The sequence below is a fragment of the Paenibacillus sp. JCM 10914 genome, assembly GCF_001315105.1.
Classification (GTDB): Bacteria; Bacillota; Bacilli; order Paenibacillales; family Paenibacillaceae; genus Paenibacillus_AQ.
Window position 1 is genome coordinate 115,344 of the sequence record NZ_BAZR01000006.1, and the last position, 115,343, is coordinate 230,686.

General features: G+C 50.1%; 98 protein-coding genes and 10 pseudogenes (2 of these 108 cut by a window edge). 76 read left to right on the forward strand and 32 right to left on the reverse strand.

Annotated features, from left to right (window positions below; all coding sequences use genetic code 11):
- The 8 genes from JCM10914_RS10220 to JCM10914_RS10260 form a co-directional block, all read left to right on the forward strand.
- On the forward strand, positions 1-235 hold the end of the coding sequence (locus JCM10914_RS10220) for a type II CAAX endopeptidase family protein (RefSeq protein WP_023960363.1). It extends 560 nt beyond the left edge of the window; the window shows 235 of its 795 coding nt (coding positions 561-795); the start codon falls outside the window, past its left edge; it ends in the stop codon at positions 233-235.
- A gap of 277 nt (positions 236-512) precedes the next feature.
- Complete coding sequence (locus JCM10914_RS10225; RefSeq protein ID WP_023960365.1) at positions 513-3,635, forward strand: ATP-binding protein; 3,123 nt, start codon at positions 513-515, stop codon at positions 3,633-3,635.
- A 101-nt stretch (positions 3,636-3,736) separates the two neighbouring features.
- Positions 3,737-3,997: a hypothetical protein gene (locus JCM10914_RS10230; protein WP_023960368.1), complete on the forward strand. Its 261-nt coding sequence runs from the start codon at positions 3,737-3,739 to the stop codon at positions 3,995-3,997.
- 66 nt (positions 3,998-4,063) lie between these two features.
- Positions 4,064-5,857 (forward strand): sortase, encoded by a 1,794-nt coding sequence (locus tag JCM10914_RS30055; protein WP_023960370.1) that lies wholly within the window; start codon positions 4,064-4,066, stop codon positions 5,855-5,857.
- A gap of 165 nt (positions 5,858-6,022) precedes the next feature.
- Positions 6,023-10,333, forward strand: a complete 4,311-nt coding sequence (locus tag JCM10914_RS10245; protein WP_052019707.1) for an LPXTG cell wall anchor domain-containing protein — start codon at positions 6,023-6,025, stop codon at positions 10,331-10,333.
- Between the two features lie 218 nt (positions 10,334-10,551).
- Positions 10,552-11,337 (forward strand): ion transporter, encoded by a 786-nt coding sequence (locus JCM10914_RS10250; protein WP_023960374.1) that lies wholly within the window; start codon positions 10,552-10,554, stop codon positions 11,335-11,337.
- A 346-nt stretch (positions 11,338-11,683) separates the two neighbouring features.
- Positions 11,684-13,219, forward strand: a complete 1,536-nt coding sequence (locus JCM10914_RS10255) for a malate:quinone oxidoreductase (RefSeq protein ID WP_269433874.1) — start codon at positions 11,684-11,686, stop codon at positions 13,217-13,219.
- Positions 13,220-13,327: 108 nt separating this feature from the next.
- Complete coding sequence (locus JCM10914_RS10260) at positions 13,328-13,951, forward strand: hypothetical protein (protein ID WP_231638605.1); 624 nt, start codon at positions 13,328-13,330, stop codon at positions 13,949-13,951.
- 246 nt (positions 13,952-14,197) lie between these two features.
- Here the strand turns inward: JCM10914_RS10260 and JCM10914_RS10265 are convergent, their stop codons facing one another.
- Positions 14,198-15,643, reverse strand: coding sequence for a DEAD/DEAH box helicase (locus JCM10914_RS10265; RefSeq protein ID WP_023960380.1), 1,446 nt, complete (start codon positions 15,641-15,643; stop codon positions 14,198-14,200).
- A gap of 260 nt (positions 15,644-15,903) precedes the next feature.
- Between JCM10914_RS10265 and JCM10914_RS10270 the strand changes: the two genes are divergently transcribed.
- The 11 genes and pseudogenes from JCM10914_RS10270 to JCM10914_RS10320 all read left to right on the forward strand — a co-directional run bounded on the left by JCM10914_RS10270 (position 15,904) and on the right by JCM10914_RS10320 (position 27,884).
- Positions 15,904-16,902 (forward strand): sigma-70 family RNA polymerase sigma factor, encoded by a 999-nt coding sequence (locus tag JCM10914_RS10270; RefSeq protein ID WP_023960382.1) that lies wholly within the window; start codon positions 15,904-15,906, stop codon positions 16,900-16,902.
- 283 nt (positions 16,903-17,185) lie between these two features.
- On the forward strand, positions 17,186-17,980 hold the full coding sequence (locus JCM10914_RS10275; protein WP_023960384.1) for an alpha/beta fold hydrolase: 795 nt from the start codon (positions 17,186-17,188) through the stop codon (positions 17,978-17,980).
- Between the two features lie 51 nt (positions 17,981-18,031).
- A complete protein-coding gene (locus JCM10914_RS10280; RefSeq protein WP_023960386.1) occupies positions 18,032-19,048 on the forward strand; it encodes a sensor domain-containing diguanylate cyclase in 1,017 nt (338 codons plus the stop codon).
- A gap of 364 nt (positions 19,049-19,412) precedes the next feature.
- Positions 19,413-20,261 (forward strand): alpha/beta fold hydrolase, encoded by an 849-nt coding sequence (locus tag JCM10914_RS10285; RefSeq protein WP_023960388.1) that lies wholly within the window; start codon positions 19,413-19,415, stop codon positions 20,259-20,261.
- A gap of 147 nt (positions 20,262-20,408) precedes the next feature.
- Positions 20,409-21,293, forward strand: coding sequence for an SMI1/KNR4 family protein (locus tag JCM10914_RS10290; RefSeq protein WP_023960390.1), 885 nt, complete (start codon positions 20,409-20,411; stop codon positions 21,291-21,293).
- A gap of 19 nt (positions 21,294-21,312) precedes the next feature.
- Positions 21,313-21,819: a DUF6886 family protein gene (locus JCM10914_RS10295; RefSeq protein ID WP_231638606.1), complete on the forward strand. Its 507-nt coding sequence runs from the start codon at positions 21,313-21,315 to the stop codon at positions 21,817-21,819.
- Positions 21,820-21,967: 148 nt separating this feature from the next.
- Positions 21,968-22,417 carry a GyrI-like domain-containing protein gene (locus JCM10914_RS10300; RefSeq protein WP_023960394.1) on the forward strand — a complete coding sequence of 150 codons (450 nt, stop codon included), beginning with the start codon at positions 21,968-21,970 and terminating at the stop codon, positions 22,415-22,417.
- Between the two features lie 138 nt (positions 22,418-22,555).
- Positions 22,556-24,184 (forward strand): catalase, encoded by a 1,629-nt coding sequence (locus tag JCM10914_RS10305; protein WP_023960396.1) that lies wholly within the window; start codon positions 22,556-22,558, stop codon positions 24,182-24,184.
- Positions 24,185-24,306: 122 nt separating this feature from the next.
- Positions 24,307-25,046, forward strand: a pseudogene (locus tag JCM10914_RS10310) (Bax inhibitor-1/YccA family protein).
- Between the two features lie 74 nt (positions 25,047-25,120).
- Positions 25,121-26,019 (forward strand): annotated as a pseudogene (locus JCM10914_RS10315) (3-hydroxyacyl-CoA dehydrogenase).
- Between the two features lie 393 nt (positions 26,020-26,412).
- Positions 26,413-27,884, forward strand: a pseudogene (locus JCM10914_RS10320) (YdiU family protein).
- 50 nt (positions 27,885-27,934) lie between these two features.
- Here the strand turns inward: JCM10914_RS10320 and JCM10914_RS10325 are convergent.
- On the reverse strand, positions 27,935-28,909 hold the full coding sequence (locus JCM10914_RS10325; protein ID WP_023960410.1) for a catalase family peroxidase: 975 nt from the start codon (positions 28,907-28,909) through the stop codon (positions 27,935-27,937).
- 238 nt (positions 28,910-29,147) lie between these two features.
- On the opposite strand from JCM10914_RS10325, the gene JCM10914_RS10330 reads away from it, so the two are divergent.
- From JCM10914_RS10330 to JCM10914_RS10340, 3 genes are all read left to right on the forward strand, one after another.
- A complete protein-coding gene (locus JCM10914_RS10330) occupies positions 29,148-29,906 on the forward strand; it encodes a class I SAM-dependent methyltransferase (protein ID WP_036717616.1) in 759 nt (252 codons plus the stop codon).
- A 111-nt stretch (positions 29,907-30,017) separates the two neighbouring features.
- Positions 30,018-31,055, forward strand: coding sequence for an SDR family oxidoreductase (locus tag JCM10914_RS10335; protein WP_023960414.1), 1,038 nt, complete (start codon positions 30,018-30,020; stop codon positions 31,053-31,055).
- Between the two features lie 210 nt (positions 31,056-31,265).
- Positions 31,266-31,979, forward strand: a complete 714-nt coding sequence (locus JCM10914_RS10340) for a sulfite exporter TauE/SafE family protein (protein ID WP_023960416.1) — start codon at positions 31,266-31,268, stop codon at positions 31,977-31,979.
- Here the strand turns inward: JCM10914_RS10340 and JCM10914_RS10345 are convergent.
- The 5 genes from JCM10914_RS10345 to JCM10914_RS10360 form a co-directional block, all read right to left on the reverse strand.
- A complete protein-coding gene (locus tag JCM10914_RS10345) occupies positions 31,945-33,291 on the reverse strand; it encodes an RNA polymerase sigma factor (protein WP_052019709.1) in 1,347 nt (448 codons plus the stop codon). The two genes, JCM10914_RS10340 and JCM10914_RS10345, sit on opposite strands and share 35 nt — an antisense overlap.
- Before the next feature lie 137 nt (positions 33,292-33,428).
- Positions 33,429-34,307, reverse strand: coding sequence for a polysaccharide deacetylase family protein (locus JCM10914_RS10350; RefSeq protein ID WP_231638607.1), 879 nt, complete (start codon positions 34,305-34,307; stop codon positions 33,429-33,431).
- Complete coding sequence (locus JCM10914_RS30060) at positions 34,304-34,744, reverse strand: hypothetical protein (protein WP_023960422.1); 441 nt, start codon at positions 34,742-34,744, stop codon at positions 34,304-34,306. Before JCM10914_RS30060 ends, JCM10914_RS10350 begins: the two co-directional genes overlap by 4 nt.
- A 45-nt stretch (positions 34,745-34,789) precedes the next feature.
- Positions 34,790-35,539, reverse strand: coding sequence for a hypothetical protein (locus JCM10914_RS10355; protein WP_023960424.1), 750 nt, complete (start codon positions 35,537-35,539; stop codon positions 34,790-34,792).
- 186 nt (positions 35,540-35,725) lie between these two features.
- Positions 35,726-36,706, reverse strand: a complete 981-nt coding sequence (locus JCM10914_RS10360) for a glycerophosphodiester phosphodiesterase family protein (RefSeq protein WP_023960426.1) — start codon at positions 36,704-36,706, stop codon at positions 35,726-35,728.
- A 161-nt stretch (positions 36,707-36,867) separates the two neighbouring features.
- Between JCM10914_RS10360 and JCM10914_RS10365 the strand changes: the two genes are divergently transcribed.
- From JCM10914_RS10365 to JCM10914_RS10395, 7 genes are all read left to right on the forward strand, one after another.
- Complete coding sequence (locus tag JCM10914_RS10365) at positions 36,868-37,566, forward strand: FHA domain-containing protein (RefSeq protein WP_023960428.1); 699 nt, start codon at positions 36,868-36,870, stop codon at positions 37,564-37,566.
- A 180-nt stretch (positions 37,567-37,746) separates the two neighbouring features.
- Positions 37,747-39,372 carry a glycoside hydrolase family 9 protein gene (locus JCM10914_RS10370; RefSeq protein WP_023960431.1) on the forward strand — a complete coding sequence of 542 codons (1,626 nt, stop codon included), beginning with the start codon at positions 37,747-37,749 and terminating at the stop codon, positions 39,370-39,372.
- A gap of 76 nt (positions 39,373-39,448) precedes the next feature.
- Positions 39,449-39,652, forward strand: coding sequence for a hypothetical protein (locus tag JCM10914_RS10375; RefSeq protein ID WP_023960433.1), 204 nt, complete (start codon positions 39,449-39,451; stop codon positions 39,650-39,652).
- Between the two features lie 73 nt (positions 39,653-39,725).
- A complete protein-coding gene (locus JCM10914_RS10380; RefSeq protein ID WP_023960435.1) occupies positions 39,726-41,162 on the forward strand; it encodes a PTS mannitol transporter subunit IICB in 1,437 nt (478 codons plus the stop codon).
- A gap of 141 nt (positions 41,163-41,303) precedes the next feature.
- Positions 41,304-43,307, forward strand: a complete 2,004-nt coding sequence (locus JCM10914_RS10385; protein WP_023960437.1) for a BglG family transcription antiterminator — start codon at positions 41,304-41,306, stop codon at positions 43,305-43,307.
- A 15-nt stretch (positions 43,308-43,322) separates the two neighbouring features.
- Positions 43,323-43,763 (forward strand): PTS sugar transporter subunit IIA, encoded by a 441-nt coding sequence (locus JCM10914_RS10390; protein WP_023960439.1) that lies wholly within the window; start codon positions 43,323-43,325, stop codon positions 43,761-43,763.
- Positions 43,760-44,929: a mannitol-1-phosphate 5-dehydrogenase gene (locus JCM10914_RS10395; protein ID WP_023960441.1), complete on the forward strand. Its 1,170-nt coding sequence runs from the start codon at positions 43,760-43,762 to the stop codon at positions 44,927-44,929. Before JCM10914_RS10390 ends, JCM10914_RS10395 begins: the two co-directional genes overlap by 4 nt.
- An 80-nt stretch (positions 44,930-45,009) precedes the next feature.
- On the opposite strand, the gene JCM10914_RS10400 is transcribed toward JCM10914_RS10395, so the two are convergent.
- Entirely contained in the window at positions 45,010-45,579 is a 570-nt protein-coding gene (locus tag JCM10914_RS10400; protein ID WP_023960443.1) for a hypothetical protein, read from the reverse strand.
- 183 nt (positions 45,580-45,762) lie between these two features.
- Here JCM10914_RS10400 and greA point away from each other — a divergent pair, with 183 nt between their 5' ends.
- Positions 45,763-46,239 (forward strand): transcription elongation factor GreA, encoded by a 477-nt coding sequence (greA, locus tag JCM10914_RS10405; protein ID WP_023960445.1) that lies wholly within the window; start codon positions 45,763-45,765, stop codon positions 46,237-46,239.
- Positions 46,240-46,304: 65 nt separating this feature from the next.
- Here the strand turns inward: greA and JCM10914_RS10410 are convergent.
- The 3 genes and pseudogenes from JCM10914_RS10410 to JCM10914_RS10420 form a co-directional block, all read right to left on the reverse strand.
- Positions 46,305-47,503 (reverse strand): annotated as a pseudogene (locus JCM10914_RS10410) (MFS transporter).
- A gap of 148 nt (positions 47,504-47,651) precedes the next feature.
- Positions 47,652-47,942, reverse strand: coding sequence for a hypothetical protein (locus JCM10914_RS10415; RefSeq protein ID WP_036717622.1), 291 nt, complete (start codon positions 47,940-47,942; stop codon positions 47,652-47,654).
- Positions 47,943-47,972: 30 nt separating this feature from the next.
- Positions 47,973-48,284 carry a hypothetical protein gene (locus JCM10914_RS10420; protein ID WP_023960450.1) on the reverse strand — a complete coding sequence of 104 codons (312 nt, stop codon included), beginning with the start codon at positions 48,282-48,284 and terminating at the stop codon, positions 47,973-47,975.
- A 283-nt stretch (positions 48,285-48,567) separates the two neighbouring features.
- On the opposite strand from JCM10914_RS10420, the gene JCM10914_RS10425 reads away from it, so the two are divergent.
- The 24 genes and pseudogenes from JCM10914_RS10425 to JCM10914_RS10525 all read left to right on the forward strand — a co-directional run bounded on the left by JCM10914_RS10425 (position 48,568) and on the right by JCM10914_RS10525 (position 69,733).
- Entirely contained in the window at positions 48,568-48,918 is a 351-nt protein-coding gene (locus JCM10914_RS10425; protein ID WP_036717705.1) for a helix-turn-helix transcriptional regulator, read from the forward strand.
- A 2-nt stretch (positions 48,919-48,920) separates the two neighbouring features.
- Entirely contained in the window at positions 48,921-49,430 is a 510-nt protein-coding gene (locus JCM10914_RS10430; RefSeq protein ID WP_023960453.1) for an SRPBCC domain-containing protein, read from the forward strand.
- Between the two features lie 156 nt (positions 49,431-49,586).
- Complete coding sequence (locus JCM10914_RS10435) at positions 49,587-50,648, forward strand: LLM class flavin-dependent oxidoreductase (RefSeq protein ID WP_023960454.1); 1,062 nt, start codon at positions 49,587-49,589, stop codon at positions 50,646-50,648.
- 64 nt (positions 50,649-50,712) lie between these two features.
- The gene (locus JCM10914_RS10440) at positions 50,713-51,147 is read left to right on the forward strand and encodes a hypothetical protein (RefSeq protein WP_023960456.1); all 435 of its coding nucleotides are present in this window, start codon (positions 50,713-50,715) and stop codon (positions 51,145-51,147) included.
- A 69-nt stretch (positions 51,148-51,216) separates the two neighbouring features.
- Positions 51,217-51,990, forward strand: coding sequence for an HAD family hydrolase (locus tag JCM10914_RS10445; RefSeq protein ID WP_023960458.1), 774 nt, complete (start codon positions 51,217-51,219; stop codon positions 51,988-51,990).
- A gap of 424 nt (positions 51,991-52,414) precedes the next feature.
- Positions 52,415-54,066 (forward strand): annotated as a pseudogene (locus JCM10914_RS10450) (urocanate hydratase).
- Positions 54,067-54,097: 31 nt separating this feature from the next.
- Positions 54,098-54,778 carry a DUF917 family protein gene (locus tag JCM10914_RS31760; RefSeq protein WP_370570231.1) on the forward strand — a complete coding sequence of 227 codons (681 nt, stop codon included), beginning with the start codon at positions 54,098-54,100 and terminating at the stop codon, positions 54,776-54,778.
- Positions 54,685-55,227, forward strand: a complete 543-nt coding sequence (locus JCM10914_RS10455) for a hypothetical protein (protein ID WP_370570232.1) — start codon at positions 54,685-54,687, stop codon at positions 55,225-55,227. The genes JCM10914_RS31760 and JCM10914_RS10455 overlap by 94 nt, the downstream gene beginning before the upstream one ends.
- Positions 55,228-55,269: 42 nt before the next feature.
- A complete protein-coding gene (hutH, locus tag JCM10914_RS10460; RefSeq protein WP_023960468.1) occupies positions 55,270-56,853 on the forward strand; it encodes a histidine ammonia-lyase in 1,584 nt (527 codons plus the stop codon).
- 57 nt (positions 56,854-56,910) lie between these two features.
- Complete coding sequence (locus JCM10914_RS10465; protein ID WP_023960470.1) at positions 56,911-58,320, forward strand: dihydroorotase family protein; 1,410 nt, start codon at positions 56,911-56,913, stop codon at positions 58,318-58,320.
- On the forward strand, positions 58,301-59,581 hold the full coding sequence (locus tag JCM10914_RS10470; protein ID WP_023960472.1) for a Zn-dependent hydrolase: 1,281 nt from the start codon (positions 58,301-58,303) through the stop codon (positions 59,579-59,581). Before JCM10914_RS10465 ends, JCM10914_RS10470 begins: the two co-directional genes overlap by 20 nt.
- Positions 59,568-59,720 carry a hypothetical protein gene (locus JCM10914_RS28845; protein WP_156332312.1) on the forward strand — a complete coding sequence of 51 codons (153 nt, stop codon included), beginning with the start codon at positions 59,568-59,570 and terminating at the stop codon, positions 59,718-59,720. The genes JCM10914_RS10470 and JCM10914_RS28845 overlap by 14 nt, the downstream gene beginning before the upstream one ends.
- A complete protein-coding gene (locus JCM10914_RS10475) occupies positions 59,720-60,811 on the forward strand; it encodes a Zn-dependent hydrolase (RefSeq protein ID WP_023960474.1) in 1,092 nt (363 codons plus the stop codon). The genes JCM10914_RS28845 and JCM10914_RS10475 overlap by 1 nt, the downstream gene beginning before the upstream one ends.
- A gap of 266 nt (positions 60,812-61,077) precedes the next feature.
- Positions 61,078-61,179: pseudogene (locus JCM10914_RS31325) on the forward strand (ABC transporter permease); the annotation flags it as partial.
- Between the two features lie 92 nt (positions 61,180-61,271).
- Positions 61,272-61,547 carry an ABC transporter permease subunit gene (locus JCM10914_RS31330; protein ID WP_023960476.1) on the forward strand — a complete coding sequence of 92 codons (276 nt, stop codon included), beginning with the start codon at positions 61,272-61,274 and terminating at the stop codon, positions 61,545-61,547.
- Positions 61,548-61,569: 22 nt separating this feature from the next.
- Positions 61,570-62,475, forward strand: coding sequence for a glycine betaine ABC transporter substrate-binding protein (locus tag JCM10914_RS10485; protein ID WP_023960478.1), 906 nt, complete (start codon positions 61,570-61,572; stop codon positions 62,473-62,475).
- Between the two features lie 84 nt (positions 62,476-62,559).
- Positions 62,560-63,522: an ABC transporter ATP-binding protein gene (locus JCM10914_RS10490; RefSeq protein WP_023960480.1), complete on the forward strand. Its 963-nt coding sequence runs from the start codon at positions 62,560-62,562 to the stop codon at positions 63,520-63,522.
- Positions 63,522-64,166 (forward strand): ABC transporter permease, encoded by a 645-nt coding sequence (locus tag JCM10914_RS10495; protein ID WP_023960482.1) that lies wholly within the window; start codon positions 63,522-63,524, stop codon positions 64,164-64,166. Before JCM10914_RS10490 ends, JCM10914_RS10495 begins: the two co-directional genes overlap by 1 nt.
- A 4-nt stretch (positions 64,167-64,170) precedes the next feature.
- The gene (locus tag JCM10914_RS10500; protein WP_023960484.1) at positions 64,171-64,950 is read left to right on the forward strand and encodes an IclR family transcriptional regulator; all 780 of its coding nucleotides are present in this window, start codon (positions 64,171-64,173) and stop codon (positions 64,948-64,950) included.
- 169 nt (positions 64,951-65,119) lie between these two features.
- On the forward strand, positions 65,120-66,307 hold the full coding sequence (locus tag JCM10914_RS10505) for an amino acid deaminase/aldolase (protein WP_023960486.1): 1,188 nt from the start codon (positions 65,120-65,122) through the stop codon (positions 66,305-66,307).
- Complete coding sequence (locus JCM10914_RS10510) at positions 66,304-67,638, forward strand: D-arabinono-1,4-lactone oxidase (protein ID WP_023960488.1); 1,335 nt, start codon at positions 66,304-66,306, stop codon at positions 67,636-67,638. Before JCM10914_RS10505 ends, JCM10914_RS10510 begins: the two co-directional genes overlap by 4 nt.
- A 375-nt stretch (positions 67,639-68,013) precedes the next feature.
- Positions 68,014-68,703: an amidase domain-containing protein gene (locus JCM10914_RS10515; protein WP_036717626.1), complete on the forward strand. Its 690-nt coding sequence runs from the start codon at positions 68,014-68,016 to the stop codon at positions 68,701-68,703.
- A 15-nt stretch (positions 68,704-68,718) separates the two neighbouring features.
- The gene (locus JCM10914_RS10520) at positions 68,719-69,249 is read left to right on the forward strand and encodes a hypothetical protein (RefSeq protein ID WP_036717629.1); all 531 of its coding nucleotides are present in this window, start codon (positions 68,719-68,721) and stop codon (positions 69,247-69,249) included.
- An 88-nt stretch (positions 69,250-69,337) separates the two neighbouring features.
- The gene (locus tag JCM10914_RS10525; protein WP_036717633.1) at positions 69,338-69,733 is read left to right on the forward strand and encodes a hypothetical protein; all 396 of its coding nucleotides are present in this window, start codon (positions 69,338-69,340) and stop codon (positions 69,731-69,733) included.
- Positions 69,734-69,806: 73 nt separating this feature from the next.
- On the opposite strand, the pseudogene JCM10914_RS10530 reads toward JCM10914_RS10525, so the two are convergent.
- The 4 genes and pseudogenes from JCM10914_RS10530 to JCM10914_RS10545 all read right to left on the reverse strand — a co-directional run bounded on the left by JCM10914_RS10530 (position 69,807) and on the right by JCM10914_RS10545 (position 74,306).
- Positions 69,807-71,761, reverse strand: a pseudogene (locus JCM10914_RS10530) (FtsX-like permease family protein).
- Positions 71,751-72,512 carry an ABC transporter ATP-binding protein gene (locus JCM10914_RS10535; protein WP_023960500.1) on the reverse strand — a complete coding sequence of 254 codons (762 nt, stop codon included), beginning with the start codon at positions 72,510-72,512 and terminating at the stop codon, positions 71,751-71,753. The pseudogene JCM10914_RS10530 and the gene JCM10914_RS10535 overlap by 11 nt, the downstream one beginning before the upstream one ends.
- Positions 72,513-72,615: 103 nt before the next feature.
- A complete protein-coding gene (locus JCM10914_RS10540; protein WP_023960502.1) occupies positions 72,616-73,620 on the reverse strand; it encodes a sensor histidine kinase in 1,005 nt (334 codons plus the stop codon).
- Complete coding sequence (locus tag JCM10914_RS10545) at positions 73,617-74,306, reverse strand: response regulator transcription factor (protein WP_023960504.1); 690 nt, start codon at positions 74,304-74,306, stop codon at positions 73,617-73,619. Before JCM10914_RS10545 ends, JCM10914_RS10540 begins: the two co-directional genes overlap by 4 nt.
- Before the next feature lie 125 nt (positions 74,307-74,431).
- Here JCM10914_RS10545 and JCM10914_RS10550 point away from each other — a divergent pair, with 125 nt between their 5' ends.
- The 5 genes and pseudogenes from JCM10914_RS10550 to JCM10914_RS10565 all read left to right on the forward strand — a co-directional run bounded on the left by JCM10914_RS10550 (position 74,432) and on the right by JCM10914_RS10565 (position 79,178).
- Entirely contained in the window at positions 74,432-75,376 is a 945-nt protein-coding gene (locus JCM10914_RS10550) for a DMT family transporter (RefSeq protein WP_023960506.1), read from the forward strand.
- A gap of 173 nt (positions 75,377-75,549) precedes the next feature.
- A pseudogene (locus JCM10914_RS31335) lies at positions 75,550-75,717 on the forward strand (helix-turn-helix domain-containing protein); the annotation flags it as partial.
- Positions 75,718-75,771: 54 nt separating this feature from the next.
- Positions 75,772-76,293 carry a peptide deformylase gene (gene def, locus JCM10914_RS10555; protein WP_036717635.1) on the forward strand — a complete coding sequence of 174 codons (522 nt, stop codon included), beginning with the start codon at positions 75,772-75,774 and terminating at the stop codon, positions 76,291-76,293.
- Between the two features lie 176 nt (positions 76,294-76,469).
- Complete coding sequence (locus tag JCM10914_RS10560) at positions 76,470-77,447, forward strand: ring-cleaving dioxygenase (protein ID WP_023960510.1); 978 nt, start codon at positions 76,470-76,472, stop codon at positions 77,445-77,447.
- Positions 77,448-77,619: 172 nt separating this feature from the next.
- Positions 77,620-79,178 (forward strand): annotated as a pseudogene (locus JCM10914_RS10565) (BCCT family transporter).
- 141 nt (positions 79,179-79,319) lie between these two features.
- On the opposite strand, the gene JCM10914_RS10570 reads toward JCM10914_RS10565, so the two are convergent.
- On the reverse strand, positions 79,320-80,177 hold the full coding sequence (locus JCM10914_RS10570) for an ABC transporter ATP-binding protein (RefSeq protein ID WP_023960514.1): 858 nt from the start codon (positions 80,175-80,177) through the stop codon (positions 79,320-79,322).
- Positions 80,178-80,504: 327 nt separating this feature from the next.
- On the opposite strand from JCM10914_RS10570, the gene JCM10914_RS10575 reads away from it, so the two are divergent.
- On the forward strand, positions 80,505-81,554 hold the full coding sequence (locus JCM10914_RS10575) for an NAD(P)/FAD-dependent oxidoreductase (RefSeq protein ID WP_023960516.1): 1,050 nt from the start codon (positions 80,505-80,507) through the stop codon (positions 81,552-81,554).
- Positions 81,555-81,632: 78 nt separating this feature from the next.
- On the opposite strand, the gene JCM10914_RS10580 is transcribed toward JCM10914_RS10575, so the two are convergent.
- Positions 81,633-82,256, reverse strand: a complete 624-nt coding sequence (locus tag JCM10914_RS10580; protein ID WP_023960518.1) for a TetR/AcrR family transcriptional regulator — start codon at positions 82,254-82,256, stop codon at positions 81,633-81,635.
- Between the two features lie 175 nt (positions 82,257-82,431).
- On the opposite strand from JCM10914_RS10580, the gene JCM10914_RS10585 reads away from it, so the two are divergent.
- Positions 82,432-83,619: a YhgE/Pip domain-containing protein gene (locus tag JCM10914_RS10585; protein ID WP_023960520.1), complete on the forward strand. Its 1,188-nt coding sequence runs from the start codon at positions 82,432-82,434 to the stop codon at positions 83,617-83,619.
- A 176-nt stretch (positions 83,620-83,795) separates the two neighbouring features.
- On the opposite strand, the gene JCM10914_RS10590 is transcribed toward JCM10914_RS10585, so the two are convergent.
- The 5 genes from JCM10914_RS10590 to JCM10914_RS10605 are packed head-to-tail and all read right to left on the reverse strand — an operon-like array spanning position 83,796 to position 86,827.
- The gene (locus JCM10914_RS10590) at positions 83,796-84,467 is read right to left on the reverse strand and encodes an iron ABC transporter permease (protein WP_052019713.1); all 672 of its coding nucleotides are present in this window, start codon (positions 84,465-84,467) and stop codon (positions 83,796-83,798) included.
- Positions 84,464-84,799, reverse strand: coding sequence for an iron chelate uptake ABC transporter family permease subunit (locus JCM10914_RS30070; RefSeq protein WP_023960526.1), 336 nt, complete (start codon positions 84,797-84,799; stop codon positions 84,464-84,466). Before JCM10914_RS30070 ends, JCM10914_RS10590 begins: the two co-directional genes overlap by 4 nt.
- On the reverse strand, positions 84,792-85,358 hold the full coding sequence (locus JCM10914_RS30075; RefSeq protein ID WP_023960528.1) for an iron ABC transporter permease: 567 nt from the start codon (positions 85,356-85,358) through the stop codon (positions 84,792-84,794). The genes JCM10914_RS30070 and JCM10914_RS30075 overlap by 8 nt, the downstream gene beginning before the upstream one ends.
- A gap of 14 nt (positions 85,359-85,372) precedes the next feature.
- Positions 85,373-85,801 carry an iron chelate uptake ABC transporter family permease subunit gene (locus tag JCM10914_RS30080; protein ID WP_023960530.1) on the reverse strand — a complete coding sequence of 143 codons (429 nt, stop codon included), beginning with the start codon at positions 85,799-85,801 and terminating at the stop codon, positions 85,373-85,375.
- A 39-nt stretch (positions 85,802-85,840) separates the two neighbouring features.
- Complete coding sequence (locus tag JCM10914_RS10605; protein ID WP_036717722.1) at positions 85,841-86,827, reverse strand: ABC transporter substrate-binding protein; 987 nt, start codon at positions 86,825-86,827, stop codon at positions 85,841-85,843.
- A 176-nt stretch (positions 86,828-87,003) separates the two neighbouring features.
- Here JCM10914_RS10605 and JCM10914_RS10610 point away from each other — a divergent pair, with 176 nt between their 5' ends.
- Positions 87,004-87,594, forward strand: coding sequence for a TetR/AcrR family transcriptional regulator (locus tag JCM10914_RS10610; RefSeq protein ID WP_023960534.1), 591 nt, complete (start codon positions 87,004-87,006; stop codon positions 87,592-87,594).
- Between the two features lie 149 nt (positions 87,595-87,743).
- Here the strand turns inward: JCM10914_RS10610 and trpS are convergent, their stop codons facing one another.
- Entirely contained in the window at positions 87,744-88,727 is a 984-nt protein-coding gene (gene trpS / locus JCM10914_RS10615; RefSeq protein WP_023960536.1) for a tryptophan--tRNA ligase, read from the reverse strand.
- A 508-nt stretch (positions 88,728-89,235) separates the two neighbouring features.
- Here trpS and JCM10914_RS10620 point away from each other — a divergent pair.
- Positions 89,236-90,759: a sigma-70 family RNA polymerase sigma factor gene (locus JCM10914_RS10620; protein WP_023960538.1), complete on the forward strand. Its 1,524-nt coding sequence runs from the start codon at positions 89,236-89,238 to the stop codon at positions 90,757-90,759.
- Between the two features lie 173 nt (positions 90,760-90,932).
- Here the strand turns inward: JCM10914_RS10620 and JCM10914_RS10625 are convergent, their stop codons facing one another.
- Positions 90,933-91,697, reverse strand: a complete 765-nt coding sequence (locus tag JCM10914_RS10625; RefSeq protein ID WP_023960540.1) for an SDR family oxidoreductase — start codon at positions 91,695-91,697, stop codon at positions 90,933-90,935.
- 104 nt (positions 91,698-91,801) lie between these two features.
- Positions 91,802-92,632, reverse strand: coding sequence for a MerR family transcriptional regulator (locus JCM10914_RS10630; RefSeq protein ID WP_023960542.1), 831 nt, complete (start codon positions 92,630-92,632; stop codon positions 91,802-91,804).
- A gap of 322 nt (positions 92,633-92,954) precedes the next feature.
- On the opposite strand from JCM10914_RS10630, the gene JCM10914_RS10635 reads away from it, so the two are divergent.
- Positions 92,955-93,758, forward strand: coding sequence for a phosphotransferase (locus tag JCM10914_RS10635; protein ID WP_023960544.1), 804 nt, complete (start codon positions 92,955-92,957; stop codon positions 93,756-93,758).
- Between the two features lie 16 nt (positions 93,759-93,774).
- Here the strand turns inward: JCM10914_RS10635 and JCM10914_RS10640 are convergent, their stop codons facing one another.
- Entirely contained in the window at positions 93,775-95,658 is a 1,884-nt protein-coding gene (locus tag JCM10914_RS10640; protein ID WP_023960546.1) for an ABC transporter substrate-binding protein, read from the reverse strand.
- Positions 95,659-95,775: 117 nt separating this feature from the next.
- On the opposite strand from JCM10914_RS10640, the gene JCM10914_RS10645 reads away from it, so the two are divergent.
- Complete coding sequence (locus tag JCM10914_RS10645) at positions 95,776-97,026, forward strand: MFS transporter (protein WP_023960548.1); 1,251 nt, start codon at positions 95,776-95,778, stop codon at positions 97,024-97,026.
- Positions 97,027-97,125: 99 nt separating this feature from the next.
- Positions 97,126-98,543, forward strand: a pseudogene (locus JCM10914_RS10650) (hypothetical protein).
- A 521-nt stretch (positions 98,544-99,064) separates the two neighbouring features.
- On the opposite strand, the gene JCM10914_RS10655 reads toward JCM10914_RS10650, so the two are convergent.
- Both JCM10914_RS10655 and JCM10914_RS10660 read right to left on the reverse strand, forming a co-directional pair.
- Positions 99,065-101,257 (reverse strand): GH92 family glycosyl hydrolase, encoded by a 2,193-nt coding sequence (locus JCM10914_RS10655; protein WP_023960554.1) that lies wholly within the window; start codon positions 101,255-101,257, stop codon positions 99,065-99,067.
- A 35-nt stretch (positions 101,258-101,292) separates the two neighbouring features.
- Complete coding sequence (locus tag JCM10914_RS10660) at positions 101,293-102,387, reverse strand: GntR family transcriptional regulator (protein ID WP_023960556.1); 1,095 nt, start codon at positions 102,385-102,387, stop codon at positions 101,293-101,295.
- A 386-nt stretch (positions 102,388-102,773) separates the two neighbouring features.
- Between JCM10914_RS10660 and JCM10914_RS31340 the strand changes: the two genes are divergently transcribed.
- The 5 genes from JCM10914_RS31340 (at position 102,774) to JCM10914_RS10680 (ending at position 106,957) form a co-directional block, all read left to right on the forward strand.
- The gene (locus tag JCM10914_RS31340; RefSeq protein WP_023960558.1) at positions 102,774-103,466 is read left to right on the forward strand and encodes an extracellular solute-binding protein; all 693 of its coding nucleotides are present in this window, start codon (positions 102,774-102,776) and stop codon (positions 103,464-103,466) included.
- Positions 103,427-104,362 carry an extracellular solute-binding protein gene (locus JCM10914_RS10665; protein WP_023960561.1) on the forward strand — a complete coding sequence of 312 codons (936 nt, stop codon included), beginning with the start codon at positions 103,427-103,429 and terminating at the stop codon, positions 104,360-104,362. The genes JCM10914_RS31340 and JCM10914_RS10665 overlap by 40 nt, the downstream gene beginning before the upstream one ends.
- Positions 104,363-104,432: 70 nt before the next feature.
- Positions 104,433-105,368, forward strand: coding sequence for a sugar ABC transporter permease (locus JCM10914_RS10670; protein WP_023960563.1), 936 nt, complete (start codon positions 104,433-104,435; stop codon positions 105,366-105,368).
- Between the two features lie 12 nt (positions 105,369-105,380).
- Positions 105,381-106,274: a carbohydrate ABC transporter permease gene (locus JCM10914_RS10675; RefSeq protein WP_023960565.1), complete on the forward strand. Its 894-nt coding sequence runs from the start codon at positions 105,381-105,383 to the stop codon at positions 106,272-106,274.
- A 152-nt stretch (positions 106,275-106,426) separates the two neighbouring features.
- Positions 106,427-106,957 (forward strand): cysteine hydrolase family protein, encoded by a 531-nt coding sequence (locus JCM10914_RS10680; RefSeq protein WP_036717637.1) that lies wholly within the window; start codon positions 106,427-106,429, stop codon positions 106,955-106,957.
- A gap of 46 nt (positions 106,958-107,003) precedes the next feature.
- On the opposite strand, the gene JCM10914_RS10685 is transcribed toward JCM10914_RS10680, so the two are convergent.
- Entirely contained in the window at positions 107,004-107,855 is an 852-nt protein-coding gene (locus JCM10914_RS10685) for a DMT family transporter (protein ID WP_023960569.1), read from the reverse strand.
- The gene (locus tag JCM10914_RS10690; protein WP_023960571.1) at positions 107,855-108,628 is read right to left on the reverse strand and encodes a DeoR/GlpR family DNA-binding transcription regulator; all 774 of its coding nucleotides are present in this window, start codon (positions 108,626-108,628) and stop codon (positions 107,855-107,857) included. The genes JCM10914_RS10685 and JCM10914_RS10690 overlap by 1 nt, the downstream gene beginning before the upstream one ends.
- Before the next feature lie 190 nt (positions 108,629-108,818).
- On the opposite strand from JCM10914_RS10690, the gene JCM10914_RS10695 reads away from it, so the two are divergent.
- The gene (locus JCM10914_RS10695; RefSeq protein WP_036717725.1) at positions 108,819-109,790 is read left to right on the forward strand and encodes a metallophosphoesterase family protein; all 972 of its coding nucleotides are present in this window, start codon (positions 108,819-108,821) and stop codon (positions 109,788-109,790) included.
- Between the two features lie 68 nt (positions 109,791-109,858).
- On the opposite strand, the gene JCM10914_RS10700 is transcribed toward JCM10914_RS10695, so the two are convergent.
- Both JCM10914_RS10700 and JCM10914_RS10705 read right to left on the reverse strand, forming a co-directional pair.
- A complete protein-coding gene (locus JCM10914_RS10700; RefSeq protein WP_023960574.1) occupies positions 109,859-110,464 on the reverse strand; it encodes a TetR/AcrR family transcriptional regulator in 606 nt (201 codons plus the stop codon).
- Positions 110,465-110,511: 47 nt separating this feature from the next.
- A complete protein-coding gene (locus tag JCM10914_RS10705) occupies positions 110,512-111,990 on the reverse strand; it encodes an NAD(P)/FAD-dependent oxidoreductase (protein WP_036717639.1) in 1,479 nt (492 codons plus the stop codon).
- 278 nt (positions 111,991-112,268) lie between these two features.
- Between JCM10914_RS10705 and JCM10914_RS10710 the strand changes: the two genes are divergently transcribed.
- The 4 genes from JCM10914_RS10710 to JCM10914_RS10725 all read left to right on the forward strand — a co-directional run.
- Positions 112,269-113,465 (forward strand): 3'-5' exonuclease, encoded by a 1,197-nt coding sequence (locus JCM10914_RS10710; protein WP_023960578.1) that lies wholly within the window; start codon positions 112,269-112,271, stop codon positions 113,463-113,465.
- Between the two features lie 88 nt (positions 113,466-113,553).
- Positions 113,554-114,615, forward strand: a complete 1,062-nt coding sequence (rlmN, locus tag JCM10914_RS10715; RefSeq protein ID WP_023960580.1) for a 23S rRNA (adenine(2503)-C(2))-methyltransferase RlmN — start codon at positions 113,554-113,556, stop codon at positions 114,613-114,615.
- Positions 114,616-114,709: 94 nt separating this feature from the next.
- Positions 114,710-115,177 carry a hypothetical protein gene (locus JCM10914_RS10720; protein WP_023960582.1) on the forward strand — a complete coding sequence of 156 codons (468 nt, stop codon included), beginning with the start codon at positions 114,710-114,712 and terminating at the stop codon, positions 115,175-115,177.
- Positions 115,178-115,240: 63 nt separating this feature from the next.
- Positions 115,241-115,343 carry the start of a DUF6509 family protein gene (locus JCM10914_RS10725; protein ID WP_023960584.1) on the forward strand. Its footprint extends 191 nt past the window's final position, so the window shows 103 of its 294 coding nt (coding positions 1-103); the start codon lies at positions 115,241-115,243; its stop codon lies beyond the right edge, outside the window.

Sequence of the window (115,343 nt, forward strand, 5' to 3'; positions counted from 1 at the left end):
CCAATATATTGTGCTTTTTATGATTTTAATCATCTCTGTTCAGATCATCATGACAGCATTTTATAATCTAAATGAAAATTTAATCATTCCAATTATGATCCACCAGTTCTTTAATTTTTTTATTGGGATCTTAAACGGAAATGTAGTGGATTTAATCCTGTACAACGCAATATTATATTCGATAGTAGCAGTAGTACTGATTGTGCTAAATCCAAAGAAAGTATTATATCGATAGTGAAAGAAAAGACGATGATTATATATTAATGCTAAGCTGTTTTTGTATAGTTGACTAAAATAACTTAGGGGCTGGCCAACGTCAGCTCCTTTCGCATGTTCGCCGTTATGACTATTATGCTGAAACTTAATTCGACATTTCGCTGGGGTTTTTAGAAAGTCATACTTTGTTCATTCTTTTTATTGCCAATTTGAACGACGAAGTCCGATATAGAAGATATGCTTCGCAGTAGAGAATTACCGAATATTCACATGTGTGATATAGGAGGGGATCCTTCTTGGCCAAAGACTCATCACGTTACCGCTTGAAAAAGATCCATATTATATTTCTAATTGGGTTATTATTCGTCATTCTATCCAGCTTGCGCTTGTTATGGATAGAAATGAATCCCAATACAAGACACGTAGCCATTCATAATGGGCAATTGGATTTGAGGGATTGGAATGAAGAAGATGGTGACATTCTCTTACTTGACGGGGAATGGGAGTTCTATCCTTCACAATGGCTGCTGGCTGGCAGCGGACAGGATGTATCAGGCAAGATGGAGCCCAGGCTGATATCAGTTCCAGGAGGATGGAATGAGTATCTGAATAGTGAGCAGTCCACGTCCTATGGATTCGGGTCCTATCGCCTGCGTATTCTTGTAAATCCGGAGAGGGCCATGAATTATAGCGTTCGTATATCCAACGCACGTACTGCATCAGAAGTATATGTAAATGGTCAGTTGCTTGCAAAATCGGGTCAGGTAGCGGAAACGAAGGATGAATATACAGCGAAGAACCTGCCTTATTCTACAAGCTTCACATCAGATGACAATGGCGTTATTGAATTAGTGATTCAAGCGGCAAATTATGTGGATAGCCGGAGCGGGGGTATTGCCCGGTCCATTAAATTCGGTTCGGAAGAAGCCGTTGCGAAGGAAATGAAACTCTCCGTTTCTATGCATACGCTGGGAGCTATCCTGTTTCTGATGCATTCAGCTTATGCGCTTATTTTATTTTTACTCGGAAATAAGGATAAGAGACTGCTTTATTTTTCTTTGCTAACCCTGTGCGTAACGCTATCGAGCGTGTTGAGTACGGACGAGAAATTGTTCCATCAATTATTCTACATTGGGAGCGATTGGGATTTTCGGCTGTCGAACGCCGCTTTCATGATAGGATGCTATGCGTTGCTCGAATGTACGAATCATCGCGAACTTCCTTTTTGGAGGCGGGTGTATCCGGTTTACGTGGTATCGATTTTGGGAATTGCCGGCATTACCCTGTTCTTGGCTCCGCCACAGGTGATTATGCTCTTCCCGGGTTATTTTCTACTGGGCGGCATAACAGCCGTTGTGACGATCGCGGCCATCGCAAAAAAAATAATCAGTGGTATCAAAGATCATCTGTTGCTTCTCTTCTCTATGCTGGCGCTGGTCCATCATTTCCTTTGGGCGTTAATCTTGCGTGAAAGCGCTCTGAGCGTAGCCCACTATCCATTTGATCTGGTTATTTCGATGGGATGCTTGGCCGCCGTATGGTTTAAAGGTTATTTCAACATGCATGCGAATACCAAAGAGGTTGCCGCGACTCTGCAAAGAATGAATGACCATAAGGACCAATTCTTGGCGAACACCTCCCATGAATTCAAAAATCCGCTCCACAGCATGCTGAATATGTCACAATCCGTATTGAAGCGGGATCGGCATATGTTACAGGAGAGAAGCATTAAAGAGCTGGAAACGATACTATCTGTAGGCCGACGGTTGACATTAATATTAAACGATTTAATTGACGTGATGAGCTTACGGGAAGGCAATCCGCGTCTACAGAAACAAGTCATATCCATTCAGCCTATCGTGACGGGAGTCATTGATATGCTGCAATTTAATGCAGAAGTGAAGTCTGTTACGATTGCAAATCAAATTCCTGGAGATTTCCCACCAGTCATCGCAGACGAGAATCGGGTGATTCAGATCGTGTTCAATCTGCTTCATAATGCTGTGAAATATACGAATGAAGGGACCATTTCGATTCAAGCTCTGGCAAAGGACGGAAGAGCGTATATTGTTATCACAGATACCGGAATCGGCATGGATGAGGACTTGCTAGAGCGCATTTTCCGTCCGTATGAGCAAGCCAGCGCGAGGGAGACGATGATTGAAGGCGGATTTGGGTTAGGTTTAAGCATTAGCAAGCAATTGATTGAGCTTCATCAAGGTGAGTTGGAGGTGTCCTCTGGTATAGGGGAAGGCTCACAGTTTACATTTTCATTGCAATTAGCGGGTCTGAATGCCGAGGAAGAGTCTGCTGTTCCTCACTTCGTTGAACCCTTGGCCTTGCAATCTGAATCGATTCAGGAAGAGGCGACAATCGGATTGGAGAAGATCCCGCCTGCTGTGAAACAAAAAACATTAACTGAAATGAGTCGGGATCGTCCGCTCCTCTTAATTGTTGATGATGACCCTGTCAACCTTCAAGTGCTTGAAGCCATACTGCCACCCGACGAATATGATGCAACGATGGTAACGAGCGGGAAAGAAGCGTTGGCTATACTGGACGCTAAGGAATGGGATCTCGTTATTACTGATATCATGATGCCTCAGATGTCGGGTTATGAGCTGACACGAAGGATTCGTGAGCGGTATACACTTACCGAGCTCCCGATGCTGCTCCTTACTGCAAGAAGCCAACCGAAAGATATTCAAAGCGGCTTTCTAGCAGGGGCAAACGATTATGTAACCAAGCCGGTAGAAGCCATAGAAATAAGATCGAGGATAGAGGCGCTAACAACGATCAAACAAACGATTCAGGAACAACTGCAAATAGAAGCCTCATGGTTGCAGGCGCAAATCCAGCCCCATTTTTTATTTAATGCATTAAATGCGGTTACAGCTTTAAGTGACATCAATACGGACAAGATGCGTAATTTGCTGGATGAGTTCAGCGAATTCTTGAGACATAAATTTAAATTTCAAAACATGGGGATGCTTGTTCCGATCGAAGAGGAGCTTAGCTTGGTGCGTTCCTATCTATATATTGAGAAAGTTCGGTTTGAAGAAAGGTTGCAGGTAGTCTGGGAGACGGATGACTACAAGGAAATCAAAGTCCCATTCCTGTCCATCCAGCCTTTAGTTGAGAATGCGATAAGACATGGCATTATGCAGCGAACGCGTGGGGGTAAGATTCTAATTCGGATATCTGTCCAAGAAACGCATGCAGAGATCACCGTGGAAGACGATGGAATCGGAATGGACGAAGTTCAATTGCAGCGAATACTGGAAAGAAAATCAGATAGCAGATCAGGGGTAGGATTAATTAATACGGATCAGCGATTGAAGCGACAATTCGGAACAGGGCTTCATATCAAAAGTACGTTAGGTATAGGGACAACGGTAACTTTTTATGTTCGCTTTTAGATGAATACCTAGAGTACCCTATGACCATGAAGTAATGGGAACATTCAGAATATATTCAGCGGATCGTGCTTATATAGAAGAAAAGTTATTTGGTGATATGAATGAATCTATCCGAAATTCAACAGCAGGCTCTGGATCAGGCTGAGAAACATGGAGGTAGGCTGATCCGTTGGAAACAAGCGAAATTTTGGACATATGAAGCGGCCATAGTCAACAGCCAGCAGTTTCGGCATGCTTCGGAATTGGAATGGTGTTGCACAACGAATACTATATTTGCATTGGTCCGACGCGGCTATATGGTGATGGATGATTGGGGGAGCTGCTCGCTGGTTCCGCGTAAGACAGATGACGGAGAGCTTTGATATAGGGCATATTGTAATCCCTCATCTGTAAGACGGCAGGGAGAGCACAGAAGGGGGAGAGAGACCTTGAGGGTTTGGCTCATCGATGATGAAATGCTGGCTTTAAGCAAATTGAAAAAAATGTTGTTACAATGCGAGGGCTCTGCTGAACTGGAATGGATTGGTGAATATCAGAATCCTTACGATGCATTGGCAGCAGCCCGGCTGGAAGCGCCGGATGTCGTGTTCTTGGATATCCAGATGCCGGAGCTGACCGGCTTTGAATTGGCGGAAAAGTTGTGGGAGCTACACCCTCAGCTTCACATTGTCTTTGTGACCGCGTACCACGAATATGCAATCAAGGCGTTTGAGGTCAACGCATTAGATTATCTGCTAAAGCCTGTGCTCTCTTCAAGATTAGCCGTTACCTGGGACAGAATTGTCCGGGCTACGCCGCTGAAGCCACGCTTGGTAAGCGGAACCGCAGATGAGCACACAACCCTCTGCTGCTTACAGTCTCTGCATTATAGGGATAAGCATGGGCAAACCAACTATTTTCCCTGGAAGACGTTAAAGGCCCCCGAACTGTTCGCTTATCTTATATATTACCGAGAAAAAATGGTAAGTAAGCAAGCCCTCATGGATTTGCTATGGCCCGACCAGGAGCCTAAAAAAGCGGCAACTCAGCTCCATACGGCGATATACCAGATCCGTAGCATGATTAGAGCTTGTGGGCTTGACGGACAGATTCATTATCATGACGACGGTTATCGGCTGGAGCTGCAGGTCAAGCTGGATGTGGAGAAGTGGGAAGATCGACTGAGAAATGCGCCAGGGATATCCCCTGACACGCTTCCACTGCACCAGTCTATCATGGATATGTATACGGGTGATTTCCTGGCAGATCACCGATATGTCTGGGCAGAGCCTGAGCAGGAACGAATCCGCTTGTTATGGCTCGAACATGCCAAGTCCATGGCAGCCTGTCATATCATGCTCGATCAATATTCGGAGTCGGTGAGAATTTACCAGCAGGCCATCGAAAAACTGCCCTATTTGGAGGATGGTTATGTCGAATTAATGCAGCTCTATGCTTCAATGCATCATCATTCGGAAGTCAGAAAATTATTTCAGCAAATGAGAGCCGTATTGCTTGGCGAATATGAGATCCCTCTATCTGAGCACATCGTCCGATGGTACAGGGAATGGAGGAGTCATTGGAAGTCCTGGAACTGGAAAGGGGGTGATGTCATGATCAAGCGAGTATTACCAATTATATTGTTGATTGTAGGCATGATCATGCTCTTTTACCCTAAACTCACTGAGATGTATGAGCAAGGGCAGCAGCAGAAGCTGACCCTTGAATGGCAGGACAGTCTTGCACGGATCAGCGTTGTGGATGACCTCATGCCGACAGATGTCACAGAACAAGTTGAGGACGTTGTCGCTGAGGTGGAGCTACCGGAACAAAGGCCGCTTCAATCAGGTGAGATCGAAGCGATGCTTATCATACCCCAAATCAATCTGGAGCTGCCTGTACTGCATGGGGCAACGAATAACAATCTGAAAACGTCTTTGGCCAGTATTGAGCATACAGGGAGACCTGGGGAAATGGGGAATTATGCGATCGCCGGCCACCGCAATCGAACCTTTGGTAGAAATTTTAATCGATTGGATGAGCTTAGCGTGGGCGATTCCATTGAGGTGAATACAGGTTCTGACATATTTCAATACGAAGTAACGGATAAGCAGATCGTAAAGCCGGAGGAAGTATGGGTGCTGGAAAGTGACGGCGAGAACAAGGAAATCACGTTAGTGACCTGCCACCCCATGGTCAATCCAACGCATCGACTGATCATAAAAGGAAGAATTCTTTCTTGATATTTTCCATTTATATTGAATAGACCAACCGTGGACAGCGGGCAGGTCTATTATTTTTTTGTAGGAAGCTATGAGCGATTACGCATTCAGAAAATATTCAGACCACTGCGATATAGTGGGAGAGGCGTGCCTGGCAAGGCATGGCGAAATGAATGAAAGAGGTGAATGCGTAATGCGAAGGAAGTTTTGGCGACAGCTTCCATGTTATTGGCGATGTTGCTGTTGCTAAATCTGTTGTTCCCCCACGGATGGGCCAGTGCAGATACCGATATGGATGCTCCGTTAAATACATCGGGGCAGGGAAGTCTCATCACGCAAAACATCATCACCGGCATCATGATTACAGATAAAGACGGCACGGATATTTCGGAAGATGATGTGCGATTGGAACAGGGAGCACGTGTAAGAATCGATCTAGGCTGGGAGTTGCCTCTCAATCATGGCTACAAGGAGGGGGCAATCTTTGCGTTCAGCCTTCCAGATAAGTTCAAAGTGGATCGGGTCCTGGAAGGAGATCTGGAAGGCGGTGTAGGAACGTATGTCGTAACGCCGGAAGGTGAAGTGACGTTTACGTTCAGTAAGGAAATTGAAGACAATGAGCAATGGACCGGCAATTTCTACGTACAGAGGGAATTTGACGAACGTAAATTTTCGGGCGGAACCCGGCAAGAGATCGTGTTTGATCTCCAAGGCGATTTGATCACGATTCCGGTTCATTTCAAGAACAAGCATGCTAGCGAAATCGATAAAACAGGAACGCTAGACAAGCCGATGAACCCGAACCACATCAAATGGACGGTGGATTTCAACAAAGGTGAGCGGGTGATTGAGAACGCCGTGTTTAAAGACACGCTGCCTCCAGGCCTGGAATTGGATGAAGATTCAATTCAGGTATACGAACTAGAGGTACAACTGGACGGAAGCGTTCAGTTAAAGGGGCAGCTTACCGAGGGATCCGAGTATAGCAAGCTTCTGAATGCAGACGGATTCCAGTTGGAATTCGGCGGAACGATTAACCATGCTTACCGTGTCGAGTATTCCACACGGATCATGGATCCCAAGGATGATACATTCATCAACAGCGTGGAAGTGACAGGTTCCAATCTGTCGGATTCGTTGAAGGAAACGGCCAATGTGGAAGTGATATACAGCAAGCCGCTGGAGAAGAAATCGACGGGATATGAAGCTAACTCCCAGACGATTTCATGGGCCATTCAATATAACTATAACGAACAGCGGATCGAACAGGACCAAGCATGGATCGAGGATGAATTCGACACCAGCATCCAGGAACTGGTCGACAGCTCGTTCACCGTATACAAAATGAGGATTGAAGATAACGGAAGTGCAAGTGAGACAGGCGAAGTCCTTGGCAGAGATACGGATTATACGGTATCGAAGACGCCAACGGGATTCAAGCTGCAGTTCGAAGAGGACATCGACTCTGCCTATGAGATTCGATATCAAACGAAAGCCTCGGTCCGGGTACATGATAACGACAGGGTGGACAACACGGTTAGAATGCCGGACGGGACGGAAGCTACCGCGGGCCGGGACATCAGGCAGGTCATTTTCTGGAAGACCTATACGGGAATTAACTATGCCGACAAGACCATCGATTGGAAGCTAAGTCTCAACGATGACGAGAAGTCGATGACCGGCGTGGTGATCACGGATAGCTATGCGGGTGAGCATATGGAGCTTGTCGCTGGAAGCCTGGCCATAACCGATGGACAGAGTGGACGCCAGTTGAGCGAGGGCTCTGATTACCGGCTCGAGCCCGATCCTGACTATGGTTCCGGCTTCAAGATTACGTTTATTCAAGATATCTCTACGAGTCATGTGATTACATATGCCACGACATTTGATCCGACGGCCGGTTCTAAGCCATCATACCGCAACACGACCGGCTTGGCCTGGAACGAAGGCACGCCGATCGGGCTGCCAGCCGTTTCGGCGCCGATGGATGCTTATACCACAGGCAATGGAACCAAGACCGGCGCATATGACGCGACAACCAAAGAGATTTCTTGGACATTGATTGTGAACTATAACCTTTATGAAATCGATCAACCCATCGTGCGTGACTTCTATACGGGACCTCAGAAATTTGTAGAGGATTCCTTCGTAGTACAACCGTTGGAATTGACAGGTAACGCAAACGGAGTATCTCCGATCGGATTGCCGCTCGCTGAGGGAACCGATTATGCGTTCCGCTCGCTTACGGAGAACGGCAAGGATGGTTTTGAATTGACGTTTGCTGGCCCGATCAATTCTCCGTACCAGATCACGTACAGAACGAGCCTGGATCAACTTCCGGTCGCTGAAGAGTACCGCAATGAGGCTGAGATGCATGATGCGGCGAATCCAGGGGCCAAATTGTTCGACAAATCAGCGACGGTTCGTCCCCGATATGGTGGGGAGTTTATCCAGAAGAGCGGCCGTCAAGGGGCTGGAGCGGATCAGGAGTTCGCTTATTGGAGCATTGGAATTAACCGCGGTCAGTCTTACGTTGAAGAAGCGATCGTGGAAGATACCTTGTCCTCGAATCAAATATTGATTCCGGATTCATTCCGACTTTATCGAACGATCGTGGCGAAGAACGGGGCGTTGACCCAAGGCGCACTTGTTGATGAAGCCGAGTATAGCTTGGAGATTGAGGGTAATGCGTTTACCCTGAAGTTCCATAATTCGATTGAAGAAGCCTATATGCTGGAATACAGCTCATTTATCAATGCGGATGACGGAGAATCGGTCAGCAATGATATCTCATTTGCCGGCCAGTCTGTGGGTGCCATTCAAGAAGGCCAGGAGGAAACCATCCGGATAAGCTTCTCCGAAGCCGGCGGCGGAGCGCATACGCCTGGAAAAGGCAACTTGACGGTGAAGAAGATCGATGCAGCGAACGGGACACCACTGGCTGGTGCGAAGTTCGGACTGTATGACAGAACCGGAAACACGTTGCTGCAGATCTTGGAAACCGATGAACAGGGAGAAGTTATTTTTGAAGATTATAGTTATCGTGAATATATTCTGAAGGAATTGGAAGCTCCGGCCGGGTACCTTATCGATGACGAATACCGAGATGGTCACAAATTTGTCTTCTCGTCAAGCCATTCCGGGATCACGGTTAACAATACGAAGGGCAATTGGGATGTAGTGTTTACCAAATTGGATAAGGACGATGCCCAGAAACAGCTGCCTGGCGCTGTCTATAAACTGCAGAGAACCATAGGTGGAGTCACCGAAGATGTGTACGGCGGAAGAGAATGGGAGACGGATCATAACGGGCAAATCCTGCTTGCGAACCTGGAGCCAGGTAGCTATCAGTTTATCGAGACCAAAGCGCCAAAAGGATACAAGCTTAATCCCGATCCGATCCCGTTTACGATCGAAGTCAATCAGATTGCACCGAAACAGATCTCAGCATCCAACGAAATCTATGTCGGTTCGGCCCGTCTGACCAAAACGGATGCCTTCGACGGAACGCCGCTGGACGGAGCTGAATTTGAGCTTCAAGATCTACATGGTAATCCTGTAGCTAGTGGTCTCACCACCGATACGGGTGGTTCAGTGTTTGTGGATCAGCTCAGAGCAGGCTCTTACATGTTCGTTGAAGTGTCGGCTCCTGAGGGGTACGAGTTAACGACAGAGCCGTTAAGATTTGAGATTGTGGATGATCAAACCTTGGAGCTTTCCTTTACCAACAACATGATTACCGGTTCGCTGAAACTGCATAAAATCGAGGCTGGCCGCTTGGATATCTTGCTGAGAGGCGCCCAATTTCGTATTTTGGATAGCGAGAGGAAGCCTGTTCAAGATGCCAGCGGCGAAGAACTAACTGGGCTTGTGACGGATGAGACGGGTGAGTTTACCGTTCCTGGACTAAGGCCTGGCAAATATTATGCAGAAGAAACACTAGCTCCTGCCGGGTATAGGATAGGGCAAGCTTTCACGGAATTCGAGATTGTACAGGGAACGGAAACGGAAGTTACCGTTGAGAACATCCGTAGAATCAGCGGAGGCGGAGGCGGAGGCGGTATTGACCCTAATCCTCCAGTAGTCGTCCCACCGGGTCCGGTGACACCGGAGACGCCGCAACCACCACAACCGGAAATACCGGAGGTGCCTGGCACGATCGTAGAGCCAGGTACGCCTGAGGCGCCGGGGACTGGCATTGATCCGCAAGAACAGCCCGGGAATCCTGATGAAACTAGTACAGTGCCTCAACCAGAGGGAGAAGGGGCAGGGAATGTGAAAAATTCCAGTGAAGGGCCAACTGGTCATAACGGCCCTGAAGCGGAAGTGGATGAATCCGGAGACGGCAGCACGCCTGAAGCACGACCATACGGTAACGCTTTGCCTAAGACAGGGGAGGGAAGTCATCTTCTTCTTCAACTGGCGGGCTTTGTCCTGATTGTCCTCGCTGTATGGAGTTTTATCAGAAACAAGCGTCATGAAGTAAAGTCCATCTAAGTGAAACGAGGGTGTCTCCCAAGATTTAGATCTTGGGAGACACCCTTTTTGCTGTTTGAAGACGTTCTCTTGAAGAGTCTGGAGGTATTTTTGGTGAGAAAATCAGACGAAACCCTTAACCATTCGTGGGTGTGTTATAGTCAATTTAGCGAAACGCCGTGGGAGGTTGTGCGTAAATATTCGAGAAATAAGGATGAAAGGAATCGTGAAGCATAATTATGAGAGCAGCATTTAAGAAATTGGTAGAAACCCCATATTTTCACTCCATTATCATTGGTATTATTTTATTGAACGGCTTGGTCATCGTTGCCGAAACGTATGAAACGGGCAGTTTGTTTCTGTTGACCCTCGACAAAATTATTCTTGGAATCTTTGTAGTGGAGATTCTGATCAAAATCATCGGCCTTGGGTTTAAACGGTATTTCTCCAATGGGTGGAACTGGTTCGATTTCACCATTGTGGCACTCAGCCTGATTTTCTTGGCAACGCCATTTGTTAGTGCATTGCGTTTGGTGCGGGTGCTGCGGTTATTCCGAATGATTCCAGCCATTCCGTCGCTGCGCAAAATCATCGACTCGTTAATCCGGTCGTTGCCAGCTTTAACAGGCGTGCTGGGGTTGACACTGCTGGTTTTTTCGATTTATGCGATTATTGGCACCACATTTTTCAGAGATGTGCTTCCATACGAGTTCTTTGGGAGTTTCCATAACTCTCTGTTCACATTACTGCAATTGGTGACGTTTGAGTCGTGGGCAGGTCAGGTAGCTAGACCCGTCATTGAGGAGATGCCATGGGCTTGGATTTATTTTGTTTCGTTTATTATCATCGGCGCACTCATTATCTTGAACCTCGTGGTTGCCGTCATTCTCAGTTATTTGGGGCAGGACGACGATGCGGTACGGGACCAGACACTCGATCGGATGCTGAAAGAAAACATGGAACTTAAGAAAGATGTTCAAGAAATCAAACAGCTCCTGCTTGAGCAAAAAAAATCAGCACGTTAGACAATATAATGTGAGGGTAAGTGCGTAGGTCAGCACTTGCGTCACCGATATACAGCGCGAAGGGCCATCCATCAAGGGTGGTTCTTTTGTAAATATTCGTATAAAGAATTGGTTCGGGTGCATTTTTTTCATTGGCATCGGTCATGAGAATTTCATACAATACTAAAGGGAGCTAATGGCGTGTATTCCTAGCTCTCTTTACAGGTTTGAGATACATATATAGCTTGTCGTTAAAATTTAGCGGCTTTCAAATCACATTTAACTATCATATAATAGTAAAATATATATATTCAATAATTGAACTAGCAAAGATGCGTGATTCTGGCAGCACCAGGCGGCATCTTTCATCAAATATAAGTGTGTAAGGACGGTAAACATGAGCAACCAACAAACTGAAACAGACGTTATCTTAATTGGTGCCGGTGTCATGAGCGCAACGCTCGGAACCATGCTGAAGGAATTAGTGCCGGACTGGAAAATAACCGTATTTGAAAAGCTGCCGAGTGCAGGCGAAGAGAGCTCAAACGAATGGAATAATGCCGGAACCGGTCATGCAGCCCTGTGTGAGCTGAACTACACGGCAGAGAAGCCGGATGGCTCCATCGATATTACCAAAGCCATCGACGTGAATGAGCAATTCCAGGTTTCGATGCAGTTCTGGTCTTACCTGGTGAATGCCAACTTGATTCGCAACCCGCAAGATTTTATCATGCGTCTGCCTCACATGAGCATGGTCCAAGGCGCACAAGATGTCGCGTATTTGCGAAAGCGCTTTGAAGCCATGTCGAAAAATCCATTGTTCCATGACATGGAATTCTCCGATGATCCAAGCCGATTGAAGGAATGGATTCCGCTCATTATGAAAGATCGCACATCCAATGAACCGATCGCAGCAACCAAAAGTGACTCTGGTACGGACGTAAACTTTGGTGCTTTAACGCGCATGCTGTTCAGTCACTTGAAGAATCAGAACGTCGATATTCGCTATCAGCACAGCGTGAATGATCTCAAGCGTACGAGCAATGGCTCGTGGGAATTGAAGGTGCAGAATCATCACGGTCAATTGGAACGCCATACGGCTAAATTTGTCTTTATTGGCGGCGGCGGAGGAAGTCTGCCGTTGCTCCAGAAATCAGGCATTCCGGAGAGTAAGCATATCGGCGGATTCCCGATCAGTGGACTGTTCATGGTATGTAACAACCCTGAGGTTGTAGCGCAGCATCATGCCAAAGTGTACGGTAAGGCAAAGGTAGGAGCGCCTCCTATGTCTGTTCCGCATCTGGATACCCGATTCATCGATCATCAGAAATCGCTGCTCTTCGGACCGTTTGCCGGCTTCTCGCCCAAGTTCCTTAAGACGGGTTCGCTGTTCGATCTGTTCGGTTCAATCAAGCCGAATAATATGTTGACGATGCTGGCAGCAGGCGCCAAGAATTTGTCATTAACCAAATATTTGGTCCAACAAGTGATGTTATCGAAGGAGAAACGCATGGAAGAGCTGCGTGAATTTATCCCGAACGCCAAAAGCGAGGATTGGGATATGCTCGTAGCGGGCCAGCGCGTTCAGGTCATTAAGGATACGGATATTGGCGGTAAAGGAACACTCCGTTTCGGTACCGAGGTGGTCAGTGCGGCTGACGGCTCGATCGCAGCCTTGCTCGGCGCTTCTCCAGGCGCTTCCACGGCTGTGTCCGTCATGCTCGAAGTCATTGAGAAATGCTTCCCGCAGCATGTTAAAGCGTGGGAGCCGAAACTAAGAGAGATGATTCCTTCTTACGGCTTGTCGCTCGTGGAGCATCCGGAACTGATCCAAGATATGCATGCTGCCACAGCGCAGGCACTGGGTCTAAACAGTAATTCAAAGCTTCAAATCGCGCGTTAAGGGGCTCTAGTCCAATACACACATCCCATGAGAGCAGAACAGCCAGGTTCTGCTCTCTTTTTATGAGGATAGGAAGCTGTAGTTCGTGCCGTTTAAGGAGGGGGAGTCATGTATATCGTATCGGAGCCCAAGTCGCTGTCCGATCCTCAGATTCAAGCTCATGTGAAGGAAGAAACCGGATCTTGGCCTCCCGGGTACCTAGATTTTCTAAGGCGAGTCGGGCAAGGGACGTACAGAGGATGGATGAATGTGCAGATACCAGATCCGGAGGTATTGAAGCCGTTTGCCGAGTACGGGTTATGGGAGTTTGACGCAGACAGTCCGATTACGGAACAACAGATTGGCGACTGTATCGCGATCGGTACGACCGTGGACGGCGATTTCCTGGCCGTACACCCTCAGACAGCTCAGCTGATCTGGCTGCCTCGCCATGAGGAGTATTTAAGGGTGATATCGCTGCTGCAAGCCGGAGAGCAAGATCATGAATGGCCGTACGCATGGTGCTGGATGAAATATATCGTCAGGTGTATGGAAGCAGTCAAGAGGGAGTCGTTTATTATGATCCGTGGACGGGTACGCGGAATCATTTCTTTCTGCAATTGCCCCCCGGACAGAACCAGCTTTCGCTGCCCGAGCTGGCCGGCATGTGTCGAGCGGCCTTTCTGCCAGATCAATCCCATGAGAACCCCTATACTTGCAGTTTGTTCTATCAGAAGCTTGGGGGCTATGTAAGATTTAATTATGCGAATCGACAGGAGGTCGCTGTCTTTTACGAGCAGGGTGCACAGCAGGCGGTTACCGTTATGAAACAGTGGCTCCTGTCGAAAGGATGCAGGGGGGAAGTATAATAGAGAAGATTGCCTTATGTGGAATGTGCCGATAAGTCCAGGGTTTAATGAAATTATCCAGCCTACTCATCCCCCAGTAAACACAAGATGCCGCTTCGAACTTTCGAAGCGGCATCTTTGGTGTGCTGACTTATTTATTTCCCTTACGTACTTTTAACAGCTTGCCTTTCACCGTGGTGTTCTGCATCATCTCGAGAACCATGGGACCTTTGCCATTGAGGATCTCCACATCGGTCACAAAATCAAAAATGGTAATGATGCCGATGTCGTCCGCGGTGATCCCGTCCAACTTAGCAATCGTTCCGACGAAGTCGACGGCGCGAAGCTTTTTCTTTTTGCCGCCGTTGAAATTTAGCTTCATAATCTGCTTGTTCAACTGTTCACGCTTGTCTTTTTTCAGCTCAGGCTGGATATTCAACTTACGTTCGAACGCTTCCCGATGGATATCCACCTGTTCCTCAGAGGGAGCGTTCATCTTCGGAATGGCAAATCCAATATACGCTTCGATATCGGCTAATCTTCCGGCATCCCTCGGGGAGACGAGAGTTATGGCACTGCCGGCGTGACCCGCTCGCCCCGTACGTCCGGTGCGGTGAACGTAGCTCTCCTTTTCCAGCGGGATATCGTAGTTCATGACGTGGGTGATATTGGAGATATCGATCCCCCTGGCGGCCACATCGGTCGCAATTAGATAGCGGAATTGCCCTCGCCGGAATGCATGCATTACCTCGAAACGCTCTTCCTGTTCCATGCCGCCATGAATCCGATCGCACGGATACCCGAGATCGGCCAGTGCCCGAAATAAGGTATCTACATGCTCTTGCGTCCGGCAAAACACAATGCAGCTATCCGGATTTTCAATAATAAGCAGATTCTGAAGAACGGCGAGTTTATCGGCCTCTCTAACCTGGACTTGTGCGTGTTCAATCGTCGCTGTCGTGAGTCCGCTTGCCTGAATCTCGATCTGCTCCGGGCGATTCATATACTTATGGGCCAATTTAGCCACATCCTCAGGAAACGTAGCCGAGAACAGCATGGTTACCCTGTCGCGCGGGAGCGCTTGAATGATCGTCTGCACTTGCTCAATAAAGCCCATGTTCAGCATCTCATCCGCTTCGTCAATGACGAGATGCGTGATCCGATTTAGTGACAATGATCCGCGTTGAATATGGTCCAGAACGCGCCCTGGTGTGCCGACAACGATATGTGTTCTTTGTTTGAGCTCGGCTTTTTGCATATGAAATGGATGTCTACCATACAGAGGCGTTGCCTTGATTCGTTTAAAACGTCCAATATTGGTAATGTCTTCGTTGACCTGTAGGGCGAGTTCACGGGTGGGGGTTAGAATTAAGGCCTGCGGCTTATTCTCGTTCCATTCAACCTGCTCGCAGAGCGGAATGCCGTAGGCGGCGGTTTTGCCGCTGCCGGTCTGGGATTTGACCACAAGATCCCGTTTCTCCAGCGCAACCGGTATGACCTCTGCCTGCACCTCGGTTGGCCTCGTATAGCCAAGGCTATCGAGCGCTCTCCTAATCTCTTCACTTAATTGATAATCTGTAAACTGCTTCTCGCTCATCGTTAACCTCATCTGCGTTATATTCGAATACCTATATATACAGGTCGATACCATGCATCTATCGTATACTTATCTATTATACTCGGAATCTCTTGATTGTATTTGGTTTATCCAGAAATCAGGGGTGGCACTACTACCTCTGCATTAGCTTGTTCTTTTCAAGTGAAATGATTTCAATGAATTTGAAGGATGGCGACGGTTTCTGCGCGCTTCGTACGTCTTATATTAAGAGTCTGGCTAGAGGAGGTGCGAGTGTCTATATGGCAACAGAATCTGTGGATCAGGTGGATAAAGGCGATGTGGCGGATGTGTTCAGCGAGGTGGTCAGTAAATATGCCAACGCCGTGTACGGCGTAGCGTATGGGAAGTTAGGGAACTACCACACGGCACAGGATATCGCGCAGGAGGTCTTTATTAAGACCTTTCGGCATTTATCTAATCTGAAGAAGCCTGAGAAGCTTGGTAATTGGTTGTACGTTATTACCGTTAGAGAATGCATCGATTGGTTCAGGTCCAGCAAAAACAAGATGCTGCATGAGTGGACGGAGAAGGCTGAGGAAGCACAGGCCGAGACGGTTGAGGATCATTTGCTGCGACAAGAACTACGTCATGAAGTCTGGAACGCTTTGAACACCTTATCGGAGGTTAACCGTACGATCATTATCCTCTATTACATGGATGAGTATAAGATTAGAGAAATCAGTGAGTTTCTCGGATTATCCGTCGATGCAGTAGAGAGCCGACTCCGCCGCTCAAGAAGGTTATTGAAGAAGGAGATGCTGTGTATGGTGAATGAAGATCTGAATCAGAACAAGTTGAACGATGAGTTCAAGAAGCGGGTATTCCAGGATGAGAGGATGTCCCAGTCTCAATTCCACCGAGTTGTCATGGGGGAAAGCGATTTTGAGGATATCGATATGTACAGCACCCGATTCAGCAACATCAATTTAGAGGGATCTCACTTGGAGAATATCAATATGAGCCGATCCATTTTTCGCGACATCAACATGCATCAAGTTAGATTTGATGACGTGGGCTTGTGGGAGATTGAGGTCCATCATTGTGAGCTGGGCGGTGCCTACTTCCACGATATCATGAAAAAGGGAGAGGGCAATCGGTTTGAGAATTGCGAATTAAACGGAACGATCTTCCTGAATTGTAATCTGTCGAACGTGGATATCAAAGACTGCGATATATCGGGTCTCACCATTAACGGAATCTCGATCCAAGCGCTGTTAGAGCATTATAATAATTCTTAGAATTTGCGAAAAAGGGCCATTCCGTGAAGGGGATGGTCCTTTTTCGCAAAAATTAATTCTGGGCCAATCTTATTCCTTCAAATGGGCCGCCAAATACTCCACGGTTCTATTTGTCCGCACCTGAGCATACTGCCAGATCATCGCGCCTGCGATGCAGCCCGATTCGCGTAACTTCGACGAAACTCGTGTGGATTTGACCGAAAATTCACCGGAATGACTTGATATTTGCAGCCTGTCCCTTAGAATGTAGAGAGAAGGAAGTCAAGCGGGGGAGTTTGTTAACATGAATGAAGTATTGATACGAAATAACGTGAAAGTCATGGGTTCGGGTGAGCGTACGCTCCTGTTTGCACATGGGTTTGGTTGTGATCAAAATATGTGGAGATATATAACGCCGGCATTCGAGCAGGACTATCGCATCGTTCTGTTTGATTATGTCGGCTCGGGCAATTCGGATCAATCGGTTTACACCTCAGAGCGGTATAGCAGCCTGGACGGCTATGTACAGGATGTGTTGGATGTAATCGAAGCACTGAAGCTGCAAGATGTCGTATGTATAGGCCACTCTGTCAGTTCCATGATCGGGATGCTCGCCTCCATCCGTCGGCCGGAACGATTCGATCGATTGGTGATGATTGGGCCATCCGCCCGATATTTGAACGATGACGGTTACGTCGGGGGCTTTGACAAAAGCGATGTGCTGGAGTTGTTGGCGATGATGGAGATGAATTTTGCGGGATGGGCAAGCTTCCTTGCACCGATCGCGATGAATAATCCAGAGCTGCCGAAGTTGACGAAGGAATTGGAGCGAAGCTTCATTCAGGCCGATCCGGCGATTACCCGGGAGTTCGCCGAGGTTACCTTCTTCTCTGACTGCCGCCATGAGTTATCCCGGGCTACCGTCCCTGCCCTAATTATGCAATGCTCCGATGACAGCATTGTCCCGATCGCGGCCGGCGAATATCTGCACCAACATTTGAACAACAGTACGTTCCGTCTCATGGAGGCGAAGGGCCATTATCCGCATATCAGTCATCCGGAGGAAACCGTAGCATGGATTCAGGAGTATCTGAGGTAAGTTTACTGCAATTCGTTAAGGCCCCGTACGGAAAGGATCGAGCGATAAACGATGGATGAGCGATTGAAATATGCACCATGCGGCTATGTTTCCATTACCCCCAAAGGCATCGTGCGAGAGGTGAATCGGACCTTTCTTGATATGTTGGGTTACCGGGAAGAGGACGTGGTGCAGCACCATGTCGAGGCGATGATGTCAACGGCGAACAAGCTGATCTTCCACTCTTACTTCTACCCTCATATCCATCTAGATGGCCATGTAGAAGAACTGTTCATTCGTTTGAAGAATAGCCGCGGGGAATCCATACCATTCATTCTTAATGGACGAAAGTTTGAGCAGCACGGCCAGGAATGGCTGGATTGCGTGCTGGTACAGATGGGAAAGCGCATCGATTACGAGCTGGAACTGCGCAGTGCCAAGAAGCAGATCGAAGAGGCTTATTGGGAGAAGGATCGGGCGCTTGGTGAGCTGAAGCATATTCACATGGAGATTGAACGGAAGCAGATGGAGCTGATGGAGATTAATGCCGTGTTGGTCGAACTGTCGAACACGGACAAGCTTACAGGGCTGAAGAACCGTAGATATTTTCAGGAGAAGCTCGAGGAGCATGTGCAACGGTATCGACAGACACAGCAGCCGTTCTCGTTATTCCTGATCGATATCGATCATTTCAAGCGCGTGAACGACACTTGGGGACATGCGCAAGGGGACGAAGTTCTGTCGAGTGTGGCGGGCATTCTGCTCGCAAGTGCTCGTGAGCAGGATATCGTAGCGCGTTATGGCGGGGAAGAGTTCGTCATGATTCTGCCAGAACTGAATATGGAGGACGCACGTGGCGTAGCAGAGCGGTTGCGACTCGCCGTCCACGATTCGACCTGGGACATGGGAAGCATAACGATCAGCATAGGAATGACCACAGCCTCCATGGATGATCAAGAGACATCGTTGCTGCACAAAGCCGATCAGGCCCTCTATGCCTCCAAGCAAAACGGCAGGAATCGGGTTACGCATTATATGGATCTGGCGTATCACCCACAATCTTTAAGCAGATGTCGCGCGGATTCTTAGTACCTGACAAGAGCGTTGACACATAGAAATAGGCATGTTACGATTGGCTAAATTTACAATGGACGGAGGGTTACGTGTGTTAAACTAATGATTCGATTGTTACGGTGCACAAATCTAATAGATCGATATTGGCTATGTTTCTGTGTGTAGTAATCGAAGAATGGTTTACCCCATGGTAACCTTGTTTAGCTTGACATATGCGGGAGATGATCCATCGACGGACATGTTCTGTTTAGGCGGGCTGACATATAGAAAATGAAATGTATGGCACACATGCATTTATTTTCTGATTCTCGATTACGGCAAACACAGGCGCCAAGCCTGTGTTTTTTTATATTTATTTTTCGTAATGGAGGAATATACGATGACAGAACAACTCTTTACAATCAATCAGGTGGAAATATGCACGGAAAGCTTCGGTCATCCTGCAGATCCAGCCCTTTTGCTCATGATGGGAGCCCAATCTTCAATGGTATGGTGGGAGGATGAATTCTGCGAACGACTGGCGAATGCGGGGCGCTTCGTCATCCGTTATGATAACCGTGATGTGGGTCGTTCTACGGTCTACGAGCTCGGACAGCCGGGTTACACGTTTGGGGATATGGCCGATGATGCCGTGGGCATATTGAATGCTTACGGTATCAAGCAGGCACATATTGCCGGCATGTCCATGGGGGGCATGCTGACCCAGTTAGTAGCGCTCCGGCATGCCGAACGCGTACTAACGGTTACCCTGATCGCCACGTCTAATTTTGCACCGGATCTTCCTCCGATGGAGGAGAAAGTGATGGATTTCTTTGCGCATGCAGGAGCGGTGGATTGGTCTGATGACGAGGCGGCGATTGAATTCTCCGTAGGCAAATGGAGGGTGTTGTCCGGCTCGAAGTATCCGTTTGATGAAGAACGGATTCAGTATCTGGCACGGAAAGAATTAGCAAGAAGCCATGCTTACGCCAGTATGAACAATCACGGGCTAGTGGGAGGCGAGCTGTCCGATTTGGCAAGGATCGCCGACATTCACGTACCTGCTCTGATTGTTCATGGCACGGAAGATCCGATTATTCCATATCCGCACGGATTGGCCTTGGCTGATACGATTCCGAACGCGGTCCTGCTGACGCTGGAAGGCTCAGGTCATGAGATCCATCCCGCTGAATGGGATTCGGTCATCGATGCGATCATTCAGCATACTGCGGTAATAACTTTAGACTGATCTGCTATATTTCAATATCAGAACGAGCCGCTATAAGCAGAGGCTCGTTCTGTTGGTTTTCGTGGTTGTCTTTCTCCTTGGTTGGAGAAGACTACATGGGTAATGGTATAATTGCAGAAGGTATGATTTCAGTGGGAGGCATGAGTGATGAACGAAGAATTGTTGCAACAGCTGGAAGACTGGCATGAGGAGGATGAATTCGAAGAAATCGTCGAAGCGATTATGGCGATTCCTGCCAAGGAACGGGATTACGAGCTGGTTAGCCACCTGGGCCGGGCGATGAATAACCTGGAACGTTATGAAGAAGCGATTGAACAGTTTCTGCGGATTAAGAAAAAGGGACAGGATGACCCGCTCTGGCATTATCGCATCGGATTGGCGTACTACTATCTAGATCGATATGAAGAGGCCCGCGTTGCTTTCGAAGCAGCGGACCGGCTGGAACCTGACGATGAAGATACGCTGGAGTTCCTGGAATGGATTCAGGAGAAGACAACGGAAGGTGCACGCGTGGAGGAGACGCCAAGCGTGGAGCCGCCTGTGGCGGCTTCTGCAGATGCTACGGGTTTCTGGAACGATATGGACCCTGCTGCTGCGAGTTATGTGTCAGCCCCGCCAACAGATGAACTGATTGAATCCGTGCAAGAGGAACTGGTCTTCAAGCTGCCGGAATCTTACATTCAGCTGATGAAGTCGCATAACGGAGGCATCCCGCATCATCGGTTGTTTACGGTTCCTGAAACGGAGCAGCAGATACAGATCTCCGGAATCCTGGGCATCGGACGGGATCAGAAGAAATCACTGTGCGGTAGATTAGGGAGCCGTCACCTCATCGAGAGCGGCGGATACCCCGAAGTAGGGGTCGTTATCTGCGATTGCCCTTCGGAATCTGAAGTCGTTATGCTGGACTACCGTTCATCGGGGAATGATGGCGAGCCTGAGGTGATCCATGTGGATCGGACGAATGATAACAAGATCACCAGACTCGCCTCCAACTTCGATACCTTTATCCACGGATTGGCGAATGCGTGAGCAAGTAAGGCGGGCGAACTTGTACCATTTTAGTGAGGAAGGCAGTATCGATCGCTTTATTCCTAGAGAGAAGCAGAACCGGCCAGATGTTCCAGCAGTGGTGTGGGCGATCGATGCAGAGCATGAGTTCACGTATTTTTTTCCGCGGGATTGTCCGAGGATCGTGTTAAGAAGACCGGAGCAGATCAGCGACAAGCATGCACAGCTATTCTTTAGCCATACCACAGCCAATTCGATTATCACGGTCGAACAGGATTGGTACGCGAGAATATCGGAGCAAACGTTATATCGATATGCCCTGGATGCCAGCACCTTTGAACTGTTTGATGCAACGGCCGGCTACTATGTTTCGCATCAGCCGGTCCTTCCCCTGCAAGTGGACGAGATATCGAACTTGATCGAGCGACTGTTGCAGAGAGGGATCGAGCTGCGCTTCACGACCAGTCTTTATCCACTTCGCGAAGCCATACTGGCTTCGGATTTCGACGGTTTCGGGATTCATAGATTCAACAACGCTAAGAAGTAACATCTAAAACATATCTGAAAAGAGCCACTCCAATAAGGGGTGGCTTATTTGTGGTTCATGAGGCATCCAGAAAACCAATGCATATTTTTTTATATCATGTTAGCATTCGAAGCGTAATCCATATGATCCAGGAAGGGAAGAGGAATCTATGCATATTGAAGTCGAAACGCTTCCGAATTTCCGCATCGCCTATCTGCGACAAGTAGGGCCGTATGGTCCTGCCAACATGCAAGTCATGGAAAAGCTGAAGTCATGGGCGAGAGCGAACGATCTGCTCACTGAGTCAGCGATCCTATTCGCTATTCCACAAGACAACCCGGAAACTACAAGGCCCGAAAGCTGTAGATTTGATGCATGTATCGTCATACCGCATGATGATCCATTGGACGGGGTTATCGCCGAAAGCGAATTTGCCGGTGGGAAATACGTTATTTGCAAAGTCAAACATACAGCAGAGGATATTCAGAAGGCATGGGTTGAGATTATACCGGCCCTCTATATCAAGGGTTACCAAATCGATAACAAACCCATGCTGGAACGATACACGGGTGAGTTGCTGAATAAGGGTTATTGCGAAATATGCGTGCCTGTTCTTTAGTCTAATCAAGCAAGCGGCAAGGCAGGAGAAATAGGCTTTGTTGCTTGCTCGATTTGTTGATCCCGAGGTCATAATTGCTCTTAGACGTTGCATACATAAAGAGTGAGAAATGAACTTGTGGACATGGGAGGCAGGTTAATGAGTAGCGAGGACAATGGTTGGTTTCAATTAGAAGGCAAATCGCCCTTGAAGAATACGCCGCCTAAACGGACGATATCCCATACAATGACACCAATATCTACCCAGGCATCCAAACCCGTAACTGAGCATGCAGCGAAGAGTTCTACAACAGCAGCAGCTTCGGCATCACAGAATGAGAACAATCAGAATACGAATACAATTTCTTCAATATCCAGCCATACTGAGGGGAAATCAGCAGCAGTCCCGCCTAGAGCGTCCAAACCAGGACCTTTGCAGGTAGAGTCTTTTCAGAGTCGGAGTCTTTCGCAATGGTCGGGGGATCTACCAGCCGAACAACATTCCCAAACAGTAGGAAGACGGGGGCCGGTACTGGAGCAGGACAATATTTTGCATGAAACGCTGGAGACGTTCGTCCATGAGAAAATCATCGAGAGACCTGTGCACGTCAAAGGCTTCGGGGCATTCGGATACTTTGAGACGGTTCATTCCATGTCCGAATATACGAAGCTTAGCTTTCTGCAACGCCCAGGGCAGCAGGTTCCGGTTACGGTAAGGTTCTCGCTTGCCGTCAGTACGAAGGGTACGCCGGACACTTCACGGAATGTACGCGGATTCGCGACCAAATTCTATACGGATGAGGGAATATTTGATCTGATCTGCAACCATATTCCTGTATTCTCTGTACGGGATGCGATTCGGTTCCCGGAATCAATCAAGGCTTTCTTGCCCTCGCCGACCAATAACCTGATCGATCCGGATCGCTTCTGGAGCTTCGTCGCCAGAGCACCCGAATCCATGCATTTTGTGGTTCGGCTCTACTCCGATGCGGGTACGGTCAAAAGTCTGCGCCACATTCCGGGTCATAGCGTGAACACCTATGTATGGAGGAACGCGCAAGGCGTAAGGCGTTATTTGAAGTACCGCTGGGTTCCTTTGGCCGGAGAGCAGTACATAGACAATCAGGAGGCTGCGAGGTTAGCCGGAGCGAATCCGGATATCGCAGGCAAGGATTTATATGATACCATCGCAGCGGGACAAAATGTCGAGTACGGACTGTACGTGCAGCTGATGAATCCGGATGATGAGGTTCATCTCCCTTATGATCCGCTGGATGATACCAAGGTGTGGGATGAACGGCGGTATCCACTTATACCAGTGGGCCGAATGGTGTTGAACCGCAATCCAGATAACTATATGGAACAAGTGGAGAAGGTGGCGTTCTCGCCATCGAATCTGCTGGAGGGGGCCGAGTTGTCCGATGACAAAATGCTTCAGGGACGCGCCAATATCTACTGGGATTCGCAGCGCCGGCGGATCGGCCCGGATTTTCGCAAGGTTCCAGTGAACCATCAGGAGAATGGATGGCCTGGTAACTTGGTGACCAGCGGTGACGGACGATATGTGGAGGGACATCTGGTAAGGTCTGATCTGGCCAAGCAGGACGACTTCATGCAGGCGGGCGAATATTATATGGAACTAACTCCAATGCAGCAAGATCATCTGGTCGACAACCTAGCTGGAGATCTGAGAGGCGTATCACCAGCCATACAAAGCACGGTTTTAGGATACCTGAATCAAGCATCTTCGGAGCTGGGGGAGCGGGTAGCCCGCCAAATCAAAAGGTAAAATCATGCGGATGGAATTGCCGCTCTCCCGGCATATTGCTTGGCTTATATACAAATTATCACATCCTAAAATATGACATATAGTGATACAATAAGTTCAAAAAGTTGGGGGAGGCTTTCATTTTGATAGGTCGTAGTGGGAATCCTACACTGAATGAGAATACGTTCGAGCAGAGTGGATATTACAATGGTCACGAGGCAATGACCATAGGCGGAACGGTGAATAAATCGTTCATGCTGTTAGCGCTGTTAATCGGAGCGGCGATTGTGTCTTGGGTGATGTTCTTTAATGGGCATGATGTATTTGCGTTTATGATCGGCGGAGCGATCGGTGGCTTCGTTCTGGCGATCATTATTAGCTTTGCACCCAAGACGCGCCTTATCTGGCGCCGATCTATGCGGTCTTGGAAGGGTTGCTCATAGGCGCTTTGTCAGCCATGTTTGAGTCCACCTATTATGGCATTACGCTGCAGGCAGCTTTATTGACGATGTGCATCTTTCTCGGGATGCTGATAGTGTACAAGACGGGCTTAATTCGGGCGACGGCCGGTTTCAAACGCGGCGTGATTGCAGCAACGCTGGGCATCGCGCTGGTTTATTTGCTTAGCTTCGTGCTAGGGATGTTCGGGTTGTCAGTCCCTTATCTGCATGACAGTACACCCATTGGCATTGGCATATCGATATTCATCATTATTATCGCCGCGCTGAACTTTGTGCTTGATTTCAACTTGATCGAAGAGGGCGCACAGCAGGGTGCACCCAAATATATGGAATGGTACTGCTCCTTCGGCCTCTTGGTTACGTTGATTTGGCTGTATATCGAGATTATTCGTTTGCTTGCCAAACTGGCTAATCGGAAGTAAAGGTCAGTTTAGTAGTATGCTTTGCTCCTTTATGGGGATATTTACAATATCCCATACACTAGAGGAGAATGAAAATGAATTATCGGAATGTTACCGTTGCAGGCAGCGGCGTGCTAGGAAGTCAGATCGCCTATCAGACGGCCTTCAAGGGCTTCCATGTGTCGGTGTACGATATTAATGACGAGTCGCTGGAGAAGGCGAAAGAGAGAATTATGGCTCTCAAGCAAGATATCAAGCAGATCTCGGTGCTTCAGAGGCTGAGGTAAATGCGGCTTATGACCGCATGACGTTCAGCAGTGACTTATCGCGCGCGACCGCCGAAGCCGACCTTGTGATTGAAGCGATTCCGGAAGTGGTGCAGTTGAAGAAGGACTTCTATCGAGAGCTTGGGGCGATAGCGCCGGAGAAAACGATCTTTGCGACGAACTCGTCAACCTTGCTGCCTAGTCAATTCGCAGAAGAGACAGGTCGGCCGGAGAAGTTTCTGGCGCTGCATTTTGCCAATGAAATCTGGAGGAACAACACGGCCGAGATCATGAAGCATCCGGGAACGGATATGGACGTGTTCCATGAAGTGATCGAATTCGCAAAGGCGATTGGCATGGTGGCTTTGCCGCTGCATAAAGAGCAGCCGGGCTACATCCTGAATTCGCTGCTGGTGCCGTTGCTGGAAGCCGCGCAGATGCTCTTAATTCGCGAAATAGCCGATCCGGAAACGATCGACAAGACCTGGATGGTTGCTACCGGTGCGCCGCTAGGACCCTTTGCCATCCTCGATGTCGTAGGCATTAATACGGCGTATAATATTGGGCATGCGAAGGCTCAGGCTACAGGGAATGACGAGTATAAGAAGGTTGCCGAATTACTGAAATCGGAGTACATCGATAAGGACAAACTTGGGAGGGCTACAGGGGAAGGCTTTTATACGTATCCGAACCCAAGCTTTGCCGATCCGGATTTCTTGAAGAGCTAATAAAGATGAACCATCAACAAAGCCCTTGGACTGTGTCCAAGGGCTTATTATTCGTATGGCTGTTTTAGGCGAGACCTTATTCAACATCATAACAGAACGGAAAGAAAGTTCTACCGTCTTTATCATTACATTTCTTTGACTGGCAGCGGCCTGAAGCTGCTGCATCGCGGGTTCTCGGATCAAGCGTTCGCGAGCAGGCTCGCGGCATACCATATTGGCAATATCCTGAGATTTGTACAAGAGTGGGGCTAGCACTTTTTCCATGGATCGATATCAGGGTGTTGATGTGGCATACTAGATATGGAAACATCCTAACTTTCCTCTATACGAACCTGACTTGTGTTTATATATAGGGTAGTGGTTAATTAACGATGCATCAAAAAAGGAGATACGATGACGAACAATCAAGCACAATCCAATATAGGTTGGAATTTCGATAACAGTTATGCCAAGCTCCCGCCCCTTATGTACACGATTCAGGATCCGACACCGGTGAAGTCACCCCGGATCGTCGTACTGAATGAGCGGCTGGCCGTCTCTCTCGGTCTAGACGCGCAGGCACTGCGTAGCGATGAGGGGACTGCGATGCTGGCGGGCAACCAGCTGCCGGTAGGAGCGACGCCGCTGGCCCAGGCGTATGCCGGACATCAATTCGGGCACTTGAACATGCTTGGAGACGGTCGTGCCGTCCTGCTGGGCGAGCAAGTGACGCCTGGTGGCGAGCGCGTGGACATTCAGCTAAAGGGCGCAGGCAGAACGCCCTATTCCCGCGGAGGGGATGGGCGAGCTGCGCTGGGACCGATGCTGCGCGAATACATTATCAGCGAGGCGATGCACGGGCTTGGCATTCCGACTACCCGCAGCTTGGCGGTTGTGGCAACTGGTCAGCCAGTCATTCGTGAGCGGGATCTTCCGGGTGCGATCCTTACCCGTGTCGCAGCGAGCCATGTGCGTGTGGGAACGTTCCAATATGTTCGCGGGGCGGGCACGGCTGAGGATTTACAGGTGCTCGTGGAATACACGCTGGAGCGGCACTACCCTCAAGCAGAACGTACAGATAATCCTGCACAGGTACTGCTTCGAGAGGTGATTCATCGCCAAGCTTCTTTACTGGCGAAGTGGCAGTTGGTCGGCTTTGTTCACGGCGTGATGAACACCGACAATATGACACTCAGTGGAGAAACTATCGATTACGGGCCATGCGCTTTCATGGATGCGTACGATCCGGGTACGGTGTTCAGCTCGATTGATACACAAGGCCGGTATGCGTATGGTAATCAGCCATATATCGCAGCCTGGAATCTGGCACGGTTGGCGGAAACGTTGCTGCCGCTTCTGCACGACGACGAGGAGCAAGCCGTTAAGCTGGCTGAGGAAGAGATTGCAGGCTTCACGGATCTTTATCATCAGTATTGGCTCGATGGGATGCGGGCGAAGCTGGGCCTGATGGATGAAGGAGCAGAGGATGAGTCATTGGTGGAGGCTTGCTCGCCATGATGAAGGAATATCATGCGGATTACACCAACACATTCCGCGAGTTAACGTTGGCCAGACCGGAGGCTACGCCTCTGTTCGGTACCTCTGAGTTCGGTTCATGGCATGCACGCTGGCAAGCCCGAGTGGCTGCACAGCCGGAAGGATGGAAGGGCTCGCAGCTTCTAATGAAGCGCACCAACCCGGCGGTTATTCCTCGCAATCATCGGGTGGAAGAGGCTTTGGCGGCGGCGGAGGATCAAGGTGATTACCAGGTCATGGAGCGACTGTTGGAGGTCCTCCTTGATCCATATGCGTATTCGCCTGAACAGGCAGAGTATGCATCCATTCCGGCTGCGAAGCAGCCTTATCGAACCTATTGCGGTACGTAGACGTTAGTGGCCAGGCATGGATCATAGCCTGGCCACTTTTTCGTCTTTGATCAGTGCCCCTCGCGCCGTCTTCGGAACGACTCGACATATGCATCCCGCCGAAACTGCAAAATGGGATCATCGGACAGCGCCATCCCTTCCGGCACAAGGGTAGGGTCCATGACCAGATCACTTGGCTCACGATCCAGGACTTCGGCGATCGTCAGCCATCCCAGGTCGATACGCTCCCGTTCCAGCGGCCATGCGCGAGTGGGATCGTTCGTCGGATCGCCTTCTTCTCCAAGGACAGCGATCAGTTGGAATACGGCAGAGCCTCTGCTCAAGCGATGCCGAAGCTCAACCTCTAGATAGTTCTCTGACTGCTGTGCTGCGTCTTTCATGGATAAGGTCTCAACGCCGGCAACAGGGACCCATTCGAATTTCACGGGACGTGAAGATCCAATGCTATCAATCCAATGATAGGCATGAATACAGAAGTATTGGCTGGTCACATAACTCGCGGGCGGCTTCAGATGCCGCACGGCCATCAGGCTCTCCTTGCTCTCGGCGAAATGCTCGATGATCTCCGCGATCAGGTCGATCGGTCCCATCTCCCCTTGCTTGGCCCGGTTCACGGCCTGAATAATATCCAGGAACGATTCGGGTGTTCGAGCGAGAAAGACCGGGATGGTTGCACCGACCAGATTCGTGACACTTCCGGATGGCAGCGAGAACTGCACTGCCATGCCTTTGGCCGGAGATAACAGATCGGCAAGCGTCGGGTCGGGAGAGACACCCGAGAATCGGACGATCGCCGGCAGATCCACCGCCTGCTTCTGAAGGTGCGGGGCCGCAGTGTACCGAGCGCCCTGCCCGCTCGGACGGAAGCTGGCCGAACAGCAGATCCCTTTGGCGTGAGCTCTTCGCGAACCCGGGTGCAGGCCGCCTACCTGTTCGATCGCATCGATGGTCTGGACCGTCAAGGCGGTATGATGGGAAATTTGCGGATTCAAGCCATCGTTCTGATGCGCTTTATCGTCGGTCATGATCTCATCCTCCTCTATTTTATATAGTAATCCTCAAGCATCCACTTTTTATGAAACGTTCTCCGATCTTGACACCCTTTTATCGCGAAAACTGAATTTAGGCTGGTGTATGACCATTGAATGCTATATAATATGGTTGTAAAATGAGACGGAGTTTCATCTAATGAAACCAATGCAGGCACGGTCGGTCGTTCAATCTGAATTTGATGAATAAACGAATGGGAGCGTGAATGGCAAGATGAACCAAAACAGTAAAGAGCGATTTTCAAGCCGGGTAGACTCGTACACAAAGTATCGCCCGAGTTATCCGCAGGAAGCAATGGATTATTTGTATGACACGGTGGGATTTAAGGCAGCCGACCCCATTGCCGATATAGGCGCTGGAACAGGGATTTTCTCGAAACTGCTGCTTCAGCGGGGGAGCCGGGTAATCGCCGTCGAACCGAATCAGGCAATGCGTGAGGCTGCTGAGCAGGAGCATGGGGGAAATCCGCGTTTTCAGATCGTACCCGGATCGGCCGAGGTTACCGGATTGCCAGATCAATCCGTGGATGGAATCGTGTGCGCGCAGGCCTTTCACTGGTTTGATCGGGAAGCCGCCAAGGAAGAGTTCCGGCGGATTGGAAGACCGGGTGGTAAGGTTGCGTTGGTCTGGAATTCCAGACTTACTCATGGAACGCCGTTCCTGGAAGAATATGAACAGCTTCTGCTCACATTCGGTACGGATTACCAAGAAGTCGACCAGAAGAATATTACGCAAGAGGCACTCTCGGCATTCTTCGAAGGAGAGATGCAGGAGGCGAAGTTCTTCAATCGCCAGACCTTCGATTATGACGGATTGAAGGGACGGCTGCACTCCTCTTCCTATGCGCCTGAACCCGGACATCCGAATTATGAGCCGATGATGGATATGCTGAAGCACATATTTGAGCGAAACGCAGAGCGCGGTCATGTGTTTTTCGACTATGAGACGCTTATCTATTGGGGCAGGGTTTAAGGAGAGGTTTACGTTTTACAGAATTGTAATGACAACGTACCCGTGCTATCGTAAAGATTGGAAGGACCGGTATTTCATTCTTTTTCCATATTCATAGCGGAGGTGCGGTTTATGAAAGCGCTATTTATCGGAGGAACGGGAACGATCAGCTCGGCGATTACGAAGCAGTTGCTAGAGGACGGCTGTGAGCTCTATCTACTGAATAGAGGCAACCGGAATGAAACTTTGCCCGAAGGGGTGCACACGCTGCAGGCAGATATTCATGATGAGGCTCGTGTCGCAGCGTTGATCTCGGATTTGCAGTTTGATGTAGTAGCCGATTTCATTGCCTTTGAACCGGCTCATCTGGAGCGGGATTACCGTTTGTTTGCAGGCAAGACCAAGCAATTCATCTTCATCAGCTCGGCTTCTGCTTATCAGACGCCATTATCGGATTATCGCATAACGGAAGGAACTCCCTTATCCAATCCATACTGGGGTTACTCGCGTAACAAAATCGCCTGCGAGGATTACTTAATGAAGCAGTACCGTGAAGCGGCATTCCCGGTCACGATCATCCGACCGAGCCATACGTATGACGAACGCTCTATTCCCCTCGGCGTACACGGCAGTAACGGCAGCTGGCAGGTGGTGAAGCGGATCATGGATGGCAAACCGGTTATTATCCATGGCGATGGCAGCTCTCTGTGGACCCTAACGCATAACACGGATTTTGCCAAAGGGTTCATCGGTCTCATGGGAAATATCCATGCCATCGGGGAGTCGGTACACATCACATCCGATGAATCGCTCACGTGGAACCAGATCTATGCGATCATCGCCGATGCGCTTGGCGTACCACTGACTGCGGTGCATGTATCTTCCGAGTTCCTGGACGCGGTGAGCACGCAGGATTTCAGGGGATCGCTGCTGGGCGATAAAGCAAATACCGTGGTGTTCGATAACAGCAAGCTGAAACGCCTTGTGCCAGACTTCGTTGCCACTACCCGTGCGGATCAAGGCATCCGGCAAACCGTTCAGCATATCCTGTCCCATCCGGAGCTTCAGCAGGAAGACCCCGAATTTGATATCTGGTGCGATAAGGTTGTGTCGGTATTGGAGCAGGCTAAGGCTAGCATCATCGGTGAAGAAGTACATGCTAATTCGTAATTGATAAAATATAAAGAACAGGGCTGCCTCAGAAGGTCAATGATGACCTTAGAGCCAGTCCTGTTATCATGAAGCGTCCTGTGCAATCAAGCACAGGCGCTATTTTATTGTGTTGGTACAGCCATATTAAAGACAAGGCTATGCTACAATGAAAGGATGGCCCAAGACGGCTGCTCATGTTCCACAAGATGTACAGAAAGCAGGTGCTTCATGGATTTTCTGTTGTTTGCGATCATTATTTTTGTTGCATCTATCCTTCAGACAAGCACCGGATTCGGGTTCTCAATCTTGGCTACGCCGTTTCTGCTGCTCTTGTTCCAGCCTGCCGAGGCCATCCAGATTAATCTGATCTTATCGCTGGTCATATCGGCTGCTCTCATCGCCAAGATCCGCAAGGATGTGGATTTTGGTATGCTCAAACGATTGATCATCGGAAGCGTAGTTGGGCTACCCATCGGCATTATCATTTTCTCGGTGATCCAAATCCATCAGCTGAAGCTTGGGGTAAGCTTGATTATCCTAGCCTTGACCGCTTTACTGATGTTTCAATTCCGCATCCGCCAGACTCGGGGAAGGGATGGGATAGCTGGAGCAATTTCTGGCTCGCTGACGACAAGCATCGGCATGCCAGGCCCACCATTACTGTTGTATTTCTCCGGCACGGATACACAAAAAGAGAAGCTGCGGGGAACTACGCTCGCCTTCTATCTATTCATATATACGCTAAGTCTTGCCATCCAAGTAATTGTGGCAGGCACGAGCAAGACGGTCTGGTTCTCCAGTAGTATGGCACTTCCCTTGGTGTTCATCGGACTGTTGCTGGGACAACGGTTATTCAAAGTGATTAATCAGCGAGTCTTTCAAATCTTTACGTACGTTATTCTGGTCTTCACGGGCGTGTACATGCTGATGGAGAGCCTGTAGGATCATGGTCTGTTATAATCATGTGTTGTGTCAGGGAGTTCGCTACGGCAATTAAATGTTGGGAGTCCCAGTCGTTTGAGTTTGACGTGATCTCATACTGAATGGCTTGGTTCAGGGAGTTATCCCATTCAGCCCAGATCAACTGCTGTATGCCGGTATTGCTCAGATATACGGCCTCGTGGCCTCTGATCGTCAGCGGTTGGATGGTTTGACCCATCATGTCGGGCACCTGAATTCGACTCTTGGTTGTTTTGAATATCCGGTACTCCCATGGAAAGCCATCTTGCTGATAGATGAGCTGAATGCCGACGATCACATCATTTGGATGCAAGTCGCGTACAATGACAGATTTTCCTGTGCGTCTTGCTTCCGCAGCCATACTCTCAATCTCTTCCTCACTTGCGTTATCAAAACCGTTGTACACCAGAATATCCCGTGGAAGCACATTCGCAGGCAGGAGTGGCTTTAAGGGGGTAACGGCGGCCATCAGCGATTCCAGTCCTTGCGTCCATGGTAGGGCCCGATAGTTTGTCTGTTGGTTAACCGTGTTGCCTTCACCCGCGATATAGATCGCTTTTCCTTCTCCGGGGGATAACGACTGGATCACCATCCGGATGGTTTCTTCCATCTGATTGGTGGGGCAAGCCGGGGCTAAGGAGTCGATCTGGATTTTGGCGAGCACTTGACCGCGGCTACCGTGCATCTCGATGATATGCTGCATAATCCGCTCACTAAGCTGAGCTCTAGGCTGGCTCGACGGATGTATTTGTTGCGTCTTGGTTAGATGTTCCTTCATCTTTCGAAGCGCTTGGTGCAGCCTTGATTTCACGGTTCCGACAGGGATATTCAGCAGCTCCGCTATTTCTTGTTGCGAGTAGCCTTTCAGATAGCGAAGAACGAGAACCTGTCTAAGCTTGTCTGATAGAACATCCAGCTCATGGAGCACACACTCGTCGGTGAAGTCGACTTCTGACGCGGATGCTCCGCTGTGCAGGATATATTGTCTGTCGCGTTCCTTTTGTTCCTTACGTAACTCCTTCCAGCGTTTGCGCCGGTAAGATTGAAGCTGCCGCAGCGTGATCCCGTATAGCCAACCATGGAGGGAACGCGTGGGATCGAACTGGTTCAGGTTGCGATATAACTCCAAATACACGTTCTGTGTGATATCTTCAGCATCGCGAATAGAGCCGTCGCTCAAGATGAACAGGGTGCGGTACACCCGATCTACCGTTTGGGTATAGATATGCCGGAAAGCCTCTTGTTTCCCGTCCAGCACGGATTTTACAAGCTCAGATAGTTGAATGTCTGACAACAATAAACCCTCCTTAGGATCTTCGTTATCTCTACTTGGTCATTTTCTCATAAATCGTTCGATTCGTGATGAAAAAGATTTCAAGATAGAGCATAAGAAGTTAGGGAGGGTTTAATGATGTATTTACATATTACCGGTTATCTCAAGCCTACGATTTTAAGTCCTTGCGCTTGCAGGTCCGCTATAATCTGCGGGAGGACATCGACTACGGCCTGGGATTCGTGCAGCAGGATAATGGAGCCAGATGGATCAATATGCCGCACGTACTCCAGTATTTTGCCTTCATCCCGTGTTAGCCAATCCTCAGGATCACGATTCCACAACACCATCTTCTGCTGCTGCTCATCCATGATTCGTCCCGTATGATCATTAAAGGCGCCATAAGGCGGGCGAAAGAGCGAGACCTCCTTCTTGGTAATCGCTTCAATTAACCGGGAAGAACGCTTAACCTCGTCAACTTGTTCATCATACGACAGGCTGGGTAGATGGGCGTGGCTCATGGAATGGCTGCCTATCGGATATCCTGCTGCATGGATGGCCGCTACGCCCTTTGGATATTTCTTGACGTTATTGCCTATGAAGAAGAAGGTCGCTCCAACTTCATGCTCCTTCAACACATTCATGATGTCCACTGAATATTTGGATGGGCCATCGTCGAAGGTGAGGGCTACATAGCCCTTGGGAATGCTGTACACCAGGGAGTCTTGCAGCTCCAGATGAGGCGTCAATGGCGGAGCGATATCGGGGTCGCTGTCCGTACCTGAAACCTCGTCTGTGTTATGAGCCTGATCCTGCAGTACAGGCACCGCAGCGTTCATGGTCAGCAGGTTCATTGGCCGTGGAACGTTAAAGAGAACGGTCGTGACTTCCTCTTTTGCCGTCGCAGCCTGATGCAGCCTGGCTTTGCTCGGATAGGCCGCGTCGAAATTGCTGAGCAGCAACACCAGCATGATGCTGGTGAGGATGGCCGTTGTCAATTTAAATGCATGCGAATAACGTCTTTTCCTCGTACTCATAACCGGTAGGTACCTAATATTTTGCCTTGGAATGCAGAAGCAGTTGTCGCTTCTTCCACCTGCGACTTCGGCAGGGTTAAGAAGGGCAGGGCAAGAATGTCCCCGATCTGCTCCAGCTGCTGTATCGCAGCTAACTCATCCTTAAACTGTTCAGAGCAAGCAAATGATAATCGCTCACTTTGATCACGAAAGGTCCGGGTGACGGTACCTTTGTGCTGATGTTGAATCATATCCCATGTCGTATGTAGAGATAATCGATATTTATGATTTCCGGTATAACGGTTCATGACCGATTTCAAGCACCTTGCGGTGTCATCATCTGTTGCCCAGCATAGATCTGTGTTCTCTTCACCAAGCAACCGGATATGTAGCGAGGAGGCGTCGGGGTCTCCGTTAACCGCAAGCAACTCGATCACTTTTCCATAGGAGTCTGGCATGAGAGGCCCCCTTTCTCTAGTTGCGATTCTATTCTAATTGACTGCTTATTCAGCCGACGATGTGCCCGTCGCTCCCTTGGATTGGAAGGAGAAGGACATCTTCTCCGTAAAATCGTGGATGGTCTGCATCAGCTTGGCCTTCTCCTCCGTAATGCTCTGGTATTGCTCGGCATACTTCCGGTTGGAGATTTCCAGCTCGCGAATTTTCTCTTCCAGGTGGTTGATCTTCAGCATTGCTTGGTATTGTGCATCCGTTGATTCTTCCTGGAGCTTGCTGTACTTCGCCGTCTCGGTCTCGAGTTGGCCTGACAGCTTCTCGTAGGCTAGATTGGAAGCCAACTGATATCCCTTATAATCTTCCAGCAGTTGATCGTAGCTCATCTGCTTGTTCGTCAGTACATTCTCCAGTTCGCGGATTTCTTTGTTCTTCTCCGAGAGCAGTTGATCCTTCTTGATCTGTTCATGTTTATAGCGGTTGATCGTTTCGTTCGCGGCGAATAGCTGTTCTTCCAGCCCTTTGTTCTTATAAGAAAGCAACTGGCGTTCCTTCAACATATTCTCAATCGATACAATGACATCAAGGCCGATTTTGTCCTGATTGTCTTTGGTGAATAACCCGTTGCTACTCTCCCCACCGGATCGTTCGGATGCTGTCGTATACAGAGCCGGTTCCTCGGCAGGCTCGATGACGGCAACCTCCTGCGGTTCTGACGGCTTCTCGGTCTGACTCTGGTTCTGGTTCGAGCGGGCGCCCTTAAACCAAGCCATTCCCTTCTTCTCTGTATCTTTGGCCAATGCATATCAACTCCTAATAATTCCAATATATGTAATATGAAATGATTGAAAAAGACCTATACTAATAATAATCGGTAGAAATGCCCCAAAAACTTTGCCTGATTGGGCTATTTATATAAAAAAAAGCCCCGCAAATAGCGGAGCTCTATCATGATTCATTCATATCTATGATTTTTGAAATATCGACTATTTGGGTAAAGTGAACTCCGGTGCGATGACATCCACCCGGTTGGTCCAGATGCCGCCGCTATATTGATCCGGCAGGCGTTCCAGGTCCTCTATGGTGTCAAACCCCTCAGACCAACCGCCCTTGCCTGCTACCAGAAAGACTCGCGTATTCATGCCATCCATCCGGTTCAGGAATTTATCCGGCCATCCCCATAAATAGCGAGCGTACTTCTCCGGGATGTGCAGTTGGGTATTGCGGCAGACCGAAGGGATATAACCGCTCCAGCCTGCTCCGGCATAAGATACGAGGCAGCTCTTGAGGCTGTCTGCTGACATGACGCGCAAGGATGGGAGTGCAGTGTGGAGAATGCCAATGGGAGCATCGTCTCCGTATATTGCGAGCTGACTGAGTCTCTTAACGGGTAACCCGGCTAAATACTCAGCCAATTGCTTGCCTTCTTCCGGGTTGGTGCTTTTGATGTGAATGAGGAATTCGCCGTCCGGGAATGCCGTCAACACCTCATCCAGGGACGGAATCATGCCGACACCCTTGCCGCGGAACGGATAAGTGACGCCTTCATCTGCCGTATATCCGTATCCGATATCGATGTGTTTGAGTTCCTCCATCGTATAATCGGATATCGAGCCGGTGACATTGGTACGACAATCGAGCGTCCAATCATGGAACACGGCGAATTGTCCATCCTTGGTCGGCTTAACGTCGAGTTCAACAATGTCGGCCCCGGCGGCAAAGGCGGCCTCCATGGAGGGGAGCGTATTCTCCAGGTAGGCGTGCTCAGGCACATAGATGCGTGAGGCGGTACAGGTATCGGCTTCGATGCCTTCCATCGGAAAGGTTTGGCCGATGCCCCGATGTGCGAGCAGGACGGGTTCCCCGTCACGTTGCTCCGTAAATAACGATGTATTATTTAAGAATAGAAAGACTACGACGGTGAGCACAAACAGCATGATTTTCTTCCAGTTTCTGCGTATTTTCATGATTAATCCCCCACAATGATGTAACCTGAGCAGTTCTTGCTGCTCTTTCTCTATCTTCTATCATAGGGATATTAGGCAGCAGCTCAATGGCTGGATTATAATAAATGTATAACAGTGGACTGATAAAGATTCGTAGAGATCAAGACTTAGGAGGGATCGCAATGGACCAATCCTCCTTTTTGATGGTGGAGCGGGGGAACCCGTACGAGCGAGGTGACGTCATTCCGCTGACGCGGTCGATGATGATCCTCGGACGCAAGGGCAGCCAGTCCGAGCCGGATATATCGTTTGATAACGTATACGTATCCAGGCAGCACGCAGCACTGCTATATCGGAGCGGGCGGTTTAGCATTAAGGATTTGAACAGCAAGCACGGAACATATATTAACCAGCAGCGGCTTGAGCCCGGCGGCGAAGCTCCCCTACAGCACGGAGATTCGGTCGCACTGGCAGGTGATCTGATTGTATTGTCATTCTCGATTCTGAGTATGGAAGAGACGATGGATTTGACGCCGTTATTCCGGCAGCTCGCAGCCGTTGAATCTTCAGGCGGGATGACATTGAATCCGTACAAGCAGGAGCTGCTGTATGGGGATGAAGTCTATACGTTCTCGGAAAAAGAGTACAAGTGCCTTGAACTGCTGCTTCATCATCAGGGACAGTTCGTGTCCAAGGAGCAGTTGAAGCTGCATGTATGGCCCGAGCGGAGCTACGAACCGGATGAAATTCCGGACGTCAGTTCAGAGGAGATGAATGCGCTCATCTACCGGGTACGTAAGAAGACGCGCAATATCCTCTCGATTGAGAGCATTCGGGGGAAAGGCTATATCCTGCAATCGCAAGACGAGAAGGAAGTTTAGTTGTATATAAAATAGGCCAAGGCTCTTCCTCCAAGAGAGGAAGAGCCTGTTTGTGTGCGGAGTGTCTTGGTTAATCATAGTTTATCTGGAAGTTCAGAAGGGAAGTAGGGGTTCATCTCGAAATGATAGTTATGAATCGAAAGACTGAATGAATCCTGTTGGAGAGGGGCTTATATAAGAATGAATATATCTCAGCAAGGAAGCATCGCGGTGAATCAGCTGGGTTATCGCACTCTGGATAGCAAGATAGCTGTATTGCCTGGACAAGGCGGACGTTTTCAGGTCGTTAATCAGGAGAACGGGGAGGTCGTATGGCAAAGCGAGACCAAGCCTGCAGCCCCGGACGCGGCAAGCGGACAGACGGTCAGCCGCGGCGATTTCACCGCTTGGGAACAGCCGGGAACCTACCGGATCGAGCCGGAGGATGGGTTCGCATCCTATCCGTTTGTGATCTCGGATAACATCTATGCGGATGCACACCGTGCTTTGTTGAAAGCGTTCTATTTCTTTCGCTGCGGGATGGACCTGGAAGAATCGTATGCAGGTCCATGGATGCATGCGGCGTGTCACCGTACACCAGCTGTCGTTCATGGCGAGCAGTCCCGGCAGGTCAATGCCTGGGGCGGCTGGCATGATGCAGGGGATTATGGCAAGTATATCGTTCCCGGCGCCAAAGCGATAGCTGATCTGTTGCTGGCCTTCGAGTTATATCCGGAGGCGTTCGAGCAGCCACTGCCATTGCCGGAGACGGACAACAAAATGCCTGATGTGCTGCATGAGTGCCGTTATGAACTGGAGTGGATGATGCGCATGCAAGAGAAGGAAAGCGGCGGTGTGTTCCACAAGCTGACCACGCTGAAATTCCCGGGCGGCGATGTGATGCCGGAAGATGACACAGCGGAGTTGTATCTTTCGCCCATCTCGGGGACGGCTACCGGATGCTTCGCGGGTGCGATGGCGATGGCATCCAGAATATATGCGACGTATGATAAAGCCTTCGCAGCGAACTGTTTGCAGGCAGCCCAGAGAGCCTGGGCTTGGTTGGAGGAGCATCCGAATCCGCCGGGATTTCGGAATCCGGCAGAGATCGCAACCGGCGAATACGGCGACGAGCAGGATGCAGACGAACGTTACTGGGCCGCGGCGGAATTGTACCGCACGACGGGAGAGGAAAGGTATCATGAGGCGTTTCTGTCCCTGGCCGGGTCGAATGCGTTCGATAAATACGAGCTTGGCTGGGCGGACATGGGCGGATATGGCACATTCGCCTACCTGATGTCTGACCGTGAAGAGGATGCGATCGTGGCGGAGGATCTGAAGGGAGGGTTGCTACAGCGGGCAGATGAACTGGCCGCGGTCAGCGACACGGATGGATTCGGGATCTCATTGAAGCCGGAGCAATATATCTGGGGCAGCAACATGCTGGTTATGAATCATGCCATGCTCATGCTGATAGCCGGACGTCTGTCAGGCTACGAGGATTATGAGCGCCGGGTGCATGAGCATGTGCATTATATTTTTGGTGCGAATGTCATGGGCATGAGCTATGTCTCGGGTTACGGATCGAAATCGATTCAGCATCCCCATCATCGTCCCTCCGAGGGAGATGGTGTGGATGAGCCGGTGCCAGGCCTGCTCTCCGGCGGTCCGAACCAAGGCTTGCAGGATGATTATGCGCGCGAACATCTGGCTGGACGAGCGCCGGCTGCTTCTTTTGCTGATATCATGGACAGCTACGCCACGAATGAAGTCACAATCTACTGGAATTCCCCTGCGGTGTTGGTGCTATCGCATTTCATAGGTTAGATGGCAAGCTGCATTTGAAATATGCGGTATAACGCGGCGGTAATTTTGATGAAATGTTGTGGGCGGGTTTATGACCATGGCAGAAGCGATCTGTGAAATTTTCATCTTTTTTGCGAGTGGGATGGATTTTTCAGGGGATGCTAAGCATGTGCAAGCTCTCCGGAAGCCGCTATACGCCAACTATTTGGTGGATATGACAAGTTCCTATTCATTTTTGTCAACAATAATCCTGACGAAACCCGGTTTTCCTTTCGTTGAGCCGCGCTGCCGTCTGACTTAACATATAGTTGTCAGGTCAGTATGACAACATACATGAGTCTTATTTTTAATAAATGATGATAGGGGGTTATACAATGTCTAACGAGACAAATACAAGCGCTTCCAAGGGCATCCGCTTAAGAGTTCAACAACTAGGCCGTCTCCTCAGCGGTATGGTGATGCCGAATATTGGTGCGTTTATTGCGTGGGGTCTCATTACGGCGCTCTTCATCCCGACGGGCTGGATACCGAATGAATACCTTGGGCAATTGGTTGGACCGATGATTAACTATCTGCTGCCGCTCTTGATTGGTTACACGGGCGGACAGATGATTCACGGTCAGCGTGGTGCTGTCATCGGGGCCGTGGCTACGGTCGGCGTGATTGTCGGCTCGGATATCCCGATGTTTCTTGGAGCGATGATCGTCGGTCCGATTGCAGCCTTAGTCTTGAAGCAGTTCGATAGACTGATTGATGGCAAGATCAAATCCGGCTTCGAAATGCTGGTGAACAATTTCTCGCTTGGTATTATTGGCGGGGCCCTGACTTTAATCGCTTATACCGGTATTGGACCGCTTGTACAAGGTCTGACCGAAATTTTGAAGTCCGGTGTTGATTTCCTCGTTCAAGCCAATCTGCTGCCGCTCGTCAACATTATCATCGAGCCAGCGAAGATCCTGTTCCTTAACAACGCAATCAATCACGGGATATTAAGTCCGATCGCAACCGAGGAATCGGCTCGGATCGGTCAGTCCGTACTGTATATGCTGGAATCTAATCCAGGTCCAGGCCTTGGTGTATTACTTGCATACTGGATCTTTGGACGGGGAAGTGCCAAGGCATCCGCACCGGGTGCTGTAATTATCCACTTCTTCGGCGGTATTCACGAGATTTATTTCCCGTACATCCTGATGAAGCCGGTTCTCATTCTGGCTGCAATCGCAGGGGGAGTCGCAGGAACCTTTACCTTCCAGTTGTTTGGAGCGGGTCTGGTAGGTCCGGCATCTCCGGGCAGCATATTCGCATACATTGCCATGGCGCCTAGGGGCGGCCTGTTCGCCGTATTGGCGGGCGTAGTGGTAGCGACGATCGTATCGTTCCTCGTTGCTGCACTATTGCTGAAGACGGGTAAGAAGACAGTAGAAGAACCAGACTTGGAAGAAGCATCAGCCAAGATGAAACAGATGAAGACCGGCGGAATGAACGATCAGGTTGCCCCGGCTTCGGCTGCTGTAGCGAATCTGGATAAGGACAACATCAACAAAATCGTCTTTGCCTGTGATGCAGGCATGGGGTCAAGTGCTATGGGCGCTTCGGTTCTCCGGAAGAAGCTGCAGCAAGCAGGCGTTCAGATTACGGTCGTGAATGCTGCGGTCAGTGAAATTCCAGACGATGCCGATATCGTGATTACGCAGAAGACTTTGACGGAACGGGCGATGGCGAAGAACCCGAATGCAGAGCATATCTCCATCGATAATTTCCTGAAGAGTCCACGGTATGATGAGCTGGTTGAACGTCTGAAAGATGAATAGTTGTCAAAAATCATAGGATACGCTGGCGTAAATTACGCCGGCGTGTCTTACATTTCTTGAAGAAGGGAGCTATTCGTTCTGGGACAATTCACTGCCCGTCAGCGACAAATCCTGCTGCTATTGCTAAACAGAGCAGAGGGCATGACAGCTGCTGAGATTGCAGCTGAAACCCGCGTCAGCGTCCGAACCGTTCACCGGGAAATGGAAGAGATTGAGAGGAATTTGGCTGGAACCGGTGCCTTCCTTCATCGGAAGGCGGGTACGGGCTTTCGGTTAGAAGGCGAATCGTCAGAACAGACGGAGCTGCTGAAGCAGCGCCTGCTGAAAGGCAAACCTGCGGATTATTCAGGGGAGGAACGCAAGATTCTGCTGTTATGTTCCCTTCTGGAGGCCGGAGAACCCATCAAGCTGTTTGGGTTAGCGCACAGTCTGAAGGTCAACACCTCCACCATCCGTCATGATCTGGATGAGCTCGAGCCGATACTGAAGCGACTGAGCCTGATCCTGATTCGGCGTAGAGGGTACGGGGTTGATATTGAGGGTGAGGAACCGGTGCTGCGCAAAGCGATCTGTCGGCTGGCGGAGGAATATCTGGATTATTCCGATCTTGTAGGAGATGGCTATCACGATGCGAATGAGCCTGTAACGTCTAGGTTGTTGTCCATGATTGATAAGCCTGTCCTGCTTGATGTAGAACGCAGCCTTTGGGCGATGAACTGGAGCTGGACGGAGGGGCTTAGCGAAGCGGCCTACACCTCGCTGCTCATTGCTTTGTCGGTTACGGTCAATCGTATACGGCGGGGTCATCTTATCACCGAAGCGCACTTGCCCGAAACTGCTGACCCGATCTCTTCGGATTGGAATGAAGTAACGTCGTTCGCACATCGGCTGGAAGAAGGGCTAGGGCTTACTTTCGCTAAGGCAGAGATTCAATATATAGTCACATTGTTAGCTGCGGCAAGGGACGAAGCCGACGTGGGCGAGCAGGCGCATGCGGACGTTGTGATGGTGGAGCTCACGTCTCGTCTGATTGCGAAGGTTCAGCAGCATACCGAAATCCCTTATGTGGAGGATCGTACGCTGAGGATAGGGTTAGTGGAGCATATTGGCGCCGCGATGAGACGCATTCGCGAAGGTACGCGAATTCGAAATCCGCTGCTGAGTCCGATCCGCAAGGATTATGAGGAGTTGTTCGCGATTGTGCGTCAAGCGGTGGATGAGCTGCGTCTGGGAGTCGAGATACCTGATGAGGAGATTGGGTTTCTGGTTATGCATTTCGGTGCTTCCGGTGAGCGGCTGAATCAGCTTGGTCATCAACTGCGGGCCATTCTCGTCTGCTCCAGCGGTCTTAGCTCCTCAAGGCTGCTTGCTATCCGTCTCAACAAGGAGATGCCGCAGATCGAAGTGCTCGGCAACGTCTCTTGGTATGAAGCGGCCCGCATGCCGGAGGATGAATATGATCTGATTATATCTACGATTGATCTCCCTCTGCCCAAACACCGTTATGTGAGATTAAGCCCGCTGCTGAGCGCCGAAGATAAGGCTGCGCTGCTTCAGCATATCCAGAATCATGCGGGGATGCGGAATGCGGAGGGCGAACCGGTCAACCGCAGAACGACAGAGCGGAAGGCAGTGGCGCTCGAACAGCTCCGGCTTCAGGCAGCATTAATGAATGAGATTGTGTCCTTGCTGGATCACTTTCACGTCTATCCCCTCGATAACGAGCGAGGGGATCTGGATAGAACCCTGGATTGCGCTTTGGATCGTATCAGCCAGCAGGAAGCGATGGCGGATCAGGCGAAGGTGAAGCAGCGTTTGCTCGATCGCGAGCGGATGGGTACGCAGCTCATTCCGGATACGGCGCTGGCCTTGTTCCATACTCGAAGTCAGTCGATCCTGAAGCCGCTGATTGCACTGTACCGGTTAGCCGAGGCGGTGCCGCTTGAAGATGGAGCAGAGGCGAAGGTTATCCTCTTAATGCTGGCGCCGAAGCAGCTGCCCAAAGAAAGTCTGGAAGTGCTTAGCGAGATTAGTGCCATGTTGTTGAGTACCCAACTGATTGAACTGATGGAGCAAGGCGAAGAGCGAGAGATTCGCTCGTACTTGGCGGAAGGACTGCAACATTATTACAACCATAGACCTTAGAAAAGAGGGACAAACATGAACAACATACTGTCTAAAGATAAAGTGATCCTGAATGCAACAGCGAAGGATAAAAGCGAAGCGATCCGCATGGCCGGCAATCTGCTGGTGCAGGCGGGTCATGTCTCGGCGGATTACGTGGATAAAATGCTGGAGCGTGAGGAGATCGCCTCAACGTACATGGGTGGTGGCCTTGCGATTCCTCATGGTACCAAAGAAGCCAAAGGGATGGTCATCAATACGGGATTATCCATCGTTCGTTTCCCGGAGGGGGTCGACTTTGGCGGAGATGAGCCGGCCTTTATCGTCATTGGCATCGCAGGCGCCGGTGGTGATCATATGGCGATTCTTACCAACGTGGCAATGATCTTCACGGACGATGCGAGCATCGAACAAGTGATGAATGCGACCACCGAAGAGGAGATTCTAGCGATCTTCGAAGGGGGAATGGACGCATGAAGGCGGTCCATTTCGGCGCAGGCAACATCGGGCGCGGCTTCATCGGTCTATTGCTGTCTCAGGCAGGCTACGAGGTCTGCTTCGTCGATGTGAACGATGAATTGGTATCGGAGTTGAAGGCTCGCGGAGAGTATACGGTCCAACTGGCCAGTTCAGGCGCGGAGACGACACGGGTTCAAGGCGTAACGGCGCTGAATAGTGCCGCTGAGCCTGAAGCTGCAGCCCGTGCGGTTGCGGAAGCGGACATCGTAACGACGGCGGTCGGCGTGAACATTCTGAAGTTCATCGCGCCTGCCATTGCCAATGGATTAAAGATTCGGCTGCAGAATGCCGCTGCCGAGCCACTTCATATCATTGCCTGCGAGAATGCGATTGGTGGCAGTACGCAGCTGAAGGGGCACGTCTACGACCTACTGGATAATAACATGAAGCAGTTGGCCGATCGCCTGTTTGCGTTCCCGGACGCCGCTGTCGATCGAATCGTGCCGCTGCAGCAGCATGAGGACCGTCTGAAGGTGGTCGTTGAGCCATTCTATGAGTGGGCCGTCGACCGTTCGCAGATGCTGGAGGGCTTCAAACCAATCGAAGGTGTTCACTATGTAGAGCACCTGGAGCCTTATATTGAGCGTAAGTTGTTTACGGTGAATACCGGTCATTGCTCAGCGGCTTATATAGGCTATCTGAAAGGTTACGAGACGATTCAGGATGCGATGCGGGATGAAGAGGTAGCAGGCCATGTACGTGCGGTACTGGAAGAGACGGGAGCCGCACTGATTCACAAGCATGGCTTCGATCGCGCCAACCATCAGAATTATATTGAGACGATTCTCGATCGATTCCGCAACCCGGCACTGACCGATGAGGTGCTGCGGGTAGGACGTTCGCCGATTCGCAAGCTATCACCAGAAGATCGATTAGTATCGCCGGCACTACTCGCCATGGAGAGCGGTCTGTCCTATATGAGCCTGGCTAAATCCATGGCAGCTGCGCTATTGTTCGATGTGCCGGAAGACCCGGAAAGCGTCGAGCTGCAAGCTTCTATTCGGGACATCGGCGTAAGCGACACCGCATCGCGTTACACGGGTATTGCCGAAGAGCATCCGGTGATGGGTGAACTGCTGGCGCAGTATGAAGAGTTAAAGACTCAATTTGAAGTGAGATCATAATTTCCATCCATTTATAAATACTAAACCCCTGACCTTGTTAATCACCGCGGTTCAGGGGTTTTCAATCATTGTTGTCATTATTATTCAAATATCTCGGTAAACTTCAGGATTTGCTGGGCTTCCTCCAAGGTGGTTGCAGGAGCGGCGAGGTATGTCGCTCGGTCTGTACCGTCTCCGAATTCTCGGTTCACGTGGATTTTCACTTGTTCAAAGCGGTTGTCGATAAAGAGCTCTCCGAGATATTTAAATTGAAAATTTGAAAAATCTCCGCGTGAATTATGCTCCCATATCGGGTAACTCAGAAAGCTGGTCAGAATGGAATCACGAACATCGGGGGACGCTTTATAAATGCGATCATAGGCATAGAGTGGATATTCCATAATCTCACTTTCTAACATCGTAAAATCGTGTTCATGAACACGGACAACGCCCTTGAACGTCGGATGATGGAATAAATAGCGGTAATACGTGCCCTCAATCTCAAGCGTGGTATGGATTACGGCCGCAGGATCATCGGCCGTGTATTGCACAGCGGGATAAGTCAGATGAATCTCCCTGGGTACTCGGGGCAAGCCGAAGTCACGAATGGTGACATAACTGATAAAGGCGATGATCGCCAGCACAAGCATGGTCTTGAATACAACTCGCATAGGCAAGGTCCCTCCGATATGTCATGCATAGGTGAATAAATTCCAGTTAGCTCTCACACCATAATAGTGGAAAATAATACATATGGAAATACAGGAACCGGGATATTTTCCGGGAAACTTTCGCTAATTCCTCCATAAAAGAGTACACTATACATATGAAACAGAAGTGGATGTGATGATGAGATGGCAGAAGAATCAATCTTGACGCAGGAAGGCTTTAACAAACTCCAGGAGGAACTGGATGATCTGAAGTATGTGAAGCGCAAGGAGCTCGCGGCGCGGATCAAGCTTGCGATCAGTTATGGTGACCTGAAGGAGAACAGCGAGTATCATTCAGCCAAGGATGATCAGGCGTTCATGGAGACGCGGATTATCATTCTGGAGAAGATGCTGAGTAAGGCCCGGATTGTCGATGCTGCTCATATGGATTCCAACACTGTGCAAGTGGGCTCGAGAGTCGTCTTGAATGATATTGAGTTTGACGAGAAGCTGGAGTATCAGCTGGTCGGTCCGGCGGAGGCAGATGTACTGGACAATAAAGTGTCCTACGAGAGTCCGCTAGGCAAGGCATTGATGGGCAAAGCCGTTGGTGACCGGGTGAACGTGGAGGCTCCGATGGGTGTCATTAAGTACGCCTTATTGGAGATCAAGGGACTGTAATCATGTAGAAAAAGGCGTAATCCCGCTAAGCTGGGATTACGCCTTTTTAAATATAGGATTCAGGCTCACGCAGAAACTGCAGCTGCTCTGCGTTCATAAATATAACATGCCATCCCGAGCAGGAAGGCCAGACTTACAAGCACGGCCCCCACCCAAGGCAGGGAGGACAGGCTGAGATGCGTAATAACAAGGCCGCCAATGAAAGCCCCCGCGGCATTCCCCAGATTGCCCGCAGAGTGGCTTGCGGTTGATGCCAGCGCAGGTGCCGACTGTGCGAGGTTCATAACTCGCACCTGCATACCAGGCATTACGGCGAATGAAGCTGCTCCCCATAGGATGATCGTCAATACGGCGGTTACCGGATGATACATGGTCAAAGTAAACACCGTGAGTATAATGGCCGTAGCTAGATAAATACCCAGTATGGAAGGCAGCAGCTTCCAATCGGCCAGCTTGCCGCCAATCATATTCCCGGCGGTGACACCGATACCGAACAGAACGAGAATCCAGGTGACGCTCTGCTCGGCGTAGCGGTAATTTCAATTAGCAGCGGCGCAATATAAGTGAATACGGCGAAGAGTCCAGCGTTGCCGAGTGCTCCGATGAGCAGAAACAGCAGTAGTCTCGGCTTGATGAGCGCCGTGATCTGCTGAACCATGCTGGAGTGCTTGTCCGGATACTGCTTCGGGATAAAGACGATAATGCCAACGAGCGCGATGATGCCCATAATCGCAATGGCGGCGAAGGATGCGCGCCATCCCATACTGTGGCCGATGAAGGTACCGAGCGGCACGCCGATGATGTTGGCAATGGTAAGACCGGCCATCATAATGGATACCGCCGCGGCACGCTTGTCCGGACGTACGAGGCGCGAGGCAATCACGGCTCCAACACCGAAGAACGTACCGTGTGTTAAGGCTGTCAGCATGCGTGCTCCCATGAGAACGGCGTAGTTCGGGGCGAAGACGGCGATGCCGTTGCCGAGAATGAACAGTCCCATCAATAGCAGCAGGAGTTTCTTCTGCGGGATTTTGTGCGTAAGCACCGTTAAGATAGGTGCACCTACTGCAACGCCCAGGGCATACATGGTGATAAGCTGCCCGGCTGAGGCGATGCTGACGTTGAGATCATCCGCTACGTTCGGGAGGATCCCCATAATGACGAACTCCGTCATACCGATGGCAAATGCACCAACCGTGAGCGAGAGTAGGGAGACAGGAAAGGCCTCCTTGGAGGCCGGATGATGTAATTGTGATGAAGCCATGGTGTGAGACAACCTTTCTGCTGTATAGATTATTGCGAAGATATCTGCAATCCCAACCTGATTGATCGGTATAAGAGACCTGCTCCATATTATTTAACGATTCTGCTGGATAAGCAAGCTTTTTATTTCAGGTGTACGATGGGGCCGGTTAATAGCACGTAAAGGACGTAATTCTGCCCAGATCATATCCCGCGTATATCCAGCTGCTACCCGTCCATCTGAAGCCTGCAACGGAGGTGCGGCCGACGAAGATCGGAAAGAACCAGAAACCCGGCCCATACTGCGGCCAAATATAGGTGTTCCGATACATGCAGCCCCTCATAGCGCCGGGATCAACGGCGAACGTCGAGGTGAGCGGCTGCACGGGCGTAATCTGAGGGGGTGGGGCCGTAGGGGGTTGCTGAGGGCCGAAAGGGCCTTGAGGCGGCATAAATGCCATACATGGTCACTCCTTAATATGAATATGTGTTTAAATATAGAGCAGCGTGATAACTAGCAGTTCGAACAGCACTAATGGCAAGATCACTTGATTGTAGTAGCTGGGACCGAATGCACGTGGATGTCCTTCGGCCGGCATACTTAGATACACGATTCCTCGATTGCATCCAACGACGACACCTTCGAATACGTCGCCATCCAGCGTCTCAACCCGGACAAGCTTATGCAGATGCTGTTTGCAGAGATGGTGCAGATGATCCCGGATAGCTTGGATGCCTTGGCTTGTGCTCGTTTCGGCTTGATATATAGTTTGCTCTTGATGTTGCGGGTATGGAACAGTCATGATTAGAAAACCTCCATCGCATAAATAGAAACAGTTAAATCATCTTATGCAAATGCCTATATAGAGGTGTGTTATTAACAAACCAACTTAATATAGAGATTGGTGGAAAGATAAATAAAAATAACAATTAAAATATTCATTTACGGGAATATTCCTAATATGGTATATTCATTTCAAAGAACACTATGCTTATGGGAATGAGGTGAACGGATATGGCAGAAGCAGCAAGATGGCGCACCCCCACACCACAAGGCAGACAGCTCACTGAACGATCCGGTTCATGATGGGAATGGTCACATTCAGTGCACTGGCAGAGCCTAATCGTCTCCATATGGTTGAAATGCTGCTCCATGGACCGATGACGGTAGGGGATATTGCGAATCAACTGGAGATTCGGCAGCCTCAAGCCTCCAAACATTTAAAGGTGTTACTGGATGCGGGGCTGGTCGAAGTGAAGGCAGAAGCCAACCGCAGGAACTACCAACTGCGAATGGAGCCTTTTCAAGAAATGGACAGTTGGCTCTCAAGCTATCGCCGGATATGGAGTGAACGGTACGACAATCTCGACGCTTACTTGGAGAAATTGCAAGCTAATCCGAATCAGGATTCAATCAATCGTAAGAAGGAGGAATAAGAATGGCAAGTTCAATGGTATGCAAGGCTGAAGGTCGTGAGGTTATACTGGAGCGTGTATTTAGCGCACCAAAGGAGCTCGTATTTAAGGTGTTCTCGGATGGAGAGCATCTGAAGCAGTGGTGGGGCCCGCGTGGTTGGGAAGTCACCGTATCCAATATGGATTTTCGGCCAGGCGGAGCATGGCATTATTGCATGAAGTGCATGGATCCGAATCAAGGTGATTTCTACGGAATGGAGTCTTGGGGTAAGTCGGTATATCAGGAGATTGACGAGCCGGATCGAATCGTGTACGTCGATTATTTCTCGGATGCGGAAGGAACGACTTCGGAGGGTATGCCGGCTTCAACAACCACGATGACATTTGAGGATCAAGGTGGGCAGACGCTGCTGATTAGCAGATCGGTATATGAATCCGAAGAGGCGGTCAGACAGGTGCTCGATATGGGGATGGAACAAGGCATCACTGAGACGTGGGATCGTCTCGAAGAATATGTGTCTTCTTGGGCTTAATCGAACGACATATGGACGAGTTCAGGGCTGGATTCCTCGCGGAATTCAGCCCTTGCTGCGTCAGCTTGATAATATGCCTCATAACGTTCAATATAAAGATAAATCAATCCAGCGAGTAAAGGCAGCATAACATAGACAATTTAGGAGGGTTTATCGATGGAGATAGGCGTTAGCTCGTTTGTAGAGACATGGCCGGATGTAGACACAGGAGAGGTTATGAGCCATGCACAGCGAATTCGAGAGGTCGTGGAAGAGATCGTGTTGGCCGATCAAGTGGGCCTGGATGTGTATGGTGTAGGTGAGCATCATCGTAAAGATTATGCGGCGTCATCCCCGGCGGTTGTGCTGGCAGCGGCGGCATCTCAGACGAAGTGGATTCGGTTAACGAGTGCGGTGACGGTGCTCTCCTCGGCCGACCCGGTACGCGTCTTTCAAGAGTTTGCTACGCTGGATGCCATCTCTAACGGTCGTGCAGAGATCATGGCGGGTCGGGGGTCCTTTATCGAATCATTCCCGTTGTTCGGTTACGATCTAAGCCATTATGATGAACTATTCGAAGAGAAGCTGGAACTGCTGCTCAGGATCCGCGAATCGGAGAAGGTAACTTGGAGCGGCAACCATCGCCCAGCCATTCAGGACCTCGGGGTGTATCCTCGACCGGTCCAACAGCCGCTGCCGGTATGGATAGGCAGCGGTGGCAATTCGGAATCGGTTGTTCGCGCCGGCCTGCTCGGTCTGCCGTTAGTGTTGGCGATTATCGGCGGCAGTCCGATGCAATTCGCTCCCCTTGTTAAGCTGTACAAAGAAGCGGCAGCCCACGCAGGCCACGATGCGTCGAAGCTTGCGGTCGGCTCGCATTCGCATGGATTTATCGCGGAAGAGACGCAGAAGGCAGCTGACCAATTCTTCCCTTCAACTCAAGCCAGCATGAATGTGCTCGGTCGGGAGCGGGGCTGGGGATATTATGACCGTGCAAGGTTCGATGCGGCACGAAGCTTCGAGGGTGCCCTCTATGTTGGTGATCCGGAGACGGTGGCCCGGAAGATTATTCACCTGCGTAAGCATGTGGGCATCACGCGATTCATGCTGCATGTTCCGGTAGGGACCATGCCGCATGATGAAGTTATGAAGGCGATTGAACTGCTAGGAACCGAGGTTGCGCCACGGGTCCGTGCAGAGATCGACCGCTGGGAAGCGGCTGGCGAGCCGGTAGAGTGACGAATTGAAACTTTCTGCAGACCACACTCGTCTATGACATAACTTGGGAAAAGGTGGGAGTGTCTTGAGGGTTGTTCGATATTTGGCGATGTGGTTTGTCTTCCTAATTTTGTTTACAGGGGCTTTTATCAGCCTGGAGCTTATGGAAGGATACAAGATTCGTACAACCGAGTATTACGGTTTGTTGAATTTGGGGTTTACTTTGGTTGCCGTCGTCTTCTTGGCAGCAGCGATCATATATATGATCATCATGTTCCCATTAGCCTGGCTGCTCGGCTTTGTCCCTTGGAACAGACGATGGTTTATTGTGTATATCCTCTTATATGCGGCGCTATGGGCGGCGGCAGGCATCTGGTTGTTCCATGAGCTTTACCAGCCTGACTTCGTTCTTCACTATAACCTGCACGTGAGTTCCGCAGTCTGGATGTTCGGTGTGATGGGATTGCTGTATGGATGGATCGAATGGATTATGCTGGAACGAGTAGTTCGGCGTACATGAGGAACTACCCGGCTGCGAACGATCAACGCTCATGATGAGGACAGTGAGAAGATACAGGGGGAAGAGGGCATGAAATTCGTATTTGATCTGGATGGAACGATCTGCTTCAAAGGCCAGCCCGTTTCGGACGAGTTGTTGAAGGCATTGGAGTCACTTGTGGAGCTAGGGCACGAGGTTGTTTTTGCGTCTGCCCGGCCGATTCGTGACTTGCTTCCGGTTCTTCATAAGCGGTGGCATGACTATCCAATGATCGGGGGCAACGGCTCGATGGTCGCAACTGAGGGGCGTATCATGTCCACGGTGGGGTTTGATCATGAGATTCTGTTGGTTCTCCTGGATCTGCTAGAGACATACAACGTGGGGTATCTGATAGATGGGGAATGGGACTATGCCTATACGGGTCCGGTTGATCATCCGATTCTGCTGAATTTAGACCCGCATAAGTTAGCCGCGCGCGTGGCACTCCATGAGCTGAAGTCGGTTGTCAAAATATTGATGCTGACTTCGGACGATATGGCAGGATTAGAGGAGAAGCTGAGGTTGCTGGATGTCGTCGTCCATATACATCAAGGGGAAGGGGCTCTGGATATCAGTCCCACAGGGATCCATAAATGGAGTGGATTACAGCAACTGGGGATTGCGGCAGGGGAGTATGTTGCCTTCGGCAACGATGCCAACGATATTTCGATGTTTCAGCATGCACGACACAAGGTCATGATTGGTGATCACCCGCAATTGGCGTCATTTGCTTCAGAGCAATTGCAGTTGGATCAAAATATTGAGCATGCAATCGCAGAGAGATTAAAATCATTGGGGCGTTTATATGCGGTGACGAGCGTTTAGACTTGCAGAGCGCGGAACTACAGGATTTGGGTGGGGACTAACCCCGCCCTTTTTTTGTTTTCTCAGGAGAATGAAACATCCCTTGAGTCGAAGGATACGGAGTGGTTACAACATATTCAAATGGCGTTCAAATGAGAATCTGTAGTACATGTCAATTTAACTTACAATTGGCTGACAATGACGGCTTTCAGTATCGTAACGAATAAGCTGTGCAAAGGATGGATGATATTTCTACTGGCTTGAGTTATACCAACTGCCAGAATTTTAGAACGTGCAAAATACGATAATCTATATATAATTAATCCGACAGAGTTACTTTAAATAACATAAACTGATAAAATCTATTGACGGAGAAGAGTCAGTCTGATATTTTCTAAATAATATTAATTCATTATTATATATTGATAATTTGGAGGTTGGGAACATGGCAGAGATTACGGCTGCACGAGGCACCGAGCTGCGCTGTAAAGGCTGGAGACAAGAGGCCTTACTGCGCATGCTGGAGAATGTGCTGGAGAATGGCGAGAACCAGAAGGAACTAACGGTCTACGCAGCATTGGCAAAGGCAGCACGTAACTGGGGTTCTTATCATGCCATTGTAGACACACTCAAGAATTTGGAAGAGGACGAGACCCTGGTCATTCAGTCCGGCAAACCGATCGGGATTATGCGCACGCATAAATACGCCCCGATTGTGATCATGGCTAATTGCAATATGGTTGGTAAATGGGCGACCAGTGATCAGTTTTATAAGTTTCAAGAGCAAGGGTTGATTGTATGGGGCGGACTGACGGCTGCTGCCTGGCAGTACATTGGTTCTCAGGGTGTTATTCAGGGGACCTACGAGATTTTTCAATCTATAGCGAGGATGCATTTTGATGGGCAACTGGCGGGACGTTTTATACTGACCGCGGGTTTGGGCGGAATGGGAGGCGCGCAACCACTGGCAGGAACGATGGCTGGTGCAGCGATTCTCTGTGTGGAAGTATCCGAGGCTCGGGTGGATAAACGGATCGAAGTGGGATATTTGCAGCGCAAGACAGCCGATCTGGATGAAGCGCTGGCCTGGATCGAGGATGCGGTAAGTCGGAAGGAGAGTCTGTCCGTAGGTCTGATCGGCAATGCCGCCGAGATTTATCCGGAACTGCTTCGCAGAGAAATTCAGCCGGACATCGTGACGGACCAGACGTCGGCACATGATCTGTTATACGGCTACATTCCAGCCGGCTACACGCTGGAACAGGCAGCGGAGCAGCGCCAATTGAACCCGACTCAACTGCAGCAGGATGCAGGCGAGTCGATCGCACGTGAAGTGACGGCGATGCTTGCTTTTCAGGAGCGCGGAGCATTGTGTTCGATAACGGCAATAACATTCGGACTCAGGCGGTTCAGTACGGTGTGGACCATGCGTTTGACATCGTGGTATTCACAGAGGGTTTCTTACGGCCTTTGTTCGCGCGCGCGATCGGTCCTTTCCGGTGGGTGGCGCTTAGTGGCAATGTAGAGGATATCCGCAAGATAGATGAATACATTCTTGAATTCTTCCACGATAACGACATTGCGGTCAATTGGATTCAGCTGGCGAATCAGTACGTTCCGGTAGAAGGGCTTCCGGCGCGTATCGGCTGGTTTGGACATGGTGATCGCACGAAGCTGGCGCTGGCAGTGAACGAGATGGTTCGCAGCGGGGAATTAAGCGGCCCGGTGGCATTCTCCAGGGATCATCTGGATGCAGGTGCCATGGCTCATCCGAATATTATGACGGAGAACATGAAGGACGGAAGCGACGCTATTGCGGATTGGCCACTGCTCAATGCCATGCTCAATTGTTCATCCATGGCCGACCTCGTCGCTATTCACTCCGGTGGCGGCGGCTACAGCGGCTATATGACAAGTGCGGGCGTTACGGTAGTCGCTGACGGAACGGAGGATGCAGCGCTGCGGTTGAAGACAACGCTCGATAACGATACTGGCCTTGGCGTATTGCGTTATGCTGACGCCGGGTATGAGGAGTCGCTGGACGAAGTCCAGCAGAAGGGCATCCGCCGAATCGATACGGAAGAACGTGTGCACTGAGTGAGGACCTGACAATCAGGCAAGGCAAGGAATGAAACAACAAATCGTGATCGTGAAAGGGAGACTGAGGATGCGTGAATTAACGATAGCAGACGTCAAGGCAGCGGTGCGTGGAGGCGCGGTCTTTGCATCAGGAGGCGGTGGATGGGTAGATCATGGATTGGAGATCGGTGGAGCAGCCGTTGGAATCGGTCGACCGAAGCTGGTCTCGGTGGACGAGTTACCGGATGACGCCATCATTATTACGACAACAGCGATTGGTGCGCCTGCGGGCACTGAGTGGGAGATGTGGGGCGTGGATTACATCAAGGCAGTGCAACTGCTCATGGATCATTACGACGGCAAGGTTGTCGGAGTAATGACACCACAAAACGGCATGTCCAGCACGATTAACGCTGGCTGCCGGCAGCTGCGCTCGGTTTGGTCGTCGTGGATGCAACAGGCGACATTCGTGCCCATCCGACGGGCAAAATGGGCTCTATGGGGCTGGCATCCAGAACCGATTATGAGACGATTCAGGTGGTTGTTGGCGGGCGCAGGGACACGGGCTCTTATCTGGAACTCGTGGTTAAAGGCACACCGGCCAAGACCTCCAATATTTTGCGTACAGCCTCTGATATGTCGGGTGGCTTCATCGCTTCGGCAAGGCATCCGCTGCCAGCATCCTTCATTAAAGAGCATGCTGCCATTGGTGGAATCTCGATTGCCTTGAATCTAGGGTATGCGATGTTGGAAGCAGAATCGCAAGGACCGGAAGCGATTATGGAGGCGGTACGCCGTGAAACCCAGGGCCGATATATCGGCAGAGGCCAGGTGTTGAAGAAGGATGTGCATTACTCCGGTGCGTTTGATATCGGGACGATCACGATGGAGGACGGCAGCGGCAACGAACTAACGCTTCATGTAATGAATGAATATATGGCCGTGGATCAAGCGGGACAGCGACTGACCACGTATCCTGATGTTATCACCACATTCGAGGTAGCGACAGGCTTGCCTGTGAGTGTCGGTGGCGTGAAGGAAGGCATGGAGATTGCGCTCTTCGCGATTGATAAGCAGCACGTGCCGCTTAGCTCCAGTGTGAAAGATCCTTCGGTGTACCCGGAGGTGGAACAGGTGCTTGGCATTTCGCTTGCGGAATATGGATTGAAAGGGATCTAAGAGGCCGGCGACAGTGGATTATAAAAAAAGAGGGTGCTCGGTATGTTGTATGAAACGGAATCCATTCCCTCCGGATTCAGTGTGGACCCGCTGCGTCCGATTGTAAGGCTGGATGGGCATTCCCTATCCATTGAGGAACTGGAGAAAGTGGCAAAGCACGGGCACGGTGTGGAGCTGGCCGATGAAGCGGTACGCCGTGTGGAGGAAGGGTATCAATTGCTGGGGGAGCTTGTATCGTCTGGGGTTCCGATCTATGGCGTGAACCGGGGCGTGGGGCTCAATAAGGATCGTGAGATTACGCGAGAGGAGAGCGAAGCTTTCAATCGAAGATTGCTCCGTTCCCATGCTTCTGCGGTAGGCCCATACGCTAGTGAAGAGCAGGTGCGAGCTATTATGACGGCCAGGCTTAACTCGCTCTTGACAGGGGCCTCTGGCATTCAACCGGCAGCCCTGTTTATGTACAGAAATCTGCTGAATGCCGGCATTCATCCGATGGTGCCTTTGCGGGGCTCCGTAGGCGCGGCGGATATTTCCGTGTTGTCGCATATCGGACTTACTATGCTGGGTGAGGGAGAAGTGATGTTCGGAGGAGAGTTGATGCCTGCGCTGCAGGCGCTTCGAGCCGCCGATTTATCCCCCATCAAGCTGATTCAGAAGGATGGCCTGGCCATCGTCAGCTCAAATGCGCTGTCCGCGGGGATGGGTGCCCTGGTACTGGGCGAAGTGCAGCGTCTGCTGCGCACGGCTGATTCGATCTTCGCTTTATCGCTTGAAGGCATTGACGGGACAACAAGTCCATTGGATGCCGCTACCTATCGGGTTCGCCCGTTGGAAGGAGCCGCTGCAAGTGCCGCTTATGTGCTGAGTTGTCTTCAGGGCGGTGCGATTATGCAGCAGTCACCTGAGCAGAAGACCGGCCGGATCCAGGACCCACTCAGCTTTCGCAGCGCATGCCATGTGCACGGCGCAGCGAGGGATGCCCTGAGTTATACAGAGCGACAACTGCTGCTCCATCTGAACGCGTCCGATGATAATCCGACATTAGACCTCGAGGGACGGCGTATGGTACCGAGTTCGAACTTTGATGTTACGTCGTGGGTGCTGGCATTTGAGATGCTGGCGATCTCGCTCAGCCACGTGTCCAAATCCTCCTGCTACCGTTCAATTAAGCTCGGCACGCCGGATACCACGGGCCTCACCCGGTTCCTGGCCCCGAATCCGGAGACGATTGCCTTCAGCACCATGCAGAAAACCTACACATCGCTCGATACGGAAATTCGGTTGCTGGCCAATCCCGTGTCGATGGATTACTTCTCGCTTGCAGGGAATATCGAGGATCATGCGACGAACGCGCCGCTGGTGGTCAGGAAGGTTGAAGACATCGTTGAGCGCTTGACGTATATCATCGGCATGGAAGCTCTTCATGCGGCGCAGGCGATTGATCTTCGCGGGAACGCTCATTCTTTGGGCAAAGGAACGGCGAGGATCTACCGGACTATTCGCGATGTAGTCCCGAAACTGACCGAGGATCGGGTGCTGACCCCGGATATTCAGGTGATAGCTGAACGCATTCGAAGTGGCGTCATGATCGTGGAGTCGGAACTTGAGTCTGGTGATGAAGGCTAGTAGAAGAATGGCATAAACGGGTGCGTTCCAGTCCGTGCTCGTCAGAGGGTACATTAAATGAACAGTCGGTTGGATCTGGTTATATACGGCCATGTGGTACTGCCAGAAGGTATACGTTATAACGCATATCTTGGCATACAAGGCGGCGTCATCGTAAGCATCGGTGATTTGGACCCGGACAAGATCCGGGAGGCTTCCCGTTTTGTGGATGCTGGTGGTCAATACGTTCTGCCGGGTGCGGTGGATGCACATGTACATTGTTACAGCTCGCTGGACGAAGGATTCACTCATGCCACTCGTGCCGCTGCGGCGGGCGGGGTGACCACCGTCATTGAGATGCCCTATGATGCGACGGGCATGATCTGCACGCGGGAGGCGTTCGAAGAGAAGCGGGCTCGGTTGGAGCAAGAATCGGTGGTGGATGTGGCCATGCTGGCCACGATCCAGAAACAGGATGGGTACGATGATATCCGGCAGCTCGCCGAAGCTGGCGCCTGCGGCTTCAAAGTATCGATGTTCAACACGGATTCCTTCCGTTTTCCCCGGATCGATGACGGTCAGCTGCTGGATGCCTTTGCCGTGATCGCGGACACCGGCTGTCCGGTCGGGGTTCATGCCGAGAATGATGAGATTGTCCGGCGATATATGGCGAAGCATCTACCGAGCGGGACCGATTCGCGTTCACATGGCTGGAGCAGACCGAAGGTCAGCGAGTCGACTGCGGTCGTGACGGCGATGGAGCTTGCGCTGGAGACGGGTGCGAAGCTGCACTTGTACCACTGCACGTATCCACGGATATTCCATCTGGTGCAGTTGTATCGGGAGATGGGAGCCAGAGTTACAGCAGAGACCTGTACGCACTATATGACGTTATCCGAGGAGGATATGCCGCGGCTGCATGCCAAGGCCAAAATCAATCCACCGCTGCGAACGCCGAGCGACGTCGAAGGTTTATGGGAGCTTGCGGCAGCAGGGAGAATCGACATGATTACGTCGGATCATGCGCCGTGGCTGCTCGAACGCAAGCGCCATGAGGATATTTTTCAGAATGCCTCCGGTGCACCCGGTGTTGAGCAGCTCCTCTCGATCATGTACAGCGAAGGCGTGGCCAAGGGACGTATCTCGATGATCGAGCTGGTCTCGCTTGTAAGCGAACGCCCGGCCAAGGTGTTTGGACTGGGTCATCGTAAGGGACGTATCGCCGAAGGTTACGATGCCGATCTGGTGATTCTTGATCCCAATGTTTCCTGGGTACTGGATGGAGATAAGTTGCATTCCAGTGCAGGCTGGAGCCCGTATCATGGACTCAAGCTGCAAGGGAAAGTTACTTCTACGATCGTTCGGGGTGTTACGGTCTATGATAACGACACGGTTACAGGACAGCCAGGGCATGGTCAATTTGTGCGTGCAAAGCATAAGGCGAACGAATCGGAAGGAGGAATGGGATTTGGCAGGGCAAAGCGATAATGTGAAACCCAATCTACAGCGTCTGACTTCCGATATCGAAGTGTTGTCATCATTCAGCGATCCCTCGAAGCCGGGCTGGACGCGGAGACCGTTCACAGCATGGTATGAATCCGGTCGGCAATGGCTGACAGAGCGGATGCATGAAGCGGGTCTTGAAGTGAGCGTGGATGCAGCCGCTAACCTGATCGGTCGTCTGCCCGGCTTGAACCCGGCGCTGCCGTCGATCTTGATCGGATCTCATACGGATACAGTCCAAGGCGGTGGGAGATTTGACGGCATCATCGGCGTTGTCGGAGGATTGGAAATCGCGAGGCGATTGAAGGAATCAGGAGTCAGACTGCAGCATACGTTAGAAATTGTTGATTTTACGGCCGAAGAGCCCAGCGAATTCGGCATATCGACGATTGGCAGCCGAGGCATGGTTGGTACGTTGACAGAAGAGATGATGCATAAGCAAGACCCGAATGGCTTATGTTTACGCGATGCGATTGATAGAATAGGTGGGAGAAGTTCGGATTTAATGACGGAGGTGAGAAAACCGGGGGAAGTGGCCCTTTACCTGGAGCTGCACATTGAGCAAGGCCCTGTGCTGGTGGAGACCGGCCGCACGCTAGGCGCAGTGACCGGCATTGTCGGTATACACCGCTACCGGATAAGAGTGACGGGCCAACCGAATCATGCTGGAACCACACCCATGTCTATGCGCCAGGATGCGCTGACAGGCTTCGGCGAGATCTGTCTCGCCTTAGAGCGGATTTGCCGCTCTTATGGGGACCGCCTTGTCGGTACGATAGGCAGAGTATTCAACGAGCCCAATGCTTCAAATGTCATCCCTTCGGATGTCACCTTTGAGATGGAAATTCGATCCCTCGATCCGCTATTGTCCGAACAGGTGCACACCTCTTTTGTCACCGAGGCTTATGAGATTGCTGCACGACGTCAGTTGGCTCTGAAGGAGGAGCTGCTGTCGAGGTCGGAGCCGGTGCACGTTAATGCCAATGTATTGGAGCTCATCGAGCATAACTGCGCCCTTGTAGCTCCTGTGATGAAGCTGCCTAGCGGTGCAGGTCATGATGCCAACCAATTGGCGCGCATCGCACCGATCGGGATGATATTCGTGCCAAGTCGGGGCGGCAGAAGCCATTGCCCTGAAGAATGGACAGATTATGAACAGGTTGCCGCAGGTGTCGAAGCCCTTGCGCTGTCGCTGCTTCAATATGATCAAATATATGGGGACGTGAAAATTCATGTTTCTGAATGAAGGTCATTGGGTTAATGGTGAACGTCTATGGAGCACGATTGTGGCATTGGGTGATATCGGTGGAGATGGTGCGGGAGCGGTTACCCGTCTTTCTCTAAGTTCGGAAGAGCTCCGTGGCCGAGAATATATCGTTGCTTGATGAAAGCGGCAGGCCTGGATGTGCGGCAAGACGAGGCAGGAAATCTTATCGGACGTCTGCCCGGAGCGAATCCGCATCTCCCGGCCGTTGTCACAGGCTCCCATATCGATACAGTGCGGGAGGGTGGACGATTCGATGGTGCGCTCGGCGTGCTGGCGGGCATTGAAGTGCTGCGGACCATCAGGGAGCAGGGATTCACTCACACTCGTCCGCTGGAAGTCATTTGTTTTACGGATGAAGAGGGGGTGCGCTTCGGTACGGGATATTTAGGAAGCCGAGCGATGGCAGGCTTATGGAATGATGAATGGCTGTCTCTTGCGGATATAGATGGCATTACATTGCAGCAAGCCATGTCCGAGGCCGGCATAACACCAGCCCATGCGTCGGCTGCCAGGAGGAAGCACGGGGATGTTCACGCCTACGTCGAACTGCATATCGAGCAGGGACGTGTACTGGAGCATCACGAACTTGAAGTCGGAATTGTCACATCCATATATGGGCACCGTTGGTTGAAAATCACCATGTATGGGCAGGCTGACCATGGGGGTACGACGCCTATGGGACTCCGGCGAGATGCAATGGTTGCAGCGTCGGAGGCTATTCTTGGCATAGAACAGACCGCGATTGATTATGGTGGTGTAGCCACGGTGGGTACCCTTCAGGTTAAACCAGGCTCCATTAACGTCATTCCTGGGGAAGTGATCTTTACGGTGGATGTTCGTCATGGAGATGGTGAGGGGTTGGACCAGCTTGCGTCCGCCATTGAGGAGGCGGTGCGGCAGTGTGCGATACAGCGCGATGTCGCCGTTAACATCACCATGACGGATTCGGATGAACCGGTACAAGCATCAGAGCAAGTGACTCGTGCGATTCAGCGTGCTTGCGAGGGAGCGGGGTATTCGCCCTTCATGATGAATGGCGGTGCAGGCCATGACGCTGTGGCCATGCATGCCTTGACTGACATCGGACTCATCCTGATACGTTCAAAGGATGGAATCAGCCACCATCCGGCGGAGTGGAGCTCGCCAGAAGATTGTGTGGCGGGTGCAAATATTTTGCTTGGGACCCTACTGTTATTGGCGAATAATTAATGTTACAATTCCGATTGACATGATAGGATATATGGTTTAATAATATTGGTAACTTGTTATTATAATTTGATAATAACAACGGAAGGGGGAGCGGCGTGGAAATTCTCATCGGAGCTTATGAGTACGTTATGACCAACAGCGATCGCTTTTTGGAGGCGTTGAAGGTTCATGTAACGATCAGCTTGTATGCCCTGCTCATTGCGGCTGTTGTGTGTATACCGCTGGGCATTCTTTGCGCGAAGAAGCAGTGGCTGACCGGTCCGGTCATGGGCTTGTTCAACTCGCTGCGCGTCATTCCGAGCCTGGCCGTGCTTATCATTATTTTGCCGCTGATGGGGACGGGCTTCGGTCCGGCATTAATCGCGCTGACACTGCTGGCTTGTCCGCCCATCTTGATTAACACCTATATGGGCTTTCGTACGATTGAGCTTCCATCGTCGAGGCCGCTGCAGGAATCGGAATGGATTCAAGCACGATTCTGCGGAAGATCGAGCTTCCACTGGCATTGCCGCTTCTCTTGTCGGGCCTTAAGACCGCAACAGTTGAGGTCGTTGCCAGCGCGACGTTGGCGGCTTTTATCGGAGGAGGGGGACTTGGGACATTCATCATTAATGGTCTGGGGATGTACAACTTCTCGCTGCTGCTCGTTGGGGCGATACCGGTTGCTATGTTAGCTATTTTTTCCGAAGTCAGTTTTGCCTGGATCGAAAGATCCGTTACCAAATACGCCCGCTAAATGGGGGGAGGAGTCCAAGAATATGAACAAAAGATTTACTCTGATGTTAACTGTATTGATTGGGGCAGCGATGCTTGTCAGCGCATGCTCGGGAAGTAATAACAGCACAGGCAAGCCGGTAGTTAAGGTAGGTTCTAAGAACTTTACCGAGTCCCTGATTCTTGGGGAGATGTACGCAGTTGCATTGGAACAGCATGGTTACAAGGTAGACCGCAAGCTGAATCTGGGGGGAACCTTGGTTGCACACGAGTCGCTGAAGAGCGGCGAGATTGATTTCTATCCCGAATATACGGGGACGGGCTTGATCAATGTGCTGGAACTTCCTCCCAAATCCGATGCCCAGGTCGTATACGATGAAGTATCCCAAGGGTATAAGGATAAATTCAATCTGATCTGGCTCGAGCCGACGGATGCGAACGATTCCCAGGGTCTCGTGACGACGAAGAAGATTGCAGAGCAGTACAATCTGTACAAGATCTCCGATCTTCCCAAGCTTGCTCCTGAACTGAACCTGGCGGCCGTGCCTGAATTCGAAGAACGCGAGGATGGTCTGAAGGGCCTTAATGACTTCTATGGACAGATGGACTTCAAGAGCATCAAACTGTTCGATTATGGAATCAAATACCGTGTCATTCTGGACGGTGAAGCGGATGTAACGGTCGGCTTTACGACCGACGGTGACCTGACCAACCCCGAACTCGTGCTGCTGGAGGACGATCAGAAATTTTGGCCGCCTTACTTTGTAGCTCCGGTTATTCGCGGGGAGTTAAATGAACAGGACCCCGAAATTGCCACAATCCTGAATGAAGTATCCGCGAAGCTCGATAACGAAACCGTTCAGAAGCTGAACGCAGAGGTTGATATCGATAAGAAGGAATACGCTGATGTGGCCAAGGCGTTCCTGGAGGAGCAAGGACTGTTGAAATAAGAACGCCCGATTATCTCCCGATTGGAGATGGATGGGTCGTGCAATGCCGGCGTCAGGGCCGGTGCCTAAGGAGTGGATGAATGAATGAGTAAATCAGCAATCGTGTTTGATGGAGTGTCGAAAACGTTCCCGAAGGCCTCAAAACCGTCGGTCAACGAAACGAGTCTCGTCATTGATCAAGGGTCGTTCGTCACGATATTAGGGGCCTCTGGCTGCGGCAAGACCACGTTATTAAAAATGGTAAACCGGATCATCGAGCCCACCTCGGGCACGATCTCGATCTTTGGTAAGGATATCCGGCAGCAGCCGCTTACGGAGCTGCGCCGCAGCATCGGTTACGTGATCCAGCAGATCGGTCTGTTCCCGCATATGACCATTGAACAGAATATCGCAGCGGTGCCGCATATTCTCGGATGGGAACGCAGTCGCGTTGATGCAAGGGTGAAGGAACTGCTGGAACTGGTTCATCTGCCGGAGAGTTTCAGAGATCGCTATCCCCGTCAGTTATCGGGTGGACAGCAGCAGCGAGTGGGCATCGCCCGGGCGATGGCTGGTGATCCGGCGGTACTGCTAATGGACGAACCGTTTGGTGCGATTGATGCCATTACCCGGGCCAAGCTGCAGGATGACCTAAAGGGCATTCAGAAACAGCTCGGGAAGACGATCCTGTTCGTTACGCATGATATCGACGAGGCGCTCAAGTTGGGCGACCGGATGATCGTCATGAACGAGGGTACGATTCAGCAGTATGACAAACCGCTGGTAATCCTCGATAACCCGGCCAATGAATTTGTATCGCGGTTGGTGCAGTCAGATGATCTGTTTCAACGGCTGCAGTTGGTTCGGACAGGTGATAGTATGGAGCCATTGACTGAGGATGCACCCGAGGGCTATCCCCGCATTACCTTCGACAGCAGCTTGAAAGAGGCGCTTCAGCTTCTGCTTAAGCATAACGGTCGTTCGCCTTATGTGGTTGTAGTCGATGGGGATGGTCAGGAGGTCGGTAAGATTACGATGAATGAACTATCCCTGGTGGGAGGCCGCTGATGGGAATCGGAGAATATTTTGCCCGATATTACGGAACGCTGTTCTCGGCCTTACTCGAGCATTGCATCATGACCTTAGTCTCGCTGGCCATCGCCTCGGCGATCGCGCTTCCGGTTGGATATTGGTTGTCCCGTCATCGCAAGATCGCCATTCCCGTTCTGTCCATACTCGGCATCATTTACGCCATTCCCAGCCTAGGTATGTTCGCGCTGCTGATCCCGCTGGTAGGTCTCGGCTTTAAGTCGGCCATCATTGCCTTGGTTGTATACAGTCAGCTGATTCTGGTACGGAACGTAATCGCCGGATTTCAATCCATTGATCCATCGGTCATTGAAGCCGGAGCCGGGATGGGATACAGCAAGTGGCAGCTATTTCGGAAGATCGAAATGCCGCTTGCGACCCCCGTTATTATCGGTGGACTGCGCATCGCTTCGGTATCTATTATCGGTATCGCCACGATTGCCGCATGGATCAATGCCGGGGGACTCGGTGTGATTCTGTTCGAAGGTATGTACCAGAACTCTGTACCCAAGATGGTGTGGGGGACGCTGTTTGTTTCTGTGCTTGCGATCCTGGTGAACACGGTACTGCTAAGGTTGGAGAAAATATCGATGTTAAAGGCACGCGGCGAATCGCGCATGTGATATAATGATCACGAAATTGCAGATGACCGAGGTGCTCATTATGAATGGTACACAAACGCTAGGACGTGCGATTGATATATTATTTGTGCTTGCAGAGTCAGGCTCCACCCTTACCGTCAGCGAGATTGCGGAGAAGGTGGGGATACCGGACAGTACGGCCTATCGTTTCATCCAAACCCTCATCAAGAACGGATTTGTTGAACGAAAGGGCAGAGGGCAGATTGGTCTTGGTCTTCGTATCTTTGATTTGGCCAGAAGCTTGTCCCAACAGATTGAACGAGAACTGTTGACGGTGGCCAGACCGATAATGGAGGAGTTATCCGATGAGACAGGAGAGACCACGGTCTTGTTCATCCGTTCCGGATCGAAAGCCATCTGTATCGAGCATGTCACAAGCAAGCGGCTTATCCGCTTCTCCATCGAAAGCGGTAGGGTCTTGCCGCTGAATTCAGGTGCATCGGGCAAATCACTGCTTGCGTTTGAGAGTGAGCGGGTGGTCAAGGAAATGCTGAAACTGTTTGGAGAGAAGCAGTCCGAGGAGAGCCGTCTGCAGTTGGTGCAGGATCTGGAAGCGATTCGTGAACAAGGGTATGCTCTTACACTGGGCGAGGTAGATAGCGATGTATTTGCCATGGCGGCGCCGATATTCGACCCGCAGCAGAACATTATGGCCAGCTTGTCCGTTGCAGGACCCGTTCATCGGCTAAGTAAGGAGGATATTCCGAAACTGATCGATCAGGTGAGGGATGCGGCTTCGCGGATCTCGGTTAAGCTCGGTGGTTAGGGATTAACGTATATATTTAGTCATGATACAGCTGTCGAGTATATTGCTCGGCGGCCTCTTTGTTTTTTTCGGCAAAATCCATCGCCGGAGAGAAGGATAATCCGCTAGCTTCGAGAATATCATGAGGCATAGGCCATAGGTGTCAAGGAAGCGGAGGTGTTGATATAGGGTGTCGACATACGAGTACTATAAAGATATATTTGCGAATACCCCGAGGCCGTTTGCGATGCTGGATCTGGACATGCTGGATGACAATGCTAGGGCTATTGCACAAGCGGCTGGCAGCAAGAAAGTACGGCTCGCCAGCAAGTCGATCCGCTCGGTGGATGTGCTGCGCCGTATTTTGAATGCCGATCCGGCCTTTCAGGGGATCATGTGTTATACCGCCGCGGAAGCGGTTTTTCTGGCAGGACACGGTTTTGACGATCTGCTGCTAGGGTACCCGCAGTGGGAACCGCAGGCGATCCAGTCCCTAGTTAATCTGGTCGGCGATGGCCGGTCGGTCACCCTCATGGTGGATAGTCTTGAGCATATTATGCATATCGAACAGTTCGCCAAACAACAGGGGACCGTTGTACCGCTCTGTATCGATGTCGATATGTCGATGAGTTATCCGGGCCTGCACTTTGGGGTATGGCGATCGCCGATATCATCATGGGACGGCATGCAATCTCTTGTGGAACGAATTCTTCAATCCCCATGGCTTCGTCTGGATGGCATCATGGGGTATGAGGCGCAAGTGGCAGGCGTTGGTGACAATGCGGCAGGAAAGTGGCTGAAGAATCAAGCCGTGCAATTCCTGAAGAAGCGTTCCATCGTGGAAGCGGCTAAACGCAGGCAGGAAGTCGTGGAGCAGCTTGCATTAATGAAGGTTGCCCTTCGCTTCGTGAACGCCGGCGGGACAGGCAGCATGGAGAGTTCGAGACAGGAAGCGTGGGTCACGGAGATTACGGCTGGCTCAGGATTCTACGCACCAGGCTTATTCGATCATTACGCTTCATTCCGTTATAAACCGGCGGCCGCTTATGCCGTTGAGGTTGTGCGAATTCCGAAGCCCGGGCTTGTAACATGCATGGGCGGGGGATATACCGCGTCCGGGGCTGTGGGCCAAGACAAGCTGGCTAAACCTTATTTGCCCACAGGACTCAGGCTCCTTGCGCTGGAAGGCGTAGGTGAGGTGCAGACGCCGCTGCAATTGCCGGAGCAAACGCAGCTCAAACTGGGCGATCCGGTATTTTTCCGCCATGCCAAGGCGGGTGAGTTATGCGAGCGGTTCAATACGTTATATGCGGTCTCGCAAGGCCGCATTGTGGATGAGTATGCTACCTATCGTGGAATGGGAGAGTGTTTTCTATGACGCAGAGCATGTGGTCGAATTGGTCCGGATCGGTACAAGCGAGGCCGCAAATCGTGTTGAATCCGGCTTCGATCGATGATGTAGTGAAGCTCGTGCAGATGTGTCGACAAGAGGGCCGCCGGCTGCGCGTGGTTGGATCGGGTCATTCGTTCACGCCCATTGCGGCATCGGAGGATTGCCTGGTATCGCTGGATCATATGCAAGGGCTCGTGCATGTGGATACGCAGTCAAGGACAGCTAAGGTATGGGCGGGAACGAAGCTGAAGCTGCTCGGGGAGCTGTTGTTTCAGCACGGCCTGGCACAAGAGAATCTGGGGGATATTGATGTGCAGTCCATTGCGGGGGCGATCAGTACGGGCACGCATGGTACCGGAAGGACATTTGGCAACATCTCGACGCAGGTGGTAGGATTCACGGTCGTGACGGGTACGGGCGAGGTGATGGAATGCACGGCCGAGTCGGATCTGAAGCGGTTCAAAGCATTGCAGGTATCACTGGGTACACTCGGCATCATCGTGCAGATTACCTTGAGACTCGAGCCTGCCTATCGATTGGAGTATGTCAGCCGCCGGGTCACCTTGGATGAGTGCCTGCAACAGCAGGCTCAATGGGCTGAAGCGAATCGCCATTTTGAATTCTATTGGTTCCCTTATGCGTTGCCTTGCCAGATCAAGACGATGAACCTAACGCAGGATGAACCGAAAGATCACCCGGTCAAGGATTACATAAATGAAGTGTTGGTGGAGAATACGCTGTTCGGATGGGTCTCGGAGTTGTGTCGTAAAGTACCGCAAACCAGTACCCTTGTCAGCCGCTTCTCCGCATCGCAAGTCCCGCTTGGCCGCAAGGTCCATCACAGCCATAAACTGTTCGCGACACAGCGTCTTGTTCGGTTTAACGAGATGGAGTATAACCTGCCGGCAGAAGCGATGAATGCTGTGATTGAGGAGATGCGGATCGAGCTATCGCGCAAGCCGTATCGGGTACATTTTCCCGTAGAATGCCGATATGCCAAAGGCGACGACATTTGGCTGAGTCCGGCCTACGGCAGAGACTCGGCTTATATCGCGATCCATATGTACAGGGGCATGCCGCATGCAGAATATTTTAACGCGATGGAGCGAATATTTCTGCGGTATGGCGGCAGACCGCATTGGGGGAAGATGCACTCGCTGGAAGCCGCGCAATTGCAAGAGATGTACCCGATGTGGGAATCGTTTCAGCAGGTCCGCCATGAGCTGGATCCGGACGGGATTTTCCTGAATGATTACGTAGGCAAGTTATTCGGGATCACGAATCCGAGGGCGGATGCGAATCGAGAGATTGTGTAAGTCCTATTGGAGGGAATTCAAATTGAACCCTTAGCTGTTGCGAACAGCTAAGGGTTCTTTAGCATGAATACGAGCAAGAAGACATCATCGTTTCCCGTACAATGATAGTCCTATTGTTTTAATTTTATAGTAAAAAAATTACAATTAAATGCAACTATTTACTATTTTGGAGCGTCTATATTAAGAGAAGGCTTGGTTGTGCCAGGTTTCAGCGGGAATGCCTTAATTGTGGGGAAATTCCTGTTGTCCTGTTGCAATATAAAAATTATAGCACTCTTTGCTTAGCCAGGGGTAAGGCGGACAACTCGTAATTACATTATCGGATTAGCTTTACGATTAGCTAAACGGAGAGTCGCGGGAGGGGCTGGATTTTAGTTGAAACGAAAGTTGAAGTCAGCATTTGTTGCCAGTGTTGTTGCCTGTTCCACGCTCTTAATGTCATCACAAGCGCTCGCAGCAGAAGTCATGTTCACGAATTCAACAAGCACGAATAGCTCGTTTAACCGCGGTGCCGCCGCCGATTATGCTGAAACATGGGCAACACAAGCCAATCCTAATTACGCTAATTATGGAAGTAACAGTGACGGAGGGGATTGCACTAACTTTGTATCCCAAGCATTGTATGAAGGAGGCGGATTGCCTTTTAACGGAACCAAAGGACAGAATCGAAATACGGTTGATTGGTACTATTATGGCCCTCATGTTCCGCCGTCTACAAATCCGAGAACTTCTTCTTGGACCGGGGCACATCAATTCCGGGAGCATTTTGCGGTGATCAACGATCAAGGTGGGAAAAAGGCATACAGGGCAACAAAATATACATCACAGGAATTAAGCAATAACTTCCAACCCATCTATAATGAATTGTATCGGGGAGATATTGTCCAACACGTTAATTCAGCGGGACATACGATCCATTCACAAATAGTAAATGGTTATGGGCCAGGCAACGATCTTAAAGTCGCACAACATTCTGTTAACAACGGCACATGGAACAAGGATATCTCGCTAAAATCCTATGTCGCTTACGGCTCGTGGATTGTATCCATCAAAATTAAAAGCTAAAGGAGCTGAGCAAAGTTGAAGAAAAGAACGTGGATCATTCTTTCTGTCTGCAGTGCTGTGGCCATTGCGGGGGGGACGTGGGCTAACATGAACGCGAATAAGATTAATGCTAACAGTCCATCCCTGCAAGAGAAGGTTTCATATGCAAATGAAAGCTATGAAGCACAGAAACAAATTGCTGATGCACCTGGAGCTACAACAGCCGATGAACAGAAGCTTAAAGAACTGGGGAGCAGGGCCGGAGAATTAGAAGCTGAACTCCATCCATCAAGCGCCATTGACGAGTTTAACGAGGTTTTTGCAGGCTATAAAGACCTATACGCGATTGAAAGTGCCTATTATGCTGACCAGCAGAATTCCGAAGATCCGGCTGTGCAACGAGTTTTGATAGAGCTGGAGAAAAAAGGAGCATTGATCGCTCAGTTCGAAAATCAGGCCCAAAGCCAAACGTTGAGTAAATCTGATGCTGGGGAATCCTTATTGGATCAGTTCATGGAAGCAACAAGTGAACTAAATAAGGAGTTGTACCCGGAACAATATGAATAGGTACTAATCATGAAGTCCTGATTACTCGGCTAAATAGAAAGTCCCAGGGGAATCCTGTTGGGAAAACGAAGAAAAGGATGAGCCATTCGTGCATCCCCGTGTAAAAGTTTTCTTCCTTACCACATGCAGTCTAATCCTGTTCCTCTTCTGCATAGGGTCCGGTGCCCACGCACAGAAACCGAAAGAGCTTGAGCTCGAACGGGCGCTGTTACAGCAGTTGCATCCTGTGATTCGCTCGTCGATGCAGGAGATTTTCCATGAACAGTACCCGTTCTTCGCTTGTGAACGAATCGAATCGTTGAACGAGCAGGTGACGATGAAGGAAGAAGGGAATCATGCCCGTGCTGTGGACGCGATGCATGGGGCGCATTACTTCACCATAACGGTCTCCGTCTGCAAGACGAGCGGTGAAACCGTGGAGCTGTACTTAAAGAACGATACGTCGACGGCTGCCTATTACCTTGAAGGATTCAGGATCAAGTAGCTGTGTGTATTGCAGGAACAAGGGGCAATCCCGGAAGTCGCATGACTTCCCATGGATTGCCCCTTGTGGCGCGTTATAAGGATTCCTTAATCACACGCTTATAGAACAGGACGGACAACAGACCGAAGATGGAATATAGTCCGGTATATAGCAGCATGACGATCACCATCGGCATCCACAGCTCCGTGCCGAAGAAGAACCAGCCGGACTGGACCGCGAAGTAGCTGTGCGACAAACCCACGATCAGCGGAATCCCGAAATTGAACAGCTGTTTGAATTGAATACCGCGCAGCAGATTACTCTGAGTGAATCCGAGCTTTCGCAGAATCGTATAGTTCGGTCGTTCTTCCTCACCTTCATCCATCTGCTTGAAATAGAGGATACAGCCCGAGGTGATGAGGAAGGTGAGTCCCAGGAAGCCGACGATGAACATGATCAGCCCCATGTTGCTCTTCTGGGTAATCAGCATTTCACGCTGGGACAGATTGCCGAATTGACCCTCAAGGTCAAGCTGTTTAAAGAGCATGTTGGCTTGGTCAAGCTTCGTGACATCAACAATATCGATACCGTGATAGACTTGGGGCAGCTCCTGGACGTCGGGATTCAGGTCAACGGATAAACGTTCGAATATTGTGTCGTCTACAATAGCCGTCGGTAAGCCGCCGCTGGAATACTGATAGGAAATATAGGCGTCTTTGTTCAGGCCGATCAGTTCCTGCTGAATACGCTCCGTCTGCCCTCTGAATTCAATCTGGCCGCTATCCTGAATCGCATGAATTGCTCGATGGCGTCGCTTGAGCCCGTGAAGAGCACTTCTTCAGGAGTGACATCAAGGCCGGGGATGCTCTTATCGCTGAGCACTGGAATCGTCATCAGATTCGGATCTCCATTCTTGCCTTCCACCTGTACGCCGATGGAACCGATGACCTGGGATACGTCGGTCTCGATTTGCAGAACTTCGCGCTCGATTTCCTTGAATTCGATATCTTCCTCGATGAGTGCCTGCTTGAAGGCAGCTAAGTCGTCTGGCTTAGCCACGGCAAAATGATTCGGCACGCTCTGCTCGGAGGATTTCTCCGCTGAATAGTAAGAAATGTAGCTGAGTGACAAGAGACCGATTGCAAGCGCAGACACGGTCGTAATAATCGTCAATAACAAGGCGTTCGATTTCATGCGAAACATGATGGAGGACAGGGACAGTACTTCGTTCAGTGACAGATAACCGCCCTTGCTCTTGCGGATCGCATTGAAAATAAAGCTGACGGAGCCTTTATAGAACAAATAAGTGCCGAAGATGACCGATCCCAGAATCAGGATCATGGCCAGAAACAATTCATTCATGGAGGTGAAATCGCCGCCGAAGAGCTTGGTCGACACGTAATACCCCAGCCCGATCAGGCCAATGCCGGCAATGCCCATCAACACCTCCAGAATCGACATTTTCTTGATCTGGTTCTCCGTTGTGGATACTGCGCGGAAGAGTGATAAGATGCTCTGTCTCTTGATGAACGCATAGTTCATGATCATGATAAGCACGTAGATGGCGGCGAATACAATCACCGTCTGCAGCAATGCCTCCACCCTAAATGATAAGGATGCCTCAGTATCGACCCCCGTCACTTTAAACAATATCATCAGGATCAATCTGGAGGCTGCAAAGCCGGCGAAGATGCCAATCACCATGGAGCCAAAATATAGAATGAGGTTCTCGGCGCTCAAGATTCGGAAGATGCGCCCCTTCGTTAATCCGATTAACTGGAACAATCCGATCTCTTTGCTCCGTCGTTTGATGAAGATGGTATTGGCGTACAGCAGGAAGATCGCCACGATTCCCACGAGCAATACCGAAGAGGCTCCAAGTGCGGCTCCGCCCTTAATGCTGCCCGCCGCTTCATCCATAGCAGGGTCATACTGCAGAGTGACAAACGAGAAGTACAAGCCCACGCTGAAGATCAACGCGAACACATAGAGATAATAGTTTTTGATATTTTTCTTCAGATTGCGGTAGATGAGGTCATTAATGTTCATACTGGACACCGCCTAGCACGCCTTGCGTCTTGATGATGTCGTTGAAGAAGGCCTGTCTGCTCTGCTCTCCCTTGTTCAATTGGGTGTAAATCTGCCCGTCCTTGATGAATACGACACGGCTGCAGTAGCTGGCGGCTACGGGGTCATGGGTCACCATAATGATCGTTGAGGAGATTTTTTGGTTCAAATCGCTAAGTTTGTTGAGCAGATCTGACGCCGATTTGGAATCGAGCGCTCCGGTTGGTTCATCCGCAAAAATAATGCTTGGATCATGAATGAACGCACGAGCCGCGGAGGTGCGCTGTTTCTGACCGCCGGAAATCTCGTTTGGATATTTGTTCGCAAGCTCATGGATGCCAAGCTCGGTGGCGATGGTTTGAAATTTGCGATGAGCTTCTTTTTTGGATACGTTCTGGATCGATAAGGGAAGCAGAATATTTTCCTTCACGGTGAGGGTATCCAGCAAGTTATATTCCTGAAAAATAAATCCGAGATGATGTTTGCGGAATTCGGCTAGCTCCTTCTCCTTCATGCCGGTGAATTCCTTGCCTTCGATCTTGATGCTGCCGAGGCTCACCTTATCGATAGAGGAGAGTACATTCAAGAGCGTGGTCTTACCTGAACCGGACGCGCCCATGATACTGACGAATTCTCCCTTCTCCACGCGAAGATCCACTCCCCGCAGAACGTCTTGTTTATTAAATTTATTGCCGTAGCTTTTATGAATTTGAGTCGCTTCAAGTATAGCCAATTTCATTCACTCCTTTGTTGTCTCTGACTTCTATGATATAGGAGCGAAGGGCTTCTTCGCCTTCGATTGAACGAACAAATTGCAAAAGCATGTGACATTGTTGTCACACGCCGGTTATTTGCAATACGTCGTTCTTGCGTGGAAACGTGAGGGTGAAGGCGGTTCCTTGACCGGAAGTCGAGGCGACAGCCACTTGAATACGAAGGGCATCCGCTACCTTTTGCGTTAAATATAGTCCCATGCCAGTGGCCGCATGGTCTTGGTGCTGTGTCGTGGACGTGAAGCCTCTGTCAAAAATCCGCGGTAAGTCCTGCGGATCGATGCCCCGACCTGAGTCCTGTACGAGCAATCGCACATGATCTCCCTCCATATAGCTCTCGATCACGATATCCGAAGTCTCGCTGTACTTCACGGCGTTCGTTAGCAATTGGCGGAGGATAAAACCGAGCCACTTCCCGTCCGTCAGCACTTCCGTCGCTTGAAGAGAGACGTCGAAGCCGATGCCTTTTTGCAGACACCATGACCGTAGTGCCCGTATCTCGGCATACAGAATCGGTTCCAGCGCCAAGCGCTCCATATACAGATCGTTCTGAATGAACGGGATGCGCTTGTGATGGAGCTGCTGGTCCAGCAGATGATGGATCCGGAGCCACTCGTACATGAGCTGTGATTGGAGCGTGTCATCTTCCAGACGTTCGATCATCAGCCGCATCGTGGTCAGCGGAGTCTTCACTTCGTGAATCCAGGACAACAGCTCGTCCTTCTCCTGTTCCAGCTCCGTCCGATGTGCGGAGGTTTCCCGCTTGTAGCGCTCGGTTTGCAGCGTGAGGATGTCCATGGCGATGGCCTCGAATGGTCGTTCCGGTTCGCTGATCGATGCTAAATCGTAAGTATCGTCCCACACTTGAAGGCTTTTGTAGAACTTGGTCTCCCGGTTGTACTGGACGAAGAGAAAGACCCCAAAGATGAGAATGGATAGAAAGACGATATAGAGCATCGGCAGGAACGGGATTTGGGCATCGATGGCTGCCACGAACAGGAGAAGAAACTGCAGGCACAGGAAGAACAGAATCCAGCTCAAACGTTCCCGGAGATAGACCATGATCATATATGCACCTCTTCGGTAGCCATATAGCCTTGTCCCACCTTGGTTTCGATATAAGGGTCAAGGCCGATCGTCTCCAGTTTCTTGCGCAGCCGGTTCACATTGACGGTCAGCGTATTGTCACTAACGAAGTGTTCGTTGTCCCATAAGTTCTTAATTAACTCATCCCGGCTTACGATTTCATTCTTGCGCTCAATCAGCAACTTGAGAATCAGCATTTCATTCTTGGTGAGCAAGGCAGCCCCATCTGGGGTGCTAATCGTATTCTTAACATATTCAACCGTTGCCCCTCGCCATACCCTCAGCTCGGTCCGCTCGGCATTGTAGTTATACACGCGGCGAAGCGTAGCTTGGAGCTTGGCTACAAGCACTTCGAAATGAAACGGCTTCTGTATAAAATCATCTGCACCAAGCTGCATGGACATCACCATGTCGGTCGGGTGGTCTCTCGAGGACAGGAAGATGATCGGTACATTGGAATGGGAACGGATCATGCGGCACCAGTGAAAGCCGTCGAACTTGGGCAGTTGGATATCAATAATGACGAGGTCTGGATGCAGAGCTGTAAATTCTTGCAGGACCTGGCTGAAATCCTGTACCCCATGCACGGTATACGACCACTGCGACAGTCGTTCCTTCACTTCCTGAAATAAGGTCACATCGTCTTCAATTAGCATAATGTTAAACAATGGGATCACCACACTTTGATGTATTTCGCATTTAATTCCCAGTGTATAGTAAATATCTATTATGCGCTATTCGTGATGGGGTTTATGAATAACGGCTATAGGATAGAGGAAGGGAGCTTATACAAATGAATACACCGCGTAAAGGACGCGCTTATGCCGCCGTATTACTCTATACCCTGATTATTGGTTTCTCCTTCATGTTCGCCAAGATGGCAATCACGATTGCAGATCCGCTGGATACGCTGGCGCACCGCTTTACGATCTCGCTTGCCGCTGCTTCCGCTGCACTGCTGATGACACGCAGACGCTTCAGATGGAGGAAGAAGGAGATGCTGGCCGTCATACCGCTGGCCGTGTTTTACCCACTCCTGTTCTTCATCCTGCAGACTTTGGGACTTGTTTATACCACTTCGGCCGAGGCCGGCATTATAAACGCTACCGTACCGATCTTCACGATGCTGCTTGCTTCACTGTTTCTGAAGGAGCATTCGAACGCGCTGCAAAAGTCTTTCACCGCCATATCGGTGGCGGGGGTTATCCTGATCTTTGTCTTGAAAGGCGTCTCATTGGCTTCTTCCAGTACGCTCGGCATTATCCTCATTCTGTTATCGGCCTTATCGACGTCCGTGTACACGGTCATGGCTCGCAGGCTGACCCAGAAGCAGTCCGTGCTTGATATTACGTTTATGATGTCTCTGCTCGGATTTGTCACGTTCAATGTTATATCCGTATCAAGACACGCTGCCGTGGGAAATGTATCTCAATATTTCGCTGCTTTTTCCCATCCGACTTTCGTATGGTCAGTTCTCTATCTGGGGGTGTTGGCGTCACTTGGAACCTCGCTGCTGGCGAACTATACTTTGTCCCAGCTTGAAGCTTCGCGTATGTCCATCTTTAATAATCTGTCGACCATCATTACCATCTTCGCTGGCGTACTCTTTCTGCAGGAACAGATTGCGTACTATCATATCCTAGGAGCAGTGCTAGTCATTACTGGCGTGATCGGCGTCAGTCTGGCGGGACATCATAAGTCTCGATCAGCGGTCATAAGGTCCATTCAGAAAAATTGAATATTAACCAAACTCTCCATATGAATTAAGGCCATCCCATACAAGAATATTCGTATCACTTGCCTAGCGGAAGTATCTTGATTAATTAGGTATTACCTAATAAAATAAGGTAATACCTAATATTTCGGATATCGGAGGCGGGAGTTTTGCTCGTATGGATGCTACGGAATGTCATGGCCGATAGAGGGATATGGTCCGGGGCGGCGTTAGCCCGATTGATGAAGCAGAAGGCGAACTACAGTCTTTCGGCTGCATCGATTAGCGCCTTGCTGAACGGTCAGCCGCGGCAGATGAAGGCGGAGACGTTAGACGCTCTTTGTACGACTTTATCTTGTACCCCAAGTGAGTTGTGGTATATACACCACCATCCAAAACCAGGGAGGCTTAACAAAAGCATGACAGTAAGAACGATAGTGCCGTTTGGCGACCCTATTCTGCGTAAGACCGCTCGTCCGGTGGACAACGTGAATACCAGGGTCGTGAAGATACTGGATGATATGGCAGAGACACTGTACGATCGTGAAGGTCGCGCGGGTCTTGCTGCGCCTCAGATCGGGATCTTGCGCAGGTTGGTTGTGATGGACTGCGGAGAAGGATTGATTGAACTGATTAATCCCGAGATTGTGGAGACGGACGGGGAGCAGCAGCTCGGCCCCGAAGCCTGTCTGTCCTATCCAGGGTATTATGGCTATGTGAAGCGGGCTGAACGGGTGATTGTGAAGACGTTGAACCGTAAAGGGGAGACGATCTTGTTAGAGGGAGAAGGTTATCTGGCCAGATGCATGCAGCATGAGATCGATCATCTGAATGGCGTATTGTTCGTTGATCATATTCAGGATGAGTGGCTCTATCATGAGGAGACTCATCGCCGAATCGAATTGCTACCGGTGCTCGGATTATCGAATACAGGAACATGAAATGATAAAAGGATGCCTTTCGGGTGTCCTTTTTCATTGCGTAGTCATAGTTCGTTTGACAGTAGTGAAAAGCTGTGTTAATATTATCTTAAATTAAAGATATATTAGTTCGAAATAATAATGCGTAACCGGCTTACTCATACTTTTGATAATACCAATACTGGAGGAGTATAATCATGAATGGATTAAAGGGAATACATCATGTAACAGCGATTACCAGCAGCGCGGAGAAGAACTATGAGTTTTTCACTTATGTACTCGGCATGCGCCTTGTGAAGAAGACTGTGAATCAGGATGATATTCAGACATATCATTTGTTTTTCGCCGATGATAGAGGAAATGCGGGAACGGACATGACATTCTTTGATTTCCCCGGCATTCCGAAAGGTCGACACGGTACGGATGAGATTTACAAGACTTCATTCCGTGTTCCAGACGATGCGGCACTCGACTATTGGGTGAAACGATTGGACCGGCTGGCAGTGAAGAATTATGGCATTAAGGAGCTGTTTGGTAAGAAGACGCTGTCCTTCGTGGACTTTGACGATCAGCACTATCAACTGATCTCGGATGAGAACAATCAGGGCATAGCATCAGGAACGCCATGGCAGAAGGGGCCGATTCCGCTGGAGTATGCGATTACGGGGCTGGGTCCGATATTTGTCCGAGTATCAAATTTCGATCATTTCAAGGAAATGATGGAGACGGTACTGGAATTTAAGGAGATTGGCAAGGAAGGCGCACTGCATCTGTTTGAAGTGGGCGAGGGAGGTAACGGGGCACAGGTGGTTGTGGATTATAATGCCGTGTTGCCGCGCAGTATCCAAGGCTTTGGTACAGTTCACCATGCGGCCTTCCGTGTAGAGGATCGGAATGTTCTGGAGCACTGGATCAAACGACTGGATGACTTCCAGTATCATACGTCGGGGTTTGTAGACCGCCATTTTTTCCAGTCACTGTATGCACGTGTCGCACCGCAAATCCTGTTCGAATTCGCCACAGATGGACCGGGATTTATGGGCGATGAGCCATATGAAACACTGGGTGAGAAGCTTTCCCTCCCACCATTCCTGGAGCCGAAGCGTGAGCAGATCGAGCGGATGGTGCGACCGATTGATACGGTGCGCAGTGATAAGGAATTCGCGAAGGAATAATTGCGAATTTATGATTCAGTAGGAAGCAGTCCGGCTTGCGACCAGCAAGTTCAGGGCTGCTTCTTTGACGATGTACAGCTCACTCATTCTGTTGCACCTCCCGATTAGGTACATTAATTTCAGTTTAAATACAAATACTGTATAGGAATTGATGACTAACGGGCTGAGGTGGATGGATTTGAAGAGGGATTTATTTAAGAATGTCGTATTTATGGTGTCGGCTGTTCTGATCGCCATTATTGCGATATTGGGAGCGGTTATGCCGGAGGCGTTCGGCGAAGTTGCCGGGTACTTATATCGGTTCACTACGAATAACTTCGGATGGTTCTACCTGTTATCGATTTTCGTAATCATTATCTTTTTGATCTGGGTTGCAGGCAGCAAATATGGATCTATACGGCTCGGAGGCGAGAAGAGCAAGCCGGAGTACCCGTTTTTCACCTGGATCGGAATGCTCTTCTCCGCCGGGTTTGGGGTCGGGCTTGTATTTTGGGGTGTAGCGGAGCCGATGAGTCATTTCTTTACGACCCCGTTTGGCGGTGTGGAGGCTCAGGGCACTGAGGCAGCTAGGCTGGCGATGGGTTACGCGTTCTTTCACTGGGGCATCAGCCAGTGGTCTGTGTTCGCTATTATAGGACTTGTGATTGCCTTTCTCCAATTTCGCAAGCAGAAGGATGGGCTCGTCTCAACGGCACTTGAGCCTGTGACCGGATCTAAGCCGGTTGTTAAGAACAGCATCGATATCCTGTCAGTCATTGCAACTGTCATGGGGATTGCGACATCGATCGGTCTTGGCGTCATGCAGATGAGCGGTGGTCTGAATACGATCATGGGCTTCCATAACGGAATCGGACTGCAATTGATCATGCTCGGCATTATTTTTGTAGGGTATATGATATCGACTACGACGGGGCTGGATAAAGGGATCAAACATCTCAGTAACCTTAACCTGGCAATGGCTCTGTTGTTCTTGCTGTTTGTGTTCATTACGGGGCCATCGGTGTTTATTCTGGAGACGTTCACTTTGGCGCTGGGTGACTACATAACCAATTTTGTGTCCTATAGCTTGCGACTACAGCCTTATGCAGAAGGGAGCTGGGTGCGGGAGTGGACGATCTTCTATTGGGCATGGGCGATTGCTTGGTCGCCTTATGTGGGGGCATTCGTGGCCAGGGTGTCCAAAGGAAGAACCGTGAGGGAATTCATTGTTGGCGTTATGGTGGTTCCGCCGGTGATCGCTTGCCTGTGGATTGCTGTGTTCGGTGGAACGGCCATCTGGTTTGATCTACATGAGAATACCGGCATCGCGGCAGCGGTTAATGCGGACGTGACTTCGGCGCTGTTCCAACTCTTCAATCAGTTGCCGTTCTCATCTGTGATGAACGTGTTGGCGATTATCTTGATTTTGACGTTTCTCGTGACGTCGGCCGACTCCGCGACCTATATTCTGGCCAGTATGACTACCCGAGGGAGTCTGAATCCCCCGCATCTTGCAAAAATCATCTGGGGCACGCTGATGGCCGCCATCGCAGGTGTTCTTCTGTACTCTGGCGGTCTTGAGGCGCTGCAGACGGCTTCGCTGATCGCAGCCCTGCCGTTCACCGTGCTGCTGCTAATGCTCATCATTGCCGTAGTCAAGCTGTTGCGACGCGAGCCTTGCCGGTTCGAAAAGCAGACTTGAAGCGATTCCGGCGGCTGGAAGAGGCAGCGAATAAAGAGAAGAAGCAGTAATGAGATGAATAAACAGGAGTGTCTGCGGACACTCCTGTTTATTCTAATGCACGCCTTATGGTACATCTATCGGTGGATGTACCTACGGTCTATGTAGTCGTGCCTGAAGAGTGCGGGCTTTCGTTATCAGCCCCGCAGGCACTATGAATGAGCCACTGCACGGTAGACAGGCTGAACCGGTTCTTCTACAGGGCGCTTGCTATTGGATTCTTGATCTCTTAATAGGTTATAGGTGATGCATATCGGCTTGGTCGTGCGTGGATCGCGTCCAATCTCAGCATCGATGTGGAATACTTGTTTAAGCACCTCATGAGAGATAACCTCATCCGGTGTTCCGGCATGGACGATGTTGCCGTCTTTCATCGCGATGATGTAGTCTGCGAACCGCGCAGCCTGATTCAGATCGTGTAGAACCATTACGATCGTGCGTTGCTGCTCAACGTTGAGCTTTTCCAGCAGTTCAAGGATTTCAAGCTGATGAGCCATATCCAGGTAAGTAGTTGGCTCATCGAGAAAAATCATCTCGGTTTCTTGCGCGAGCGCCATGGCAATCCATACACGTTGGCGTTGTCCGCCGGACAAGGCATCCACCGAGCGGAATTTATAATCATGCGTCCCAGTAACTTCTAATGCCCAATCAATGACCTCCATGTCTTGTTTGGTGAGGCGTCCGAAGCCGCGCTGATGGGGGTAACGTCCGTAGGATACGAGTTCACCCACGGTCAATCCGCCGGGTCCTTCCGGTGTCTGTGGTAGAATGGCCAGTTTCTTGGCGAGCAGCTTCGTGTTCATCTTGGCAATTTCTTCTCCATCGAGAACAGCGGCTCCTGCTTGGTAAGGAATGATCCGGGTTACGGCTTTGAGAAGAGTCGACTTTCCGCAGCCATTGGGCCCGATGATCGTAGTTATTCTTTTATCAGGTATATTGACGTCCAGACGGTTTAATATTAGATTCTCGCCGTATCCGACGCTAATTTGATTTGTACTTAGGCGAATCATAGTGTCACCTCCAACTTTGTTAGCGAACCTATATCGATAATGATTCTCAATTTCATCCATTAATATAATGTTTGCTCCCTCATCTTGTCAATCCATATCTTAATGGGAAAATCAGATGATCTTCACATTTCCCCTGCTTAAACACAACATATTGCATGGTAGTAAAAGCAAATTCCAGATGTATGTATGAAATGTGACAAAATGAATTTTTCGTAAAACTTCATTGTAAATCAGGTGAAGGCAACGTATACTAATTGATAATGATAATCATTTACGAAAATAGGTGAGCCCATTCCACCTAATTATATATACTGGGAGTGAACACAAATGAGTGGAAGTGAAATCTTTGATGTGACGGTTATTGGTGGAGGACCCGCAGGATTATATTCTGCATTTTATAGCGGCCTGCGCGGCATGAAGACGAAGATCATCGAGTTCCAACCGAGACTCGGCGGAAAAGTTCATGTCTATCCAGAGAAGATGATCTGGGATGTCGGCGGCTTGGCGCCTACGCCTGGCGCGAAGTTGATTGAACAGATGGTTCAGCAAGGATTAACGTTTAACCCGGAAGTCCTGCTTAATGAGAAGGTAGAGTCCTTGTCGCGCAATGAAGATGGTGTGTTCGAATTACATACGGCAAACTCCGGCGTACATTTATCCAAAACGGTCATAATGGCGGTAGGCGGGGGTATTCTGAATCCGCAGAAGCTGGAGATCGAGGGAGCCGAGCGGTTCGAGGTGTCCAACCTCAACTATACGGTAAAATCCTTGCAGCATTTCAAAGGTAAGACGGTGATCGTGTCCGGCGGCGGTAATTCAGCCGTGGATTGGGTCAATGAGCTGGAGCCGATCGCGAAGAAGGTATATCTGGCATACCGTAAGGACGAACTGAACGGTCATGAAGCTCAAGTGCAGCAGCTATTAGGTAGCTCGGCTACTTGCCACTTCAATACGTCGATTACGAGGCTGATCGCTGCGGATAATCATGAATGCATTGAACGGGTAGAGTTGACGAACAGTCTGACGGGGGAAGTGTCGGTCCTCGACATTGACGAAGTCATTATTAATCATGGCTACGAACGCGATAAATCGCTGATGGATAACAGTAAGCTGGACATCAAGCTCGTCGACGATTATTACATCGCGGGCAATGCTAACTGCGTTTCCTCTATTCCTGGTCTTTACGCGGCTGGCGATATTCTGAATTTCGAGGGCAAACTGCATCTGATTGCAGGGGCGTTCCAGGATGCCGCTAATGCCGTTAACAGTGCCAAGCAGTTTGTCGAGCCGGAGGCGCTTAAGTACGCCATGGTATCGTCGCACAATGAGATGTTCAAGGAACGTAATCGCGAGTTGGTCAAACAATTGGTGAAGTAAAGAAACAAATGCGCAATAGACTTGCCAGGGATCAAAGGATCTGATACCTGCAAGTCTTTTTTGTGCTGAGATAACGTTTTAAGATAGGGGAGAAGGTTTGCTGGTGATGCCGGATGTGATGAGTGGGCCGTAATTCATAAGCTGGGTCATGAGAATCGCCATTTCACGAGGCGATAGCTTCATGCCGGACTCAATCCAGTGAATCACAAGCCCAATATTGGCCGAAGTCATATAAGCGACCAGATAATCGGTTGGCACGGAGTCAGACTCTGGACGAGCCGTTCCGATGACATGTTTGCTGAAAATCAGGTCAATGATAAACTGCCGAAACTTTCTGACAAACGACATATCTCCATGGGGTCCAACGATAGCGCGAAAGAAATCGGCATTGGCCTGGATTTCCTCGAATATCAGTTCAGTTGGAGGATAGGGCTCCCCTTTGGCAGCAAATCCCACCGTCTCCCGCGGATTCATAGTGACAAAGATCTTTTGAATTCTGCCTAACATCTCCTGGCTGATCTGTTCGATCATATCGGGGACATCCTTGTAGTGGAGATAAAAGGTTCCACGATTAATATCCGCTCGATTAGCGATATCCGTCACGGTAATAGAATCCATGCGCTTCTCCTGCATGAGCGAGAATAGCGATTGACGGAGTAATTGATTGGTACGGAGCTGTCTTCGATCAGTTTTCTTGGTCATTGAGCATTCCTCCCGCCCTAAATTGAATACATAATCAACACATGGCAGTCTACTTGGCGACTAATCAACATTCTACACAAAGCTGATGATTGAACGAATTACTCTTCTCATTATAATTAACGTTATGATCATTAATCAACACTATGTTAATTATATAAGACGAGGAGTGGTTATTTTGAGAGCGGGTCTATTTAAACAAAAAACGCTGTGGCTGGGTATTTTGGCTGTGTTTGTCGTACTATCGATATTTGGTGTGGCGATGATGGGATCTGTTGCTGGAGCGAAGCCGAAGTCCCTTCCGGTTGCATTGGTGGTACTGGATGAATCGGCAACGTTACCGGACGGGGGAACGCTGGCCGTCGGTGACATGATGAAGGACATGCTGCAGTCGAATTCGCAATTGCCCGTGAAGTGGGATATCTTGAAATCGGAAACCGCAGCGCGGGAAGGGCTGGATGCGCAGAAGTATTATGGTGCGCTGATTCTTCCAGCCAATCTGAGCGCGGGCGTACTGTCCATGCAGACTTCGGCCCCTGCACCGGCCGTTGTTCAGATACTTGTGAATGAAGGCATGAGTGTTCAGGCATCGACCGCGGTTAAGCAAATGCTAGGTCAAGCGATGCAGATGGCTGGTGACGCGTTGTCTCAGCAGATGCTAAGTACAATCGGATCCCAAACGGAGGTTATCCCTGTCACTACGGCACAGGCGCTATTAACCCCGTTTCAGGTCCAGGAGGAAGTGGTTCACCCGGTTGGCGTTAACCATGCGAGCGGGAATGCGCCAGGGATGTTAATCCAGATTCTATGGATCGGGTGTCTGATCGTAAGCGTCGTATTATATCAAGTGGTAAACCAGGCATCAGGCCGTAATCGGCTGGGTGGCATGGTCTTGATCCAGGGGGCTATGGGAATTGTCCTTGCAGGAGTGGTCTCCGGGTTTCTGGTCTGGATGGCATCTTCCTGGTATGGTATGGAGATGAATAATGCAGCCAGCATTTGGTTCGTGTTGTGGCTGTCCGGCTCGGCCTTCTTCCTGATCCAATCGACCTTGCTGAACTGGCTGGGTTTCCCGGCGATGGGAATATTGGTACTGTTAATGTTCTTCTCCATGCCGGTGCTCAATATGGCACCCGAGTTTCTGCCACAGGTGACGCAAGATTGGCTCTACACTTGGACGCCGCTTCGGATTGCAGGCTCATCCCTTCGGGATGTTATGTACTTCGACGGACTAACACCATACGTTGCACATACAACCATTCTATGGGCTATTGCGGCGGCTTTCCTTGCCCTGTTCCTGACATCGGTGTTGAAGAAGGCAAACGCAAAGGAAAAGAATGCATCTGCACTGACCACAGCTTCCTAAATTCGTTTGACGAGTAGAGGGACCGGGCATTAGGCTCGGGTCCCTCTTTTTTTGCATGGTTGGGACAAAGGGTCCCTCACAGAAAAAAATGGTGTGTAATCATGAATCACTCTCGATGAAATAGGCAAAAAAACGCTTGGAAATCCAAGCGCTGTTCAGTTAAAGCACACGCTATTTCAACCTCGTTTACCCTGCTTATACATTAAATACACAAAGAATGGAGCGCCTAATATAGCCGTAAAGATCCCCGCTGGAATATCCATGGGAACAAACATCGTTCTGCCTGCGAGATCAGCCAACAATAGCAGCAGTGCCCCAATGATCGCCGAAGCAATCAAGACTAGACTATTATTATTGCCTACTATTTTACGGGCTATATGGGGTGCCATCAACCCTAGAAAGCTAATTCCCCCTGCAATGCCTACAGCTGAGCTGGCCAGTATGACGCTTAATGCGATAAACAGGAATCGCTTCTTCTCTACTCTCACTCCTACGCCAGTTGCTATCTGATCGCCAACCTCTAATATATTCAGCGTTCTGGACTGAAACCAAGCGATAAGCCCGAATAGGATAACCAGCGGGGCCAATACGGCTACATGATTCCATGAGGTCCCATATACGGTGCCTGCCATCCAGCCTAACGCCTGTGATACGAGATAGATGGGCCCTGCAATGGTGAAATAAACCGTTATGGCCGCAAACGCGGATGAAATCGATACGCCGATCATAGCCATTCTGAGCGGTGAACTGCCTCTCTTCCACGCAAGGATATACGTTAAGGCTGAAGCGATGGAACCTCCTGCCAATGCAGCGAGCGGCAGCCAGGCAACGCTCACTTGTCCATTCATGATCGTGATGAAGCAACAACAGCCGCTGTTGCGCCAGAAGTAGTCCCCATCAAATCGGGAGAAGCCAACGGATTCCTTACCAGCGCCTGCAATATCGTGCCAGAAACGGCCATAGCCGCCCCTACTAATATTGCAGCCATGATGCGCGGCAAACGCAATTCAAATAGAATAAGCTGATATTTCTGCTCACCCATGCCGACCATTGCTTTTATAACATCCCATGTCGGGACGTGCAAACTGCCAAGCCCGATGCTTAGTATTAACGCGACAAGCAACAGGAGGGCAAGCGTCAAAATTTTCAGAGAAACGAATCGTTTGCTGGATTTAAGCAAGTGTCTTCCTCCTTACGAGCACAACTACAAAAAAGACACCTAGTATGGCTGTAGTCACACCCACCGGTACTTCTTTGGAAGGAAGCATGAATCGGGATAACAAATCAGCCAGCAATAAAAATGCGGCGCCTAACACGGCACTATATGGTAAAACCCATCGATGGTCATTACCAACTAACCAGCGTGAAATATGTGGAACCATGATACCGATGAAACCTATGGGACCCGCTAGAGCGACACTTCCTCCCGCCAGTATGACCACGACCACGATCGTCGCCACTCTCATCCATGCCATACGTTGTCCCAGTCCTGTTGCCACATCATCACCCATCGCCATAATATTGAGGGAACGGCACATGAAGAGGGAGACCACCCATGCAAGGGAAAAATACGGCAGCATTTGAAGCGTATGATTCAGATTGCTATTGGACACGGAGCCAGTCAGCCAATACAGCGCGCTTTCCAAGGTTTCATTGCTAATGAGCATAAATAATGAATTCAATGAAGAAGCAAAAGACGCCAAAGCTGATCCCGTTAATATCAGCTTTAATGGCGTCATGCCTCCAGTGCCTATCATGGCGATGATGAATATGAGACAAGCGTTATACCTGCTCCGATAAAACCGAACCACATTAACTCCGTGAAGGAAAACACGGCACCGTAGCCATACAGCATTGCCACAATAGCCAGAGCAGCACCTGCGTTGACTCCAAGTATAGAAGGAGAGGCTAACGGATTTCTTGTCATTGCCTGTAACAAGACTCCGCTTATGGCAAGGCTGCACCCTATGACGGCAGCAGTCAATGCGCGAGGCACTCTCGATGTTCGAATGATAAGCTGCTCGTCGCTGCCGGTAAAGGTTGTATACGCCCCGATCACGGTGGCAAGGTCAAAGCTTCTTAGACCAAACAGGACACTTGCAGCGGCAGCTGCGATAAGCAACAACCAGGCTGCAACGAATCCTATCGCTTTTCTTTTGTTGCTGAACAAAAGAGAGTTCATCGCCTTCCTCCCCCTCTTTTTATGAAGAACCGGTTCTCTTTAAGGCTGAATATTTTCAAAGTATTTTTCAATATCCGCGATTAATAGTTTGGCAGCAATGATTCCGCCGGATGAATTCCAGATGGCCTCATCTACTTGATAGCTTTGTCCGTTTTTATTGATATTCATATTTTGAGCGATAGGGTCAGCAAGCCATTCTTTTGCCGTATCAGAGGCAGCTGTTTCGCCGCTGCGATCCGATGCGAAATAGAACAACACGTCTCCATCCAGTACATTAATCTGTTCCTTCGTAATTTCTTCAGCGAATTCTTCTTTATTTTGTATTTCCGTTCTGGCAAATCCCAGTTGGTCTAGCACAACGCCAGCAAAGTTTTGCTTATAGTACACGCGAGCTATACCCGCTTGGAAACGAGCAAGCGATACTTCTAATTTCGTTTTGTCTCCGAGTCTAGCAGAAGCTTCGTCAATCAATTTATGGTAATCGGCAAGTACTTGTTGGCCTTTTTCTTCTACATTTAATGCCTCAGCGTATAAAGTGAAATTCTCGATCATGCTGTCACCAAGATTTTCAGTCAATACCGTAGGCGCTATCGCCTTTAATTGATCGTAAATCGCTTCTTGCCTAACTTTCGTACCCAGAATCAAATCTGGCTGTAAACTGGCGATCAACTCGAGATTCGGTTGGGTTTCGTCACCTAAAATTTCGATGCCATCCATTTGATCTTTAATATGATCATACCAAGGATCTCCAATCCAAGATTGGACAGCTCCTACGGGTTTGATTCCTAATTCCAACAAGGACTCCGTACCTTGCGTTGTTAATACAACCACTCTTGCAGGTGTCCCTGTAATCTGTGTTTCTCCCATCGCATGGACAATCGTTCTTGTTTCCTCAGCCGCAGTCGGTGCCGGCGACGGAGTGTCTGTAGTATTATCTGGATTAGCTTCATTGCTTCCACAAGCTGTTAATATCGTTAAGATCATTATGATTAACGCCGATACGAGCATTCTAGATGATGACTTCATCTTGTTCACAATCTCACTCCTGATTCTTTAATAATGAATATCGTTCTCAATTACCAACAAAAAAATTTTTGCCTGTATAACTTGTCCGATGCGCATACGGTTCTGCAGATGTTACAATTGTAACGATAGTATACTTTATATCCCATAGCAATAGATCGCTTACGGAAATGGACATAATGAAGGAAGTGTTACATATAGATAATTTCATTGCAGGACAGCAGAAGTCCAAAGAATGGATTACCCTCTCGCTGCTTTATCTTATGGAGACCAAAGCCTACTCTGATATTAAAATGACGGAGATTGCCAAAAAATCCGGTTTGGCGAGACAAACGATTTATCGTAATTATCAAGATAAAGATGATATTTTATATGAATATTTATGCCATCAATATAAATTTTTTGACAGCAGGCTGAGCGAAGGGCAGTTGACTGGCGAAGCTGTGTTCATCTCTTTTTTTCAGAATTGGAAAGACTATACGACGTACCCGCTATTTCATAATATCCATCTGTCTGACCGCAAAGTTAGACAAATCATCTATCGAAGCCTAGAGTATTATATTCAAAATAATGATGTGATGTATCTGATGTCGTCTCAACCGTCAACTAGTGAATTTTATGATTATGTTTTTCGTTCCTTAGCTTCTCTCTTGCACAGCTTATTGATTGAATGGACTTTTCAAAGCTATAAGCAGTCTCCGGAAGAGATGGGCAAGCTTACCTATCAACTTACTGAATCCATACGGCAATACGGTGCTTTAGATTACTAGAAAAGTGTCAAACGTTAGAGGTAATCTCATGACTGCCGGGTTGTTCATGAAGTAATGAGTCGATTCGAGGTTGTAAGAATTGTGGATTGATGAAAATGCAGGGTGTTTCCGATCTGCTTGCAGGTCTATGGAAACACCCTGCGGTTCTTTCAGAACGTGACGAAGCCCATCGCCTTCTTGGCCGCGAGGAGCGTATCGCTGGCAACGTCGGCCGCTCGCTTCGCCCCGTCGATCAAGATCCGATCAAGCTCGGATGAATCGACTAGTTGACGGTACTTATCCTGGATAGGCAGCAGCTTCTGGATGACGACCTCGGCCAGTTCTTTCTTAAAGACGCCATATCCTTGACCTTCATACCGCCTCTCAATGACGGCGATTTCCTCATCGGCGAAGACGGAATAAATCTCGATCAGGTTGCTGACAGCCGGCTTCTGCTCCCAGTCGTGGCGCACCTGACCCTCGGAGTCCGTGACGGCTTTGGAGAACTTCCTGCGGATGTCGTCCGGCGAATCCATGAGCAGCACGCAGCTGTTCTGATTGGGATTACTCTTGCTCATCTTCTTGCCTGGATCATCGAGTCCCATGATGCGCGAGCCAATATCCTGAATGATCGGCTCCGGTAACGTGAAGGTTAAGCCGAACCGTTTGTTAAAGCGCTCAGCCACGTCCCGGGTCAGCTCCAGATGCTGCTTCTGGTCGTCACCGACGGGTACGTGTGTAGCTTGATAGAGCAGCACATCCGCTGCCATGAGTACCGGATACGTGAACAGAGCAGAGCTAACAACATCCTTGCCTTCCGATTTCTCCTTAAATTGCGTCATGCGCTTGAGTTCGCCGAAATGCGCCTGCGTCTCGAGCAGCCACCCCAGCTCGGTATGCGCGGGGACTTGGGATTGCAGAAAAATCGTGGATCTACCCGGATCGATCCCGGCCGCGAGGTAGAGCGCCGCCACATCTCGGGTCCGTTCGTGAAGCTCCTTAGGGTCTTGGTACACGGTGACGGCATGGTAATCAGGAATGAAGAAGAAGGATTCGTAGTCATGTTGCAGCTTGACGTACTGTCGCAAGGCACCTCCATATCCCCCGATATTCAGATCCCCACTTGGTTTAATGCCTGATAATAATCGTTTCATTTCGCACCTCCTAATGATAGTCAGAACAACACAAAAACACCTCATCCCCTATGGGACGAAGTGTAAAAAACTCCGCGGTACCACCCGAATTCGACCAGAAGCGTCGCGCCTTGCGCATGACTTGGGATAGCGTATCCCATCATGTCTCCCGTGATAACGGGGGAGTTCCGTCAAGGCCTACTGCGTCGCGCGAAAGCGAGGGTTCGGGTTGAAGCGAGAAGAGCCATTCACCTATCTTAAAAGTACCGGACCTCACACCTGTCGCCGGCTCGCTTGGACTCTTAATCGATACGCTACTACTTCTTCTCATCGCTGTGTGATATGTTGTTCTTACACCCTTCTCGCTTGCTCACTTCGAGCAGCGGATGAAGGATATGATGAGAATCATTTCACAGTTGTTATTAGAAGTCAAGTGTAATTAAGGGATAATGATTTTTTTAATAGGTAACCTTTTTCACTAGGAGTGGCACTTAGAGATATAGACATCAGAGAAGGGAGGTGACGTGGGTTGAAGCAGTGGGTGGAAGACGCACAGAGGGGAGAGCGAGGGGCGCAGGCAAAGCTGGTGAAGCATTATACCGGAATGTCACTGGCCGTGGCATACGATAAACTGCGGGATGTTCATCTAGCAGAGGATGCCGTCCAAGAGTCATTTGTGGAGGCCTTCCTCCAGTTGGACAAGCTGAGCGATGCCGCACGTTTTCCCGGCTGGTTTAAAGTGATCGTAGAGCGTCAATGTTATCGTGTCTTGCGCCGCAAATCTTTCGTAACGGTACCGATTCATGAGATAGAGCCGCCCCCCTCGGAGCGTTCACGCGACGTAGAGTCCATCGTGGAGCAGCGGGAGCTGATCCGGCATCTGCATCGCACCGTAGCGGAATTACCGGACAGCATGCGTATGGCAGTCCAGCTATATTATTTTCAAGGGTACCATCTCAGCGAAATTGCGGATTATCTGGACGTATCGGTGTCGGCCTTGAAAAAAAGGCTGTACGATGCACGGCGCAAGCTCAAGAGCACCCTCCACGTCGCCGACTTTGTCTCGGTGTTCACTGACTTGCATGAAGGAGGAGTACGCATGCTGCATATTGTGAATGGAGATTCGGTCGGGGATAAGCTCAAACAAGGGAATATCCGCGGGGATATTCTGGTCTGGAGGGAGCTGTATACGTTCGGTCCGGTATTTATGGAGATGGACACCGATGAGCATCTGAGGGAGAGGGCTGCGTATCTGGAAAGGACGCTCGGCATTCCGCAAACGGAGTTTATAGCCAACTGCAACGCGCAGGAAAGCAAACTGCGGAATCTTAAGGCCTATGATGAAGTTGTACTCTGGTTTGAGCATGATCTGTACGATCAGACGATGCTGTCGTATCTGCTGCATAAGCTCAAGGGTTATTCCTTGGGAGATACGAAGCTTAGCCTGCTGTGCATTGGATCTTATCCTGGGATCGAGCTGTTTCGCGGGCTTGGACAGCTTAGTACGGAGCAGCTCGAGACGCTGTCCGGCACCTGGCAATCCATTGGTGAAGAAGAGCTGGCGCTTGGAAGTCGCGTATGGGAAGCCTATTCATCCGATCAACCGGAGGTGCATGAGCAGCTGCTGGCGTCAGATACATCGGCTTTGCCTTTTGTTCGGGAAGCCTTTGAAGCCCATCTCTCACGCTGGCCTTTTGCTCACAACGGGATTGGAATCATTGAACAGACGATATTGAAGAAGGTGGAGGGTGGAGAGACCAAGCCGCATGCATTATTCCGGAGCGTGGGTGATGAACTGCACGTGCTGGGTATGGGTGACCTGGAATTCTGGTATTACTTGTCCACGATGGCGGCAGGTTCCAATCCCTTACTGGAGGTCCAAGGGGTAGTGCCATCAGCCAATTTTAAGCAGACCTCACCAGCAGATTTCCGCGAGAGCGTCATTAAGCTGACGAGTTTGGGTGCTCGAGTGCTGGCAGGAACGGCCGATGCCGCGGGTCTCTACGCTGTCGAGAAATGGGTAGGCGGGCTGCATCTGGTAAGAGGCTCTTAAGGAAAAAATTTCGCTATACTCACGTAGCAAACCCACCAAAGAGCGGCTGTAAAGCTGCTCTTTGGTGCATTCTGAATCCCAGGCACGTTAGCCGTAGCGTCGCTCCTTAGTAGCATATTGAAGGGACGATTCCAACCTGGTTATCGCCAGTTTGAAATCGTCCCGATTATGTCTTACAGATGGGAGCCGCCCGTCGCATCCACGAGCTGTCCTGTCACCCAGCGTCCGTCGGAAGAAGCCAGAAAAGCCACGACATCGGCTATATCCGATGGCTGCCCGACCCGGCCCAGGGCAGACATCTCGGATGCATGCTGTTGTCCTTCTGGCGTGTGAAGCCATGGCGCATTGACGTCGGTATCCACGATACCTGGTAGTACAGCGTTGACGGTAATTCCTCGTGGTCCAAGCAGCTGGGCAAGATGCAAGGTGAAGGTATTGAGGGCGCCTTTGGTTATGTTGTATGCCATGATGTGTGGATATGCGATGCGGGTAACACCTGATGAGATATTGATGATACGACCTCCGTTACGTAGAAGCGGTAGGGCTTGCTGAACCAGGAAGAAGGGTGCCTTTACATTAACGGCAATCAGTTCGTCAAAGCTCTCCTCTGTTGTGTCTTCCAGTGTACTTGAGGTCCCGATACCTGCATTATTCACGAGGATATCGAATCGATGGTCCCCCGTTATTCGCAGAAGCTTCTCTTCAAGCGCAAGAATCAGCCCCTTGGCTCCACTTACAGAGTCTAAGTTGGCACCCACGGCTATCGCTTGACCCCCATGTTCCTTAATGGTCTGAACAACCTCTTCCGCCGCATCGCGACGAGTTCCGTAATGGACCACAACCAGCGCTCCTTCCTCCGCTAGCCGAAGGGCGATACCTCTGCCTATTCCCCGGCTCCCACCTGTCACCAGTGCTGCTTGACCATTTAATCGTTTCATACGTCCCACCCCTTATTTTTGATTACCTGTAACTGTACACTCTCCAGTACAGGGGAGAGTCAAGGGGGAGTGAGAATAGTGCAAGTTGTGTAGAAGACGTCGTCTTACTCTTCCAAGGGAATTATCAGTTCAGCAAGCCGTGTCTTGCCATAAATATCTTTATCAGCCGTTAGGTAGGTTTCTCGAACTGGTGCGCGGTTGGAGGGAGTGAGGTGTTGTGAGGAGAGACATGTCCGGAGTTCGGAGGCCGCGGGGCAGTCATTTTCATAGGGATTACAGTGGTGGACAAGTGAGGCAGCTGATTTCAATTCAGGCAGGAAACCGACATGCACTCGCTCGCTGGCAGGAATGGATATGGTAATCGGAATTGCTACCTCGATATCTACCAGATCGGAATGAGCTCCGTTCCAGTTGTCATGGTCATGCCATAGGATGGTCATCTGATGTGTATCGTGTTCACCATGAGCGTTGATATACTGCGTAATCTCATCAAGCAGCAGGCATAATTCGCTTCGATGAACCTGGTCTCGGATTGAAGCGATTCGCTGAGACGGGACTTTACGGATTGTGATCTGATGGGCGAGATGCTCCACACGACGTTGCTCAAGACGCTTCATACTACCATTCACCTCGTCCATCTGCTGCTGGATCGATAGCATCGCTTGTTGCAGTTCATCCATTTTATCGATTAGTTTATTCTTCACGTCATTCGTCTCAATATGGTCATCAAAAAAAGGCTTGAGCTGTTCTAATGTAAAGCCTTGATCTTTAAATGCAGCAATTCGCTTCACCGTCAACAGCTGTTCTTCGGAATAATACCGGTACCCGCTCTGCTCATCAACATGGGCGGGTATTAATAGACCGAGCTCATTGTAATATCGTAAGGTTTTTATGGAAATACCGCTGATTTTAGCAAATGCGCTTATTCGCATCATATGGTCTGAAGTCTCCCTCCCATGGTTCGTACTTTTACGAATTGTATGGATATCATATCCTGCTGGTGTTCTGTGCGTAAAGAGGAGACGGGCACTGATAGATAAACAGACAAGCTCGTATCCGTCCCCGGACGGAGGTGAATTTCATTCCCTGGTGGGAATCGAAGCGAAGTGTCCGTATCATATAATGACATCAACGAATTGACGTGAATGTGGTCAGCACCTGAAGGGACGGCAGTAGATCTGAGAGGTCATCCAGCGGATGTTGGCGGGTTCTACGTCCAAATCTAGCTAAACTCAAGAGAGGGGATAACCAGCGAAGATGAAGGGAGCACTGATTGGAAGGGGCCGAAATGCCGAAGTCTACGAATGGGGAGAACGGCAGGTATTAAAACTATTCGATGCGGATTACCGCCCCGAGTGGATATCATATGAGGCGGAGATGAGTCGAAGGGTTTCGGAAGCGGGCGTGCCGGCTCCGGCCGTATATGACATATTAGAAATTGAGGGGAGAAGAGGGTTGTTATATGAGCGAATGACGGGCCCAACGATGTTGAATCACGTCTTGTCGTCTCCCCATCAACTGTTACGGTGTGCACGGAGCATGGCGAGACTCCAATATGATATTCACGGCTTTACAACGACCATGCTGCCAAGGCAGAAGGAGAAGCTGGAGCATGCCATCATGGATGCCAGCGGCATTTTGCCAAATAAGGTGGATGCCATCCTCTCCGTACTCGACTCCATGCCGGAAGGGGAGTCTATCTGCCATGGCGACTTCCACCCCGATAATGTAGTGATCACGGAGAAGGGGTGTCGCGCGCTGGATTGGAATGGTGCTTGTGTCGGTCATCCGCTCTGCGACGTGGCCCGAACATCGCTGATGTTCCAATCTCCATTTGATCCGCTTGACCTGCCAGCGATCCGGGCGTTTCCTGCCCGGGTGGCACGCATGCTCTGGAACAAAGTCTACATAAAGGAATATTGCAGGTTGTCCAATGCCAAGCCAGGGGATATCCAGAAATGGCAGCTGCCTGTGGCAGCCGCCAGGCTGCGAGAGCAGATTCCCGGCGAGCGGGATTGGCTGCTGGGAATCATCCATGAATACCTTCGAGAATACGCATAAAGTTTTTTCGCTAGAGTTAGCGCTTAAACCACATCGATTTATAATCCACCCTGCCATTACTGGTTAGCCTAACGTTCTGCAAGGAACTCCCCGTATTGACATACACGTAGTGATAGCGGTGATGCAAATAATGAACCAAGTGCTCATTCGTCAGCTTTTGTTCCAACTGGTGCAACAGCTCCAGCGATTCGCCGGATCCCGCATGGATACGCGCTACGGTGTCTTCCACTACCCGGCGAGCTGAAGGACCGATCATATTGGAGATGTTCCCAAAATCGTTCCGCAGCACTTTGATTGCGCTGATGACCGGACTTTGCCCCAATGCAACGCCCCTAATGACGAGGTCGGCTTGAGCCAGCACTTCCGGCTTGGATAGTTCATGAACTGGGATGACGCTGACCTGGCACTGCACCCCGAGTCTCGCCCAGTGTTGTTGCAGCCACAAGGCTTCGGCTTCATAATCGGCCTGAGGCCGAAGCTGTGAAGCGTAGATATGCAAGGTTTCTCCGCCGTACCCCGATTGCGCGATCCATTCCTCAAACATGGCCGCATCCTTTGTTATCGATGCTGCCCCTTCCCTTGATTGAAACTGTGCGCTGATTTCATGAAACAGGCTATACGCAGGCGAATAATTCTCGGATTGCAATTCTTCCGCGATCCGGTGTACAGGTAAGGCCCTGCACAGCGCCTGTCTGAATAAAGCATGATGTTGGGGGCCGGGTTTGTTCATGTTAAAGGTGAAGTAGGACGCCCCGTCTTCCATGCGCGTCAGCTTCCTCCACGTCGTGGAATCATCTTGAATGGCGGCCGATGAAGTCGGCCCGGCCGTTTTATCACGAAAATCATACTTGTAACTCAGGAGTTCACTTTCTTGTTGCTTAAGTTCCGGGACCGTTAGTATTTCCACCAAGTCGAGTTCCGGTCGTCCTAGAAAATAATCCTCGTTGGCTTCAAGTATCATCATTGCAGCATCAAACCGCACCATCTTATAAGGCCCCGTTCCTACCGGCATTCGATGAAATGCTTCCGGATTGGCTTCCAATACGTCCAGCGGGAGGATACAGGTGCCGGTGAAACAGAAATAGTGCGGCAGAATCCGGCTCGGCTCCGTTAATGTAAAGCGGACGATATAGCGACTAACAGCCTCCACTTGAAGCATATTCAGACTGTGCCACAGCTCCCTGGATCTCGCGGTGCTGGATGCTCCAATCAGACGCATAAATGTAAGGACGACATCCTCGGCTGTTAGTTCCCGGCCATGGTGGAAGGTCACGCCCTTGCGCAGGTAGAAGCACCAGATTCTGCCGTTCTCCTGTGACTCCCAGTGGTGTGCCAGGTGAGGCTGTAAGGTTTGAGTAGACGCGTCATAACGAACCAGGGTATCCATCACATGTTCAATATAATGACTGTCATGACGGGACAGCGCATGAAGCGGGTCAAGGCTGACGACGCATGGATAGAAGGGGTATCTCAAAATATCCCGTTCGTGCTGACCCTTGATCTCAACGCGGTGTCCAAGCTGCTCGCCAAGCCACTGGTGGAATTGCTCCTTGATGCGGGGGGCGGTATCGGTCAATGAATGAAGGGCCGTGTCGTATTTCCCTTCCAGGATCAATTCCATCGCCAGTCTGGCTTTCACTTCATCTGGATGTAGAAGGAAGGTGAGTCTGGAGCGCTTTCCCCTACCGGATGCCGGTTCCCACTGAATCCACGCTTGCTCTTGAAGCTGCCGAATCAGCCACTTGGTATGACGGGTGGTGCAGCAGAGATGGATCTTCATATCCTCGATGCGCGTAGCGAAAGATCGAGCTGCCTCCTGCTGTTCGTGAACAGGCATCAGGGGTGTTTCTTCAGAGTGATAGGCCTGATATAGCTGAAAGTAATGATCACTTAGTTTCATCGATATTCCCCTTCATAAAAGGTGAGATTATGTTTTGATCATATCACACTTTTTCTTCACCTTTTAGAAGATAGACTTAAGTAAGAGAGAGTTTACTGGAAGGGGAGAATCATCACGATGGAAACAAAGACAGATCGTAAAGAGCAAATCATTGTACAGCCTAAAGAGACATCACTCTGGCGAAATCGAAATTTCCTCCTGCTGTGGACAGGTACCATGCTGTCCAATTTCGGTTATCAGATCTATCTGATTGCCTTGCCGTTACTCATATACGATATGACGCAATCGGCGCTGGCGATGAGCATGATGAGGGCGATTGATTTTTTTCCAAACATTTTTATAGGCATGTTGGCGGGGGTCATTGTGGATCGATATCACCGAAAAAAAGTCATGTTGGTGACCGTGCTCCTGCGCTTGATTACGCTAGCCGCCATCGTATATCTCCTATTTGTGGATGGAATCGCGTTATGGCATTTGTATGCGCTTGGCTTCGTATTGTCGGCGGCTGGCTATACGTTCGGTAATTCACATCACTCGGTCGTTCCGCAACTGGTGAGCAAGCAGCAACTGACGGCGGCCAATGCTCAGTTAACCTTTGTGGATACGCTGATCATGATGATTGGGCCGGGGGTAGCAGGCATTATGATTGCTGCCTTCTCGTATAAGATAAGTTTCAGCGTGTTTCTGGTCAGTGTGCTGATGCTGTATATTTGCGTTCATCTGACCCATATTCCACAGACGATAAGGAAGGAGACAACGGTGGGTAAGGGCGCGCTCTGGAAGGAAATGAAGGAGGGGATCGACGCTCTGTTTGCGAATAAAATCCTGCTCACCCCAACCATTGCCGTGCTGTTCAATAACTTTGCGGCAAGTTTGACATCAGGGGTGCTGATCTTCTTTGCGGCCGACATGCTTCATGCAACGAAGGAAGAGATCGGATGGATGTTCGGAATGGGAGCAGCAGGCGGATTGCTCGGTTCGGTTTGCATTCCAAGGTTGCGCCGCAAATATGGTAGGGGACGAATCTATATCGGGTGCGTGCTGACGGAAGTATTCAGCTTCGTCCTGCTCGTATTCGCGAATTCCTGGTGGCTCATCGGCGTCTCGCTGTTCATCCGAGTCTTTGCCATTACGATGTCTAACGTCGTCTATTTCACGATCCGTCAGGAATTCACGCCGAATCATTTGCTTGGCCGTGTTGCAGGTACCTCGTCCATGCTGATGAAGCTGGCGCTGCCGCTCGGGTTGTTTGTATCTGGCTTGTGGGCGGAATATTGGCCCGTGCCGATCCTGTTCATGCTGTCGGCGATGCTGAGTTTCATCATGTTCCTGATTCTTAGAAAGCACTCGTTCGCCCAGGTTCAATAATGGTAATCATTGGTGGTACGGGTTGTGAACCCTTGCCCAGGCCCATGCATAAGATGTAGTCACAATCACCAACTGCCTTGGAAAGGGCGTGACTTCAATATGGGCATTCAACTAACCGCATTGCACTGGGTTTACCTGGCGTTCATTGTGCTGATTATGGGACTGCTGATCCGCCGGCGCGATACGACGCTGATCTGCGTTACCGGTATATTCGCACTGGGCCTGTTGGCTACGGAGACGTTAAGCGGTTCGGTTTCCGGTGTGTTCAATTCATTCATCTATGCAACGAAGGAACTCATGGGCACGATTATGATCATCTCGATCATCGTAGCAATGAGCCGCGTGCTGATCAAGACGGGCATTAATGAGACGATGGTGGCGCCGCTCACCCGCTTTTTGCGAACGCCGGCCATGGCGTATTGGGGGATCGGCCTCATCATGATGGTGACCTCCTTCTTCTTCTGGCCGTCCCCGGCCGTCGCGCTGATCGGTGCAGTGCTGCTGCCGGTCGCGATTCGGGTGGGATTGCCTGCGCTCGGAGCGGCGGTGGCGATGAACCTGTTCGGGCACGGAATTGCCTTATCGGGAGATTATATTATTCAGGGTGCGCCGAAGCTGACGGCGGACGCGGCGGGCCTCCCGGTATCGAGCGTGATGGCTGCGAGCGTACCGCTCGTCATCGTCATGGGTCTGGTGACAACGGTAACGGCTTTCTGGATGATGAGAAGGGACCAGCAGAACGGCAATTGGCGCGACGGACTGGTGACAATCAAGAGCACCGGCGATTCCTTGTCCAGCCGGTCGGAGGATGATGATGAGCAGACGTCGTTCATCTCTTCCGCGACGAAAAAATGGCTAGCCGTCGCCATTTTGCTGCTCTTTGCAGCCGATGTTGCGGCGATGTTCATTCTAAAGCTGCAGGGCGGGGACGCCACGGCGCTTGTGGAGGAACGGCGGTTCTCATTCTCGCCGCCATCACTTTGGTAGCCCATCGCAATCGCGGCCTGGAGAAGGTTACCTCATATCTCATTGAAGGTTTTGTGTTCGGCTTTAAAGTGTTTGGACCCGTCATTCCGATTGCTGCATTCTTCTATCTTGGGGATGCGGCGTTTACGGAATTGTTCGGAAAAGTGCTGCCGGAGACATCCCATGGCATCGTGAACGATATCGGGGTTGCCTTGGCTAACGTGGTGCCCCTGAACGGAGCGGTGGGCGCCGTGACCTTGACGATTACCGGTGCGATCACGGGCCTCGACGGTTCCGGCTTCTCCGGCATCTCGCTGGCCGGTTCCATTGCTCAATTATTCGCTACAGCCATTGGCTCAGGTGCTGCAACGTTGACCGCGCTCGGGCAAGTGGCTGCGATCTGGGTCGGAGGGGGAACGCTCATTCCATGGGCTCTCATCCCTGCGGCTGCCATTTGCGGGGTCAGCCCGTTCGAGCTGGCGAGAAGGAACCTGAAGCCGGTGTTGATCGGACTCACGGTGACAACGGTCGTAGCAATGTTCTTGGTGTAGTCTGTAGTCGCACACCTCGCTCGAGAACGCAGCGTATATCCAACCGTTCCGCCAACGGTTGAATATACGCTGCCCCTCTTGGGACAGCCTTAATTGAGCCGGCGATGATCTTTCTCGAAGCGACTGCCTTGGTTCTACCCCCTTGCAATAGAAAAAGAACCCTCGGTAGAGAGTCCTTATGGTATAATATGGGTTGTACATACACACCTTGAGTGGGCGCACCCTCCGAAAGGAGGTGATGCGATGAACATTTCGTTTGGTGAAGTGCTTACCTTCGGGTTATTCCTGTTGGCATTGCTGACTTACATCGATAAACGAAAGTAACCCACTCTTAAGGTTGGAGCCTAAAGTGGGTTACTTCTCTGATCTCTCAATGATCCTGGAGGGTAAATCCCACTCAAGATGTTTGTACTAGGGAGTAGCCTGGCCCGGCTACTCCTTATTTATTGTTATCTTAGCATATGGAGAAATATACCTCAAGCTACTTGTGCAGTAGACAGATTCGCTAGCGGTTATGGCCGTTACTTCTTCGAGATTGAGAACGGCAACTCTTCGTTGCGGTAAGAACGGAAGCTTGGAGCAAGTCCGAGACGGAAATCGAGGGACTTGCCTGCCATAATATCCTGATGCGTAATGTATAGCTTGGTGTGATCCTGTCCATCCAATTGAACGTTCGCGACGAAATTGGATTGCGGATTGTTGTTGTCGGTATGAATCTGCATCGCTTTGCCGTTCGGCAGCTCAATGCTCACGCTATCGAACAGCGGGATGCCCAGCACATATTCACCGCTGCCTGGGGTAACCGGGTAGAAGCCCATGGAGCTGAACACATACCATCCGGACATGCTGCCATTATCCTCGTCACCCGGGAAGCCGTCAAAGCCGCTGTTGAACAGGTTCGTCATCAACTGCTTAAGGACAACCTGGGACGATGCAGGCTGACCTACATACTGGAATAGATACGGAATATGGAAGCTCGGTTGATTGGAAAGCGCCAGCTGACCGTAGTCAATTGCCGCCATCTCGCTCATTTCATGAATTTCAAAACCGTAGCCCAGCACATCGAAGTCAGGAGCCTTGTTGCATAATTCGGTTATTTTGTCGAAAAACCGTTCTTTGGAACCGTACGCCTCAATCAATCCCTGGAAATCCTGGAATACCGCGAAGCTGTTCTGCCAAGCACTGCCCTCCGCATAATCCAGCCCCCAGCTTGTATCGTTAAAATTCGGACGGAACTGCCCCTCCTTGTCCTTGGCCCTCATAAATCCAGTCTCAGAATCAAAGATATTCCTGTAGTTCAGGGCACTCTGCCGGTACGCATCCTTGACGTCTTGCTGCCCCAGCACTTCAGCTACACGGCTTATGCAATAATCGCTGTAGGCGTAATCCAGCGTGTGATTGACGCTTTCGTGATAGCTGCTGGGTACGTAGCCGTGCTTGAGATAATCCAGCGTACCCTGGCGACCGTAGCAGTCTTGACCGCTTTGCGTCGTGGCTGCGGTCAGCATCGCCTCAAGCAGTTCCGGCATCAAGTCCTGAGCAATGCCCTTGGTGGCGGCATCAGCAATCACAGCGTCAATGAGCGTACCCGGCATCATTCCCCGTTCGTCCGGTGACAGCCATTTCGGCAGGAAACCGGTCTCGCGGTATGAATTCAAATACCCCTCCAGCATTTCTGCATATTCCCTCGGAGCAATGATGGAATAGAGCGGGTATACGGTTTTGTAGGTATCCCAGAATCCATTGTTGGTGTACAGGACACCTTTCTTGACGGTTTTTGCCGTGGTGTCGTAATGAACGGGTTCCAAGTCGGTGTCAAGCTCATAGAATTTCTGCGGGAACAGGAACATCCGGTATAAGCAAGTATAGAACGTCCTTATGTATTCCTCGTTTGAATGAGTGACCCGGATTTTGTTCAGGTAATGATTCCACGCTTGCGCAGCCAATTCTTTCTGCTCGTCCAGGGTTGTATCCAGTTCGCGTGCAAGATTGAGCTCCGCTTGCTCCAGGCTGATAAACGAGGTAGCCAACTTAACATCCAGCGTGTCCCTCTCACAGTCTTTGAACCGAATGACGACATGCTGGTCCACGTTGGCAAAAGCAAGCTCGCGGAAGAATTGGCCTTCAGCGTCGTAGTAACCAGTCGTTGTGAGATCAATGTCTTTGCTGAAACTCATGGCAATGTACATCCGGAAACCGTCATCGTGACAGCCCGAGAAGTTGCTGACATAGCCGGTGATTCTGCGTTGGGCTGCATCAAGTCTGAACTCGCTTTTGTCCTTCGCGTTAAGCACGAAGCCGGCCTGCTGTCCTGAATTGTATTTGATGCGCATCGCCGCACCGTAGCAGCTGGGAACCAGCTCGGTAGTGATGTTATAGCGCTGCTGCTTCACTTTGAGATAATGAGGCTTGAATGTTGCCTCTTCCGGCCGGTAGGAACTTTGGCAGGAGAAGACGGAACCTCTGATTTTGTTGTCCGCGATCGGGGTCATGAGGAAGTGGGTGAAATCTCCCATCCATGGACTCGGCTGGTGCGTCAGGCGAATGCCTTGAAAGACGCGGTCATTGGGGTTGAAGAACCAGCTTCCTTCATTTTTGGTCTGAACGACATAATGGTTCATGCCGAAGGGCACGCCCGTGTAGGGGAGCGTATTTCCGTTCGAATAGGCGTGCTGGTTGTTGGAGCCTTGTCTTGTATCGATATAGTTCAGCATGTGTAAGTCTCCTTTGGTTTTTAAAAATAGGCGCGCTATAACTTCTTCACGGTCTGGCGTTCAATGAGTCGAACGGGAACCACGACATTCTCATGAGGATGATCTTTGGGATTCTCGATCAGGGAGATGAGGCTCTGTGCGGCCTGGTATCCCATCTGTCCAAAATCCTGCGAGATCGTAGTCAGCTTGGGTTCGACGAAGCTCGCAAGATGAATGTTGTCAAAACCCACCACGGAGAAATCGTCCGGAACGGACAGACCCAGTTCCTTGGCGATCTGAATGATCTCGATCGCACTCAGGTCATTCTCGGCCACAATCCCCGTAATCCCCTGGTCCACGACGGATTGAATAAACTGAATATAATATTCTCTGCCGTTATCGTTCTCATGTTTTAAGAAACGGTCGGTCAAGTCGCTGACGCTGTAGTCGATTAGGTTGTAATCATACAGAGCCTTCAAATAACCAAAATACCGCTCCCGGATCGAAGAGGAATTCTCTACCCTCAAGGAGGAGATAAAGGCGATTTTCTTATGATTATTCTCGATCAGGTGTTTAGAGGCTTGGTATCCACCATCAAAGTTATCGGAGACGACCGATAGGAAGGGAATGCCTTCAATGCACTTGTCCATCGTCACAAGGGGGTACTTTGCCAGATAATACTGATACAGAATGCCTAGATCCGAGATGCTACTTACAGGGTAGAGAATCAATCCGGAATTGGCACTTTGAAGCGCGGATTCCATCAGTTTGCGCTGATTGACGATCGTGTTGGACTGAATCTTCAAGGTATAGTCGGTCGTTGCGAGATATTCGTTAATGCCTTTCTCATAATCCCCGAGTCCGGGATTATGGGTGAAAGGAAGAATCAGCAGAATCTCTTTACTGGTCTTGCTAAAGGGACGATGAGGAGTCGTGGTCTCGCTCACGAAGCTTCCCTTGCCTTGGATTCGGTAAATCAGGTTGGCATTCTCCAGCTCAGTCAGGGCCCTTTTTGATGTAATGCGGCTGACGTTATATTCCTTCGAAATCTCGGCTTCGGTCGGAAGCTGGTCCCCGGATTGGAGCTCCCCGGATTCAATCTTTGCGGTTAGAGCGTTTACGATATGTTGATATAATGGAATTTGTTCCATGGTGGATCTCCTCACTAAATTTGATATATCATTTTGTGGCATGTATGTCAAAGTCTAATGATATTTTTGATAAAAAGTCACAGTTGTTATGTTTGAATATACGAAAAAATGCTGAAAATGAATCTTCGTTATGTATCAAGGATGTTCTCATGTTTTTGTTTCGGACAGGAAAGGAATAAGCCTGCAACATAGTTTCTTCATGCGTCTTTCGTTTGATTTCATATTTAAACCTTCTATTTTCATAGTATAGTTCCCCCGGCTATATTTCAAGATTAAACGCTTCCAACTCCAATAAATAGAAATGTAAGCGCTAGACAAATAAATTGGTATATCTTATAATCAGATTCAAGAAATAAATGATATATCAAATATTGGGGGTTGATGGAGTGTTTCGCGCAAAAAAAGGGAAAGTTGTCATGTCGTTGTTGCTGGCATCTGCACTGCTTGTTACGGCTTGCGGAGGGAAGTCTGGAGAAGCACAGGATCCGAAGGGGAATGAATCTGCCGATACGAATGAAATTTCACTCTTACGGCCAAGCTGGAATAATTTAAGACCTGCGTCCAGTGAGCTGTGGATGTGGCAAGAATATGAGAAGAAGTCCGGAATCAAGGTGAACTGGGAAGAACTCACCGATATCGGAGAGAAGAAGAACATCATCTTGACGAGAGGCGATCTGCCGGATGCGTTCTATCAAGTCGATTGGAGCAATGGCGAGCTGCTCAAGTATGGTCAACAGGGATTGTTCTTGCCGCTGGAAGATCTGATTAAAGAGCATGCGCCGAATCTGCAAAAATATCTCGAAGAGAACGAAGATGTAAGAAAAGGAGTGACCAGTGCAGACGGTCACATTTATGCAACCCCTTACATCGATCCATATCCGGAGGGTAACCGGACGATCCGTTTGTGGATCAACAAGAAATGGTTGGACAATCTCGGTATGGAGGTTCCCCGAACAACAGCCGAGCTGGAGGAAGCCTTGATGGCGTTTGTAACCAAGGACCCGAACGGCAATGGCGTTAACGATGAGCAGGCTGGTATATGCCAAGTGGTTCAATTGGCTGGACCTTCGAGCAGATGATGATGGGTTCCTTCGGTATCGGCAATGGCGGTCGCAAAGCGCTCGGGAACTTTATCTATGTGGACGATAATGATGAGATCCAACTGACGATTACAGCTGATGGGTACAAAGAGCTCTTGAAATACCAGAACCGGTTGTACAAGAATGGCGCTATCAACAAGCAGGCCTTTAGCGGCGTGGATTACGATAAATGGACGGCTGACGCAGCGAAAGACACCGTCGGTGCCTGGAACTGGGCCGCCAACGATTACATTGGCGAGAGCGTGAAGGATGATTTTGTTGCCATTAACGTGCTTGAAGGGCCTAACGGCGATACTGCCTCATTAACCGATTCCCAAGTTGCGGGGGCGTCCAGTCTGGTCGTTACGAAGGATGCGAAGGACCCGGGTGCGATTCTGAAGTGGGTGGACTACTTCTACAGCGAGGAAGGCAGCGTGTTCGGTTATCTGGGTGAAGAAGGCGTTACCTACAATGTGGAAGACGGCAACAAAGTCTACATCGATGAAATCCTGAACTATAAAGACGGCATCGGACTTGGCGCGTTCCAGTATGTCGATAACGTATATGGCGGGTACTTCCCATATATCGAGCTCTCCCCTGAGGTTAGGGCTGCTGCCGGCCGCAAAGAGGCACCGGTATACACGGACCTGACCGAAGAAACCTTGCCAAGCGTCATGCTGCCGGATCTGCCGGCAACGATCCAGGAAGCCAATGAATCTTCATCCATTATTGCAGACGTCGGCAACTATGTCGGACAGATGCGCGTGGAGTTTGTAACGGGTACCAAGGATATCGATGCAGAGTGGGATAACTACATTGCCCAGTTGAAGAAGATGGGCTCGGACAAATATCTGGAAATCAAGCAAGCGCAATACAAACGTTATAAAGAGAGCTAAAAGAACCGTTTGGTGGGGAGATTCTTCGCGAATCTCCCCCCATTTTAAATTTTAAGGAGAGGGGAAAACCATGGAATCTTCACTTCACAAGAAGCCGTTTCTCAAGCCGAAACGCAAATCCATTTTGAAGCAAAAGTGGCTGTACTTTATGATGCTGCTGCCGCTAACCTCCTTGATCATATGGAATTACATCCCGATGTACGGGATTATCATATCATTCAAAGATTACTCTCCCGCCTATGGCATTATGGACAGTCCCTGGGTAGGATTTGCCCATTTCGAGCGGTTCTTTAATGCATTTTACTTCTGGGACGTCATTATCAACACGTTAAGAATCAGCCTGTATAGCCTTCTTGTCGGCATTCCGCTTCCGATCATTCTGGCGCTCATGTTCAACGAGCTGCGCCGCAAGAAATACAAATCGCTTGTGCAAACGATCTCCTACATTCCGAATTTCATTTCGATTGTGATCGTGGTCGGTATGGTTACGTTCTTCACCTCCCCGGTCGACGGCGTGATCAATACGGTGATCGAGTATTTCGGCGGCACGCCGGTCGATTTTATCGGCAGCGCCAAGCTGTTCCCGCATGTGTTTGTGTGGTCGGGCATCTGGCAGACCATAGGCTGGGGAACGCTGATCTATACCGCCGCCATGTCCGGTATACCACAGGATCAATACGAAGCGGCCTATCTGGAAGGCGCTACGCGCATGCAATGCATTCGGAACATTACCATTCCGGCGATTATGCCGACCATTGTGATCTGCGCCATTCTGGCAACCGGATCGGTCATGTCCGTCGGGTTCGAAAAGGTGCTGTTAATGCAGAATGATGCAAACCTTGCGACGTCCGAGGTTCTGTCAACCTACATGTATAAATCGGGTATTTTGAACGCGGAATACAGCTTCTCGGCTGCCGTAGGCCTGTTTAACAACCTGATCAACTTCATCGTGCTATACCTGGTGAATAAATTCGCGCAGAAATTCAGTGAGACAAGCCTGTGGTAAGGAGGGGCCATCATGCAATTCCATCTTTCTAGAGAAGACAAGATTTTTAACTGGATCAACATCGTAGTTGTTGGCATTATTACATTGCTTATTCTGTACCCGTTATTATTTGTCGTGTTTGCTTCGCTCAGCGATCCTCGCCAGATTTTTGACAGTGCCCTGCTGCTATGGCCGAAGGGATTTACGCTTGAAGGGTATAAGCGGGTGTTTGATAATCCGGATATATGGATGGGCTTCAAGAATGCGGTGATTTATACGGTGCTTGGAACGGCCGTGAACGTCATCATGACCACCTTGGCGGCCTATCCGTTATCCCGGAGGGATTTTCGGGGTCGGAACGTCATTACGATCCTATTCACGTTCACGATGTTTTTCTCCGGCGGATTAATTCCGACGTATTTGGTGAACCAGCATCTGGGGATTATCGATACGATGTGGGTCATGATCTTGCCGGGAGCCGTGAGCGTATACAACATGATCATCATGCGTACGTACTTCCAGCAGAATATTCCGCTCGAACTGGAGGAAAGTGCGTTTATTGACGGAGCTACCGATATGCAACTGCTGCTCAAGGTGGTACTTCCGTTATCGACGCCGATCATCGCAGTGATGATGATGTTCTATGGCGTAGGCCGGTGGAACGGTTACTTCGATGCGATGATTTATTTGTCTAACCGCGAATTGTTTCCCCTGCAGCTGATCTTGAGAGAGATCCTGGTGCAGAATCAGATGGGGGATGCAGCGAACCAGGCGATGATGAACAGCAACCAGAGCGAGGTCAACTTGATCAAGCAGTCCATTAAATATGCGGTTGTTGTCGTTTCGAGTATCCCAGTACTGATTTTCTATCCGATTGTGTCCAAGTATTTTGAAAAAGGCATCATGGTTGGAGCAATCAAAGGCTAAGTATACAAGAGGAGTCCTTTTTGAGGATTCCTTTTTTTGCGTGATAAACATGAAATTCATATGGGTAGCTGTAATTTATTATATACAATAAAGGAACGTATGTTCTATAATGAGGGGGTGAATATACCGATTAATACAGGAGGTTGTTGTATTTGAAGAAGAGTGCCCTGTTGATCATTGATGTACAGAACGAGATGTTTCAAGAGAATGATCCTGTTTACGAAGGGAATCGGTTGCTTTACAATCTCAAGCAGCTGATCGCAACAGCCAGGAGCCGTGGAATTCCTATTTTTTACATACAGCATAATGATGAGGGTTTGAAGGAGGGAACTGAGGCTTGGAAGATTAATGCCGAGATCGCTCCTGCAATGTCGGATAGCATCATTCAGAAGACCAGACCTGATTCTTTCTATAACACGACACTTGAAGAGGAATTAAAGCGGCAAGGTATCGAACATGTGATGCTTGCTGGTATGCAGAGCGAGTTATGCGTAGATACCACGTGCAGGAGAGCATACAGTCTGGGCTATAGGGTCACGTTAGTGTCCGATGCTCACAGCACCTGGAACAATTCCGTGTTAACGGCGCAGCAGATCATAGATCACGCGAATGCGACTCTGAGATGGTTTGCGGCCATCAAGACAACAGAAGAAGTCCTCTTTGCGGAAGAAGTCGGCGCGTAATCGCCGGCTTCTTTTGAATTGGTCCAATCAATTTGCACTCCAATTGCTACCCCCATTGGGCAATGGTAATGATGCCTAACGTGATAAGTATGGACATGACGATTCGCCGCCTGCCTTGCTGCTCGCGCAGAACGATGATGCCGAGTATAGTGCCGAATACCGTGCTGATTTCACGGATAGGCGCGATGTGCGCAAGCGGGGTGAGCCGCATGGCGAACAGGAATAATAAGTAGGAGCCGGGCGCCAGGATGGACCCCAGGAGAATCGTGCGCCAGTTCACGGAACATTCCTGCTTCAGCTGTCTGGACAGCGTCACGGGAACGATCAGGGCGATGAAATAACTGATATTGGATAACTGGATTAAGGCGACGGGGGAGACCCCTGCATCCAGGATGGCTTTGTCAGTCAAGGTATATCCGGAAATGCAGAGCCCCACCAGACAAGCATAGAACAAGGCCTTGGGATTGAGGCTGGATGACCTATTGAGCTTTAATCCCGATAAAGCAAACAGCGAAAAGATAATGAGGCTAAGTCCCATATAGCCAGCCGTACTTAACTGCTCGTGAAACAACACGAGACTGCACAGCGAAGTCAGCATGGCGCCAAGCCCCCGCATGATCGGGTACACTTGGGACATCTCGCCGTGCGTATAGGCTTTGGAAAGCAGCGTGATATAGCAGCCTTGAATGGTCATGGACATCAGCATGAGTCCATAAATGTGCAGCTCTAGACGCAGCCCCGACATTTCCTTGAGAAAATAAGGCATCAAGAAGATTAGCGTGACGAAGTGGATGCACCACAGAAACACCGATTTATGAATGCTTCGCTTCGTGAACAGATTCCAAAGGGCATGGGTCAGCCCGGATGACAGCACCAGCAGGAGCGACAGCAGCTCCATCAGCGATGTCCGATAAGCACTTCGATGCCGCGAGCGGACAGGTTATCCACCCATTCCTGTGAACAGTCCTGATCCGTGACGACCATGGAGACGTCCTTCAGTTCGGCGAGCTTCGAGAACGTGGTTACCCCGAACTTCGAATGGTCCGCGAGAACGATGCCTTCCTCCGCACGCTCCAGCATTTTTCGCGATATGTAGGCTTCGTCAAGATCATAATCGGTAAAACCATCGGTTAACGAGATCCCGCCGACCGAGATAAACGCTTTATTGACCTTGAACTGTTCCAGCAGGATGTCGGTGAGCGGTCCTGTTGCCGCTTGTTTGGTCCGGTCCATGTCCCCGCCGATAAAAATAATCCTTCCCTGAAACGTCTTCATCGCCAGATTCAGGACAGGCAGCGAATGGGTGATCACCGTGACATGAGGTCGGTCTGTAAGATAGCGCATGACTTCAATCGTGGTTGTTCCGTTATCGAGCAGAATGGTCTCCCCGTCCTTGACAAGGGAGGCGGCAAGTTTGCCGATCGCAACCTTCTCTTCCGCACATGTCTGGGAGCGACTGCTGAAGGACGGCTCAATATGGCCGGAACGTGATTTGACGGCACCGCCGTAAACCTTGCGCAGCAGTCCTTCTTTCTCTAACCGGTCCAAATCCCTCCGGATCGTTTCGGCGGATACTTCCAACTGTTCCGCAAGGACATGGACTTTCACCTTGCCTTCAAGCTCCAATTGATGTAAGATCTTTCCCCTGCGCTCCTCATAGGTTACGGACATTAATGCATTCACCTCGATATAATATATGACTGATTTTGACCGAAGATGTGGATTTGATCTTATATTAGGCTGAAAAACCGATAATGTCAACGAAAAATCATTGACTTCGAGCCTTACCCCCTCTAATATACACATAAAACCACAACAATGCATAATAAACCACATATCCATATAAAAGGAGATGGTGATGTTGAAGCCAACGCTTCGATTCGGGGACGATCATACCTTCAAGATCGTGCAGTTCACAGATATTCATTGGAAGAATGGGGAGCCGGAGGATCTGATGAGCCGGCATTGCATGGAGACGGTGCTGGAACTGGAGCAGCCCGATCTGGTGGTATTTACGGGCGATCTCATTTATTCCGGGGAGGCCGACCCCGGGTGGAGCAGGTGCCAGGATCCGGTGCAAGCCTTCAAGGATGTCGTCAAGACGGCGGAATCCCGCGGAATTCGGTGGGCCTTTGTGTTCGGGAATCACGATACGGAGGGGGATGTTGCGCGCGAACAGCTTATGGATGTTGCCATGCAGCACAATTACAACTGTGCAGAGCACGGCTCGCCGGATCTACACGGTGTTGGCAATTATACGCTTCCGCTTTACTGCAATGGCGGGGAGGAAACGGCAGCGGTTCTGTATTTTTTTGATTCAGGGAGAGAGTCCGGACATCCTGCCGTGCCGGGGTACGATTGGATCCGGCGGGACCAGATTCGCTGGTATGAACTGGCATCCCAAGCTTACAGTGTCAAGCGGGAAGGCAATCCGCTGCCGTCATTGGCCTTTTTCCATATCCCCTTGCCGGAGTATGGCGAAGTTTGGGAGCGGCGAACGTGTTATGGCAGCAAGTTTGAGGAGGTGTGTTGCCCGGAGGTGAATTCCGGCCTATTCGCAGCGATGCTGGATCGAGGCGATGTGATGGGGACGTTCGCCGGACATGATCATATCAACGATTATTGGGGAGAATTGCACGGCATCCGTCTGTGCTATGGCAGAGCTACCGGTTATGGCACATACGGCCGGGAAGACATGCTCCGGGGCGCCAGGGTCATTCGTCTGCATGAAGGACAACGACAGTTTGACACATGGATCACGCTGAGCGACGGCTCGCAGATATGGGAACAGGGGAAGCATGAACCGGAGTCAGCTGACTTACGACAGCAGTAAATAAACACACCTCTTATGAAGATTCGGGCAGGGAACCCGACCATTTCATGAGAGGTGTGTTATTCGCGTTATGTTCCTTGACCATTCGCAAGTATTCGCAGCAGCAGCTCCGCCCTAGGAAGCGTATAGCTCGGATCCTCCTGGGATTTCAGCGTCATTAAACCCGATAGTACAGCTAGATAACATGACGCCAACTCTCGCAGATCGCCAGTCGCAATTTCTCCTGCCTGCTGTCCGGCTTCGAACAGCGGCAAAAGTTGTTCAACGAAAGCATGGATGGAATAACTCTCGATAATCCGCTTCGCTTCCTCGGGTACGCCCTCTGAGGTACGTGCTTGCTGAATCAGCATGAAATGCGAATTATCATCCTCTTGAAGAATCATGGAGGTTAGCAGCGTGATTTTCTCAAGAGGGGTGCCGGGTACGTTATAGATTTCGGAGAGCGCTAGCTGTGCTTCGTCCATCGACCATTGCACGAGCGTAGTGAATAATTCGTCTTTGGATTTGAAGTAATGATACAGCAGGCCGTGGCTGAGGCCAGCCTCCGCTGCAATCATGCTCATTTTCGTGCCGAAAATACCTCTTCTAGAGAACACTTTGATGGCTGCTTTCATGATCTGTTCTTTACGTTCGTCGCGAATCTGGTGCAGCTGTTCTTCATTTAATGGAGCCATGAATCCTTCCCTCACATCCGTAAATCAATTGTTGATATCACCTTATCCTATTTATGCTCTTCGGGCAATCCCTGTGGAATGGACGTTGGGATCCCATCGAAAGCAGGAATCACAGCCTTCAGAAAGGAGCTAAGCGTCATATGTTCCTTATGCAGCACACGTTTCAACCAAACTTGGTTCTCCCCGGAAGTGTCTGCCTGCATAAGCGCGAGGATACGTTCGGCGTTAAATAGGTCAGAGGGCGAGCTGATCAAGCTATTGACCATCATATACTCCCCGAACACTTCCATCTGCTGGTGACCAAAAGCCTGCTCTTGCATGAAATCGAGCACCGTCTGAGCAAAAGCCATCCCCTTGATAGACAGGGTGCCTTCGTACCTAACACCCGGCCATCTGAGATCAGCTACGCAACTAAGCCACCATGCGGGAGCTGTCGCTTCCTGCATTTTCTTAAGCACTGTCTGTTCAGACCGGGGATGCTCCCCATCTTCTACTTGCAGCCATGAGCGCAGTGTTTCTGACTGAATCGCGGCGACCGTAATTCCCTGCCCAAAGATCGGATCGAAGCTGCAGAGGGCATCGCCAATAGCAAGCAAGCCCGTTGGCCAATGCTCCATGACGTCATAGTGTTGTCTTAAGCACGTATCGATCCGGTAACCTCGGGGCGCACCGACCGGCTCTAATCGTTCGAGCCACGTACCCATTGCAGAGCCAAGTTGCTCGGCAACCTCTTTGTCGTATGCTTCCCCTTGGGTTGCGGGGTAAGATGCTCCTCCCGCGCGGTAAAGCACGATCTCGGCCAAGTTGTCCTCTATCGTGTTGAATACAGCGGTACCACGGCCAAGCAGGGGATTTCCTTCGTATAGCACAGTGCTCCACTCGTCCCGTATATCCTCGGGAATCTTATAATGTCTCGTACTATATCCGAGCGAGACATGCAATCGTTCCGCTTGCGGAACGGATAACCCGAGATCATCACGTAACCATTGCGCAAGCTTGGAGCTGCGACCGGTTGCGTCGATTACGAGATCGGCCTGGATTTGGAGGGATTGTTTGTTATCAAGATGACGAAAAGTCGCCCCTGTAACGATGTTGTTCCGTGCATCATACCGGAGTCCCTGTGCAGAGAGTCCAGTCAGGAAACGGACATTAGGCAGACGGTTGATTCGATTGCGAATGGTCCACTCCAGAAGAGCCCTACTACAGCCTGCGCTGGGTTCATCGGGCATCTCGAGCGTTCCGAAGCGATTGGAGAGATGTACCTTCTTCTGTGCTCGGGGATAGGCACCTCGAGTGAGTAGTTCATCAAATAAGCCGGGAAACATGTCTTCTAATAACAGCTTCCCGCGTTCTAATAAGCGGTGCGGATGATACGCCTGTGGCGTGCCTGGTCGATTCTCGGGACCATCGGGGAAGCGATCGCGGTCCGTGATCACAACCTCATCGTAATGCGCAGATAACGCATGGGCGGCAAACATCCCGGCAAAGCCACTGCCAAGAATAAGAGCCTTGTTGTTACGCTTCATAACACCAACTCCTTTTAGATTGATCAAGTCAATCAACATTAGAAAGAAAAAAATCGCTTTGAACATGACTCTTTGTTCAGATAACATAATGAATTTTATGATTGATTAGATCAGTCAATATTAAAATATCGCGAGATCATGAATTTGTCAATTGAAGCGGAGCATAAATTTTACGAATAAGTATTCGTTTTGAAGTTGTTTGCAGATGGACAATATTACCAAATTGGTATAGTCTTTTTGCATAACCTAGTCGAATTTGATATTGGAGGATCTAATGGATGGCTATGTACGTTCGTATGAAACCCATGGGGGTTTATGAATGGTCCGGACTGTCTGTTCATGATATTGCTGAGCGCCGCTTCAGTGTGATCGATCTGGAGTCATTCGGTAATCCGGGGACTACCGGGCAAGTATTTCGTATAAGAGCGATGCGATTCCATACTAGCGGAACTCGGCTTGGTGATATTTTTGAGACATTGATTAGACCAACAAGCCCCATTCCACAGGACTTGGAATCCTCAACGGGAGTATATAACCGTGAAGTTGCATATGCGCCGTCTTTTTCAGCTGGATATAAGTCGTTACAGCAGTTTCTGCAAGATGATGTTGTGATCACCTTAGGCGGTTACGAGTTTGATCTGCGTGTGCTGCAGCGTGAGTGTGAGCGTCATGGACTGCAAGAGCTTGAGAATCCATGCATCGATTTAAGGGCATTGTACACCTACCTTCATCCCGAAGTGGAAGAAGTCGTGACGTATGAAGAGTTAATGTATTATTACGGATTTGATGATAAACCTGAGGACCCACATGACCCATATCGTGATATGTCATTACTCGGTCTGATTTATATCGAAATTCTGGAGGAACTTAGGAACAGTAACACGTCACATCTTGCTATTACAGAGCCTCTTCTCGTTCAGAGATCAAGACATAAGCCCAAACGTCAAAGTGGAACCCCGGAGCTTCGTTTTCCGCCCCTGGCGGATACACAGCGGAAAATGTTGGTGGGCATCATCATGCTGTTCTTCCTGACGATCGCGCTGACAGGATTAGTTGATGTATTTACATTTCGCCTGAGTTGGGGTGGGGGGCTGTCTGGCAATGGCAATCCAGCCCTTCTCATCGTCATGGTGTTGGCTCCACTCTATGTGATTTTTCTAAGCCTTGTCGGAGGGGCTGCCTATTATTTCTTCCAGGAAAGAATGAAAGATGGGTGGTATTCGACTGGAATCTTGGGGTTCCTGCTAGGAATGGCTGCTATTATGTCGTTGGTTGCTTATTTTTACCATATGCGTGTATTTGTCTCGCTTGGAGGCAGGTCGGATCAGCACGGCTCGGCCATCTTCAGGTTCAGCAATTGGAATCAATACAGCAATACTGCTTACGTCAATGTCCTTACATACAGTCTGGGTATTATTCTATCGATGCTAATTGGTTATTTAATTGCACTACTGGTTAGCAGAAAGCGAGTTTGATGGATGAATTGCCTATAACTCCCCTTGTGTTCACTCTTGAATTTTGGGACAATAAGGAGTGGACTATGAATAGAAAGAGGAACTCTCAATGAACAAACCATCCATTTATGGATTAACTTTAGAACAATTAATCGCTTGGCTGGACGAGCGAGGACATAAAAAGTTTCGCGCGACGCAAGTATGGGAATCGCTGTATCGCCGGCGGGTGACGGCATTCTCGGATATGACGGAGGTCCATGCGGATTGCTTGCAACTGCTGGAGGAGAACTTTACCCTCCTGACGCTGGAGCAGCATACGAAGCAGGAGTCGCTGGACGGAACGGTGAAGTTCCTGTTCAAGCTGAAGGACGGCAACTTGATTGAGACGGTACTGATGCGCCATAAATTCGGTCTGTCAGTCTGTGTCACTACACAGGTGGGTTGCAATATCGGCTGCAGCTTCTGTGCGAGCGGTCTGCTTAAAAAGAGCCGGGATCTGTCCGCTGCGGAAATCGTGGAACAAGTCATGCAGGTGCAGCTTCATCTTGATCAGCGAGGAAAGAGCGAGCGGGTTAGCCATCTGGTCGTTATGGGGATCGGAGAACCGTTCGATAATTATGAGAATATGTCGAATTTCATCCGCATTATTAAGGATCACAAGGGGCTTGCGATCGGACAGCGCCACATTACGGTTTCGACCAGTGGACTAGCGAATAAGATCATGGAGTTCGCCGACAGCGATCTTGGCGTAAACCTCGCGATCTCTTTACATGCACCCAATGATGAGATTCGAACCCGGATTATGAAGATCAACAAAGCCATCCCGATCGAGAAGTTAATGGCAGCCATTGATTATTATCTGGAGAAAACCAATCGTCGGATAACGCTGGAGTACATTCTGTTGAAGGATGTTAACGATCAGCGGGAGCATGCGCTCGAACTGGCTGAGCTCGTGGGAGACCGGCGTAACCTGGCAAATGTGAACCTGATTCCGTACAATCCGGTCGATGAGCATAGCCAGTATCAGCGGAGCACGAAGGATTCAATCACCGCGTTCTATGATACGTTGAAGAAGCAGGGCATCAGTTGCAGTGTTCGTCTGGAGCATGGTACCGATATCGATGCCGCATGCGGCCAGCTGCGGAGCAAGCAGATTAAGAAAGCACAATAACGGGAGATACGTTAAGAAGAGCATACCCAGAACGGATGGGATATGCTCTTTCTATATCGAACTACTCCTTTATTTGAATGGAGGCGGAGGTAAGATGATGGAGACTCATCCGACGATCAAAAAGCTGCAATATAAAGATGCCGGGCAACCGGTACTGGTGTTGAATCCTCCTGCTACGTATGCCGAGGTTACCCGTTCGTTACAAGGCGAGGTCCATACCAGCCCTTCACACGATGCATACGATATGGTACAAGCATTCGGTACAAGTAATACGGAAATCCGGAGCTTGGCAAGGATTGCTTCCAGCTCTGTCGCGGATGATGGACTGCTCTGGCTTTGTTATCCCAAGAAATCATCCAAAGCCTATAAAGGTTCGGATTGCAGTCGGGACAGTTTGGCGGGTATACTCGCTGACGAAGGTTATGAGCCGGTTAGACAAATAGCTATTGACGAAGATTGGTCCGCATTACGCTACCGCAAGGTGGAACACATTAAGAAGATAACCCGCTCCTTTGCGACTACCGATGCGGGAAAGCTGCGAACAGGTCAAAAGGGCGATTAATCCATACGGCGACTGAATTCGCCTGTAAGCGGCGTTGATATGACGATAGAGAGGGATGCTATGATGCTGACAATTAAGGAATACAGCGTGGAATTGGTGAAGGATCCGTTCGGGATTCTGACAGGTAGACGTTTTGAATTTGTATGTGACTTGGAAGTGCCGGAAG

Bases quoted from the DNA above. Each gene is read 5' to 3' on its own strand.
- JCM10914_RS10230 (WP_023960368.1), top strand. From the start codon at position 3,737: ATGAATCTATCCGAAATTCAACAGCAGGCTCTGGATCAGGCTGAGAAA.
- JCM10914_RS10245 (WP_052019707.1), top strand. From the start codon at position 6,023: ATGCGTAATGCGAAGGAAGTTTTGGCGACAGCTTCCATGTTATTGGCG.
- JCM10914_RS10250 (WP_023960374.1), top strand. From the start codon at position 10,552: ATGAGAGCAGCATTTAAGAAATTGGTAGAAACCCCATATTTTCACTCC.
- JCM10914_RS10260 (WP_231638605.1), top strand. From the start codon at position 13,328: ATGTATATCGTATCGGAGCCCAAGTCGCTGTCCGATCCTCAGATTCAA.
- JCM10914_RS10265 (WP_023960380.1), bottom strand. From the start codon at position 15,643: ATGAGCGAGAAGCAGTTTACAGATTATCAATTAAGTGAAGAGATTAGG.
- JCM10914_RS10270 (WP_023960382.1), top strand. From the start codon at position 15,904: ATGGCAACAGAATCTGTGGATCAGGTGGATAAAGGCGATGTGGCGGAT.
- JCM10914_RS10275 (WP_023960384.1), top strand. From the start codon at position 17,186: ATGAATGAAGTATTGATACGAAATAACGTGAAAGTCATGGGTTCGGGT.
- JCM10914_RS10280 (WP_023960386.1), top strand. From the start codon at position 18,032: ATGGATGAGCGATTGAAATATGCACCATGCGGCTATGTTTCCATTACC.
- JCM10914_RS10285 (WP_023960388.1), top strand. From the start codon at position 19,413: ATGACAGAACAACTCTTTACAATCAATCAGGTGGAAATATGCACGGAA.
- JCM10914_RS10290 (WP_023960390.1), top strand. From the start codon at position 20,409: ATGAACGAAGAATTGTTGCAACAGCTGGAAGACTGGCATGAGGAGGAT.
- JCM10914_RS10300 (WP_023960394.1), top strand. From the start codon at position 21,968: ATGCATATTGAAGTCGAAACGCTTCCGAATTTCCGCATCGCCTATCTG.
- JCM10914_RS10305 (WP_023960396.1), top strand. From the start codon at position 22,556: ATGAGTAGCGAGGACAATGGTTGGTTTCAATTAGAAGGCAAATCGCCC.
- JCM10914_RS10325 (WP_023960410.1), bottom strand. From the start codon at position 28,909: ATGACCGACGATAAAGCGCATCAGAACGATGGCTTGAATCCGCAAATT.
- JCM10914_RS10330 (WP_036717616.1), top strand. From the start codon at position 29,148: ATGAACCAAAACAGTAAAGAGCGATTTTCAAGCCGGGTAGACTCGTAC.
- JCM10914_RS10335 (WP_023960414.1), top strand. From the start codon at position 30,018: ATGAAAGCGCTATTTATCGGAGGAACGGGAACGATCAGCTCGGCGATT.
- JCM10914_RS10340 (WP_023960416.1), top strand. From the start codon at position 31,266: ATGGATTTTCTGTTGTTTGCGATCATTATTTTTGTTGCATCTATCCTT.
- JCM10914_RS10350 (WP_231638607.1), bottom strand. From the start codon at position 34,307: ATGAGTACGAGGAAAAGACGTTATTCGCATGCATTTAAATTGACAACG.
- JCM10914_RS30060 (WP_023960422.1), bottom strand. From the start codon at position 34,744: ATGCCAGACTCCTATGGAAAAGTGATCGAGTTGCTTGCGGTTAACGGA.
- JCM10914_RS10360 (WP_023960426.1), bottom strand. From the start codon at position 36,706: ATGAAAATACGCAGAAACTGGAAGAAAATCATGCTGTTTGTGCTCACC.
- JCM10914_RS10365 (WP_023960428.1), top strand. From the start codon at position 36,868: ATGGACCAATCCTCCTTTTTGATGGTGGAGCGGGGGAACCCGTACGAG.
- JCM10914_RS10370 (WP_023960431.1), top strand. From the start codon at position 37,747: ATGAATATATCTCAGCAAGGAAGCATCGCGGTGAATCAGCTGGGTTAT.
- JCM10914_RS10375 (WP_023960433.1), top strand. From the start codon at position 39,449: ATGGCAGAAGCGATCTGTGAAATTTTCATCTTTTTTGCGAGTGGGATG.
- JCM10914_RS10380 (WP_023960435.1), top strand. From the start codon at position 39,726: ATGTCTAACGAGACAAATACAAGCGCTTCCAAGGGCATCCGCTTAAGA.
- JCM10914_RS10385 (WP_023960437.1), top strand. From the start codon at position 41,304: ATGACAGCTGCTGAGATTGCAGCTGAAACCCGCGTCAGCGTCCGAACC.
- JCM10914_RS10390 (WP_023960439.1), top strand. From the start codon at position 43,323: ATGAACAACATACTGTCTAAAGATAAAGTGATCCTGAATGCAACAGCG.
- JCM10914_RS10395 (WP_023960441.1), top strand. From the start codon at position 43,760: ATGAAGGCGGTCCATTTCGGCGCAGGCAACATCGGGCGCGGCTTCATC.
- JCM10914_RS10400 (WP_023960443.1), bottom strand. From the start codon at position 45,579: ATGCGAGTTGTATTCAAGACCATGCTTGTGCTGGCGATCATCGCCTTT.
- greA (WP_023960445.1), top strand. From the start codon at position 45,763: ATGGCAGAAGAATCAATCTTGACGCAGGAAGGCTTTAACAAACTCCAG.
- JCM10914_RS10415 (WP_036717622.1), bottom strand. From the start codon at position 47,942: ATGGCATTTATGCCGCCTCAAGGCCCTTTCGGCCCTCAGCAACCCCCT.
- JCM10914_RS10420 (WP_023960450.1), bottom strand. From the start codon at position 48,284: ATGACTGTTCCATACCCGCAACATCAAGAGCAAACTATATATCAAGCC.
- JCM10914_RS10425 (WP_036717705.1), top strand. From the start codon at position 48,568: ATGGGAATGGTCACATTCAGTGCACTGGCAGAGCCTAATCGTCTCCAT.
- JCM10914_RS10430 (WP_023960453.1), top strand. From the start codon at position 48,921: ATGGCAAGTTCAATGGTATGCAAGGCTGAAGGTCGTGAGGTTATACTG.
- JCM10914_RS10435 (WP_023960454.1), top strand. From the start codon at position 49,587: ATGGAGATAGGCGTTAGCTCGTTTGTAGAGACATGGCCGGATGTAGAC.
- JCM10914_RS10445 (WP_023960458.1), top strand. From the start codon at position 51,217: ATGAAATTCGTATTTGATCTGGATGGAACGATCTGCTTCAAAGGCCAG.
- JCM10914_RS31760 (WP_370570231.1), top strand. From the start codon at position 54,098: ATGAAACAACAAATCGTGATCGTGAAAGGGAGACTGAGGATGCGTGAA.
- JCM10914_RS10455 (WP_370570232.1), top strand. From the start codon at position 54,685: ATGTCGGGTGGCTTCATCGCTTCGGCAAGGCATCCGCTGCCAGCATCC.
- hutH (WP_023960468.1), top strand. From the start codon at position 55,270: ATGTTGTATGAAACGGAATCCATTCCCTCCGGATTCAGTGTGGACCCG.
- JCM10914_RS10465 (WP_023960470.1), top strand. From the start codon at position 56,911: ATGAACAGTCGGTTGGATCTGGTTATATACGGCCATGTGGTACTGCCA.
- JCM10914_RS28845 (WP_156332312.1), top strand. From the start codon at position 59,568: ATGTTTCTGAATGAAGGTCATTGGGTTAATGGTGAACGTCTATGGAGC.
- JCM10914_RS10475 (WP_023960474.1), top strand. From the start codon at position 59,720: ATGAAAGCGGCAGGCCTGGATGTGCGGCAAGACGAGGCAGGAAATCTT.
- JCM10914_RS31330 (WP_023960476.1), top strand. From the start codon at position 61,272: ATGGATTCAAGCACGATTCTGCGGAAGATCGAGCTTCCACTGGCATTG.
- JCM10914_RS10485 (WP_023960478.1), top strand. From the start codon at position 61,570: ATGAACAAAAGATTTACTCTGATGTTAACTGTATTGATTGGGGCAGCG.
- JCM10914_RS10490 (WP_023960480.1), top strand. From the start codon at position 62,560: ATGAGTAAATCAGCAATCGTGTTTGATGGAGTGTCGAAAACGTTCCCG.
- JCM10914_RS10495 (WP_023960482.1), top strand. From the start codon at position 63,522: ATGGGAATCGGAGAATATTTTGCCCGATATTACGGAACGCTGTTCTCG.
- JCM10914_RS10500 (WP_023960484.1), top strand. From the start codon at position 64,171: ATGATCACGAAATTGCAGATGACCGAGGTGCTCATTATGAATGGTACA.
- JCM10914_RS10510 (WP_023960488.1), top strand. From the start codon at position 66,304: ATGACGCAGAGCATGTGGTCGAATTGGTCCGGATCGGTACAAGCGAGG.
- JCM10914_RS10540 (WP_023960502.1), bottom strand. From the start codon at position 73,620: ATGATCATGGTCTATCTCCGGGAACGTTTGAGCTGGATTCTGTTCTTC.
- JCM10914_RS10550 (WP_023960506.1), top strand. From the start codon at position 74,432: ATGAATACACCGCGTAAAGGACGCGCTTATGCCGCCGTATTACTCTAT.
- def (WP_036717635.1), top strand. From the start codon at position 75,772: ATGACAGTAAGAACGATAGTGCCGTTTGGCGACCCTATTCTGCGTAAG.
- JCM10914_RS10560 (WP_023960510.1), top strand. From the start codon at position 76,470: ATGAATGGATTAAAGGGAATACATCATGTAACAGCGATTACCAGCAGC.
- JCM10914_RS10570 (WP_023960514.1), bottom strand. From the start codon at position 80,177: ATGATTCGCCTAAGTACAAATCAAATTAGCGTCGGATACGGCGAGAAT.
- JCM10914_RS10575 (WP_023960516.1), top strand. From the start codon at position 80,505: ATGAGTGGAAGTGAAATCTTTGATGTGACGGTTATTGGTGGAGGACCC.
- JCM10914_RS10580 (WP_023960518.1), bottom strand. From the start codon at position 82,256: ATGACCAAGAAAACTGATCGAAGACAGCTCCGTACCAATCAATTACTC.
- JCM10914_RS10590 (WP_052019713.1), bottom strand. From the start codon at position 84,467: ATGAATGGACAAGTGAGCGTTGCCTGGCTGCCGCTCGCTGCATTGGCA.
- JCM10914_RS30075 (WP_023960528.1), bottom strand. From the start codon at position 85,358: ATGACGCCATTAAAGCTGATATTAACGGGATCAGCTTTGGCGTCTTTT.
- JCM10914_RS30080 (WP_023960530.1), bottom strand. From the start codon at position 85,801: ATGAACTCTCTTTTGTTCAGCAACAAAAGAAAAGCGATAGGATTCGTT.
- JCM10914_RS10605 (WP_036717722.1), bottom strand. From the start codon at position 86,827: ATGAAGTCATCATCTAGAATGCTCGTATCGGCGTTAATCATAATGATC.
- JCM10914_RS10610 (WP_023960534.1), top strand. From the start codon at position 87,004: ATGAAGGAAGTGTTACATATAGATAATTTCATTGCAGGACAGCAGAAG.
- trpS (WP_023960536.1), bottom strand. From the start codon at position 88,727: ATGAAACGATTATTATCAGGCATTAAACCAAGTGGGGATCTGAATATC.
- JCM10914_RS10625 (WP_023960540.1), bottom strand. From the start codon at position 91,697: ATGAAACGATTAAATGGTCAAGCAGCACTGGTGACAGGTGGGAGCCGG.
- JCM10914_RS10630 (WP_023960542.1), bottom strand. From the start codon at position 92,632: ATGATGCGAATAAGCGCATTTGCTAAAATCAGCGGTATTTCCATAAAA.
- JCM10914_RS10635 (WP_023960544.1), top strand. From the start codon at position 92,955: ATGAAGGGAGCACTGATTGGAAGGGGCCGAAATGCCGAAGTCTACGAA.
- JCM10914_RS10640 (WP_023960546.1), bottom strand. From the start codon at position 95,658: ATGAAACTAAGTGATCATTACTTTCAGCTATATCAGGCCTATCACTCT.
- JCM10914_RS10645 (WP_023960548.1), top strand. From the start codon at position 95,776: ATGGAAACAAAGACAGATCGTAAAGAGCAAATCATTGTACAGCCTAAA.
- JCM10914_RS10655 (WP_023960554.1), bottom strand. From the start codon at position 101,257: ATGCTGAACTATATCGATACAAGACAAGGCTCCAACAACCAGCACGCC.
- JCM10914_RS10660 (WP_023960556.1), bottom strand. From the start codon at position 102,387: ATGGAACAAATTCCATTATATCAACATATCGTAAACGCTCTAACCGCA.
- JCM10914_RS10665 (WP_023960561.1), top strand. From the start codon at position 103,427: ATGCCAAGTGGTTCAATTGGCTGGACCTTCGAGCAGATGATGATGGGT.
- JCM10914_RS10670 (WP_023960563.1), top strand. From the start codon at position 104,433: ATGGAATCTTCACTTCACAAGAAGCCGTTTCTCAAGCCGAAACGCAAA.
- JCM10914_RS10675 (WP_023960565.1), top strand. From the start codon at position 105,381: ATGCAATTCCATCTTTCTAGAGAAGACAAGATTTTTAACTGGATCAAC.
- JCM10914_RS10685 (WP_023960569.1), bottom strand. From the start codon at position 107,855: ATGGAGCTGCTGTCGCTCCTGCTGGTGCTGTCATCCGGGCTGACCCAT.
- JCM10914_RS10690 (WP_023960571.1), bottom strand. From the start codon at position 108,628: ATGTCCGTAACCTATGAGGAGCGCAGGGGAAAGATCTTACATCAATTG.
- JCM10914_RS10700 (WP_023960574.1), bottom strand. From the start codon at position 110,464: ATGGCTCCATTAAATGAAGAACAGCTGCACCAGATTCGCGACGAACGT.
- JCM10914_RS10705 (WP_036717639.1), bottom strand. From the start codon at position 111,990: ATGAAGCGTAACAACAAGGCTCTTATTCTTGGCAGTGGCTTTGCCGGG.
- JCM10914_RS10710 (WP_023960578.1), top strand. From the start codon at position 112,269: ATGGCTATGTACGTTCGTATGAAACCCATGGGGGTTTATGAATGGTCC.
- rlmN (WP_023960580.1), top strand. From the start codon at position 113,554: ATGAACAAACCATCCATTTATGGATTAACTTTAGAACAATTAATCGCT.
- JCM10914_RS10720 (WP_023960582.1), top strand. From the start codon at position 114,710: ATGATGGAGACTCATCCGACGATCAAAAAGCTGCAATATAAAGATGCC.